Source organism: Klebsiella oxytoca NBRC 105695 (assembly GCF_001598695.1).
Lineage (GTDB): Bacteria > Pseudomonadota > Gammaproteobacteria > Enterobacterales > Enterobacteriaceae > Klebsiella > Klebsiella oxytoca.
Map to the genome: position 1 here is coordinate 113114 of NZ_BCZK01000005.1, position 114197 is coordinate 227310.

Consider the following 114197-nt stretch of genomic DNA (forward strand, 5'->3'; position numbering starts at 1 on the left):
TTAGCGCGGCGAAAGCTGCTGAAGCCCTGATTCATAAAGATGTGGACAGAATTATTGTTACCCGTCCCGTTCTGCAGGCCGACGAAGACCTCGGCTTCTTACCGGGAGATATCGCCGAGAAGTTTGCTCCCTATTTCCGCCCGGTTTATGACGTGCTGGTGAGAAGGCTGGGGGCTTCCTTTATGCAATACTGCCTGCGCCCGGAAATCGGCAAGGTGGAAATCGCGCCGTTCGCCTATATGCGCGGACGTACATTTGAAAATGCGGTGGTGATTCTGGACGAGGCCCAGAACGTGACCGCGGCGCAAATGAAAATGTTTTTGACCCGCCTCGGGGAGAATGTGACGGTTATCGTCAACGGCGACATCACCCAGTGCGATTTACCTTCAGGCGTGCGGTCGGGTCTGGCCGATGCGCTGGCGCGTTTTGAGGAAGATGAAATGGTGGGGATCGTGCGCTTTACGACGGACGATTGCGTGCGTTCGATGCTTTGCCAGCGCGCGTTGAAAGCCTACTACTGATAGTTTCTTAGTCTGCAAAGCCCGGGAAACCGGGCTTTGTTTTTGCTTAATTACAGCAAGGCCTGCAGTGAAGGGCTGGTCATCGTGGCTTCAAAGGGAATGATATCAGCCTTCGCGACGCCAGATTGCTGAAAGGGGTCCAGGCTTAACCGATTTTGCAGCGCAGCCATATCATCGCCTTTAGCCAGAATCACGCCTCCGGACCTGGGGATTTTACGCCCCGACGCGAGAAATATTCCCTCAGCATACCCTTGCTTAAGCCATTCCACGTGTGCGGCAAGCTGGGCATCTACTTCTTCAAGCGGTTTAATGTAAGTCAGAACAACAACGGCAATAGTGCTCATATTCCTTCCTGGATAGTGAGTGGTAACGCTTCGGCAGTTTATCATTAGCGTGGATAGTGTTTCAGGCTCTTTTATCACCTTTAGCAGGAGTGCGCTATGAATGAAAATAACAGCGGTTTGCTGAACTATATTGAATTGCTTAAGTCGCATGAAGCGGCTTTAAAAAACAAATTACTCGCCGGCGATAAAAGTAAATCTGACCGGTGGCTATTTATCGGGTTAGAGGGGATGGTTCTGGTTTCCTTTGGCGCAATGGGCGGGTATATGCTGATCAAGCCCTCAGGCCGCTGGCTTATTGATTTGTCGATCGTACTCATAGCACTTTCCTATGTAGTGCTGATTCTCATGCCAATCATTAAAATCTACCAGCAGCGAAACACGATAAAATACTTCTTCACCATGCCGCTCAGCGCCAGCGTAGAACAAAATATTAAAAAAGAGGCCTTAACCGACGAGCGTTTTCTTGCGGATTTTGTACGCTTAGGCAAGCCTACCCTGGAGTTGGGGCTGCTCGAGATAAAGCACGAACGTGAGTTTCTGAGTAAAAGAATCAATCTTATTGTCGGCCCCGTCGATAAACTTGGTATTCTGCCAGGGATAATCTCTATGGTTATTACGTTAGCAAAACCTGTAGCAGGTCATGATTGGGTTATGGGGCTGGCATATGGCTATATCGGTCTGGTCGTTCTCTCTTTGTCGTTTATAAATTTATTGGTGAAGTACGACCGCGTCATATCGTTAACCGAGGTTGCTCTTTCGCGCTGCGATGAAGTGAAGGGCGATGTGCAGGGGTTAGGGCGGTCATAAAATGGCGGTGAATGATATGTAGCGAGAAGGATGGCCGCGCCGTGACTCTATTTCGGCCGGTCGGGGCTTCTCATCCCCCCGGTGGCGTGCAATAGACGAAAAAAAAGCCCGTACTTGCGTACGAGCTCTTCTTAAAATATGGCGGTGAGGGGGGGATTCGAACCCCCGATACGTTGCCGTATACACACTTTCCAGGCGTGCTCCTTCAGCCACTCGGACACCTCACCATATTGTTTTGCTGCTCACCTTGGGTGGGCAACGGGGCGCTACTATAGGGAGTTGCGCTAAAACGGTCAAGCAGTATTTATTCTTTTGCTATCGTTCGGTTAAGCATTGAACACTGCCCCGTCGTAGCGCGGCGGGGCAGGCGTTTTAACGCTGTGAATCAAGCTGTTCGTTATTCTTCACCACGTCCTGCGCTTTGGCATAGCTCTCGATCAGCAGCTGGTATGCCGGGAAGACTTTAGTATAAACCTCGGCCCATTCTGCGGCGTCTGGTCGATTCCATGTGCGCTGCAGTTCGGAAGCGACCGCGGCGGTATCCATCGGCACGACGCCCGCCTGAACGACCCGGGCGAGAGTGATCTCCTGCGCCATCTTGCTATAGGTGCCGGAGGCATCGATGACGGCAAAAACTCTATAGCCGTCGGCGACGGCGGCAATCGCCGGGAACGCCATACAAACGCTGGTAATCGTCCCGGCAATAATCAATGTTTTACGGCCGGTGGCCTTTACCGCGGCCACAAATTCCGGATTATCCCAGGCATTGATCTCCCCCTTACGCGCAATATAGTGCGCATGGGGCGCATTCTTATGGATCTCAGGGATTAGCGGCCCGTTCGGTCCCTGCGGCACCGATGCCGTGGTGATCACCGGAATACCGGCTAACGAGGCCATTTTTGCCAGCGCGGCGGCGCGCGCCCGTAACTCCGGCATCGGCATATCGCCTACGGTCTGGAAGAGACCGCTCTGGTGGTCGATCAGCAGCATGGCGGTATCATTGACATCAATAACAGGACGAGAACCATTAAAGTTAGCTGGGGTAGACATATTCTTCACCTCATTCAGTATCAGATTTGGCCGAAGCGGCCGCTATTAAAATCACGAACCGCTTCTGCGATTTGCGCTTTAGTATTCATCACAAACGGGCCGTAGCCCACGATCGGCTCCTGCAGCGGCTCGCCGGCCATCAGCAGCACTTTGACGTGACTACTGGCCGCGAGGTGGAGCGTTTCACCTTTTTGGCTGAGCACCACCAGCTGACCTTCGCGGGCGTTACCCTCGCCGTTCACCACGATTTCACCTTCCAGCACCACCAGCGCCGTGCTCCAGCCAGCGGGCTGATGCAGGGTTACCTCATGACTCTGGTTTAGCTGCAGGTCCCATACGTTAAGCGGCGAAAAGGTATGCGCCGGTCCGACAACATCCTGATAGCGCCCGGCAATCACCCGCATGCGGCCAGCGTTATCCGGCAGCTCGGCGTCAGGGATGGCATCCGCCGTGATGCTTTGATAGCCGGGATGCGTCATCTTGTCTTTAGCCGGAAGATTGACCCACAGCTGAATCATTTTCAGCTCGCCGCCGGAGCGGGTAAATTCCGCCGAGTGGAACTCTTCGTGCAGGATCCCGGCGCCTGCGGTCATCCACTGCACATCGCCCGGTCCAATGACGCCGCCTCTGCCTGTTGAGTCTCGATGTTCAACTTCGCCGGAGTACACCACGGTGACGGTTTCAAATCCGCGATGCGGATGTTCGCCGACGCCGCGTTTCTCGGACCCTGCCGGGAAGTGATGAGGGCCTGCATAGTCAAGTAGCAGGAAGGGGCTTAGCTGTTCGCCGTGCGTCTGATAAGAGAACATTGAGCGAACCGGGAAACCATCGCCTACCCAATGCTGCGCCGGCGCGGTGTAGATTCCGGTAATCTGTTTCATGGCTTTCTCCAGTGCATCTGTTTCTGATGTGAATAAGCTTATATTCACCACTAATACTCCGGTAGATAGCAAAAACGGCCTATACTGTTCCAAAAATGGAACGATGGAGGAAGAATGCAGGATCTCAACGATTTAGCCTGGTTTGTGCAGGTGGTGGATCACGGAGGATTCGCGGCGGCGGGTAGAGCGCTCGATCAGCCTAAATCCAAACTGAGCCGGCGAATCGCCCAGTTAGAAGAACGCCTCGGCGTACGTTTGATTCAACGTACAACCCGTCAGTTTGCGGTAACGGAGGTGGGGCACACCTTCTATCAGCACTGCAAGGCGATGCTGATTGAGGCGGAAGCGGCAGAGCAGGCGGTAGAGACCCTGCGTTCCGAGCCCCGCGGAAGCGTCAAGCTGACCTGTCCGGTGACGCTATTGCATGCGCACGTCGGGCCTATGCTGGCGCGGTTTATGGTGCGCTATCCGGGAGTTAATCTGCAGCTGGAAGCCACAAACCGACGAGTTGATGTCGTTGGAGAGGGCGTTGACATCGCGATCCGCGTACGCCCAAGGCCGATAGAGGATAGCGATCTGGTAATGCGCGTTCTCGCCGATCGTGGTCACCGCCTGGTCGCCAGTCCACAGTTAGTAGAGCAAAAGGGGCAGCCTGTGGCGCCGTCAGAATTAAGCGATTGGCCGGGATTGAGCCTGGGCGCAGGCAAACATCAGCATAAGTGGCAGTTGACCGGCCCGGAGGGCGCACGGGCGGAAGTCTACTTTACACCCCGGCTGGTCACCACGGACATGTTGGCGCTGCGCGAAGCGGCAATCGCCGGCGTTGGGGTGGTACAGCTTCCTTTATTAATGGTGCGCGATCAGCTGGCGGCTGGCGAGCTGGTGGTTGTCCTCGATGAGTGGCAGCCGCGCAGGGAGGTGATCCATGCGGTGTTTGCCTCACGGCGCGGGTTGCTCCCCTCGGTCAGGGCGCTGGTTGATTTCCTGAGCGAAGAGTATCAGCGGATGGAGGAGGATTAGCATTTGCCTGAATCCACAAGGCGCAGGCTGTCGAACAGAGTCTGAAGCCGCAGAAGGGGGGGCCCGGAGGCGGCGCGATGCGCCTGTCCGGGCTACCGGGCGGTGGCGTGCAATAGGCGAAAAAAAAGCCCGTACTTGCGTACGAGCTCTTCTTAAAATATGGCGGTGAGGGGGGGATTCGAACCCCCGATACGTTGCCGTATACACACTTTCCAGGCGTGCTCCTTCAGCCACTCGGACACCTCACCATATTGTCTTTCCCGTTATTGTCGGGAACGGGCGCTAATTTAGGGAAATACGTATCGCCCGTCAATCAACTTTTTAAAAAAATCGCGCGTTTAGCCAAACTTCAAGCAACTTGCTCCTTAAACGCGCGAGAATCGTTTTTTTTGTCACCATTCTCTTTTTCACACGCTCCCCGAACGAAATTTGCTATGCTGGCAAACCAATAGAAAACAACGAGTAAAACGCGGCGCTAACCTAACCTGCCTGTAGCGTCGGCTATCAGGAGCCTTTATGGATATCATTTTTTACCACCCGACCTTTGACACCCCTTTCTGGATTGCGGAACTGGAAAAACAGCTCCCCGGCGCGCGAGTTCGCGAGTGGAAATCCGGCGATGAACAACCCGCTGACTATGCGCTGGTCTGGCATCCGCCGGTAGAAATGCTGCAAGGCCGCGATTTAAAAGCCGTCTTTGCCCTTGGCGCCGGCGTCGATTCCATCCTGAGCAAACTGCGTGAGCATCCGGAAATGCTGCCGTTGTCGACGCCACTATTCCGTCTGGAAGACACCGGCATGGGGTTACAAATGCAAGAGTATGCGGTGAGCCAGGTGCTGCACTGGTTCCGTCGTTTTGATGACTATCAGGTTTTAAAGCAAGAAGCGCGCTGGCAGCCGCTGGAGGAGTATCAGCGCGAAGACTTTCCCATCGGGATTATGGGGGCGGGCGTGCTTGGCGCAAAGGTCGCCGAAGCTCTGCAGTACTGGGGATTCCCGCTACGCATCTGGAGCCGTAGCCGCAAATCCTGGCCGCAGGTCACCAGCTTTGCCGGGGAAAAGGAGCTGAACGCCTTCCTGAACGGAACACGAGTGCTGATTAACCTGTTGCCCAACACGGCGGAAACCGTGGGAATTATTAACAGCTCGCGCCTGGCGCAGCTGCCGGATAATAGCTATGTGCTGAATCTGGCCCGCGGAGTACATGTGGTTGAAGACGATCTGCTGGACGCGTTGAATAGCGGTAAGTTGAAAGGCGCGATGCTGGATGTTTTCAGCCGTGAACCGCTGCCCGAAGCGAGCCCGCTGTGGCGCCATCCGCGCGTGGCAATGACGCCCCACGTGGCGGCCGTTACCCGGCCTCTGGAAGCCATTGCTTTTATCGCCAAAACCATCGGTCAAATGGAACGGGGTGAAACGGTCAGCGGGCAGGTCGATCGCCAGCTGGGATACTAAGCGTCAGCCCCGCCTGCGCGGGGTTTTTGCTGCTCTCAGGCGCAGATTCCTGCTATTCTTGCCACAAACAGAGAAGGAGATTGTGATGTATCCTGTTGACCTGCACATGCATACCGTCGCCAGCACCCACGCTTACAGTACCCTGCACGACTACATTGCGGAAGCCAAGCGCAAGGGGATCAAACTCTTTGCCATTACCGATCACGGGCCAGATATGGCCGATGCGCCGCACCACTGGCATTTTATCAATATGCGTATCTGGCCGCGTCTGGTGGATGGCGTTGGTATTCTGCGCGGTATTGAAGCCAACATTAAAAATACCCAGGGCGAAATAGACTGTACTGGCCCGATGCTCAATTCGCTGGACCTGATTATTGCTGGCTTTCACGAGCCGGTGTTTCCTCCGCAGGATAAAGCCACGAATACTGAGGCCATGATCGCCACCATCGCGAGCGGTACGGTGCATATCATCAGTCATCCGGGGAACCCGAAATTTCCTGTTGATATTCCGGCTATTGCCGCCGCCGCGGCGAAGCACCATGTGGCGCTGGAAATCAATAACTCATCTTTTGTCTCGTCACGCATTGGCAGTGAAGATAATTGCCGTGCCGTCGCGGCGGCCGTACGGGATGCCGGCGGTTGGGTGGCGTTGGGCTCAGATTCTCATACGGCATTCACGCTCGGTGATTTTACCGAATGCCGTAAAATCCTTGATGCCGTAGATTTTCCGCAAGAGCGGATTCTAAACGTGACGCCCCGGCGTCTGCTTAATTTCCTTGAATCGCGTGGGATGCCAGCGATTGCGGAATTTGCTGAACTTTAATTTGAATAACTGGAATAACTGAATGAACGAGTTTTCAATCCTCTGCCGCGTGCTGGGCTCTCTCTATTATCGTCAGCCGCAGGATCCGCTGCTGGTTCCGCTATTTACCCTTATTCGTGAAGGGAAGCTGGCGGCAAGCTGGCCGCTGGAGCAGGATGAACTGCTGGAGCGCCTGCAAAAGAGCTGCGATATGCAGGCTCTGGCTGCTGACTACAACGCGCTGTTTGTCGGTGAAGAGTGCAGCGTAGCGCCATTTCGTCGCGCATGGGTAGAGGGCGCTACGGAAGCTGAAGTTCGAGCTTTCCTAAGCGCGCATGGCGTTCCCACGGGTGAGGGCGCGGCGGATCACTTAGGATCCTTACTGCTGGCCGCATCGTGGCTGGAAGATCACGCGGCAGAAGATGAAAGCGAAGTTCTGGAAACGCTGTTTGCTGAGTATATTCTCCCCTGGTGCGGCGCATTCCTTGGCAAGGTTGAAGCGCATGCGACTACGCCGTTCTGGCGCACGATGGCTCCGCTAACTCGTGAAGCGCTTTCAGCCATGTGGGATGAACTCCAGGAAGAAGGTGAACAATAAATTGTGACTTAAATCACAATTAAAATGCAACGAGTGATTTCTTAATTCATTTAGTGTGTTCCATATCTCATTTGGCCGGCGCGTTTCTGCTATGATACGCGCCATGAACATACTCTTCGCAATCGCATTAACGACGGGCTTACTCTCTGCAATTTGGGGATGGGTAGCGGTCGCACTGGGTCTGCTGAGCTGGGCGGGATTTCTCGGCTGTACGGCTTACTTTGCCTGTCCGCAAGGTGGGTTAAAAGGGCTGGTTATTTCCACCTGTACGGTAATGAGCGGCGTAGCGTGGGCGCTGGTGATTATTCACGGTAGCGCGCTGGCGCCTCAGCTGGAAATGGTGAGCTACATCATGACCGGTATCGTGGCGTTTATGATGTGCATTCAGGCGCGCCAGCTATTACTCTCTTTTGTGCCGGGCACCTTTATCGGCGCCTGTGCGACCTTTGCCGCCAGCGGCGACTGGCGTTTGGTTTTACCTTCACTGGCGCTGGGGCTGGTCTTTGGCTACGCCATGAAAAATAGCGGCCTGTGGCTGGCGACGCGGGCGGAAAAGAATAAATCCCTGGCTAACGAAAGTCGTTAACCGCGCTTCGCTCATACTGCTTCTCAACCTTCCCTGTATTCATGTGTTAAAAGAGCCCTACGGGCTCTTTTGCTGTTTTTGGCAGAATATCGTCCATAGCCTTCTCCTTACTTAGTTTATTTTCCTCTATAAATCAGCACGATAAACTGTACTGATAGTCAGTGAATCGATTTTGTAATCATATTTATATAAATGCTGGTTATTTGTTTTTAAAATGTTAATACAATTGGGTTGAGGTAAAAAAATGTAACTCGATGCGCTCATGGATGGCTGAGCTTTTTTTAATAGCTAGACCAACAAGCAGAGGGGTTTTACAATGAAAACAATTAGATACGTATCACTTGCGGCCCTGTTTTTTTTACCCACGAGTTTCAGCCCGGCGATTGCCGAACAGACAGTCGCCGGTGTTATTCATTTCTATGGAAGAGTTGTGGAAGCGCCCTGTCAGCTCAATGCTATCAAGAATCAGGTGGTGATGGATTGTCCGAGGGCGGAAACGGTGCGGATCTCTGCCCGTCAGCTGGAGAAAGGGGATGTTCACAATGAAAATATCCGTTCCGCGCAGTTGAGATATATTAACCCACAACGGACTCTCGCTATTCTGGACGTTGATTATCGCTAACCTCCGGCGCCCCCATGCTTTCGTCCCGGGGGCGATCGTGCCATATTATCCTCGTTTATCTATTTCAAGACGCATGCCGACAGGAGGAGAAATGGCTGTTCAACCTGAGGTAATTCTCGGCGACATTACCACGCTGGCGGTCGATGTTATCGTCAATGCAGCAAACCCTTCGCTGCTGGGCGGAGGAGGCGTAGACGGCGCAATTCACCGCGCAGCAGGCCCGGATCTGCTGGCTGCCTGCAAAGTTGTGCGCCAGCAGCAGGGGGAGTGTCCGCCGGGCCATGCGGTGATAACGACGGCAGGAAACCTGCCCGCCAGCGCGGTCATTCATGCCGTCGGGCCGATCTGGCACGGTGGTGACAGGCAGGAGGCGGAATTACTGGCGGACGCCTATAAAAATAGCCTGCAGCTGGCCTCGGCAAACAATTACCGCTCTATTGCTTTCCCCGCTATCAGCACCGGCGTTTACGGCTACCCTAAACACGCTGCCGCCGAGATAGCCATTAATACGGTGAATGCATTTCTTACTCGCTACCATCCTCTGGAACGCGTTTGTTTCGTCTGCTTTGATGCCGAAACCGCCAGTATCTATAACCGATTACTGGAGGAGAGTCGGGCACAACTCGGTCGCCATAATAAGTTATGATAGCTTCCTCCGATCGCGGGGATCCATCATGACAGGAGATTTATCGGTGGCTGAAGGGAAGGTTCTACAAAAACAACGGCTTCGCCGGACGGAGATTGTGGTCGCGGCGCAAAAATGCTTTGCTGAAAAGGGCCTGCACGGCGCCTCAGTGGCGGATATCGCGCGCCGGGCTGGTCTGAGCGTCGGCCAGCTTTATCGTGTTTTTGCCAGTAAAGAAGAGATTATCGAAGTCATCGTCAGCGAGATCGTGAATGCCAGAGTTGGCGAGATGGTTGCCGGGAATCATGATTTGGCCCGCATGGCGTCGGTTTTAGCTGGCGCGATCCCGGCGAGCGAGAATACGAAAAATGATAATTATCTGCTAATGGAAATTAACGCCGAAGCCTCCCGAAATCCGCGCCTGCGAGAAATCATGAACCAGGCCGATCGACGCCTGAAGGAAGAGGGGGGAAAACTTACCCGGCACTACCACCCCGAAATGACCGCTGAACAGATCAGCGTCGCCTGCGAATTTATCGCGATATTAACCGAAGGGGCGGCGTATCGCTGCGACCTGGCGACTGCCCCGACGGTGGATAAAGCGGCGATGGAAACGCTTTATCGCGATGTCTTTAACCTGGTGTTCACGCGAAAATAGCGCTGCTGTGCTCAGATAGCGCAGCAGCGTAATTTTTAACCGGCAGAAGTCTGCGGCTTCGCCGTTTTTTGCTGGAATTTTCCGGAAAAAAGAAAGCGCAACAGCGGTATTCGCAGGTGGATTTCATACAGGACCAGCGCAATACCCACCACAAATACCAGCCCGGTAATAAATCCCAGCGTATTGGACTTAATTATCGGCGTGATCCACGCCCCGTAGAGCAGAGTCAACGGATGGTGCACTAAATAGATAAACAGCGATGCGTTGACGAAATAGGTTACCCGCGCGGACTGGAAATTTAGCAGACGGTGGCCAAGCGAAAAGACCACGTTGACCATCCATAGCCCCAGCACCATGGTAATGACGGATTCTGTTTCATACATCCAGCCATCGCCGGAACCGTACTGCTGATTCAGACGATAGGCGATAAAACCCAGTAGCGCTGCGGTATAGCACCAGGGGGAGGGCGTAGTGAACATGAGCTTCAGGCGTGAATTGATAAACGTCTGCGCGCCGAGAATAAAGAAAGGCAGATAAAACAGCGTCTGCATAACGACGAAATTGAACAGGCCGTTGCTGAGAATGGGCGGGTAAAGAATAAAAAGGGTGCGGCGAATGACCGCATACAGCACGCCCAGGGCAAGAAAAATCATCGATAGCTGACCTAATGTGACGGTGTCACCGAAGGTTGGCGCAGCGGCAGAACGCTGGCGCGTCAGCCATTTAAACATCACCACGCCCAACGAGGTCAGGACCACCAGGACGAGCAGAAACCACAGGTGGGAAATCAGCTCCCAGGCAAGGGTATTGAATTTGTCATAGCCTGAAAGCGTGTGCCAGTTTTCCGCTTTTCCGTTAACGTACTGCAGCATAATAAACTGTGGCAACGTCAAAAGAGGGATGGCAGTTAACATGGGAATGCCTACCCGCTCAACGCGAACTTTCCACCATTTCTTCAGCGGATAGCGTAGAAAAAGCATGTAGGAAAAATAGCCGGAAATAACAAAGAAGACCTGCATGCGAAAGGCATGGATGAAGTCGTTGAACAACGTCAACCACCACGACGGCTCTGCGCTGTTGACGTGCCAGCTGTGGCTGGAGTAAATAAGCGAGATGTGAAAAGGGATCCCCAACAGCATCAGCCAGGCGCGGATGCTATCGAAAAAATATTCACGCTGTACCGGAGTATTATTCATACAATATCACTACATTCTCAGACAAATCGTCTTATCACTCAACGTGATAACGTTTAAATTCTCTGCAACCCTACATGAACTCTGGTTATCTGTCTCCAGGATAAGCACGCAAAGTGCAATCGGGGCAGTGAACTGCGTATTCCCTGTGCCGCCAGGCCGAACAATGCAGGGATTATGTTGTCGGAATGCCTGAGTTTCCATTAAAATAGATCGGATCGATTTAAGCACACAAAGGGGGAAGTGCTTACTTATATGAAACATAAACCACAGATGATGAAAATGCGTTGGTTAAGCGCAGCCGTAATGTTGTCCCTGTGTACTTCATCTGCATGGGCATTCAGCATTGATGACGTCGCAAAAGAGGCACAAACGTTAGCCGGCAAAGGCTTTGAAGCGCCTAAAAGTAACCTGCCCTCTGCCTTCCGCGATATGAAGTATGCGGACTATCAGCAAATTCAGTTTAATCACGACAAAGCTTATTGGAATAATCTGAAAAGCCCATTCAAGCTCGAGTTTTATCACCAGGGGATGTATTTCGATACGCCGGTCACCATTAATGAAGTGACGGCAACCAGCGTACGTAAAATTAAATATAGCCCGGACTATTTTAATTTTGGCAACGTCCAGCACGACAAAGACACGGTTAAAGACCTCGGCTTTGCGGGCTTCAAAGTCCTGTATCCGATCAACAGCAAAGACAAGAATGATGAAATCGTCAGCATGCTCGGAGCCAGCTATTTCCGCGTGCTTGGCCAGGGTCAGGTATACGGTCTTTCCGCTCGTGGGCTGGCGATTGATACCGCGCTGCCTTCCGGCGAAGAGTTCCCGCGTTTTCGTGAGTTCTGGATTGAGCGTCCAAAAGCGACCGATAAACGCCTGACGATTTACGCCCTGCTTGATTCCCCGCGCGCAACTGGCGCCTATCGTTTCGTGATTATGCCCGGCCGCGACACCGTAGTGGACGTGCAGTCTAAGGTCTATCTGCGCGACAAAGTCGGCAAGCTCGGCGTGGCGCCGTTGACCAGTATGTTCCTGTTTGGGCCACATCAGCCGTCGCCGACCACGAACTATCGTCCGGCGCTGCATGACTCCAACGGCCTGTCCATCCTGGCCGGCAACGGCGAGTGGATCTGGCGTCCGCTGAATAATCCAAAACATCTTGCCGTCAGCAGCTATGCGATGGAAAACCCGCAGGGCTTTGGCCTGCTGCAGCGTGGTCGCCAGTTCTCCCGTTTTGAAGATCTCGATGACCGCTACGATCTGCGCCCCAGCGCATGGATTACGCCGAAAGGTGATTGGGGTAAGGGCAAAATCGAACTGGTCGAAATCCCGACCAATGATGAAACCAACGATAACATCGTCACCTACTGGACGCCCGATCAGCTGCCCGAACCCGGCAAAGAGATGAATTTCAAATACACCATCACTTTTAGCCGCGATGAAGACAAGCTGCACGCGCCGGATAACGCTTACGTTATGCAGACCCGCCGTTCTACCGGCGACGTCAAGCAATCGAACCTGATTCGCCAGCCTGATGGCACCATTGCCTTTATTGTCGATTTCACCGGCGCCGAGATGAAAAAGCTGCCCGCAGATACGCCAGTGACTGCCCAGGCCAGCATCGGCGATAACGCTGAAATCGTTGAAAACACCGTGCGTTATAACCCAGTGACTAAAGGCTGGCGTATGATCCTGCGCGTCAAAGTGAAAGATCCTAAGAAAACCACGGATATGCGCGCTGCGCTGGTCAATACCGACCAGACGCTGAGCGAAACCTGGAGCTATCAGCTGCCTGCCAATGAATAAGATAACGAAGTACATCGATGCATTGCCGCTGTCGGATGCAGAAAAGCGCGCGTTACCTGACGCGAGTCTGCAGGCCGTACATCAAGCACTGGACGCTGAACATCACGTTTATAAACGGGAAGATGACTCCCCGCTGGGGTCGGTGAAAGCCCGACTGGAGCATAGCTGGCCAGATTCACTGGCCGGTAATCAGCTGGTTAAGGATGATGAAGGGCGCACGCAGCTGAACGCCATGCCGAAAGCAAAACGTTCCTCTATGTTCCCGGACCCATGGCGTACTAACCCGGTCGGGCGCTTCTGGGATCGTCTGCGCGGACGCGATGTGACTCCGCGCTATCTCTCTCGCCTCAGTCAGGAGGAACAGGCGAGCGAGCAGAAATGGCGTACCGTCGGCTCTATTCGTCGCTATATTCTTCTGCTGCTCACCCTGGCGCAGACCGTCGTGGCGACCTGGTACATGAAAACCATTTTGCCTTACCAGGGCTGGGCGCTGATTAACCCGGCGGACATGGTGGGACAGAACCTGTGGATCTCCTTTATGCAGCTGCTGCCGTATGTGCTGCAGTCCGGGATCCTGATTCTTTTCGCCGTGCTTTTTTGTTGGGTTTCTGCGGGTTTCTGGACTGCGCTGATGGGCTTCCTGCAGCTACTTATCGGCCGCGATAAGTACAGTATCTCCGCGTCAACGGTCGGGAATGAGCCGTTGAATCCGGAGCATCGCACCGCGCTTATCATGCCTATCTGTAACGAAGACGTTGACCGCGTATTCGCGGGCCTGCGCGCGACCTGGGAGTCGGTAAAAGCCAGCGGTAATGCCGAGCACTTTGATGTCTATATCCTGAGCGATAGCTACAACCCGGACATCTGCGTGGCGGAGCAAAAAGCGTGGATGGAGCTGATTGCCGAAGTGCAGGGCGAAGGGCAGATCTTCTACCGCCGCCGCCGCCGCCGCGTGAAGCGTAAAAGCGGTAACATTGATGACTTCTGCCGTCGGTGGGGGAGCCAGTACAGCTATATGGTGGTGCTGGATGCCGACTCCGTAATGAGCGGTGAATGTCTGAGCGGCCTGGTGCGCCTCATGGAAGCGAACCCGAATGCCGGGATCATTCAGTCTTCACCCCGCGCGTCGGGTATGGATACGCTCTATGCGCGCTGCCAGCAGTTTGCTACCCGCGTCTACGGCCCGCTGTTTACCGCCGGTTTGCACTTCTGGCAGTTGGGGGAATCCCACTACTGGGGTCACAACGCGATTATCCGGGTGAAACCGTTTATTGAGCACTGCGCGCTGGCGCCGCTGCCGGGCGAGGGCAACTTCGCCGGGTCAATTCTGTCGCACGACTTCGTGGAAGCGGCGCTGATGCGTCGCGCCGGGTGGGGCGTATGGATTGCTTACGATCTTCCCGGCTCTTATGAAGAGCTGCCGCCAAACCTGCTGGACGAGCTGAAGCGCGATCGCCGCTGGTGTCAGGGTAACCTGATGAACTTCCGCCTGTTCCTGGTTAAAGGGATGCATCCGGTTCACCGTGCAGTGTTCCTGACCGGCGTGATGTCATACCTGTCGGCACCGCTGTGGTTTATGTTCCTTGCGCTCTCTACCGCTCTGCAGGTAGTGCATGCCTTGACCGAACCGCAGTACTTCCTGCAGCCGCGGCAGCTGTTCCCGGTCTGGCCGCAGTGGCGCCCGGAGCTGGCTATAGCCCTGTTTGCTTCGACCATGGTGCTGCTGTTCCTGCCGAAGCTGCTGAGCATTATTCTGGTTTGGTGTAAAGGGCCTAAAGAGTACGGTGGCTTTATCCGCGTCACGCTCTCTCTGCTGCTGGAGGTGCTGTTTTCGGTGCTGCTGGCGCCGGTACGTATGCTGTTCCATACCGTCTTTGTGGTCAGCGCGTTTCTCGGCTGGGAAGTGGTGTGGAACTCGCCGCAGCGTGACGATGACTCTACCCCATGGGGTGAAGCGTTTATGCGTCACGGATCGCAGATGCTGTTGGGTCTGGTCTGGGCGGTGGGCATGGCATGGCTGGATCTGCGTTTCCTGTTCTGGCTGGCGCCGATCGTGGTCTCGCTGATTCTGTCGCCGTTCGTGTCGGCTATTTCCAGCCGCGCCACCATTGGCCTGCGCACTAAGCGCTGGAAGCTGTTCCTGATCCCGGAAGAGTACTCTCCGCCGCAGGTGCTAAAAGATACTGACGCTTACCTGACGCTGAACCGCCAGCGTTCTCTGGACGATGGCTTTATGCATGCGGTATTCAATCCGTCGTTTAACGCGCTGGCAACAGCGATGGCTACCGCGCGCCACCGTCACGGGCATATTCTGGATATCGCTCGCGAACGTCACGTTGAACAGGCGCTGAACGAGACGCCGGATAAACTTAACCGCGATCGTCGTCTGGTCTTGCTGAGCGACCCGGTGACCATGTCGCGTATGCATTATCGCGTGTGGGCCGCTCCGGAGAAATACTCTTCGTGGGTGGCCGCTTATCAGCAGCTGACGCTGAATCCGCTGGCGTTAAAAACCAAGTAAGCCGTACCTTAAGGAAAATACCGGCAATAGTGCCGGTATTTTTTTGACCTGAGAATAGAGGTTGTTGATGAGAGTTTTGCTGGTTATCGCAATGACGCTGCTGCTGAGCGGCTGCGGGAGCATTATCAGTCGCACGGTGCCAGGGCAGGGCCATGGAAATCAGTACTATCCCGGCGTGCAATGGGATGTCCGTGATTCCTCATGGCGCTACATCACGATCCTCGATCTGCCCTTTTCGCTGGTGTTCGATACGCTTCTGCTGCCGCTTGATGCCAGCCATGGCCCCTACAACTAATTAGCGTTCATCCCATTCATCGGCCGCAGCCTGGCCCTCTTCGGTATCGAGCGAGGGTTCAAGCTGAAATTCACCTTCATCCCATTCATGCAGCGTGTTCTCTTCCAGCCACTCCTGGCGCAGCTCAATCTCATCATAATCACCGTCAAAGACGCTTTGCGCAGCCTGGCCGCTGAGTACGGGCAGGCATTCTCCCTGCTGATCTTCGTCGGCAAAAAATTCTGCCTGCCAGGCAATATCACCGTCCTGAAGCACGTACTTCTGGATATTTAACTGCTCAATGCTGGCGCTTTCTTCGTCGCTGTCCGGATTATTAGCCAGAAACTCCTCGCGGGCTGCATCGATTGCTTCTTCGAGCGTGGCATAGAACATCGAATCCTTTGGCATGGCTAACCTCCTAAGAAGAATAGAAATGAATACGATTCAATCTATAGAAGGCGGTTGGCAATGCGTCAAGGAGGGAGCATTAATTTACCGAATGATTGCCGGAACCCGGATTGTCCGTAGCCCGCTGACGACGAACGCGGCCAAGGGTCAGAGTTGAGTAAACCGCGTTAAACAGCACCACAAATGCGGTCACCAGAAAGACCGCCCGAAAACCGTAGTTGGCGGAAACCGACGCGCCGATCAGCGGTCCAGTGACGTTACCGATATCGCGAAACGACTGGTTATAGCTGAATATTCTGCCCGAGATTTGGCTGGTCGAGTTATACACCAGCAGCGTCTGTACCGCCGGCAGCAGCGCGCCGTCAGCGGCGCCTAGCAGGAAGCGCAGGATCCCCAATTGCAGCGGCGTCTGGACGAACGACATAGGAATCAGGAGCAGGACTGAAATCACCAGCGCGACGATCAGGATCTTCTCCGGACCAATACGATCGCCGAGCTTCCCGAGGCGAGGGGCGCTAAGCAGGGCGGCAATGCCGGGGACTGAAGCTATCATACCGCTGATAAACGCAATATTACTTACGTTGCCAGCAAGATCGCGCACGTAAAGCGTCAGAATCGGAGCGATGGAACCGGTAGCGACCTGGATAATCAGTGATGTTACAAACAGGCTCAGCACCAGCTTTGGACTTTTAAGCGACGAAAAGACGTCTTTCGCGCTGAGCATCTCTTTTTTGCTGACCGCGACAAAATTCTCGCGGATGAGAAACAGGGTAAATAAGAAACAAATAAACAGTACGCTTGCTGTCATAAAGAAGACGGTGCGTAACCCCCAGTGGTCGGCCAGGAAGCCGCCAGCCAGCGGCCCCAGCAGCGCGCCGCTAACGGCCCCCGTAGAGAGGGTCCCCAGCGCCCAGCCGCTCTTATGGCGGGGGATTTGCGTTGCGATCAGCGCATTGGCGTTGGGAATAAATCCGCCGAGCAGGCCTAACAGCGCGCGCAGGATCAGAAATTGCCAGATATTCTGCGCCAGCCCCATGAGCAGCATGACGATAGCCATACCGAGGGCTGAGCGCAGCAGCATTATTTTGCGCCCTTTGCGGTCCGCGAGTCCGCCCCAGAAGGGAGAAGCTACGGCTGAAAATAAAAAGGTAATGCTGAAAACCAGCCCTGACCACATATTCAGGGCACTGTGGCCGGTGACGCCGAGCTGTTCAACGTACAAAGGGAGAAATGGCATCACCAGGCTAAAGGCCGCCCCGGTTAAAAAGCAGCCGAGCCAGGTGACGGTGAGATTACGTTTCCAGTTAATAGGGGTATCAGCAGACGACATAGGATTCCACTGGCCTGCAGCGCAGGTCAAATAATTGAAAATATGAGCATGCTAATTATGCGCCTGAGAAATGACTGCCGCAATGCAGGAGAGCTTTTAAAGCTAAAGGAGGGGACTAAACAAGGCGACATATCCCGCATCCGTGTTCAGATGCGGGATAACCAGGCGGAAAATGGAAAAGATTTAATAACGAGAAGGAACGCCTTCCGGACGCGTTTTAAAGCGGCGGTGCATCCACATATACTGCTCCGGCGCCATTAATATGCATTTCTCAACAACTTTATTCATCCACAGAGCGGTCGTCTCCGCATCGTCCAGCGGCGGATCGCACTCTGGCGGCAGGATGATCAGCTCATAACCTTTACCGTCGGGTTTACGGCGCGGAACGAAGGGGACGATGCAGGCTTTTGACATCTTTGCCAGCATCCAGGTGCCGGAGGTCGTCGCGGCCTGGTCAACGGCGAAAAACGGCACAAACACGCTGGCGGCGGGGCCATAGTCGTGGTCCGGCGCGTACCAGATCACTTCTCCCTTTTTCAATGCGCGGATCATACCCTTGAGATCTTTACGATCGATCATGTCTTTGTTGGAGCGCAGCCGTCCCCAGGTCTGTAGCCAGTCGATAACCGGGTTATCATTAGGGCGATAAACCCCGATACCCGGCTCATTGATGCCGAACATGCGGGCGCCCATTTCCAGGGTCAGAAAATGAATGCCAATAAGCAAAATGCCGCGCTTTTGCGCCTGTACATCGCGGATATGCTCTACGCCGATGGAGTCCGTCCAGCGCGCAATACGCTTCGTCGGCCAGAACCAGGCCATACCGGTTTCCATCAGCCCCATACCGACGGATTCAAAGTTTGCCACGACCATCCGGTGACGCTCTTGCTCGCTTTTATCAGGAAAACAGAGCTCCAGATTGCGATGGGCTATTTTGGCCCGGCGCTTCATTAGCCGCATGGCGATACGGCCAAGACCAGTACCGAGGCGATAAATCAGCGGATAAGGCAGCTGAACTACCAACCACAGCAGGCCGATTCCTAACCAAAGCAACCAGTAACGCGGGTGCAGCAACGCTGCGGAAAATTTAGGTAAATGGGTCATCTCATACCTGTTTAATTAAGCAACGTGTTCTATTATCGCATTTTTTTATGCCTCAGCCAAAATACCGGCCTCAGATGGCATTTAATGTTAATGCAAGCAAATATGGGTGAGAAAAATGTAGCGCAAAATGTAGGGATGTAAATTAAGCGTGTTTGCTATATGATGCCCGCCGTTTATTTTACTCATTGACTATGCCGAGCAGGTACACCATGCCAGTGTTACATAACCGCATTTCAAATGAGACGTTAAAAGCGCAAATGTTGGCTGAAACCGAGCCGCGCACGACGATCTCGTTTTATAAATATTTCTCTATTATTGACCCAAAAGCCACGCGCGATGCGCTGTGGATTGCGCTGACTAAGCTTAATGTCTTTGGCCGAATTTACCTGGCTCATGAAGGGATTAACGCGCAAATCAGCGTCCCGCAAAGCCGGGTCGATGCGCTGCGCGAATTCTTATACGGTTTTGACCCCGCCCTCAATGGGCTCCGCCTGAATATCGCTCTGGACGATGACGGTAAATCATTTTGGGTTCTGCGCCTCAAGGTTCGCGATCGGATCGTGGCGGATGGAATTGACGATCCGACATTTGATGCCACGGACGTGGGGGATTATCTGAAAGCCGCAGAGGTTAACGCGATGCTGGACGATCCCAATGCGGTCTTTATTGATATGCGCAATCACTACGAGTATGAGGTTGGCCATTTCGAGAACGCACTGGAGATCCCGGCGGATACTTTTCGCGACCAGCTACCAAAAGCCGTGGAGATGATGCAGGAACATAAAGATAAGAATATCGTGATGTACTGCACCGGCGGTATCCGTTGTGAAAAAGCCAGCGCCTGGATGAAGCACAACGGATTTACTAAAGTCTCGCATATTGAGGGCGGGATTATCGAGTATGCGAGACGCGCCCGCGAGCAGGGGCTGCCGGTACGCTTTGTCGGTAAAAACTTTGTCTTCGATGAGCGGATGGGGGAGCGTATCTCAGATGACGTTATCGCCCATTGCCATCAGTGCGGCGCTCCGTGCGATAGCCACACCAATTGCCTGAATGATGGTTGCCATCTGCTATTTATCCAGTGTCCTTCCTGCGCGGAGAAATTCGCCGGCTGCTGTAGCGAAGCCTGCATGGAAGAACATAAGCTGCCGGAAGAGGAGCAGAGAAAACTGCGTGCCGGACGGGAAAATGGCAATAAGATCTTTAATAAATCCCGCGGTCGTCTGAATACTAAGCTGGGGATCCCCGATCCTGAGCCGTCAGAAAAACCATAACCAGATAAGATCGATAAACGCCAGCAGCAGCCACAGCGCCAGGTAGATCATAAAATGTTCGCGGACGTTGTTAACCAGTAATTCAAACAGGCGACGCATCATCTCTCTCAGTTATTAACGGCCTCAAACGAGGCCGTTTCTTTTAGCGTAGTTGTGACGTTGGGCAGCGGGCAGTTATTTATTAAACCGCGCCAGTGAAAACGCAGATAGATCAAATCCAAAGGGTTCTTCAAGCGCGAACCGTGTGGCCAGTTCGCCTAAAACCGGAGCAAATTTAAAGCCGTGACCGCTCAGGCCGGTGATCAGCAGCGTATCCGGCTGGCCGGGTAGCATATCAATAATAAAGTCTTCGTCAGCAGTATTGTCATAGGTGCAGGATGCGCCGTGCAGGCAGCCGCCGATACCGGGCAACACGTTACGCAAGAAACTAAAAGATTCTGAACCGTCGGTTGCAACAGAGCCAAACGGCTTGCGCTCCTCCGGAGTGGAAATAAGCTGCCCGCCGTTATGCTTACCGATTTTTAATTCGTTATCTTCTGCCGGGAAACCGTAAAACTGATCGCCATTGGCTAACTCGCCGGTAAACGCCGGGAAGTTATTTTTGCTGCTGTAGCGACCATCGGCCTGAAACCAGGCGAAAATTTTACGTACCGGTTGGACAGGGAGTTCTGGCAACAAACGCGTAACCCAGGTACCGGCGCTGACAAGGAGTTTTTTGCCGCTGTACTCGCCGTCCAGCGTCTCAACGGTTACGCCGTCCGGTTGGTGGTGAATAGCAGAAACCAGGCAGTTGAACAATTGCGCAGCTCCCGCTTCGCGTGCCAGACGGATCCAGGTTTCAACGGCCAGTTCGCTGCGCAGTATCCCGGATGCGGGTTCAAATATCGCCCGGTAATCGTCAGGAATACGAATTTCCGGCCAGCGAGTCATCACTGTCTGCGCATCCATTTCTTCAATATTGAGCTGGAACTCGCGCGCGCTGCTGGCCACGTTGCGCAGAAAGTCGGAGTCGGCAGGCCCGAGGTTAATCACCCCTGTACGCTCAAAAACGGCTTCCCCACTGGCGGCGGCAAACTCATCCCATAGCTTCTGCGCGCGTAGTACCAGAGGGACGTATCTTTCGCCTTCGCCGTAAGCATGACGTATCAGGCGGGTGGTGCCGTGATGGCTACCTTCCTGATGCGGAGGCTGATGGGCATCAATCATCAGTACGTTAAGCCCTGCCAGGCGAGCATAATAGCCTGCGGCAGCGCCGACGGAGCCGCTACCGATAATGATAAGATCGTATTGCATGGTGAGTTCCAGGTTATTGCTTTATTAGCAGGGTAATTAACAACCTGCTGATATACAAGCCCGAAAATAGTTCAGGCACCCGAAGGTGCCTGTTAGGTGAATATTAAGACATTTTTGCTAAATCTTAATGCCTTCGATACTCATTTTCCTGGTATTCGCCTGATTCAATCTTCGCAATACCTGCTTCCAGAATAGAAATAAACTGACGTGCGACGTCCGTCGTTAGCCATAGCGTCTGGCCAATCTCTGCGTCTCTACTGCTTTCTTGAGCGGGGTTTTGGTAGTGCAGGCGCAACATCAGCGCATCGTAACTATCTACGGTGCTGATGTCCCATCCAACGAGGGGATGGGTCTGGATGACTTCATTATTCTTTTCCATCATAACCCCTTATTCATATGTTAAAAGACAACAGTTCTCGAGGTTTAATGCGTGTTTTTTGAAGCAAGTTAATTATATCAGCAGTCAAGAATAAACTCGAGAAATTAAATGAAAAAGAGATACATACGCTGCTGATTGCTGATTTTTTACGCAAACACAATTCAGTTATACGTTATTTTTGAAGGCGCTAAGCAAAAGCAATAGGGGAGAGTCTGAGTATCAAAAAAATAAAAAAGCCGGGGCGACCCGGCAAAAAGTTGCACAATGAGGGAGCAAATTTAATTGACTAGTCGCGGACAAACCAGTCGTCAGCGCTTTCCCAGGTTTCTTGCAGGATTTCGCTAATCCGGTCTTTGTCTTCTTTCAGGCCGCCGATAACCGACAGATTGTTATTAGCCGCGTAGCGAACCGTCACCTGGCTTGACGTCGAGGGGAACTGCTGTTCGATACGGCGGGAGAGTTCATTGTTCAGCGCATCTAAAGCGCCGTTGGGTAAGGCTGTCGATTTGGCGATAGAGACTTCAATACGCATAATTGCCCCCTGTGTAATGTACTGTTTATTTATACAGTATGGTTGTCGCATTTACAACAGGGGGAGAGGTATTTATTTCTTCATGCTCCAGCGCACGGTTTCTCCTGCCAGGAACGGCACCAGCGCGTCGCCAGGCAGAGCGATACTCTCTACCACCAGGCTCTCTTCGCGCACCAGCTCAACGTAGCCTTCATTGACCGGCAGACCATAGAAGCGAGGGCCGTTAAGCGAACAAAAGGCTTCAAAGTGCTGCAGGGCGTTCATCTCCTCGAACACCGTTGCGTAGCTGCCCAGGGCGGTCGGGGCGTTAAAACAGCCTGCACATCCGCAGCTGGCTTCCTTACGATGGCGGGCATGCGGAGCGGAATCAGTACCGAGGAAGGCGCGGTCAAAACCGCTGGCCACCAGTTCGCGCAGCGCCTGCTGGTGAATATTGCGTTTAAGGATCGGCAGGCAATATAGATGGGGACGCACGCCGCCAACCAGCATATGATTGCGGTTAAACATCAGGTGCTGCGGGGTGATGGTCGCCGCCAGCAGCTCATTGCCGTCGCGTACGTATTCAGCGGCATCTTTGGTGGTGATGTGTTCGAACACCACTTTCAGACCCGGCAGGCGCCGACGCAGCGGCTCCATGACGGTTTCAATGAACCGCGCTTCTCTGTCAAAAATATCGATGTCCGCGTGAGTGACCTCACCGTGCACCAGCAGGGGCATTCCCAGCTTTTCCATGCGCTCCAGTACCGGCATGATTGCATCAGTGCTGGTGACGCCGTGGCTGGAGTTGGTGGTCGCATTGGCCGGATAAAGTTTGGCGGCGGTGAAAACGCCCTCGTTGAATCCGCGTTCCAGCTCAGCAGGGTCGAGCGTATCCGTCAGATAACAGGTCATCAGCGGCGTAAAATCGTGGCCCGCCGGGATTGCCGCCATGATGCGCTGGCGATAGGCAAGGGCGGCTTCGACGGTGGTGACAGGGGGTACCAGATTCGGCATCACGATCGCCCGGCCATAAAACTCACTGGTGTAAGGCACGACGGTTTTTAACATATCGTCATCGCGCAGATGGATATGCCAGTCGTCAGGGCGGCGGATTTTCAATACCTGGGATTGTGCTGTCATGGAAGGCTCCGGCTAAATAGGGTCAGTCATCAGGGCTGTTTTTGCCGGGCACTAAGGATAAGCGTAAACGTTTTCCTTTGCATCAACTTCTGTAAAAAAACGGGCGCTTCTGCGCCCGAGCCGTTAGTTAGTGAACGGGATAATAATCTCACCCGGCTTAACCTCAATCCCTTTAGCATACTTTTTCGCCAACGCTTCGCCCGCACTGGCGTCTTCGCGCAGGACGTAGGCAGGCTGCTGATTGAAGTAGCTACGCAGCGACTGATTCAGGTAAGGAATGAGCGTCTGTACCACGGACTGCAGTTTTTCAGGTTGAACCTTTGCGTCCACCACCTCCATCTCCTGCAGGAAAATGGCGCCTTTCTCTTTGTTGAAGGTCGGCAGCGCTTTTAACTTCAGGTCAATGGTCGCTTTCTGGTTCCCGAATAGTGAATTCAGATCTAAATTAGCAACGCCGCTTAGCGTCACTTTATTGGGTTCTTCACGACCAATCGCGCTGGTCAGGTTTTGTAGTTCAATATGAGCATCCGCAACGCCGGGCAGGCCAATATCCTTGGCGAAGTGGTTACGTTTCTGCAGCGCCTGGTTGATCTCCTGCTCACTCACGGAATATTGCGTAAGCTGATTACAGCCGCTCAGCAGGCCGCTGACGATAAGCGCGGCCGCGATAAACATCTTTTTCATTGGATTCCTTAATGTCATGCCATGGGTTCATCCTGACACAAAGCAGCATGACCCGCCAGCGCAGGAGGTGCTAGCGGAAAAGACTTAAAAAGCGGGGGGAGGCAGCGAAGGACACTACCTTCCGCTGCCCTGAGCTTAAATAGCCATTGAGGAAAGCAGATTGATTTGCGTCTGTTTAGCCATATTGTCGCGATAGGCGGCCACGCGGCTCGGCCAGTTCACCCCGGCAACCAGCGTCAGATTCCGCAGGAGTGGGAAGAGATGAATATCATCTTCAGACAGCTCTCCGTTGACGGCGTTTGGCTGGACGATAAGTTTATCCAACGCGCGCAGATCGTCGCTGATGTTCTTAACCAGACCGGTAGAATGGGCGAGGTGATCGGCAAAGCTACCAATAGCCGCTTCCTTCTTATTCACAAAATAAGCGCGCGCCTCTGGGGTTGAGAATTCATCAAATGCGGATTTGGCGAAACGCGGGATCAACAGACGATTCGCGTAGACGTTGACCTTGCGCAGCCAGGTTTCAATAGCCGGGTTACGCGCTCCGGTCAGTAGCGGTTTTCCATCAAGTTTATCGACATAGTGCACGATATCCATGCTTTCTGGCATATAGCGACTATCGTCTTTTTGCAGGATGGGCGCCATTTTCTGGCCGATCATGCGGGTTGGGGTTGATTCATCATCGTTCAGGAGCGTGATCAGTTCGACAGGGATATTTTTCAGGCCGAAAATCATGCGGGCTTTCAGGCAGAACGGGCAGTGATCGTAGATATATAACTTCACGTTTCTCCTCCATTGTTGCTGAACTTCCTCAATTCAGTATGGAGGAGAAACGACGGTCCGGCAAATCAGGTGCGCGGCTCGAGCATACCGGACGTTGAACGTTTTGGACTGAACTGCCACCACAGAGCAACAAACGTCGCAAGACCGATCGCGCCCAGCATCAGCCACGGCAGCTCCGGCTGACCCGTGGCCTTACCGGCATCGAACAGCCAGCCGCCGCCTGCGTAGCCGAAAGCGCCGCCGAAGGCTAATCCCAGACGGCTAAAGCCCATATAGCTGCCGCGCGCTCTGGCATCCGCCAGCGAAGCGCCAAGCGTCTCGCGCGCAGGCTCGGCGATGATGGACCCGATATAAAACACGCAGATCAGCGTAAACAGCTGCTGCAGATTGCTGCTCAGGCCAATCGGCATCATTGCCAGCGTCATAATCAGCAGTCCGGCCATCAGCCGATGCTCAAGGCGAAACCGTTTTTCACTCCAGCGGGCAATCGGATAAAGCAGCGTCAGTGAAATGGTGGCTTCGATGGCATACATCCATTTTACCGCCGCCGGAGAACCCGCAATATCGTTAACCATAATCGGCAGCATTAACATGACCTGTACTGCCAGCATGTAATATCCGGTTAGCGTCAAGACGTAGGTGACAAATCGTTTGTCACGCAGCACGCGGCCCAGCCCTTCACGAACCGGCGTTTTAACCGTTGACAGCTTCCAGGCCGGGAGATACCAGGCATTGAACGCCGCGCAGGCGATAAACAGGGCCGCTCCAGCGCTGCACACCAGACGAAAATCATACTGCAGCAGCCAGCTACCCAGCAGCGCGCCGATCACCGCCCCGGCGCTGTCCTGCATCATCAGAATGGAGAAGAAACGCCCGCGCTGGTGTGGGCGAACCAGCTTAACCACCAACGCCGCCCGCGGGGGATCGAACAGCGTGCCGCCGAGACCGGAGAGTATGCAGGATAACCACAGGACCCATGGTTCATGGGCGACGGCCATCGCGGCGAAACCGGCAGCTCGCATCAGCATGCCGGTGACGATCATCGGTTTGGCGCCAAAACGGTCGGCAATCGCACCGCCGAATATCCCTAAACCTTGCTGCACCAGTTGACGCAGCCCGAGCGCAATGCCGACCATTAGCGCGGCCCACCCCATCTGATCGACAAAGCGAATAGAGATGAGCGGGAACACGACGAAAAAGCCGAGTACGACCAGCATGTTATCAACTAACAGGAAATATTTACCCAGGCTCCTTGCCTGCGATACGCGGGACATTTCCCCTCCCGGGAAAAATAAGAATAAGCTCTGATATTTTGCGGGGTTAATGGCTATTTTCCCAGCTAACTCGCGACAATATTTTTTTATCAAAATGCAAGAACGATAGAGGCTATTCATCGAAAAGCAGAGATGGTGCAGAAAATGGTATGTTGCTGTTTTCACACATCCCTGCAGGACAGGTATAGTAAAGTCAGCAAGTATTGCGTCAGGGGAACAGGAGAGGGGAATGTTTGGCTATCGCAGTAACGTACCGAAGGTGCGTTTGACGACGGATCGGCTGGTGGTGCGGCTGGTACACGATCGTGACGCCTGGCGTCTGGCCGATTACTACGCGGAAAATAAAGGGTTCTTAAAACCCTGGGAACCAGTGCGCGACGACAGCCACTGTTATCCTTCCGGCTGGCAGGCGCGTTTATCGATGATTTCGGAGTTTCACAAGCAGGGTTCGGCATTCTATTTTGCGCTGCTGGACCCCGAAGAAAAAGAGATTATCGGCGTGGCGAATTTTTCGAACGTGGTGCGCGGATCGTTTCATGCCTGCTATCTCGGTTACTCTATCGGAGAGAAATGGCAAGGGCAGGGGCTAATGTTTGAAGCGCTGACGTCGGCAATTCGCTATATGCAGCGCACGCAACATATCCATCGCATAATGGCAAACTATATGCCGCATAATCAGCGTAGCGGCGATTTGCTGGCGCGTCTGGGTTTTGAAAAAGAGGGTTACGCCAAAGATTACCTGCTCATTGATGGGCAGTGGCGCGATCACGTACTGACGGCGTTGACGACACCGGACTGGACCCCGGGTCGCTAAGGAGACATCATGAAATATCAGTTAACCGCGCATGAGGCGCGAGTCATTGGCTGTCTGCTGGAAAAGCAGGTCACCACGCCGGAGCAGTACCCCCTGTCGGTCAACGCGGTGGTGACCGCCTGTAATCAGAAAACGAACCGTGAACCGGTGATGTCGCTCAGCGAAAATGACGTGCAGGAGCTCCTCGATACGTTAGTTAAGCGTCATTTTTTGCGTACGGTAAGCGGTTTCGGCAATCGGGTGACCAAATATGAACAGCGCTTCTGCAACTCTGAATTTGGCGACCTGAAATTAACTCCAGCGGAAGTGGCAATTATTACCACGTTGCTGCTGCGCGGGGCGCAGACGCCCGGAGAACTGCGCGGGCGGGCGCAGAGAATGCATGAATTCAGCGATATGGCAGAGGTGGAAAGCGTCCTCGAAAATTTGGCTACGCGAGACGACGGCCCCTATGTTGCACGTCTGCCGCGGGAACCCGGGAAGCGTGAAAGCCGCTATATGCACCTGTTCTGCGATGATATGGATTCGCTGATTACCGCCGTTGAAGCCGTTTCGCCGGCGGGTGACGATCTCCAGGCCCGCGTTGAGGCGCTGGAAGCGGACGTCGCTGAACTTAAAGCGCGTCTGGATTCACTGCTGCCTCATTCAGGAGATTAAGCATGTCGGCGAAACTACGCATCGGCGTCGTTGGTTTAGGTAGCATTGCGCAAAAGGGCTGGCTGCCGGTGCTGGGAGCAGCGGATGGCTGGACGCTACAGGCGGCGTGGTCGCCGGGAAAAGAGAAAGCGCTGCGCATCTGTGAAACGTGGCGTATCCCCTATGCGGATACTCTGGAACAGCTGGCGGCGCAGTGTGATGCTGTATTCGTCCATACTTCAACGGTTTCACATTATGAAGTGGTTAGTCGGTTACTCAATGCCGGAGTTCATGTCTGCGTTGATAAACCGCTGGCCGACAAGCTTAGCGATGCGGAGACGTTGGTTGAGCTGGCGGCCCGCCGCCGTCTTACTCTTATGGTCGGATTTAATCGCCGCTTCTCCCCTCTCTATCGCGAACTTAAAGCTCAGCTCGGTAACGCGGCTTCGCTGCGGATGGATAAACACCGTAGCGACAGCGTGGGCCACGATCTGCGCTTTACGCTGCTGGATGACTATCTGCATGTCGTCGACACCGCACTATGGCTGGCGGGCGATAAAGCCCGTTTAAACGGCGGTACGCTGCTCACGACGGCCCAGGGTGAAATGCTTTATGCTGAACATCATTTCAGCTGCGGGATGATCCAAATGACCACCAGTATGCACCGCCGCGCTGGAAGCCAGCGGGAGTGGGTGCAGGCGGTAACCGACGGTGGATTATATGAAGTCCGTGATATGCGGGAGTGGCAGGAGGAGCGGGGGCGCGGCGTGATCCAGCGTCCGGTCCCCGGCTGGCAGACCACCCTTGAGCAACGAGGATTCACCGGCTGCGCCCGGCATTTTATCGAATGCGTGCAAAATCAGACGGTTCCTGAAACCTCCGGCGAACAGGCGCTGCTTGCTCAGCGTATCGTGGAGAAACTCTGGCGCGAAGCAATGAGCGAATAACCCGTTGTAACAACTGGCAGTAGTAATTCATTATGAACCCGGTAGACTATCGCCACTTTCCAGCGCCCGCCTGAGCGGGCGTTTTACTCCGGGGTTGTGGAATAACACGTTAATGAATCTTTTAAAATCACTGGCGGCCGTCAGTTCGATGACCATGTTTTCGCGCGTGCTGGGTTTTGCGCGCGATGCGATTGTGGCGCGTATTTTTGGCGCAGGGATGGCCACCGACGCCTTCTTCGTTGCTTTCAAACTTCCGAATCTATTACGGCGTATTTTTGCTGAGGGCGCGTTCTCACAGGCTTTTGTGCCGATTCTGGCGGAATATAAAAGCAAGCAGGGTGAAGATGCGACCCGGGTTTTCGTCGCCTATGTTTCGGGGCTGCTGACGCTGGTGCTGGCGCTGGTGACCATCGCTGGTATGCTGGCGGCACCGTGGGTGATCACCATCACCGCGCCGGGATTTGCCAATACGCCCGAAAAGTTCGCCCTGACCACTCAGCTCTTGCGCATCACTTTTCCCTATATTCTGCTGATCTCCCTGGCTTCACTCGTGGGCGCCATCCTGAATACCTGGAACCGCTTTTCGGTGCCTGCTTTTGCTCCGACTTTCCTGAACGTCAGCATGATTGGTTTTGCGCTGTTTGCCGCGCCCTACTTTAATCCGCCGATGCTGGCCATGGCGTGGGCGGTGACGGTTGGCGGTATTTTGCAGCTTGCCTGGCAGCTGCCGCATTTGAAGAAAATCGGCATGCTGGTGCTGCCGCGAATCAACCTCAAAGATGCTGGCGCGGTGCGGGTGGTGAAACAGATGGGGCCGGCGATCCTCGGCGTCTCGGTTAGCCAGATTTCCCTGATCATCAATACCATTTTTGCCTCGTTCCTCGTCTCCGGCTCGGTGTCATGGATGTACTATGCCGATCGCCTGATGGAGTTTCCATCCGGCGTGCTGGGCGTGGCGCTGGGGACCATTCTGCTGCCTTCTCTGTCCAAAAGTTTTGCCAGCGGCAATCACGACGAATACTGCCGTTTGATGGACTGGGGATTGCGCCTGTGCTTTCTGCTTGCGCTACCGAGCGCCGTGGCGTTAGGGATACTGGCCAAGCCGCTGACGGTCGCGTTATTCCAGTACGGAAAATTTACCGCCTTTGATGCCGCGATGACTCAGCGCGCGCTGGTCGCTTATTCCGTTGGCCTGATGGGACTCATTGTGGTGAAGGTACTGGCTCCCGGCTTCTATTCGCGTCAGGACATTAAAACGCCGGTGAAAATTGCCATCGTCACGCTGATCATGACGCAGGTTATGAACCTCGCCTTTATTGGTCCGCTAAAGCATGCCGGTCTGTCATTGTCGATTGGCCTGGCGGCCTGCCTTAACGCCGGGCTGCTCTACTGGCAGCTGAGGAAACAGAAAATTTTCACCCCTCAGCCCGGCTGGTTCCTGTTCCTGCTGCGCCTGGTGATTGCCGTCATCGTGATGTCTGCGGCGCTGCTGGGCGTGATGTACCTGATGCCGGAGTGGTCGCAGGGGACGATGCCGTTCCGCCTGCTGCGTTTGATGGTAGTCGTGGTAGCGGGTGTCGTCGCCTATTTCGCGACGCTGTTGCTGCTGGGCTTCCGCGTCAAAGAGTTTGCTCGCCGCACGGTCTGAGTTCTCTTCCTGACACAAAAGCCGCCCTGTATTGCCAGCAGGGCGGCTTTTTTTTACCTGACGGTTCGTTGCGCCGAAACGACCCTCGCGCTTTCTATCAGGCGGATGCCGAGGGCGATAGCGCCGGTAATGACGGCGAGAGTCACTACACCGCTCCAGCCTGCTATCACATACAGTTTGCTTCCCAGCACTGAGCCGAGCGACATTCCGATAAACACGCCGGTAAACAACAGCGCATTGAGACGACCGCGCGCCTGAGGCTCCAGACCATACACCAGGTTCTGGTGCGCCACGAGGCTGGATTGCAGTCCAAGGTCAAAACCGACGGCCGAGATGGCAATCAGGATCAGCTGGCCATGCGGCGGTAGCGCAGGCAGCAGAAACATCAGGGCAAAAGAAACGGTAACCAGCGCCGCGCCCATTTGCGTGACTTTTTCGGCTCCGAATTTATCGGCCAGGCCGCCAGCCAGCGGGGCGGCGAGCGCCCCGGCAGCGCCTGCAATACCAAAGCCGCCGGCTACCGCGCTGCCCATTTGATAGTGCGCCAGTAACATGACCGCCAGGGTGGACCAGAATGCGCTGAAGGCGATAGAGAGGAACCCCTGGGCGAATGCGGCGCGACGCAGTGCCGGATAGCGTTTCCACAGGTGGGCCATCGATTTTATCAGCTGCGGATAAGTCAGGTTTGAGTGAATTTCAAAGCGCGGCAGCACGCGCCACATCAGCAGACCAATCAGTGCAATACTGACCGCAGCGGCCTGATACATCACCCGCCAGCCGAATAGCGCACCCACCAGCCCGCTCACCGTCCGTGACAGCAGGATCCCCAGCAGCAGGCCAGTCATGACCGTACCCACCATTTTCCCTTGTTTACCCGCAGGAGCCAGAATCGCGGCAGCTGGTACGATATCCTGCGCCATTGTCGCAGCCATCCCGATCAGCAAACTAACCATCAACAGAGAGGTGAGCTGACCGGTAAGGCTGCAGAGCAGCAACAGGACCGCCAGCGCGGCGCTTTTCATCAGGATCAGCTTTCTGCGATCGTGACGGTCGCCAAGCGGTAGAAGGAAAAGTATACCCAGCGCATAGCCCGCTTGAGTCAGGGTCGGAACCAGACCCATACCCTCAACGCTCAAATGCAGGTTTGCTCCCATTAGCGGCAGCAGCGGCTGCGCGTAATAGATAGCGGCAACGCTGAAGCCTGCGCCGAGCGCAAGGATAAAAATTACCCAGCCGGCTGCGCGGGAGGTGAGTGGTGTCGGTGTCATGAATGATTCCTCTTAGAAGCGATGGCGCTATTTTTCCCGTAATGAGGCTGGCGCGGTAGATAGCCCGGTGGTAAAACGGTTATACGCTAAACGTATAGGCAGAATAAAAATGAAGAAGCAGGAGCGTATAGATCGTATCGAATTGATGCGTACGTTCATTCGGATTGTCGAAGCCGGGTCTCTCTCCGCTGCGGCGGTCCAGATGAACACGACCCAGGCGACGGTAAGTCGACGACTCCAGTCGCTGGAAGGGCTGCTCGGCGCAAAGCTGATCCTGCGTACCACCCATGCGATGAAGCTGACCGATGACGGCGAGCGCTGTTACCAGCATGCCCGACAGATCGTCGATGCGTGGCTGGCGCTGGAAGACGACCTGCGCATCACCGATGACCGTCCGGTGGGGATATTAAGGGTACGGGCGCCGCATGCGTTTGGTCAGCAGCAGCTGCTGGGGCCGCTGGTGGACTTTCTGCAGCGCTATCCCCAGCTATCGGTCGAATGGATGCTGAATGATAAAAACGTGGATTTCCTGAGCGATGGCATCGACTGCGCGATTCGCGTGGGGGCTGAGGTGGATCCGGCTACGGTGTCGGTCCTGCTGGCCGAGGTGCCGCGCAGCGTAGTGGCATCGCCGTCGCTGCTGGCGAACTATCCGCCGTTAACCGAGCCGCAGGAGATGTCGCTGCTGCCCTGGGTAGCCATCAGCACGTTCTATCAGCATGAGGTGATGCTGCAATCAGAGGTGGATGAGCAGCTTACAACCTTTAGCATTGCTCCGTGCCTGAGTACCGACAGCGTACATGTCGCCCGCAATACCGCGCTGGCGGGGCTGGGCGCGGCGATTGTTTCGAGCTGGGCGGTAGCGGAGGATATTGCCGCCGGGCGGCTGGTGGAGCTATTCCCGCAGTGGCGTGCCTCTCCGCTGCCGGTACATCTTGTCTATCCCTGGGCACGCTATTATCCGACGCGGTTGCGTAAGTTTCTCGATTTGATGCGCGAGGTTATGCCGCAGATTGCGGGGATGCAGCGACCGGAAGGGGAATAAAAAAAGACCGGCCGCTGGGGCCGGTCTGGTAGGCGTTACTCTACGGGCTGCGGACGGGTAGGCCCGGCAGCGGCTTTATGGGTCGCGCTATGGCCACCAGCAGCGCCCTTACCGTCAAAATCAAAGCTCGGGCGAACCCAGTCGCTTTGACGAGGCGCTTCAGGGACGTAGTCTGGCGCAGGCGCGCGGGTCATCGGCGCGGTGGCGTGACGATTGGCGACCTTAACGACCGGCACAGTCGTGACAACAGGTTGAGTCTTCACTACCGGCTCTGCCGCCGGTGCCGGCTCAACCACCGGTTCGGAGACGACAGGCGCTTCTTCAACAGCGGCCGCGGCTTCTTCAACCGCAGCAGGTTCAGCGACCGCTGCTTCCGGCTCGACAGCCTCTTTCGCCACGACGTCGACAGCTTCTGCGACAACCTCTTCGGCGACGGTTTCATCAGCCTCGGCAATCAGCTGCGGCTGTTCATCAACCGGTGCGGCGATAGCTTCCGGGTGCGTGGTTTCGACAACCGGAGCTTCAGGTTCGTTCATCATCGCCACAGGCTCAGAGATGACGACCGGCTCAACAACGCGCTCTTCAACTACCTCCGGGGCAACCACTTCAGAGACAGCCGGTTCAACGGCGGCCGCAGGGGTGATAACGGGGTCAACCGCGGTGGTAGCGAACTCCTGTACCTGCGCTTCTTCTTGCTGCTGGTCCTGCGGGCGAACGACAGGGTAACGGATCCACACTTTACCAGATGCCATTTCCGGCGATGCGCAGGCTACGGTCAGCGGCATCGGGGATTGCGTCGGGTAACGCTCATCACGGTAGCGACGACGGCGTTGGCCGCTTACGCGCAGGTGACGAGGGGAACGGCGCGAACGACGCGGCATACCGTTAGCTTCGCGTGCTTCGCCAGTATCGTCATGTTCCGCAGCGGTTTCAACAACTGCCGGCAGGTCGACTTTCGCCAGTTCCGTGCGCGGAGCTGCGGCCTCGGGTTGGACGGCTGGCGCTTCGATGACCTGAGGCGCGGCTACCGGCTCGACAACCTGCTCAGCGGCAGCAGATTCAATACGTACCTTCTGCGACAGCTGGCGCGGCTTGCGGCGCGGCATGGTCTGCACGCGTTCTTCCTGCTCGCTATCCTGTACGACCGGTTCTTCACGAGTTTGCGCTTTAGCTTCCTGCTGAACCTGACGCTTCTCGTCGTTACGACGGCGATTGCGTTCACGGCGCGGCGGTTGATCATCGCGAGCTTTGCCTTTATCGCTATCTTCTGCCGTTGTCTGGCGGATGTCGCGAGGTTCGACGTTCTGCTGCTTCTCGCGGCGGTTACGGCGGTTTTCTTCGCGAGATTCACGAACTTCGCTATTCTCGGCACGATTGTCGCGGTTGTCACGATTATCGCGGTTATCCCGATTATCGCGGCGGTCGTTGCGATCGCGGCGGTTGTTGGCGCGCGGTTTGCGACGTTCCTGCTGGCGCTCGGATTTCTCCTCCGCTTTTTTCTCAACCTGGACTTCAGCCGGCTTAGTTTCTTCTGCGCCGGAGAAGATATTTTTCAGGGCGCTGAAGAAGCGTGCAACCAGACCCGGCTGCGCTGGCGCTGCCGACTTAGGTGCGGAAGCGGCTGGTGTTCCGACGGCAACCGTAGCTTTAGCAGGCTCTTGCTGAGCCGGCGCTGGTGGGGCATCAGGCATGACAAAAGCGGCCAGCGCCGGTTGCTCCGGAAGTTTACGCTCGGCCGGCTCTTCATCAGAAGGCATAGCCATCTCTTCTTCGTGCAGTTTCGGCAGCAGATAGCTCAGCGTGGAGGTCTCTTCACCCTTACGTACGCGCAGAACGGAGTAGTGCGGCGTTTCCATCTGATCGTTTGGCACGATGATGACGCGTACATCGGCCTGGCGGGTTTCAATGGCGCTTACCGCAGCACGTTTTTCGTTCAGGAGGTACGAAGCAATCGGCACCGGAACGATAGCGTGAACTTCTTTAGTGTTCTCTTTCAGCGCTTCTTCTTCGATCAAGCGCAGAATGGAAAGCGACAGCGATTCGTTATCGCGTACGGTACCCGTTCCGCTACAGCGCGGGCAGACGTGATGGCTGGACTCGCCAAGCGACGGGCTCAGACGCTGACGCGACATCTCCAGCAGGCCAAAGCGTGAAATGTGGCTGATCTGGATGCGCGCTCTGTCCTGGCGTACGGCTTCGCGCAGGCGGTTTTCTACCGCACGCTGGTGACGTACCGGGGTCATATCGATGAAGTCGATAACGATCAGACCGCCGAGGTCGCGCAGGCGCAGCTGGCGAGCAATTTCATCGGCCGCTTCCAGGTTGGTGTTAAACGCCGTTTCTTCGATGTCGCCGCCGCGGGTAGCACGGGCGGAGTTGATATCGATAGCGGTGAGCGCTTCGGTGCTGTCGATTACGATAGAACCGCCAGAAGGCAGGCGCACTTCACGCTGGAAAGCGGATTCAATCTGCGACTCGATTTGGTAGTGGCTGAACAGCGGAATTTCACCGGTGTACAGCTTGATTTTGCTGCTGAAATCCGGACGCCCAAGAGCCGCGATATGCTGGCGCGCCAGCTCAAGCACTTTCGGGTTGTCGATAAGAATTTCGCCGATATCCTGACGCAGATAGTCGCGGAAAGCGCGCACAATCACGTTACTTTCCTGATGGATCAGGAACGGAGCAGGGCGGCTTTCAGCGGCTTTCTGGATGGCTTCCCAGTGCTTCAGGCGGAAGCTTAAGTCCCACTGCAGCGCTTCGGCGGATTTGCCGACGCCAGCGGTGCGAACGATAAGTCCCATGCCATCCGGCAGCTCAAGGCTGGCCAGCGCTTCTTTCAGCTCGGTACGATCGTCACCCTCGATACGGCGTGAAATACCGCCAGCGCGTGGGTTATTCGGCATCAGTACCAGGTAGCTGCCCGCCAGGCTGATAAAGGTGGTCAGCGCGGCGCCTTTATTGCCGCGCTCTTCTTTATCAATCTGCACAATCACTTCCTGACCTTCACGCAGCACGTCCTTGATGTTAGGGCGGCCGTGGGAACTGTAGTTGGCAGGGAAGTATTCGCGGGCAATTTCTTTAAGAGGGAGGAAACCATGACGCTCGGCGCCATAATCAACAAACGCGGCTTCGAGACTAGGTTCAATACGAGTGATTTTGCCTTTGTAGATGTTCGCTTTTTTCTGTTCGTGCCCGGGGCTTTCGATATCCAGGTCGTACAGGCGCTGCCCATCAACAAGGGCGACGCGCAACTCTTCCTGCTGAGTTGCGTTGATTAACATTCTTTTCATCGTAACTTACTCATTATTCTTACATTGACGACTAAGCTACGGGCAGAGTAACGCCTTACCGGGGGAAACCGATGGCCTCGTGTCTGTTTCACGTCGCCAACCTCACGGTTGTCGCGCGCTTAAGAGGCGCAGAGTGTCGGTCGCCTGTATTTCAAACGGAAACACAGCGCAATTATCAGGGGAACTGCCTGGGATGTATCACCAGAGAAGATTCCATTTATACCCATCGTTTTTCAAGCAGCAGGCGTGGCGGCTTAACCTGCTCATTCTAATCATTTGATCGAAATGAGCGCCGGGATATCCCAGTGTGAACGCCTTCCTGCGACGTGAAATCCATAGAGCCTGTACCGGTAAGGACTGCAACCCGCAGCCCGCTAACTGTCTGAAAGATCAATACGTCTTACGCCATTGCTGCGTTGATGATCGGTCAGACAAAATTGGTCATTCCGCTAATTTCTTGTTCTAACAAGTTTCAGCACGGAAAACGGCATCATTATTCCATTGCTAAGCTCGTTATAGCAAGTTGACTTTCACCTTTTATCACCCGGTTACCCACAGTTTTTTCACCCGCGTATACGGATTGTTCTAATAACAAACAAAACGATGATGAAGCATGCGGCGAAAACCGGATGATAATAAATATAAGCATATAAAAATGAGTGGCGCTAATGCGTCGGGCTATTTAGAATCGCGCACCATGAAAACTGAGATCCCAAGCGTAAAAATGGTTGCCATTGCTGATGATGAAGCAGGGCAACGTATCGACAACTTTTTGCGTACGCAGCTGAAGGGCGTACCAAAGAGTATGATTTATCGCATCTTGCGAAAAGGCGAGGTGCGGGTCAATAAAAAGCGCGTCAAGCCTGAGTATAAGCTGGAAGCCGGCGACGAAGTGCGCATTCCGCCGGTCCGCGTCGCGGAGAAAGAAGAAGAGGCGGTCTCTCCCCACCTGCAGAAAGTTGCTGCGCTGGCCGATGTGATTTTATATGAAGACGATCATATTCTGGTGCTTAATAAACCTTCCGGGACAGCGGTACACGGCGGCAGCGGGTTGAGCTTCGGCGTGATTGAAGGTCTGCGCGCGCTGCGCCCGGAAGCGCGCTTCCTTGAGCTGGTGCATCGCCTCGATCGCGATACCTCTGGCGTTCTGTTGGTCGCCAAAAAGCGTTCCGCGCTGCGTTCCCTGCACGAGCAGCTGCGCGACAAAGGAATGCAAAAAGACTACCTGGCGCTGGTGCGCGGGCAGTGGCAGTCCCACACTAAAGTGGTGCAGGCTCCGCTGCTGAAGAATATTCTGCAGAGCGGTGAACGCATCGTGCGGGTTAACCAGGAGGGGAAACCGTCGGAAACGCGTTTTAAAGTCGAAGAGCGTTATCCCCATGCGACCCTGGTGCGCTGCAGCCCGGTAACCGGCCGTACCCATCAAATCCGCGTGCATACCCAATATGCCGGTCACCCTATCGCTTTTGATGATCGCTACGGCGACCGGGAATTCGATAAGCAGCTGTCAGGCACCGGCCTTAACCGGCTGTTCCTGCATGCGGCGGCGCTGAAGTTTACGCATCCGGGGACAGGGGAAGTGATGCGTGTTGAAGCGCCTTTAGATAACCAGCTTAAGCGTTGCCTGCAGGTTTTACGTAACACGAAGTGATACGGACTTGCTCAGGGCTTGAGCCACTTATCAAGCCAGGGGAACACTTCATCCTGCTGTTCTTGATAAAAGACGTGGCCCAGTTCCGGCCACGTTCTGGTCTCCAGCTTATCCTGCGCGTTCTGTGACGCCCATACGTTATGCACCTTAGCGAAGGCGTCATTAACGGCTGCAGCGGGAAACAGCTTATCCTGCCCTCCGCTATAAATCAGCATCGGCCTGGGCGCTGCAATGCTGGCGATGTCGGGAATATCAAGATGTCCGGCCAGGCCCGGATGAAGCATATAAAACGCCGATTGACCGCGCAGAACGTTGTTGCCTGGCTGCATCAGGCCGTTCCAGGTACCGAACCAGGAGATCGCGGCAGTGGCGGCGACTTTGTCAGACAGGGCGGCCAGTTGCCAGGCGCGAAAACCGCCCATTGAAAAACCCAGTACCCCGATGCGTTTATTATCAACCTCTTTTAACGTACTGACGAAATCCACGGTTCGCAGATCTTCATAGGCGACTTCCCCTGCCAGCGAGCGCCCAAGGTTAAAATAGTTACTGGCCAGCGCCTGCTGCTGCTCGTAGGTCATGGGGCCGCGATCCCCCCAGCCCGGGCTATCAATGGCGATGACAACATACCCGCGCTGCGCCAGCTCATCGCCGATGAACCGACCGCTGAAAAATTTATCTGCCCATGCCTCGGCGCTGGCCAGGCGTGCGGCATCCCGCAAAGGACGAATCAGTTTCTCCTTGCCTATGTCAAATTTTGAGCCATGGTCGTGCAGCAGGACAATGGCCGGGTGAGGGCCTGCTGATTTGGGCGTTAACATCAGAGCGGCAATCCGGTTTTCATCTGTGACGTTAAATGCCAGTTTCTCGGCGCGATAGGTGCCCCGATCTTCGCTCATCAGCGTTTGTGGGGTGAACGGGCTTGCTGATGTCGGCGTTAGCAGGGATTGCCGAAGCAGCGTGCGGGCGTGCTCTCGCCATTGATCGAAATGACGATACTTTCCAGAGAGCCACGAGTCCGGATACGTCATCTGCGCTTTCAACTGTTGCCAGGAGGCGGGTAAATTGCCTTCTACGACGCCCTGGCGCTGCCAGTCGCTCGCGTTGACGCTGGCGGCGGCCAGCAGGGTGAGGGTCAAAAGCGTAGCGCGAAAAGGCATAGTGGCTCCATTTTTAAAATAAAACGTTGTTTTATTATTTTAATGGTGCGGCAAAAATAAACTGTGACAGGTAAGGCATTACTGTTGTGGGGGAGTACGCGTTGAACTGCTGCGTGGCGTTAAACAAACTCGACGCGGATGGATCTGTGACTTAAGTTATTGATAAACGGCGTTATGGCATCGGGAAAAACACACCCTCTCCGATGCCATGCGTCATTATGTTCAGGTGAGCAGGGGATTGAATCCTTCCCGGCGCAGCATTTGACATAACGCGATGAGCGGTAAACCGACCAGCGCGTTAGGATCGCGGCCCTCGAGTCTCTCGAACAGCGTGATGCCTAATCCTTCGCTTTTGAAACTGCCGGCGCACTGCAGCGGATTTTCTTTGCGGATATAGCTTTCAATTTCCCGATCGCTTAAATGGCGGAAGTGGACGTCAAAGGGTTCACATTCAGTTTGTAGATGACCCCTGGCAGAGTTATATAGCGCGAGGCCGGTGTAGAACGTGACGATGGTGCCGCTGGCCTTTCTCAACTGGCGATGGGCGTTCTCTTCGGTATGCGGTTTGCCGGTAATTTCACCGTCCAGGACACAAACCTGATCGGAGCCTATAATGAGGTGCTGCGGATAGCGTGCGGCGAGGGCCTGCGCTTTTGCCTGCGCCAGACGCATCACCAGCTGGCGGGCGGGCTCGCCGGGCAGCGGGGTTTCATCTACGTCCGGCGCCGCGCATTCAAAAGGCACCGACAGCTTTTCCAGCAGCATTCGCCGCCAGGGCGAGGTTGACGCGAGGATCAGTTCAGACATATTTTTTCATCCACATATAGCGCTTCGCAGAGCATCATTTTAAACTATGCGCCGCAATGTGTGCGAATAAATGGCAAAAGGCAACCTGAGGCTGCCTTTTTCTTTGACTCTATGACGTTACAAAGTTAATATGCGCGCCCTATGCAAAAGGTAAAATTACCCCTGACTCTCGATCCGGTTCGCACGGCTCAAAAGCGCTTAGATTACCAAGGTATCTATACCCGTGATCAGGCTGTGCGCGTCGCTGATTCTGTTGTCAGCGTGGACAGCGATGTGGAATGCAGCATGTCGTTCGCTATTGATAACCAGCGTCTTGCCGTTTTAAGCGGCGATGCGACGGTGTCGGTAACCCTCGAATGTCAGCGTTGCGGGAAACCGTTCCCCCATCATGTTCACACAACGTATTGTTTCAGCCCCGTCAGAAATGACGAACAGGCCGAGGCACTGCCGGAAGCGTATGAGCCGATTGAGGTTAACGAATTCGGTGAAATCGATCTGCTGGCGCTGGTTGAAGATGAAATTATCCTCTCCTTGCCTGTAGTTCCGGTGCATGATTCTGAACACTGTGAAGTGTCCGACGCGGACATGGTCTTTGGTGAACTGCCTGAAGAGGCACAAAAACCAAATCCATTTTCCGTATTAGCCAGCTTAAAGCATAAGTAATTGAGGAGTAAGGTCCATGGCCGTACAACAGAATAAACCAACCCGTTCCAAACGTGGCATGCGTCGTTCCCATGACGCTCTGACCGCAGTCACCAGCCTGTCTGTAGACAAAGCTTCTGGTGAAAAACACCTGCGTCACCACATCACTGCCGACGGTTTCTACCGCGGTCGCAAGGTTATCGCTAAGTAATCACGCATTACTCCATGGATTTCGCGTTGCAAGAAGACGCAAGCGAGAGAAGCGCCGGGAGCATAGCTCACTATGTGACTGGTGTGAACGAGCGCAGTCAACGCACTTGCAGCGCGAAAGACGAAGAGTAAAAGCGTGATGAAGCTTAGTGAGGATCTCCCCGGGTAACTGGGGAATAACCGAACCGAGCAGCGACGATACCTTGACACGTCTAACCCTGGCGTTAGATGTCATGGGCGGGGATTTTGGCCCTTCCGTGACAGTGCCTGCAGCATTGCAGGCACTGAACTCTAATTCACAACTCACACTTCTTTTAGTCGGCGATCCCGACACTATCGCGCCATTACTTGCCAAAGCTGATTTTGAACAACGTTCACGTCTGCAGGTTATCCCTGCGCAGTCAGTTATTGCCAGTGATGCCCGGCCCGCGCAAGCGATTCGCGCCAGCCGCGGTAGCTCAATGCGCATTGCGCTGGAGTTAGTAAAAGAAGGGCGGGCGCAGGCCTGCGTCAGCGCGGGTAATACCGGAGCGCTAATGGGGCTGGCGAAGCTGTTGCTCAAACCCATTGAGGGGATTGAGCGCCCTGCGCTGGTTACCATGCTGCCGCACCAGCTGAAGGGCAAAACGGTGGTGCTGGATTTAGGCGCCAACGTGGATTGCGATAGCACTATGCTGGTGCAGTTTGCCGTCATGGGGGCGGTCCTTGCGGAAGAAGTTATTGGTATTAAGGATCCCCGCGTTGCGCTTCTGAATATCGGCGAAGAAGAGATGAAAGGTCTCAGCAGCATTCGCGACGCGGCGGCCGTTTTGAAAACTTTGCCAACCCTCAACTATATTGGGTATCTGGAAGCCAACGAGTTGTTGACGGGGAAAACGGATGTGTTGGTTTGTGATGGATTCACGGGCAACGTCACATTAAAAACGATGGAAGGTGTTGTCAGAATGTTCCTTTCACTGTTGAAATCACAGGGAGAGGGGAAAAAAAGGTCGTGGTGGCTGCTTTTATTAAAGCGTTGGTTACAAAAAAGCCTGTCGAGGCGATTCAGTCACCTCAACCCCGACCAGTATAATGGTGCCTGTCTGTTAGGATTACGCGGTTCCGTGATCAAAAGTCATGGGGCTGCCAATCAGCGCGCTTTTTGCGTGGCGATAGAGCAGGCAGTGCAGGCTGTGCAGCGGCAGATTCCTCAGCGAATTGCCGCTCGCCTGGAATCTTTATACCCTGCAGGTTTCGAATTGCCTGAGGACGGCAGAAGCGGGAACGCCAGGCCTCAAAGCCCGGTGACCGGAAACGACTGACGCCTCGCAGTTTGAGTTAACCAGGTATATTACCCAAGAGTGACTGAGCGTACATGTATACGAAGATTATTGGTACCGGCAGCTATCTGCCTGAGCACGTGCGTACGAACGCTGAACTGGAAAATATGGTCGATACGTCAGACGAGTGGATTGTCACTCGTACCGGTATCCGTGAGCGTCGTATTGCCGCGCCGAACGAAACAGTTGCTACCATGGGCCTTGAAGCCGCTAAGCATGCGCTGGATATGGCGGGCGTAAAGCCGGAGCAAATTGGTCTGATTATTGTTGCGACCACCTCCGGTACCCATGCGTTTCCCAGCTCGGCTTGCCAGATTCAATCAATGCTGGGTATTAAAGGTTGCCCGGCCTTCGACGTCGCTGCGGCCTGCGCGGGTTTCACCTACGCGCTCAGCGTTGCCGATCAATACGTGAAAAACGGCGCGGTCGATTACGCGCTGGTGATCGGCGCTGATGTTCTGGCGCGTACCTGCGATCCTGCCGATCGCGGAACCATTATCATTTTCGGCGACGGCGCAGGTGCCGTGGTGCTGGGGGCTTCCGAAGAGCCGGGTATTATCTCTACGCATCTGCATGCGGATGGGAGCTACGGCGAACTGCTGACGCTACCGAACGCCGATCGCGTCGATCCGGAAAACCCGATCTTCCTGACCATGGCGGGCAACGAAGTCTTTAAAGTGGCCGTGACCGAGCTGGCTCATATCGTCGATGAAACTTTAGCTGCGAATAATCTCGAGCGTTCGTCGCTGGACTGGCTGGTACCACATCAGGCTAACCTGCGTATTATCAGCGCCACGGCGAAGAAGCTGGGCATGTCGATGGACAACGTCGTCGTCACGCTCGACAGGCACGGTAATACTTCAGCCGCTTCTGTGCCTTGTGCGCTGGATGAAGCCGTGCGCGATGGCCGCATTCAACGTGGTCAGCTTATTCTGCTGGAAGCCTTTGGTGGCGGTTTCACCTGGGGTTCCGCGCTGGTTCGTTTTTAGGATAAGGATTTAAACATGACGCAATTTGCTTTTGTTTTCCCGGGACAGGGCTCTCAGAGTGTCGGGATGCTGTCAGATATGGCGGCCGCTTACCCGGTAATCGAAGAGACGTTCCGTGAAGCCTCTGCGGCGTTGGGTTACGATCTGTGGGCGCTTGCACAGCAGGGCCCGGCGGAAGAATTAAATAAAACCTGGCAGACCCAACCGGCGCTGCTGACCGCTTCCGTTGCGCTCTATCGCGTCTGGCAGCAGCAGGGCGGAAAAGCGCCGATGATGCTGGCTGGCCATAGCCTTGGCGAATATTCAGCGCTGGTATGCGCGGGCGTTATCAATTTTTCCGACGCCGTTCGCCTTGTTGAACTGCGCGGTAAGTTCATGCAGGAAGCGGTTCCGGAAGGTACCGGGGCGATGTCTGCGATCATCGGTCTTGACGATGCTGCGATTGCGAAAGCCTGCGAAGAGTCTGCCGAAGGGCAGGTGGTTTCTCCGGTGAACTTTAACTCGCCGGGTCAGGTCGTTATTGCCGGTAATAAAGAGGCCGTAGAACGCGCAGGGGCGGCCTGTAAGGCTGCAGGCGCTAAACGTGCTCTGCCGCTGCCGGTCAGCGTCCCATCCCACTGCGCGCTGATGAAGCCCGCAGCGGAGAAACTGGCCGTTGAGCTGCAAAAAATAACCTTCAACGCGCCAGCTATTCCAGTCGTGAATAACGTTGACGTGAAAAGTGAAACGACGCCTGAAGCTATTCGCGATGCCCTTGTCCGTCAGCTGTATAGCCCGGTTCAGTGGACCAAAACCGTTGAATTTATGGCATCACAGGGCGTAGAGCATCTGTATGAAGTTGGCCCGGGTAAAGTCCTCACCGGTCTGACTAAACGTATTGTTGACACCCTGACCGCTTCCGCGCTTAACGAGCCGGCAGCTATGTCTGCGGCGCTTGAGCAATAAAAGAGGAAAACCATGAGTTTTGAAGGAAAAATCGCGCTGGTTACCGGTGCAAGTCGCGGGATTGGCCGCGCAATCGCTGAGACGCTCGTTGCCCGTGGGGCAAAAGTTATCGGTACTGCGACCAGCGAAAGCGGCGCGCAGGCGATTAGCGATTATTTAGGTGCTAACGGGAAAGGCATGCTGCTGAATGTGACCGATCCTGCATCTATCGAATCTGTTCTGGGAAATATTCGCGCAGAATTTGGTGAAGTTGATATCCTGGTGAACAATGCCGGGATTACTCGTGATAACCTGTTAATGCGCATGAAAGATGACGAGTGGAACGATATTATCGAAACCAACCTGTCATCTGTTTTCCGTCTGTCAAAAGCGGTAATGCGCGCTATGATGAAAAAGCGTCATGGACGTATTATCACTATCGGTTCTGTGGTTGGTACCATGGGAAATGCGGGTCAGGCCAACTACGCTGCGGCGAAAGCGGGTCTGATTGGCTTCAGTAAATCACTGGCTCGCGAAGTTGCGTCCCGCGGTATTACTGTAAACGTTGTTGCTCCGGGCTTTATTGAAACGGACATGACGCGTGCGCTGACCGATGAGCAGCGTGCGGGTACGCTGGCGGCAGTTCCTGCGGGGCGCCTTGGCTCTCCAAATGAAATCGCCAGCGCGGTGGCATTTTTAGCCTCTGACGAAGCGAGTTACATCACTGGTGAAACTCTGCACGTCAACGGCGGAATGTACATGGTCTGACCGAGATTTGCGCAAAACGTTCAGGAACCGCGCAGTCCGTGCGGTTCTCTGTAATGTTTTGTACAAAATCATTTGCGTTATGAGGGCAAACAGCCGCAAAATAGCGTAAAATCGTGGTAAGACCTGCCGGGATTTAGTTGCAAATTTTTCAACATTTTATACACTACGAAAACCATCGCGAAAGCGAGTTTTGATAGGAAATTTAAGAGTATGAGCACTATCGAAGAACGCGTTAAGAAAATTATCGGCGAACAGCTGGGCGTTAAGCAGGAAGAAGTTACCAACAATGCTTCCTTCGTTGAAGACCTGGGCGCTGATTCTCTTGACACCGTTGAGCTGGTAATGGCTCTGGAAGAAGAGTTTGATACTGAGATTCCGGACGAAGAAGCTGAGAAAATCACTACTGTTCAGGCTGCCATTGATTACATCAACGGCCACCAGGCGTAAGTGAACATCTCCAGGCGGTCACTCGACCGCCTGAGTTTTATCCATATTTTGTCCCACAAGAATCTATTTTCCCTCCCTGGAGGACAACCGTGTCTAAGCGTCGTGTAGTTGTGACCGGACTGGGCATGTTGTCTCCTGTCGGCAATACCGTAGAGTCTACCTGGAAAGCTCTCCTTGCCGGTCAGAGTGGCATCAGCCTGATCGACCATTTCGATACTAGCGCCTATGCAACGAAATTTGCTGGCTTAGTAAAGGATTTTAACTGTGATGACTTCATCTCGCGTAAAGAACAGCGCAAGATGGACGCCTTCATTCAATATGGAATTGTCGCTGGCATTCAGGCCATGCAGGATTCTGGCCTTGAAGTGACGGAAGAGAATGCTACCCGCATCGGTGCCGCTATTGGTTCCGGTATTGGCGGACTTGGCCTGATCGAAGAAAACCACAGTTCGCTGGTAAAAGGCGGACCGCGTAAGATCAGCCCGTTCTTTGTTCCTTCCACAATCGTTAACATGGTGGCCGGGCATCTGACCATCATGTTTGGTCTGCGTGGACCAAGCATTTCCATCGCGACCGCCTGCACCTCTGGCGTCCACAATATTGGTCACGCAGCGCGCGTTATCGCTTATGGCGATGCTGACGCAATGGTTGCCGGTGGCGCAGAAAAAGCCAGTACCCCTCTGGGCGTAGGCGGCTTTGGTGCAGCACGAGCGCTCTCCACGCGCAATGACAACCCGCAGGCGGCAAGCCGTCCATGGGATAAAGAGCGTGATGGTTTCGTACTGGGCGACGGCGCAGGCATGGTCGTGCTGGAAGAGTACGAACACGCGAAAAAACGCGGCGCGAAAATCTATGCGGAAATCGTCGGTTTTGGTATGAGCAGCGATGCCTACCATATGACTTCACCGCCGGAAGATGGCGCTGGCGCAGCGCTGGCGATGGTTAACGCTATTCGCGACGCGGGCATTGAAGCAAGCCAGATTGGCTACGTCAACGCTCACGGGACTTCTACGCCGGCAGGCGATAAAGCAGAAGCGCAGGCGGTGAAATCCGTCTTCGGCGACGCTGCCAGCCGCGTAATGGTCAGCTCGACTAAATCCATGACCGGCCACCTGCTGGGCGCGGCGGGCGCAGTAGAGTCTATCTACTCCATCCTCGCGCTGCGCGATCAGGCCGTTCCGCCAACCATTAACCTGGATAACCCGGATGAAGGTTGCGACCTGGACTTCGTTCCGCACGAAGCGCGCCAGGTTAGCGGAATGGAGTATACCCTGTGTAACTCCTTTGGCTTCGGTGGTACCAACGGCTCGCTGATTTTCAAGCGCGTCTAGCGGTCGATGCAGTCAATAAAAAACGGCACGTTTATACGTGCCGTTTTTTTATGTCTGACGTTAGAGGGCAGAGGCATTCGCTATCAAGGCGTCAGCATAATGTTATTTGTAGGTCACAGTAAGTAACAGGGTTGAATGAAAACTCCCTCCGGTGACACGATCGGAGGTGGCATACATTCGAGAGGACAACTCTATGGTCCTTCCTGTTTCATAAGCAGTTCCAGTCATTCCACCAAAGCAATTTTGCAAATAACCACCATCTTTGCCAAAGGCCGATTGCAGTGCAATACCTGTGGCACTTCCGTCATTTTTTGCCAGACATTTATTGGATGGATCTGGCGTACCGGAGAAGTTAACAATTATGTCCGTTGTTGACGGTGGGCAAGAGGTGAATACGATGGTGTAATTCTGCCACTCGCTGGCATCCCCTGCCCTGGTAAAATCAGATGTCTTTGAATCCGGGAATGTAATGGTCTGATTGAGCGAATGTGCAGTATCTACCGTGCAGGCAGAGGCGACCACCGTCCCCGTCAGATTAATGTCTGTCGCAAATGCCGGAACGGCGGTCATCATTATCCCGAGCGCAGCCGTAAGGCATGAAATAACCTCTATTATTCGCAGTCTCATTATTTATATCCGGTCTCTTAAGTTATCCTACGGATAGGTGATGGTGGCCTGGACTTGAGCTGAAATGGTGCCCGGCAGAGGATTCCATTTAGAGACGGCACGGGCGCGCAAGTTGATTATGTAGACTCCTCCTACTTCGAGATTTTCCAGCGTGGTCCCATTTTTGTAAGCGGTTTCTGACAGGGTATTGGTTAATTCAACCATGACGCGTTGAGCGGTCCCGGTATTTTTGTAATAAGCCGGATCGTCATCATCGCTAGTACCCGTGAAGGTCACATTAAAGAATCTGGCCGAAGGGGGGCAAACAAGCTCAAGATCTGCGGTTTTCCATTCACTGCCGCTGCCTGGTTCAAAAATATCTCCGGCCCGAATAGAATCTCCCAGATCAATAGAGAGGGTTTCATTACCGCCATTGACCTCGCAAGGAGAGGCGATAACTTTTCCCGTGATATCGATATTGACCGCGTGGCTTAAAGGCGTGAATAATCCGCAGCTGGCGGTAACTAAGGTTGCCAAAAGTCCTTGTTTAATTTTCATTTCCTTTCCTTGTTTAGTTATAGGTTAATTTGAGTTCGATAGCGGATTTCACTTCGCCAGCCGTCACGCTTGCAGTATTCTCAATATAATAAGCAACTTTAAATTCAGGGATTTCATATTCACCTGAACCTGCGTAATCACTGAGTGCTATTGAGCTATTAACCGTATGGGGTGTTCCGTCGGCATTCTGGACCTGAATGTAAACGTTTTGCGCGTAGCCATCGCCATTAACGGCGTTGAGTATTCCATTTGAGGCATCGCGCGCGCCGTAAACGGCACTAAAGTTATAAGAAATACCGTCAATCGCGCCGGGACAGTTGATTAATTTGATGGTCGGAGCTTCAGTAATAGTTTGCGCACCATTTTTCAGCTTATTACCGTAAAGCGCAGGAAGCTTTATTTCCGTCGGTGCATCTACCGTGCAGGAAGTTGTTTTAGGTTGCGACGCAATCGTTGAGCTATAAATACCGTGAGTGAATACAGCGGTACCCCTTCCATCTGGGTTGTAAAAAGTGGCAGTTACCTGCGGTGCGCTGGTAATTTTACCGGCAGGGATCTTATTTGTCAGCCTGACAAGTCGGTATTTTACGTGGACGTAAGTGCTTATATCTGCAGCGACCTGCTGCCCTAAATTGAAGCGACTATTCGGAGTCGATTCTGTGCCTCCACCCGCATCAGTCAGTGTATCCACGCTCGTTTTATATTGAATGCCAATACCCGGATTGCTGGTCGCGTAGATATTGTCACCGACCAGGGGTCCGTTAATTGAAAGGGCAATATAAGAGCCGGTTGTATCACTCCTCGATACCGTTGTCGGCAGCGATCCCGCTTCCTCCCAATAGGTCGTTTCTCCAGGGTTAGCTGGCAGCGTGAAATCACCAAATTTATAGTTCATTACGCTTCCCCTGACCGCATCAAAATAGTCTGCATGCGCGGGGAAGAGGGCAAAGAAAGTGATTGCCGCGATGGGTAAATAGAGTTTTGCTTTCATCTCGTGGCGCCTTTTCCTTTCTATTGGCAGGAGGATGTTAGTTCAGCGACCCCGCTTGCGGGGTCGACGTCAGGTAGCTGCCAGAGAAACTCGCACTGTTCTGACGCTGTTTGCCCCCATTTTGCCGTGGCGGTACCGTTAGTCGGCATGCCGGTAAGATAAACTTGCCCGCCGTCGCCGACGATAGAACCGGACGGCTTGTCGACGCCGTTGATTGAGACCATTGCGCCAAAGGGGACGACGTCACCGCTGCGGCGAATGAGCGTCATTAACACTCGTTTGCCGACGTGAGCCGCAAAGTGGGTGCGGACGATGGCTCCACGAGTGGGCGTAACGGTTTGTGAGGTCAGCTCTACGTCGGCATTATCCGGTAGCGTCGCCGTATCCAGGGAAATCACGCTTTCACGATAGGGGGAGACATACGGAACAATGGTATAGCCGCGATAATCGGTTTTTACCCCTGTTTGATTCATTACCGTCACGCCATCTGCACCGGGCGCTTCGACCAGGGCTGCAGTTTCGCCTAACTCCTGACTGAGCGTCAGGCCGTGAGCGTGGGCGACGATTCCGCCGTCGATACCATAGTTGACGCGGCGCTGATCGCGGTCATAGCTGTACGCCGAATTGACCCGGGCATAGGTGCCCTGATAGTCAAGACTGGCATAACCACCATTGCCTTCACCGTGATTTGTCTGGCTTTGCTGGATGTTCCAGTTCAGATTGTTGTCTGCCAGCGTAGAGCCATTCATCCCCAGATTATGGCTGGTGCTACCGTGCTTACTGGTGTTCAGACTGTAGGTAGCGTAGTTATTACCTGACCAGAGATCGAAAGGAACGTTGATGTTAAATGAGAAGATCTGATCTTTATCATAAACTTTTTTATTGTCGGTATCGGTGGTGTTTTCGTTATAGCTATAGTTGAGGTTGTAAGTTACTCCTGCCCAGTTGTTACTATATCCCACGCTGATGGAGCGCATTTTACGCTCGCTATTCCAGTAATCCTCACTCATCATGTTGAGGGTGAGCGAACCCAGGTTTTGGCTGATATTCTGGTTAAGCTGAAGCTCGGCGCGATTGCGGCGGCGATCGTTTTGACTTTTCCAGTCGTTATCGCGCCACGTGTCCAGTACCTCTGACAGGCTATAGTAGCCCGAGGTTGAGTATCGATAGCCCGCAATTGAGAAATTGGTTCCCGTTTCAATAATGTTCTTACTGTAGCGTATGCGCCATGATTGACCACTTTCTTTGCTTTCGTCCTGTTTTCTTGACCATGCCTGCGCGCTGTCTATCGATAGCGCTCCCAGCATTCCTAAATTTTTACCTGCACCCAGAAGGACGGACTGGTAATGTTGAGAGAACTGACCGCCGCTATAAACGGTAAAGCCTGCCGGTAGACCGTAAATGACGGTCCCTTGCGTAAACGTGTCTTTATTAATATCGCTGTCATAAGGGCGGTACTGGCCGCTGGTCAGACTATATTTCAACCGGCCTTCACGCTGCAGTACGGGAAGGGAGGCAAAGGCGATTTTCTGATGTTGTTCGCTGCCGTCAGCTTCTTTAATCGTGACGTCAAAATCGCCGCTGCTGCCGGTGGGGTACATGTCAGCGATCTCAAACGCTCCCGGAGATACATAGCTCTGATAGATGGTATAGCCGTTCTGTTTAACGATCACCTGAGCGTTAGTGCGTGCAATACCGCGAATTACTGGCGCATAGCCGCGGAGGCTATCGGGAAGCATATCGTCATCGGAGGCGAGCTGCGCACCGCGGAAGGGGACGCTGTCAAAGATGTCCGAAGGCGCGGTGCTGTCGCCAATTGTGAGCTGGCTTTTCAGGGCGATGATATTGCGCTGTGCATAGGTATAGAGTGAATCCCAGCTCTCCTGTGTTTGCCCACCGCTGCTGTTACGGTTCCAGGTCGTGTAGTTGCGGATTCGCCAGGGGCCGATATTAAAACCGGGTCTTAAGTTCAGATAATAGCTGTTCGAGTCTTCTGCGCCGCGTTGACGAGCTTCGGTATTGGCGCCGCTAAAGTTGTAGTTCAGCAGTAGCGCATTAATTCCTTCGTCTAGCCGCTCCGGAGCCACATAGCCGCGGGCATGGTTGTTTAATGCAGCTTGTGGAATAGAGAGGCGTAGCTGCTGGCGATCGAAGACAAATTCCGCATTGGCCTGTGGAATAACCTGTAAGTTGGCGCAATCTTTACCGTCAGCAAGCTGGGGAAATGACTGTGTACGGATACCAAATTTTTGTAATGCCTCAAGGCTAAGACAGGGCTGGAGCGTAGCGTTGCCCTGGCTATCTTTTTGCATTACAAAGTCAATATCATATAGACCGACTGATGTTTTATTGACGATAACGTCAACATGATAGTTTCCCGGTATCTGGCCGATGCCTTCTTCAAAAGCAGAGAGGTCGGTCAGATCCTTTCCCGGCCCATCGATCCCGAGAAAGGCCGGATTAAAATACTCGCGAGCTAATGCGGTATTATGAATAGATAAAGCACACTGCAAGGCAATAAAGCAGGCGATACGACTGAGCGTTATTTTCTTTTTGTAGGCGTCTACATTCATCCCGATATCCTTTCGGTGCTAACACTGGTTAGCGTTATAAACGTGCTCGATGCTCTTTTCCGACGGAGCCATAATCAGTAATCAGCGTCCATACCACATCGCCGCTCGCGCCGGCAGGAATGGCAAAGCTAACCGAGCTCTTCGGTGCAACCCAGGCGGCATTTTTTACCGAAGTATTGCCCATTTTGATGGTACTGAAGTTCATGTAGTACGCTGTAGGATTGCTAACGATCAGAGTATTACCGTTACGCTGCCAGGTTAATTTTTCGGCAATATCTTCCGGCATTTTGATAAGCGCCTGGGGGCGATATATTAACTTGATGCGCGTTTTTATGGCTATTTGCAGGCTATTTACATTATCCTGCTTCTCCGTCGAAGGAATAGATTTAATATTCATCCAGTACAGAGACTCCCGGTCCTCAGGTAAGTTACCGCCGGTGCGAATTATTCTTAGCGTGTTCTCTTGTCCAGGCCCGAGACGAAAGAGCGGTGGAGTAACCATAAAGGGTGATTTATCGTTGTTTTTTTCGCCGCTATCGCTCCAGGATTGTATCAGATATGATGATTTGTCAGGATTTTTTACGCTAATTGAAGTCTCCTTTTTATCACCGTTATAAATAACGCGCGTTCCACCGATAATAACGCCGGCTTGAGCTGATACTGTCATCATTAATAGCGTTGTGGCAATTAATACTAAGCTTTTTTTCATTGGCAATATCCCGAAAAATAAAGCCGGGTTTCCGGCCTTATTTTTGTATGGTTGTGATAAATGAAGAAAGGGGCGATCAGTTGTAGGTCAGCGTGAAGTTTACGGTACCATTAGCATCACCGGCTTTCACTGTATCTGTGGTTGCGATATAGCGAGCGAAGAAGTTAAGAGTGGTTTCTTCAGCTGCATTGTTGCTAATAGTTACCGGTCTGGAAGACGTGCCCAGCGGCAGCGCCGAGGTATCGTCGTTGAGTAACTGAATCGCCACGCCTTCAGCAACATTTTCACTACCCGCACCGGTCAACTGTAAATAATCGGTATTGATGCTATCCGGAGTACCGTCATATTTAACGCTAATCGGCTTACCCAACAGGTCTTCCGGGCATTCCGTCAATACCAGCGAGAAGCGAGTGGTCGCCGCCGTGTCGCCAGCAGCCGGCAGTGCGGTTTTAGAGACTTCACCGAGCTTCACATCCTGTGCGCTGGTGACTCCGCCATTAATTTTACAACCGGTTTCTGTTATTTTACCGGTAAAATTAATCTGGCCATCCTGTGCTGATGCAGAAGAGGCAATCCCCATGGTGGCAACAAAAGCGATAGTAGCTAATTTTAATTTCATTGATGAGTCCTTGATAAAGATAAGTGACGATGATTTTTCCATTTCATCGATAGGGAAATAATAATCGTACAGAATTTAATATTAATTTCGGGCAATTTGATTATAGGTATTCTTAGTGATGTGGGTAGCTATGTTTTCTAAAACTGGATTGTAGATTTTTTTAAAAATCAATATTTATTATGTGATTTTTCATGTGAATAGTATTACTTGATGTGTATCCTTATTATTTATCTGAATGCTTTGATGGAAGGTAAAATCAGTTTTTGTGGATTATGAATTCACTAATTATGGCAACTAAACAAGTAGGCACAGAAGGGTTTATTGATTTGTACAGATGGTTGCATAATGCGTCCTCTGAAGGCACTCTTATCGTTATTAATAATGAGGGGGGTGAATGTATCTACTGAATGGCGCATGGGCGAATGTGTTACCGGTGAACGATCGCGGCGTGCAGTTTGGCGATGGCTGTTTTACCACCGCGCGAATTGTGGCGGGACAGGTTCAGTTCCTCAACGCACACCTGACTCGGCTACAAACGACCTGCAAAAAGCTCTTTATCCCCTTTAACGACTGGGAATTGTTGGCAGGGGAGATGGCACGCCTTGCGCAGCCCCATTCTGATGGTGTGCTGAAAGCGATCATCACGCGCGGAGTGGGCGGTCGAGGCTATAGCGCCGCAGGCTGCGTAAATCCCAGCCGCATCCTCAGCGTATCGCCTTACCCGGCTCACTACCACCGCTGGCGTAAAGAAGGGATCTCCGTCTCGCTGAGCCCGGTTCAGCTGGGATGCAACCCTTTACTTGCCGGACTCAAACACCTTAATCGCCTTGAGCAGGTGCTGATTCGTTCTCATCTTGAGCAGACGGATGCCGATGAGGCGCTGGTCCTTGACAGCGAAGGGTGGCTTACGGAATGCTGTGCCGCGAACATATTCTGGCGTACAGGCTTTGACGTCTTTACCCCGCGCCTCGATCGGGCGGGAGTCAACGGCATTATGCGTCAACACATTCTCGCTAAGCTGGCACCATCGCCGTTTCGCGTTGTCGAAGTCACCATGCGCCCCGATGCGTTACGCGAAGCCGACGAGGTCGTTGTCTGTAACGCATTGATGCCGCTGGTGCCGGTTCGCCGCTGGGACGATAAATGCTGGTCCGCGCGCGAGCTTTACCATTTTTTAGCCCCCTTGTGTGAGCTGTCTGATTAGTCATGAAGAAAATGTTACGTTTCATCCTGCTATTGGTGGTGGTGCTGGGCATCGCCGCTGGCGTCGGTATGTGGAAAGTTCGCCAACTGGCGGACAGCAAATTACTGATTAAAGAAGAGACCATCTTTACCCTCGAGACCGGCACAGGTCGCCTGGCGCTTGGGCAGCAGCTCTACAGCGATAAAGTGATCAACCGACCTCGGGTGTTTCAGTGGCTGCTGCGCATTGAGCCTGAGCTATCCCACTTTAAAGCCGGAACCTATCGCTTCACGCCTGAGATGACGGTACGTCAAATGCTGCAGCTGTTAGCCAGCGGCAAAGAGGCCCAGTTTCCGCTACGCTTCGTGGAAGGGATGCGGGTGAGCGACTACCTGCGCCAGCTGCGCGATGCGCCCTACGTAAAGCATACGCTGGCGGACGATCGCTATGAAACCGTCGCAAAGGCTCTCGATCTGGAGCATCCCGATTGGGTCGAAGGATGGTTCTGGCCGGATACCTGGATGTATACCGCCAACACCAGCGATGTGGCGATCCTTAAGCGCGCGCATCAGAAGATGGTTGCCGCGGTCGATAAAGCCTGGGAAGGGCGGATGGATAATCTGCCGTACAAAGATAAAAATCAGCTGCTGACCATGGCCTCGATCATTGAGAAAGAGACCGCAGTGGCCGAAGAGCGTGACCGCGTAGCCTCGGTGTTTATCAACCGCTTACGTATCGGCATGCGTCTGCAAACCGATCCAACCGTGATTTACGGCATGGGTGAGGGTTATAATGGTAAGTTGACGCGTAAAGACCTGGAAACCCCAACCGCTTACAACACCTATGTCATTAACGGCATGCCGCCCGGCCCGATAGCCGCGCCGGGGGAAGCCTCGCTCAACGCCGCCGCGCATCCGGCAAAAACGCCGTACCTCTATTTTGTCGCGGACGGGAAGGGCGGACATACGTTTAATACCAACCTGATCGGCCATAACCGCTCGGTTCAGGACTATCTGAATGTACTTAAGGAAAAAAATGCGCAGTAACTATATCGTCATCGAGGGCCTGGAGGGCGCAGGGAAAACTACCGCACGTAATCTTGTGGTAGAGACGCTAAAACAGCTGGGCATTAGCGACATGGTGTTTACCCGCGAGCCGGGTGGTACTATCCTGGCCGAGAAACTGCGCAGCCTGGTGCTGGATATACAGTCCACCGGCGATGAAGTTATCAATGATAAAGCCGAAGTACTGATGTTTTACGCGGCGCGCGTGCAGCTGGTTGAGACGGTGATTAAACCCGCGCTGGCCCGCGGCCAGTGGGTCATTGGCGATCGTCACGATCTCTCGACTCAGGCCTATCAGGGCGGCGGCCGCGGTATCGACCAAACGATGCTGGCAACCCTGCGCGATGCGGTACTGGGCGATTTTCGTCCCAATCTGACGCTCTACCTGGATGTGACTCCCGAGGTAGGGCTGAAGCGCGCCCGCGCTCGCGGCGAACTCGACCGTATCGAACAGGAGTCGCTCGATTTCTTTAACCGTACGCGCGCGCGCTACCTTGAGCTGGCGGCACAGGACGACACCATACGCACCGTTGACGCCACCCAGCCGCTTGAGGCCGTAGAGCGCGATATCCGCGCGGTGGTGAATCAGTGGGTCGCGGAGCAGCGCGCATGAAATGGTATCCGTGGTTACGTCCCTCTTTTGAACAGCTAGTTTCCGGCTATCAGGCGGGACGGGGTCACCATGCGCTACTGGTTCAGGCGCTGCCGGGTATGGGAAGCGACGCGTTGATTTACGCGCTGTGTCGTTTTCTGATGTGCCGGCAGCCGGAGGGGCATAAAAGCTGCGGTCGATGCCATAGCTGTCAGCTGATGCAAGCCGGGACGCATCCGGATTATTATGCGTTGATCCCGGAAAAGGGGAAGAGCTCGCTCGGGATTGACGCCGTGCGTGAAGTGAGCGAAAAACTCTATGAACGAGCCCGTCTGGGCGGCGCGAAGGTCGTCTGGATAGACGATGCCGCTCTGCTGACCGACGCGGCGGCCAACGCCCTGCTGAAAACGCTGGAGGAGCCGCCGGAAAACACATGGTTCTTCCTTGCCTGTCAGGAGCCCGCACGCCTGCTGGCCACGTTGCGCAGCCGCTGCCGGTTACATCATCTTGCTCCGCCTTCTGAACAGTATGCGCTGGCGTGGTTAGAACGAGAAGTGACAATGTCACAAGATGCATTGCTCGCGGCGCTGCGGCTTAGCGCCAATGCCCCGGCGGCGGCGCTGGATCTGCTGCAGGACGCTCACTGGAGCGTGCGGCTGCAGCTTTGCCAGTCCCTGGGCGCTGTTTTAACCCACGGCGACTGGCTGTCTCTGCTGCCGGTATTGAATCATGAGCAGGCCGCGATTCGTCTGCATTGGCTGGCATCACTGCTGGTCGATGCACAAAAAAGGCAGCAGGGAATTACGCTTATCAGCAATCCCGATGCCTGGCCTCTGGTGAATCAACTGGCCGCTGCGCTGCCGGCCGCGCGTTTACAGGCGATCGCGCGCGACGTTAACGCCTGCCGCGAGCAGTTGCTGAGCGTTGTCGGTATCAATCGCGAACTGCTGCTTACCGAGCGCCTTCTGCGCTGGGAACATTACCTGCAACCTGGGGCGGTCCTTCCCGTATCCCACCTCTGAGAGAGACATTATGTTTTTAGTCGACTCCCATTGCCATCTCGATGGCCTGGATTATCAAACGCTGCATAAAAACGTGGACGATGTGCTGGCTAAAGCCGCCGCCCGCGATGTGAAATTTTGCCTGGCGGTGGCCACAACCCTGCCGGGATATCGCGGTATGCGCGAGCTGGTGGGCCAGCGTAACGACGTCGTTTTCTCCTGCGGCGTGCATCCGTTGAACCAGGATGAAGAGTACGACGTTGAGGCGCTGCACCAGCTCGCCGCAGAGGATGGCGTGGTGGCGATGGGTGAAACCGGACTGGATTATTTCTACACGCCGGAAACCAAAGCGCGCCAGCAGACGTCGTTTCGCGACCATATCCGGATAGGCCGGGAGCTGAATAAGCCGGTTATCGTGCATACCCGAGATGCCCGCGCCGATACGCTGGAAATTTTACACGAAGAAAAAGTGACGGATTGCGGTGGCGTACTACACTGTTTCACTGAGGATAGAGAGACAGCGGGTAAGCTGCTGGATATGGGGTTCTACATCTCGTTTTCCGGCATTGTGACGTTCCGTAATGCGGAGCAGCTTCGCGATGCAGCGCGCTATGTACCTCTCGATCGCCTGTTGGTAGAGACCGATTCGCCCTATCTGGCTCCGGTACCGCATCGTGGTAAAGAGAACCAACCGGCATTGGTCAGGGATGTCGCCGAGTATATGGCGGTTCTTAAAGGCGTATCGCTGGAGCAACTGGCACAACAGACCACGGAAAATTTCGCGACGCTTTTTCATATCGACCCCTCCCGGCTGCAACCTCTCTGATATTCCTTATTATTTTAAGGCTCGTAATTAATAGCTAAAGCGAGTAAAGTTCACCGCCACAAATGGGGCGGTGAAGGTTTTTTGGCAACATTCAGACACGAGTTATGTAAACCAGTGTAAGTTTTTGGCTCGTGTCTGATTGAAACGTGATAGCCGTCAAACAATCATCCCGGTAATTATTTTACTCTGTGTAATAAATAAAGGGCGCTTAGATGTCCTGTCCACGGCGCGGTTCTCCCCCCGGGCCAATGCGTGAAAGCGTAAAAAAGCACCAAATACTCAGGAGCACTCTCAATTATGTTTAAGAATGCATTTGCTAACCTGCAGAAGGTCGGTAAATCGCTGATGCTGCCGGTATCCGTACTGCCTATCGCAGGTATCCTGCTGGGCGTCGGTTCCGCAAACTTCAGCTGGCTGCCAGCCGTAGTTTCCCACGTCATGGCAGAAGCGGGCGGTTCAGTCTTCGCTAACATGCCGCTGATTTTTGCTATCGGTGTCGCACTTGGCTTCACCAATAACGACGGCGTATCCGCTCTGGCATCGGTCGTCGCTTACGGCATCATGGTGAAAACCATGTCCGTGGTTGCGCCTCTGGTTCTGCATTTACCTGCTGAAGAGATTGCGGCTAAACACCTTGCAGATACCGGCGTACTCGGCGGTATCATCTCGGGTGCCATCGCAGCGTACATGTTCAACCGCTTCTATCGCATCAAGCTGCCTGAATATCTGGGCTTCTTTGCGGGCAAGCGTTTTGTGCCAATTATCTCCGGTCTGGCAGCGATTTTCACGGGCGTGATCCTGTCCTTTATCTGGCCGCCGATCGGTACTGCCATCCAGACGTTCTCCCAGTGGGCTGCTTACCAGAACCCGGTTGTCGCGTTCGGTATCTACGGCTTCATTGAACGTTGCCTGGTGCCGTTTGGTCTGCACCATATCTGGAACGTACCTTTCCAGATGCAGATTGGCGAATACACCAACGCAGCAGGTCAGGTCTTCCACGGCGATATTCCGCGCTACATGGCAGGCGACCCAACGGCGGGCAAACTGTCCGGCGGCTTCCTGTTCAAAATGTACGGTCTGCCGGCTGCCGCTATCGCTATCTGGCACTCTGCTAAGCCAGAAAACCGCGCGAAAGTGGGCGGTATCATGATCTCCGCAGCGCTGACCTCGTTCCTGACCGGTATCACCGAGCCGATCGAGTTCTCTTTCATGTTCGTTGCGCCGATCCTGTACATTATCCACGCGATTCTGGCGGGCCTGGCCTTCCCGATCTGTATCCTGCTGGGTATGCGTGACGGGACGTCGTTCTCTCACGGCCTGATCGACTTTATCGTTCTCTCCGGCAACAGCAGCAAGCTGTGGCTGTTCCCGATCGTCGGTATCTGCTACGCGATCGTGTACTACGTGGTCTTCCGCGTGCTGATTAAAGCGCTGGATCTGAAAACCCCGGGTCGCGAAGATGCAACCGAAGACAGCAAAGCTGGCGCGACCAGCGAAATGGCTCCGGCACTGATCGCTGCTTTCGGCGGTAAAGAGAACATTACTAACCTTGACGCATGTATCACTCGTCTGCGCGTGAGCGTGGCGGATGTGGCGAAAGTTGATCAGGCTGGCCTGAAAAAACTGGGCGCCGCAGGCGTGGTTGTTGCAGGTTCGGGCGTTCAGGCTATTTTCGGTACTAAATCCGATAACCTGAAAACTGAAATGGATGAATACATCCGCAACAGCTAAGTTGTGATATGGGGAGACTAAGGCAGCCAACTGGCTGCCTTTTTTAATGGCCGCAGGCGTTAAAAGCGCGCCCGCGGATTTTGTCACGTTAACCAGAGATCAGAACTGATAGCTGGCGGTAATGCTGAAGTTGCGCGGTTCGCCGTAGACAATTGAACCATCGATGTTGGTGTCGTAGGTTTTATCGAACAGGTTATTGACGTTACCCTGCAAAGCAAAATTTTTAGTGACCTGGTAGCGAGTGAACAAATCAACCAGCGCATAGCTGCCCTGTTCCGCACGGAAGGTGCCGTATGGCGTCGCGGTATCTTTATATACCCGGTTCTGCCAGTTAACGCCGCCGCCAACGGTCAGTTCAGGCATTACCGGCAGACGGTAGCTGGTAAACAGTTTGACGCTGGTTCGCGGCAGGTTGGGATTCACCGCATTGCCTTCATTATCTTCAGCGACAAAACGCGTCGCCCCAAAGGTCATCTGCCAGTTATCGGTAATCGCACCGTTGATTTCGAACTCCACCCCTTTGCTCACGGTTCCATCGACGGTTTTATAGGCTGCTTCGCCGTTGCTACCGGGGATTTGCCCACCGGTCGCCTGGCCGAGATTATCCTGCTCGATGCGGAATATCGCGAGAGTCGTGGTTAATCGGCTGTCCATCCAGTCCGACTTCAGGCCCACTTCATAGTTATTCCCGGTAATCGGCGTCAGATACTTACCCGAGCTATCGCGCTTGTTCTGCGGCTGGAAGACCGAGGTATAGCTGGTGTAGGCCGACCAATTGTCGTTTATGTCGTAAACCAGCCCGGCGTATGGGGTGGTATGATTTTTCTCCATGTTGTAGGTCAGCGTCTCAATGCTCCAGTTGTTATAGCGGACGCCAAGGATCAGATGCAGCGGATCAAGCAGGGAAATACGCGTAGCGGCATACACCGATTTCATGCGCGTGGTATCGTCCTGCGCCAGACTCTGCGGGCCCCAGCTGGTTTCCGGGAACCCAGCGCTATTGAAGCTGTAGAAGCTGCCAATCTCATTGGGGAAGACGTTTGCCCACGAGCTGAAATAGCGGTTATTTTGCTTGCTGTAGCTGCCGCCTATCATCAGATTATGCTGGCGGCCGAACAGGTCGTAGCCGCCGTCGGTGAACAGATCCACGGCGTCGACTTTACGCTTTCCGCTATTCCAGCCGGTACCGCCTACGTAGTCATAGCCCGGACCGTAGCTGCTATAAGGCCCCTCCAGCATCCCGGTCGCTTTATTGACGTAAGCATCTACGTACATCATTTTGCTGTCGAACTTGACCTCGGAGTGAGTGGCGTTCAGCGTTGCCTGCCAGGTATCAGCAAAGCGTTGTTTCAGCGTAACGAAGACTTTATTGATCTCTTTGTCGTTATAGGCCCAGTCTGGAGCGGTGCTGTGGGCGCGATCGTAACGGTTTGTGCTGCCATCGGTATTCCAGCGCGGCAGACCGCCCCATGTCGGGCTATTGACGTTGATACGCTGATACTCGTAGCCGGCGGATAAACTGGTCGACGTCGCGAGATCCGCATCCACAATCCCCGAGAAGAACGTTTTTTCGCTGTTGTAACGATCGAGCCATGAGTCATTATTTTGATAACCAGCGATAATGCGCGCCCGCACGTTGCCATCTTCAGTTAGCGGACTTTGCATATCGGCAACGTAGCGCTGCTTGTTCCAGCTGCCGTACTCCGCAGAGACATTTCCCTTGAACTCGCGGCTGGTCGCATGCTTACGGATCATATTGATCGACGCGGCGGGATTACCGGTGCCGGTCAGCAGACCATTCGCGCCGCGGACGACCTCCACCCGTTCGAAAAGAGCCATATCGGAAAGCGCGTCGCCCAGATTCCAGCGGGATTCAAACCAGGTCGGAATGCCATCGACCATATAGTTATCGATCTCAAAACCACGAGAGTAGTAGCTGGTGCGGTCAGAATCTGCCTGGCTGCTGCTGATCCCCATGGTGTGCTCCATCACATCACCCAGCGTTTGCAACTGCTGATCGCGCATCCGTTGTTCGGTGATGATACTGACCGATTGCGGGATATCGCGCTGGGCCATCTCCATTTTTGTCCCTGCGGAGGTAGTTTTGACGCTGTAATCCTGTTCTTGCGTATCCGAAGCGCTATCTGCGGAACCTTCTACAATAATAGTGTCTTCGGAGTGACTGGCAGCCTGGCTAAGGTTTGGGGAGAGCGCCAGCGCTATGCCCATCGCAAGCAGGGATGGAGCGTTTCGCCCATCCCGGGAGTGAGTGGAGAGAGACATCATAAACCCTTGATCATGAGATAATTGTTATTCGCTACGGCTCTCTGGCCGCGGTCGATCGTAAGCGCACTGCATTCATTTTGAATACAAATGAGAAATATACGCATTAATATTTAAACTGTAAATAAGGGTAAGCATGAAGGTCATAAAGGCGTTATTTCTGCCGTTGCATCGTTTCCAGGTAATAAACGATTAATCCGTCGGCAGCCAGGCGCTTTGTGGCGTAAGAAAAAACGCATTCAGGTTGAAAGAGGGGGAGTAACTCGCTCATACTCTTAGAGGAATTCCGTGCGTCCGCGTTTACCTGCAGGGGCAGGCCAGTGCACGGTATAAAAATGATTAAGGAATCAGTCATGGCAGAAGAAACGATTTTCAGCAAAATCATTCGCCGGGAGATCCCGTCGGATGTGGTTTATCAGGATGAGCTCGTTACCGCTTTTCGCGATATCTCTCCGCAGGCGCCGACCCATATTCTGATCGTTCCCAATATCCTGATTCCCACCGTCAATGATGTGACCGCAGAGCATGAGCTGGCTCTGGGGCGCATGATGACCGTAGCGGCGAAAATCGCCCGCGACGAGGGGCTCGCCGACGATGGCTATCGCCTGATCGTTAACTGCAATCGCCACGGCGGCCAGGAGGTCTATCATATCCATATGCACCTGCTGGGCGGCCGTCCGTTAGGCCCGATGCTGGCTCATAAAGGTTAAACTCCATGCGTGCAGCCCATATCGGCGCATTACTGGCCGTGACATTACTGGCCGGGTGCAGTTCGCATCCGGAAATACCGGTCAGCGATCAGCAAAGTCTGGTGATGGAATCAAACGTACTGGCAGCAGGAATCAGCGCTGAAGTACCAACGGTAACTGCATCCGAGATTCAGGCGACGGCGACCACCAGATTGTTCAATGAACGCCAGGTTCCGGTGACCGTGCATTATCGCTTTTTCTGGTATGACGCCAGGGGACTGGAAATGCATCCGCTGGAGTCTGCACGCAGCATAACGGTTCCTGCGCACTCTTCCGTTACGCTTTATGGCAGCGCCAATATTCTGGGGGCGCACAAGGCCCGACTTTATCTTTATCTGTAAGAGGTAATCGTAATGATTAAACTATGTCGCTATGCATTAGTTACCGCACTGGCGATATTCCTTGCCGGATGCGTGGGTCAACGTCAGGAACCCGCTCCCGTTGAGGAAGCGCAGCCGAAGCCGCAGCAGCCTGTTCAGCCGCAGCCGACTGTGCCGACTATTCCCGTGATACCGACCCAGCCGGGTCCGATTGAACACGGCGAGCAGCCTGCGCAGCCGGCGCCGCGCGTGCGTCATTTTGACTGGCACTCCGCGGTGCAGCCGATGATTGGTCAGATGCTGCAGGCCAGCGGCGTAAATGCGGGCAGCATTTTGCTGGTCGACAGCGTCAACAACCGCACTAACGGCACGTTGAATGCGGGTGAAGCCACCACGGCGCTGCGTAATGCGCTTGAGGGTAACGGAAAATTCACCCTGGTTTCCCAGCAGCAGCTGGGCGTGGCCAAACAGCAGCTTGGCCTGTCGCCACAGGATAGCCTTGGTAGTCGCAGCAAAGCGATGGGCATTGCGCGCACCGTTGGCGCACAGTATGTGCTCTATTCCAACGCAACCGGCAACGTCAATTCACCTGAGCTGAAAATGCAGCTGATGCTGGTACAAACCGGCGAAATTATCTGGTCGGGTAAAGGTGCTGTTCAGCAACAATAAGCTCACGCGCGACGAAGTGCTGTCGCGCTTTTTCCCCCACTATACGCCTGTCGCCGCGCTGTCCGAAACCGGGCTGAGCGGCGGCAGCTGTATTCTCAGCGATGGCCGGCGAAAGCGGGTGCTGCGCCAGCCGCACGACCCGCATGCGCCGTCCTGCGACTTCCGCCGCCAGTACCGTGTGCTTTCCCGCCTTCCCAATACCTTAGCGCCTGCGCCGGTTTTTTATTCTCCCGCCTGGATGGTGGTGGAATATTGCTCTGGCGACGTGGTCAACGCATTACCGGAGTGTCCGGCGCTCGCAGGGTTGCTGTATCATCTGCACCGGCAGCCACGCTTTGGCTGGCGTATCGCGCTGCGGCCGCTGCTTGAGCGTTACTGGCAGCAGTGCAGTCCTGCGCGCCGTACACCGCTGTGGCTACGGTGGCATAAGCGGCTGCTTCGCCGGGGCGAACCGCAGCCGTTACGTCTGGCGCCCTTACATATGGATGTCCATGCGGGCAACATTGTTCGCGGCGAGGCGGGACTGCGGCTGATTGACTGGGAATATGCGGGCGATGGCGATATCGCGCTGGAACTGGCGGCGGTGTGGATCGACCCCGTTGCGCATCGCCAGCTTACCGCAGAGTATGCGCGACAGGCGCACATTGATGAGCTTCAGCTCTGGCGGCAAATTCAGCGCTGGCGCCCTTGGGTGCGGCTGCTGATGGCGGGCTGGTATGAACGACGCTGGCAGCAAACCGGCGACCGGCAGTTTATCACGCTGGCCGATGAGATATGGCGTCAGTTAGACAAAAAATAAAAGGATAAGAGAGGTGGCTGTGGGCCCGGTAATGTTGGATGTCGAAGGTTTTGAACTGGATGCGGAAGAGCGTGAGATTCTGGCGCATCCTTTGGTTGGCGGGCTGATCCTGTTTACCCGCAACTATCACGATCCGGCGCAGCTGCGTGAGCTGGTTCGCCAGATCCGCGAGGCTTCGCGCAACCATCTGGTGGTGGCGGTCGATCAAGAAGGCGGTCGCGTGCAGCGTTTCCGCGAGGGCTTTACCCGTCTTCCTGCAGCGCAATCCTTCGCCGCCCTGCTAGGCATGGAAGAGGGCGGCCGGCTGGCCGCAGAAGCCGGTTGGCTGATGGCCAGCGAAATGATCGCTATGGATATTGATATCAGCTTTGCGCCGGTGCTGGATGTCGGACATATCAGCGCCGCTATTGGCGAGCGCTCTTATCATCAGGACCCCGACAAGGCGCTGGCGATAGCTCGCCATTTCATCGATGGCATGCACGGCGCGGGTATGAAAACCACCGGCAAGCACTTCCCGGGGCATGGGGCGGTGACGGCAGACTCTCACAAAGAGACGCCGCGCGATCCGCGTGCGGAAGCGGAAATTCGCGCGAAAGATATGGCCGTGTTCCGCACGCTGATCGGCGAGCAGCGTCTGGATGCTATTATGCCCGCCCACGTTATTTACAGCGACGTTGACCCCCGTCCCGCCAGCGGCTCCGCGCACTGGCTGAAAACGGTCCTGCGCGGCGAGCTGGGATTTGACGGCGTAATATTCTCTGACGATCTGTCAATGGAAGGCGCGGCGATTATGGGCAGCTATGCCGAACGCGGCCAGGCGTCCCTGGATGCGGGTTGCGATATGATCCTTGTCTGCAATAATCGTAAGGGTGCGGTCAGCGTGCTGGATAACCTGTCGCCGATCAAAGCAGAGCGTGTTACGAAATTGTATCATAAAGGTTCCATTAGCCGTCAGGCGTTAAGGGATTCCGCCCGCTGGAAGACAATAAGCGCGCAGCTGGAGCAGCTTCACGCGCGCTGGCAAGAGGCGAAGTCCGCGTAATATACCTGAAAGGCGTTGTTGTCTGGTGAGGATGCGATGATTATCTATTTACATGGTTTTGACTCAAACAGCCCCGGTAACCATGAGAAGGTGCTACAGCTTCAGTTTATTGACCCCGATGTCCGGTTGATTAGCTACAGCACGCGGCATCCTAAACATGATATGCAGCATTTGTTAAAAGAAGTCGATAAAATGCTGCAGCTAAGCGCCGACGATCGACCCCTCATTTGCGGCGTGGGTCTCGGTGGTTTCTGGGCGGAGAGAATTGGCTTTCTTTGCGATATTCGCCAGGCCGTTTTCAACCCCAACCTGTTTCCTGATGAAAACATGGAAGGCAAGATTGACCGGCCGGAAGAGTATGCTGATATCGCCACCAAGTGCGTGAATAATTTCCGTGAAAAAAACCGCGACCGCTGCCTGGTGGTGCTGTCACGACAGGATGAAGCGCTGGATAGCCAGCGTTCTGCGGACCTGCTGCACCACTACTATGAGATCATCTGGGATGAAGAACAGACCCACAAGTTTAAAAATATCTCCCCGCATCTCCAGCGAATAAAAGCCTTCAAAACCCTCGGCTGATCGCTCCCGGCCCGCAATGTGAAAACAATGCGGGCTTTTTTTATCCATTTCTGCGATTGCGCGCTCAAAAAATATGCAGTAAAACTTGATGCATATCAATTTTGGTATGACCAATGCACCGTTCATGTTATTCTCGATCTCGCTGAATGGTTTCAATGCCGTAACCTGTTGTTAATTAAAGGCTATATCAATAACCTTTAATTAACAATTGGTTAATAATTTTAGGGGGTCGCGTGACTACACCATTGAAAAAAATAGTGATTGTGGGTGGTGGTGCCGGTGGGCTGGAGCTGGCTACCCAGCTGGGTAAAAAGCTGGGCCGCAATAAGAAAGCCAAAATTACGCTGGTCGATCGTAACCACAGCCACCTGTGGAAACCGCTGCTACATGAAGTAGCGACCGGTTCACTTGATGAAGGTGTAGACGCGCTGAGCTACCTGGCCCACGCCCGTAACCACGGCTTCCAGTTCCAGCTGGGGTCAGTGGTAGATATTAACCGCGAGACCAAAACGATCGCCCTTGCTGAACTGCGTAACGAAAAGGGTGAGCTGCTGGTACCTGAACGTAAGCTGCCTTACGACACGCTGGTGATGGCGCTGGGAAGTACCTCTAACGATTTCAATACGCCAGGGGTTAAAGAAAACTGCATTTTCCTCGACAACCCGCACCAGGCGCGTCGTTTCCATCAGGAAATGCTGGATCTGTTCCTCAAGTACTCGGCGAATCTTGGGGCGGACGGTAAGGTGAATATCGCCATCGTAGGCGGCGGCGCAACCGGCGTTGAGCTGTCGGCCGAGCTGCATAACGCGGTGAAGCAGCTGCACAGCTACGGCTATAAAGGTCTGACTAACGAAGCTCTGAACGTGACGCTGGTTGAAGCCGGCGAGCGTATTCTGCCGGCACTGCCGCCACGTATCTCCGGCGCGGCGCACAACGAGCTGACCAAGCTGGGCGTTCGCGTTTTGACCAAAACCATGGTCACCAGCGCCGATGCTAACGGTCTGCACACCAAAGAAGGCGAATTTATTAACGCGGATCTGATGGTCTGGGCGGCCGGCATTAAAGCGCCGGACTTCATGAAAGAGATTGGCGGCCTGGAAACCAACCGCATTAACCAGCTGGTGGTTGAGCCGACGCTGCAAACCACTCGCGACGAGGATATCTACGCCATCGGCGACTGCGCCTCCTGCGCCCGTCCTGAAGGCGGTTTTGTCCCACCGCGCGCTCAGGCTGCGCACCAGATGGCGACCTGCGCTCTGCACAACATTCTGGCGCAGATGAAAGGTAAACCCCTTAAAGCCTATACCTATAAGGATCACGGTTCGCTGGTGTCGCTCTCCAACTATTCCACCGTGGGCAGCCTGATGGGCAACCTGATGCGCGGTTCAATGATGATTGAAGGGCGCATTGCGCGTTTCGTCTATATCTCTCTGTACCGTATGCACCAGATTGCGCTGCACGGTTACTTCAAAACCGGCCTGATGATGCTGGTAGGGCGTATCAACCGTATTATTCGCCCGCGTCTGAAGCTGCATTAATGTTGTTCGGGCGGCAGAGCCAAAAGGTGCTGTCGCCCGGATCCCTCCGCTAAGCTTTCCCCCGGAAATATCCAGAATATCCTCCTGTCTTTTCCTTAAAACCCCCTCAGATTTCTCCGAATCACCTTGATTTGCCGTACGTTCACGCACTTTTCATCCGCTTTCTTATTTGCAAGGCTTATGGCTGAGCGGCAAACTTAGCGGTAATAGCAACAAAGGAGGATGTCCCGTGAATAAATCTATGTTGGCGGGTATAGGGATTGGCGTGGCTGCCGCGCTGGGCGTTGCAGCCGTTGCCGGTCTTAACGTGTTAGATCGCGGACCGCAGTATGCGCAGGTGGTGTCCAGTACGCCGATAAAAGAGAGCATTAAAACCCCGCGTAAAGAGTGCCGAAACGTCACCGTCACTCATCGTCGCCCGGTGCAGGATGAAAACCGTATTGCCGGTTCAGTCTTAGGCGCAGTGGCCGGCGGGGTGATTGGTCATCAGTTCGGCGGCGGCCGCGGCCGCGACGTTGCCACCGTCGTGGGCGCGCTGGGCGGCGGCTATGCTGGTAACCAGATTCAGGGCTCAATGCAGGAAGGGGACACTTACACAACCACGCAGCAGCGCTGTAAAACGGTGTATGACAAATCGGAAAAAATGCTCGGCTATGACGTCACTTACAAAATCGGCGACCAGCAGGGCAAAATCCGTATGGATCGCGACCCCGGCGCGCAAATCCCGCTGGACAGCAATGGTCAACTTATTCTGACTAACAAAGCGTAAAAAAGATGTTTATCTCTATTAGCCCCTCAGTCGCTCAGGCCGAGGGGCTTTTTTTATCAGAAGCTCAGTGCGTAGTTCAGGCCAAAGGTACGGCCGCGACCTTTATATTCGTACAGAGAGCTGCTGCCGTAGGTTGGGCTGTAGAGCAGCGGCGCGCGCTGGCCCCAGACGGTGACATAATCTTCATTAAGCAGGTTCTCGATACTGAAGGTCAGTTTGCCAAGAGGTAGCGCGTAGCTGCCGATAAAGTCCACGGTATTATAACCATCAAGCTTATTGCCGCTGGCATCGCTGAGATCGAATACCTGTTGGCTCTGTACCCGCAGCGACCACGGTTCGGGCGCCCAGCCAACCCAGGCGGTGGCTTTTGACGGCGAGGCGAGCGTCACGTCCCACTTCTGCCAGCTACCGTCACTCTTCACCTGAGATTTCAGCAGGTTAAAGTTAGCTCCGGCGCTCCAGTCGCTATTCGGGAAGAAGTAATCTACGGCTCCTTCAAGGCCGTAAATACGGCGTTTATCGGACTGCACGTCGATGGTCATGTCGGTACGGTTAACGACAATCGTCTTATCGGAGGTCGAATAGTATGCCGCCAGCTGGGTGCGCAGGTTATCACCGGTATAGCGCCAGCCCAGTTCGTAAGAGTTGACTTTGATCCCCTGCAGCGGCGAGTCGCCGACGTTAACGCTGGAGAGAAGCGGGAGATGGCCGTTGACCGCCGCGCCGTACTTGCCGATGCCGTAGTATTTCCCCGGGTCCGGTAGCTCAACGCCCTGAGAGAAGTTAAACCAGGTTTGCTGGCGGTCGGTGAGATGAGCAACGATCCCGGCGTTAAACAGGAAGTTATCGTAATCGGTTTTTCCGCCCGGAATGGCATCCGCCGAGCTGACCTTACCGCCGGCGACATCCTGCTGCTGGGCATAGCCAACAAAGTCATCGACCCGGTTTTCCGTCCACTGGTAACGTACGCCGCCGCTGAGGGTGAAAATATCGTTCAGATCGTAGCTGGACTGCAGGAACGGCGCCAGGTTGGTAATGCTGTAGCCGGGATAACGGCCAGTGGTATAGATTGCCTGGTTATTCAGGCCCCCGGAAGACATTGATCGATTCAGATCGAAGAACATCTGATTGGCGTTGAACGTTTCGTGGTCCGCATCCAGCCCCCAGGTCAGGTCCAATCCGTCCAGCGGCTGGCTGTTAAGGGTGACTTTCGCCCCGTATTGATCGGTATCCTGTTTTGAGGATGAGAAGCTGCTAACCTGGCCTTTGCTCAGCGTAGGGAAGGGATAAAAGGACAAGGATTCATCGCGATAATAAACCTGACTGACGAGGTTCTGGCCAAGGAAATCGGCATCGGAATACTGCAGGCTAATGAGGTGACGCTCGGTGCCGGGTACGCGGTCCGAGTTCAGACCATCGGTGGTAAAGGCCTTGCCGTCGCCGGTCACCGCCGACATATTTTTCCCCAGGTACAGGCCATAATCGTCGCCCTGGCTTTTATAATACTGCGTAACCAGCTGCAGCTGACGGTTATCGTCAATTTCAATGGTTCCCGTCCCCATGACGTCGAGGCGATCGGAATGCTGCAGGCCGGTCTGGGTATTATCCAGGATTAGCGCATCGTGGTTACCGTCATACCAGCCGCCGAAGCGCTGATAAGCGACCGACAAACGACCGGAAGCGTGGTCGGTACCGCCGCTGACCGCTGCCGCCACGCGTTCATCGCGATCGTTGCTATTAGCAAAGCCGGATTTGCCTCCCAGTTCCAGATCGACCTGACGCTCTTGTTGTCCCTTTTTGGTGACGATATTGATAAGACCACCGGTACTGCCGCCGCCGTAGAGCGAGGTGGCGCCGGAGATCACCTCAATGTGTTCAATGTTAAACGGATCGATTGAATCCAGCTGGCGACTGTCGGTACGGGAGGAGTTAAGGCGAACGCCATCGATCAGGACGACGATCGCGCGGCCGCGCATGTTCATGCCGTAGTTGGTGCGTCCCTGGCTGCTGACGTCGATGCCAGGGATCAGCTGCGCAAGCACATCTTTAAATTCTTTACCGCCCTGTACCTGCTGTTCAATCTCCTGGCCTTCAATGACCCAGGTGGTCTGCGCCATTTCAGCGACGGTGCGATGCGTTCGGTTAGCGCTGACGATCATATTGTCATCAGCGGCCCAGGCGGGCAGGGCGGTTGCCAGCAGCAGTGGGTTGAGTACCCAGAGACGCTTGTTCATGCTCATTCCTTTTATGAGTTTATGCCCGTCATTCTTCAAGTCGCAGGTGTTGGCTTTGGATTACTCGGCCCATCCATGGCGCTGGCCCCTACGGGGCCAGCACTAGCGCAGTTCAAGGCACAAGTACCTTGTCCTGCAACTCGAATTAGTTAGGGCTAACGATATCGTTGTTTTAATTTTCCGGTACGGGTGCACCGGTTGTTACAGGGTGAAATAAACAGAAATGTTTAAGGCTGAATTCTGCCCGTATTGATTATTGTTATCAATATCATTCTCGAGAAAAAAACAAATAAACGACTGAAAACATGACGTAATGTGTGGGTAAGGCGGGGTGAAACCGGTGGTGCGCCCACCGGTAAAGGAGAAATTAGCGCTGAAGAACCTGGGGCCACAACCGCAGCGTGGTTTCGGCAATTTGCATGATTTTAGTGAAATCGGCGCCTTCGCGGGCGCTGATGGACATCCCCTGCAGTATACAGTTAAGGAACTGCGCCAGCTGATGAACATCGCCGTCTGGCGGCAGTTCGCCGCGCAGCTGCCGCTGCTGGAGAAAATGAGTGAGCGTCTGTTCCTGCATCGCGTGCCGCGACTTCACGGTATTGGCGATATCGGTTGAGGAGGCCGCCAGCGCCGCAGAGGTATTGATCATAAAACAGCCTGCCGGCGTCTCTTTGCTGGTGAAGCAGGTCGCGACGGCGGTGAAATAATCGCGCAAGGCCCGATCGACGGTTTTCTCGTCGTCAAACAAAAGCGCCTCATGCCTGGCGGCAAAACGCGAGATGTAGCGATCCAGCACCGCCCGAAACAACCCCTCTTTATTCACGAATTCGGCATAAAGCGTTGGCGCTTTTGCGCCCGTCGCTTCGACCAGATCGGCGAGAGAGGTGGCTTCATAGCCGTGCTGCCAGAAGAGTGTCATGGCCTTATCCAGCGCCGCTTCCCTGTCGAACACTTTAGGTCGGCCACGGCTTTTTTTCGTGCAACTTTGAACGTCAGTTGTCATGGTGCCGCTGTACCTGTGTTGGTGTGTTGAAGAAGCATTATAAAAATAAAGCTGATGGGCTGCCAGCGATGCAGGCCTAAAAATAAATAATTCATATATGTATGAATTTTAAGCTGTTTGTAAATAGTTAAACGAACGTTATAAAAATAGTTTGACGTGTGATGTGGATCACATTATTATTTACCTATCGATCGTTAAGTAAATGCGTTCGTCCCTACAAAAATATTCATCTGCACAGGTTTAATAATCATGAAAAATGTTAAAACATTAACCATCGCCGCTGTTCTCAGCTCGCTCTCTTTCGCCAGCTTTGCCGCTGTTGAAGTTCAATCCACTCCGGCGGGCCAGCATAAAATCGGTACCGTTTCCGCCTCTGCTGGCACCAACCTGGGTTCTCTGGAAGATCAGCTGGCGCAAAAAGCGGAAGAGATGGGTGCAACCTCTTACCGTATCACTTCAGTAACCGGTCCAAATACCCTTCACGGAACCGCGGTTATCTATAAATAATTTAGCACCACCCCTGTTTTGCCACTGACCACGCGCGGTTCTGACCCCCTTCAGTTGACCGCGCGAAGTAAGAAGTAAGTTATTCCCTGCTGAGACGCGGCGCCCACCCCTTTATGGCGCCGCGAAACGCAGTAAAGCTGTACTCTGTTTGATTATTGCCATAAAAAAACCGCCTCAGTGTGAACTGAAGGCGGTTTTTTTACGTCCGTTAGCGGATGAACTATAGCGACTGTTCGCTGGCCCGGGGGTGACGGGTCACATCAACCGGCATACCGGAGCGCAGCATCATTGCACGTTCCATCACTTCGGTATCGGTCAACTGCGCCTGTTTGAAAGCCTGCATGCTGTCAGTGAGCGTAATCGGCAGGGTCTGCGGATCGTCGTCAATATGCTTTGACAGCGGCTGGTGCACTTCTACCAGACGGGTACCGTTCGGCTCAACGGATACCTTAATGGGCGTATTGATTATCGTCACTCGGGTGCCCGGGCTAATTTCATTGTACAACGCTTTGATATCATCATCGCGCAGACGAATACAGCCGGAGCTTACGCGCATGCCGATACCGAAATCGGCGTTGGTGCCGTGTAGCAGGTAGACGCCGCCGTACGCTGCCAGACGAATGGCGTGGTGGCCCATCGGGTTATCCGGCCCGGCGGGCATGACGGCAGGCAGGTCAATGCCCATCGCCTTATAGCGGGCGCGAATATTGGCCGTAGGCGTCCAGGTTGGGTTGGCGCGTTTGTCGGATACGGTGGTGACCATCGTTGGGGTGATGGTATCACCGCCGAGCTGGCCGATGCCGATAGGGTACACGGTCACTTCATTTTTGCCCGGCGGATAGTAATAGAGACGAAGTTCGGCCAGATTCAGGACTAATCCTTCCCGTGTTGCATCGGGCAACAGCGTTTGCAGCGGGATGGTCAGTACGCTACCGGCTCGCGGAACGTAAGGATCCACGCCGGGGTTCGCCTGAAGCAGGGCCAGAAAACCGACGTTGTACTTCTTAGCGATCGCTTCCAGCGAGCCGCCGTTATTCTCGACCACGTGGAACTGGTTCTGCCCGACCAGACGGCTGCCCGGAGGCGGCAGGGGCCAGGTATTGGCGCGAGCGGGCAGCGCCAGCGCGGCGGCGATAGCCATCATCCCCAGCCAGAAAGAAAGTCGCGAAAAGCTCTTCATTACCTTAATTCCATATTAAGTAAGTGGTTATTTTTATGCGAAAAGTCCCTGAGATTATGGTCGAAAGAGTGTGTGGAAGTGCAGAGGGATTGCAAACTGTTTGTAAATTTTGCCGAATATGAGGGGGCCGGGATACGACGCGCGGATCGTATCCCGGGCACCGTTAAGCGGTGGCGTTCTCTTCCAGCTGAAGCATAAACTGGCGCACCCAGTCCATCCGCGTTTTACGCTCGGCGAGGTCCTGCGTAAATTTGAGGCGCGTCGGGCCATCCAGTCGATAGTGCTGCGGCTGCTTCTGCAGCAGGCCAATCAGCCACATCGGATTAACGTTATTCTTCTCGTTAAACTCAATGGTGCCGCCTTTTTCGTTGCTCTCAAGCTTGCGGATCCCCAGCTTCTGCGCCTGCTGGCGCAGCCGGGCGATATCGAGCAGATTGCGGGCCGGATCCGGCAGCAGGCCAAAACGATCGATAAGTTCGACTTTGATCTCCTCCAGCTCATTCTCACTCTTCGCGCTGGCAATGCGTTTGTAGAACGACAGGCGAGTATTCACATCCGGGATAAAGTCGTCCGGCAGCAGCGACGGCATCCGTAGCTCAACTTCGGTTTGCTGGCTGGTGAGATCTTCCAGCGAGGGCTCGCGCCCGGCCTTCAGCGCGTCAACGGCGTTTTCCAGTAGCTCCATATAGAGGGAGAAGCCGATGGTTTCCATAGAACCGCTCTGATCTTCGCCCAGCAGCTCGCCCGCGCCGCGAATTTCGAGGTCATGGGTCGCCAGCGCAAAGCCAGCGCCGAGATCTTCCAGCGATGCAATAGCCTCAAGGCGTTTTTGCGCATCGGGGGTCATCGCTTTCGGATGCGGCGTCAGCAGCCAGGCATAGGCCTGATGGTGCGACCGGCCAACGCGTCCGCGTAGCTGATGCAGCTGAGCCAGGCCGAAGTGATCGGCACGCTCAATAATAATGGTGTTCGCCGTGGGTATGTCGATCCCGGTTTCGATAATGGTGGTACAGACCAGCACGTTAAAACGCTGGTGATGGAAATCGTTCATCACCCGCTCAAGCTCGCGTTCGCGCATCTGTCCATGACCGATGGTAATGCGCGCTTCCGGCACCAGCTCCGCCAGCCTCTCGGCGGCTTTCCGGATGTTTTCCACGTCATTATAGAGGTAGTATACCTGGCCGCCGCGCAGCACCTCACGCAGGATCGCCTCGCGTACCACCAACGCGTCATATTCGCGCACGAAGGTTTTGACCGCCAGACGGCGGGCGGGCGGCGTGGCGATGATCGAAAGATCGCGCATACCGCTCATCGCCATATTCAGCGTGCGCGGAATAGGCGTCGCGGTCAGGGTCAGGATATCGACGTCGGCGCGCATTGCCTTGATGCGCTCTTTGTGACGCACGCCAAAGCGGTGCTCTTCATCAACAATCAGGAGACCGAGATCGCGCAGCTTAACGTCCGGCTGCAGCAGTTTATGGGTGCCGATAAGAATATCGATTTTTCCTTCCGCGACTTGCTCAAGGATCTGCGCCTGCTCTTTGGCGCTGCGAAAGCGCGAAAGCATCTCAATACGCACCGGCCAGTTAGCAAAGCGATCGCGGAAGTTATCGAAGTGCTGCTGGGCGAGCAGGGTGGTTGGCACCAGCACCGCCACCTGCTTATGGTTTTCGACCGCCAGGAAAGCGGCGCGCATCGCCACTTCCGTTTTGCCGAAGCCAACATCGCCGCACACCAGACGGTCCATCGCCAGAGGCTGGCACATATCGCTCAGGACGGCGTTAATAGCCTGCGCCTGGTCGGGCGTGGTCTCGAACGGGAAGCTGTCGCAAAATAGCTGATACTGCTGTTTATCATGTTTAAACGCATAGCCGGATTTCGCCGCGCGCTGGGCATAGATATCCAGCAGCTCGGCGGCCACGTCGCGCACTTTCTCGGCCGCTTTCTGCCGCGCTCGCGCCCAGACGTCGCCGCCCAGTTTATGCAGCGGCGCATTCTCTTCCGCCCCGCCCGCATAGCGGCTAATCAGATGCAGTGAGGACACCGGGACGTACAGTTTGGCGTCGTTGGCGTAGGTCAGCATCAGGTATTCGCCATTAATGCCGCCCGCTTCAAGGGTCGTCATTCCGGCATAGCGCCCAACTCCATGCTCCAGATGCACCACCGGCTGACCGATATGCAGCTCCGCCAGGTTACGAATCAACGTATCCGGATTGATGGTGCGGCGTGAATCCTGACGACGGCGGGCAACGCGCTCGCCCAGCAGGTCGCTTTCGCAAATCAGCGCCAGGTTGCGCTGGCTATCAATAAAGCCATGCTCGGCGGCGCCGATCATCAAATAGCGGCCGTTACCCGTCGCCTCTTCAAGACGCAAAATATGCTTTGGCGCGATCTTGATGCGGGCCAGCATTTCACCGAGTGCTTCGCGGCGTCCCTCGCTCTCAACCGAGAAAATCACCGGCCCGCTAAAGGATTCGAGGAATCGGCGCAGGTTATCCAGCGGCGCTTTGTTCTGCGCCTGAATCGCCAGCTCGGGTAATTTTTGATAGCCGAGATTGGTATTAGCGGCCTTCTCCGCCAGGCGTTCGGTTTTGAGCTGCACGCGCGGCCATTTTTTCAGCTCGCTGAACAGTTCATCGCTGCGCAACCACAGCTGCTCCGGCGGCAAAAGCGGACGCATCGGATCAACGCCGCGATTTTCAAAGCGAGCGCGGGTTTCATTCTGGAAGCGTTCGGCGCTGGCTTCGAGATCGCCGGTGTTGACGATCAGCGTTTTCGCCGGGAAATAGCTGAACAGCGGCGGCAGCGGTTCGTTAAAGAACAGAGGCTGCCAGTATTCGATCCCCGCAGGCAGCGTGCCTTTACTGACCTGCTGATAAACATGCTCGGCGTCGCGCTTAACCTCGAAGCGGTCGCGCCACTGGCTGCGAAACAGCTCGATAGCGGCCTGGTCGGTCGGAAATTCGTGCGCCGGAAGCAGGTTGATACTGGCGACTTCCTCCAGCGTTCGCTGGCTGTCGACGTCGAACAGACGCAGGCTATCGATCTCATCATCAAAAAAATCGAGACGGTAGGGCTGCTCGCTGCCCATCGGGAACAGATCAAGCAATGCGCCGCGCGTGGCGTACTCGCCGTGCTCCATGACCTGATCGACGTGACGATAGCCGGCGCTATCCAGCTGCGAGCGCAGCGCATCCCGCGACAGCCGCTGGCCTTTTTTCATCACCAGCGCGTGGCCGTGGAGGAAATTATGCGGACAGACGCGCTGCATGAGAGTGCTGACCGGGACGATCAGCACGCCGCGTTCCATGGTCGGGAGCTGGTACAGGGTAGCGAGACGTGAAGAGATAATATCCTGGTGCGGAGAGAAGCTATCGTAGGGGAGCGTTTCCCAGTCCGCCAGGCCTGCTACCATGCTGTCGGTAAACTGCCTGATTTCATCATTCAGACGCAGGGCGTTCTGCATATCGGGGGCTATCAGTACCACCGGGCCGCCGTGGCGCTCGGCCATTTCAGCCACCAGAGTGGCGCAGGCCGCGCCGGTCAGTTCGCCAAGCTGGCGCTGATCGCCGGCTTTAACCGGCAGAGAGTATCGGTATTGTTCAGGCATAGACGGTATCATGATCTCTTGAGGATTCGCTCTGCCGATATGGAGGGCAACTCGCTGATATTCAATAGTCTGATTATCCGCGATCGACCAGAATTCGCCAACCCGTATCGCAAAGGTCATGTTAGGGACGAAAATGTAACGAACTCCGATAAGCGTAAAGTTAAATAACGACTTATGTTTCTATGTTGTTGTTTATATTGATTTTTTACTGATTTTGCCAATAAAATCTACAGGTTTCAGTCATTTACGCTGCTCATAATCGCTTATATACTCGGACATCGGCTATCAGCAATCAGATGGATTACATGTATCAACCTGCCGCACTTTTTATCGGCCTTCGCTATATGCGCGGGCGCGCAGCCGACCGCTTCGGTCGTTTCGTCTCCTGGCTTTCCACTATTGGCATTACGCTTGGCGTGATGGCGCTGGTGACCGTTCTTTCGGTGATGAACGGCTTTGAGCGCGAGCTGCAAAACAACATCCTGGGGCTGATGCCGCAGGCCATTCTCAGCGCACAGCAAGGGTCTATAAACCCGCAAAAACTGCCGGAAAGCGCAGCCAGACTACAGGGCGTCACCCGCGTGGCGCCGCTGACCACCGGCGATGTGGTGCTGCAAAGCGCCCGCAGCGTAGCGGTTGGCGTGATGCTCGGCATCGACCCGGCGCAAAAAGATCCATTGACCCCTTATCTGGTTAACGTGAAGCAGAGCGATCTGCAGGCCGGAAAATATAACGTCATCCTGGGTGAGCAGCTGGCAGGGCAGTTGGGGGTCAACCGCGGCGATCGGATCCGCGTGATGGTGCCTTCCGCCAGCCAGTTTACCCCGATGGGGCGGCTTCCCAGCCAGCGCCTGTTCAACGTGATCGGTACCTTTGCCGCCAGCAGCGAAGTCGATGGCTATCAGATGTTGACCAATATCGACGATGCTTCTCGCCTGATGCGTTACCCCCAGGGGAACATTACCGGCTGGCGTCTGTGGCTGAGTCAGCCTCTGCAGGTCGACACGCTCAGCCAGCAGAAACTGCCGGAAGGCACCAAATGGCAGGACTGGCGAGAGCGAAAAGGCGAACTGTTCCAGGCCGTGCGGATGGAAAAAAATATGATGGGCCTGCTGCTGAGCCTGATTATCGCCGTGGCCGCCTTTAACATCATTACTTCTCTGGGCATGATGGTGATGGAAAAACAGGGTGAAGTGGCGATCCTGCAGACCCTCGGCCTGACGCCGCGGCAGATCATGCTGGTCTTTATGGTCCAGGGGGCCAGCGCCGGGATCGTCGGTGCGCTGCTCGGCGCCGGGCTGGGCGCGCTGCTTGCCAGCCAGCTCAATAATTTAATGCCGATTATCGGCGCGTTCCTCGACGGCGCCGCGCTGCCGGTGGCTATTGAGCCGCTGCAGGTCATCGTCATTGCCCTCGTGGCCATGGCGCTGGCATTACTCTCTACGTTGTATCCTTCATGGCGCGCTGCCGCCACTCAACCCGCTGAGGCTTTACGTTATGAATAAGATCCTGCTGCAATGCGACAACCTGTGCAAACGCTATCAGGAAGGCACCGTGCAAACCGACGTGTTGCACGATGTCAGCTTCAGCATTGAAGAGGGCGAGATGATGGCGATTGTCGGTACCTCCGGTTCCGGCAAAAGTACGCTGCTGCATCTGCTGGGCGGGCTGGACACGCCAACCTCCGGTGACGTTATCTTTTCCGGCCAGCCAATGAGCCGGCTCTCCGCCGCCGCCCGCGCCGATCTGCGCAATCGCGAACTGGGCTTTATCTATCAGTTTCACCATCTGCTGCCGGATTTCACCGCCCTGGAAAACGTAGCGATGCCGCTGCTGATTGGTAAACAGAAGGCGGCGGATATCGAGCGTCAGGCGAAAGCGATGCTGCGCTCCGTCGGGCTTGAGCACCGTAGCGATCACCGTCCGTCGGAGCTCTCCGGCGGCGAGCGTCAGCGCGTCGCGATTGCCCGCGCGCTGGTTAATAAACCGCGTCTGGTGCTGGCGGACGAACCCACCGGTAACCTTGACGCCCGCAACGCCGACAGCATTTTTCAGCTGCTTGGCGAGCTGAACATCGCCCAGCGTACCGCCTTCCTGGTGGTGACGCACGACCTCCAGCTGGCAAAACGCATGAGCCGCCAGCTGGAGATGCGCGACGGGCGCCTGACAGCCGAACTCTCCCTGATGGGGGCTGAGTAATGGCTTCTCCGTTATCGTTATTAATTGCTCTGCGCTTTAGCCGTGGACGGCGGCGCGGTGGGATGGTGTCGCTGATTTCGGTTATCTCGACCATCGGTATCGCGCTGGGCGTGGCGGTGTTGATCGTTGGCCTGAGCGCGATGAACGGCTTCGAACGCGAGCTCAATAACCGCATTCTGGCGGTGGTCCCGCACGGTGAAATTGAGCCGGTAAACCAGCCGTGGAACAACTGGAACGAGGCGCTGGCGAAGGTTGAGAAGGTCAAAGGCATCGTTGCCGCGGCGCCTTATATTAACTTCACCGGGTTGGTGGAGAGCGGCAGCAACATGCGCGCAATTCAGGTGAAAGGCGTCGACCCGCAGCAGGAAAGTCGTCTCAGTTCGTTACCCAACTTTGTGCAGAACAATGCGTGGGCCAGCTTTAAAGCCGGCGAGCAGCAGGTGATCCTCGGTAAGGGCGTTGCCGATGCGCTGCACGTCAAGCAGGGCGACTGGGTGTCGATCATGATCCCTAACTCCGATGCCGAGCACCAGCTGCTGCAGCCAAAGCGCGTCAGGCTTCATGTTACCGGCATTTTGCAGCTCAGCGGCCAGCTCGATCATAGTTTTGCCATGATTCCCATGCAGGATGCGCAGCAGTACCTGGATATGGGCAGCAGCGTGACGGGGATCGCTATCAAAGTGACCGACGTGTTTCATGCCAATACGCTGGTACGCGATGCGGGCGAAGTGACCAACAGCTACGTTTACATCAAAAGCTGGATCGGTACCTACGGCTATATGTACCGGGATATTCAGATGATTCGCGCCATTATGTATCTGGCGATGGTGCTGGTGATTGGCGTGGCCTGCTTTAATATCGTCTCGACCCTGGTGATGGCGGTGAAAGATAAAAGCGGCGATATTGCGGTGCTGCGCACGCTTGGCGCAAAAGACGGGCTGATCCGCGCGATTTTCGTATGGTATGGTTTACTTGCCGGTTCGGTAGGTAGCCTGATTGGCGTGGCTATTGGCGTTATCTGCGCATTTAAGCTGACCGCAATCATTAACGGTATTGAGGATCTGATCGGGCATAAATTCCTCTCCGGCGACATCTATTTTATTGACTTCCTGCCGTCTGAACTGCACTGGCTGGACGTCGTTTACGTGCTGGTGACGGCACTGTTGCTGAGTTTGCTGGCCAGCTGGTATCCCGCCCGCCGCGCCAGCCGCATTGACCCGGCGAGGGTGCTGAGTGGCCAGTAATTTATCGTCATGGTCGGCGTTGCCGATCGGTAAAGAGGAATGGCTGAAATGTACTATGGATTTGACATTGGCGGCAGCAAAATAGCGTTGGGCGTATTTGATAACGCGCGGCGGCTGCAGTGGGAAAAACGCGTCGCCACGCCAAAAGAGAGCTATGAAGATTTTTTGCAAGCGGTAGAAGCGCTGGTGGCGGAGGCCGACCAGCGCTTCGGCTGTCAGGGTTCGGTGGGCATCGGTATTCCCGGCATGCCGGAGACGGAAGACGGTACGCTCTATGCCGCCAACGTCCCTGCCGCCAGCGGCAGACGGCTGCGGGCCGATCTGAGCGAACGGCTGGGGCGCGATGTGCGGCTTGATAACGATGCCAACTGTTTTGCCCTCTCCGAAGCGTGGGACGACGAATTTACCCAATACCCGCTGGTGATGGGGATGATCCTCGGCACCGGCGTTGGCGGCGGGCTGGTGCTTAACGGTAAATCGATTACCGGGCATCGCTATATAACCGGCGAATTCGGCCATATCCGCCTGCCGGTGGATGCGCTGGAAGTCGTAGGGCGCGATTTCCCGCTTACGCGCTGCGGCTGCGGCCAACTGGGCTGCATTGAAAACTACCTTTCCGGACGCGGCTTTGCCTGGCTGTACCACCATTTTTACCAACAATCCTTAACCTCACCCGAGATCGTCGCGCTCTGGCAGCAGGGCGACGCGAAGGCGCGCGAGCACGTTGAGCGCTATCTCGATCTGCTGGCGGTGTGCCTGGGCAATATTTTAACGATTGTCGACCCGGATCTGCTGGTGTTGGGCGGGGGATTGTCTAACTTTACAGCAATAACCGAAGGGCTGGCGCAGCGCCTGCCGCGACATCTGCTCCCCGTTGCCAGCGTGCCGCGCATCGAACGCGCGCGTCATGGCGATGCGGGAGGTATGCGCGGTGCGGCCTTCCTTCATCTGACTCATTAACGACAGAGGTAGCTATGCAGTCGCGCCGCTTACATCGATTAAGCCGATTTCGCCGCAATAAGCGTCGGTTACGAGACCGTCTGCGTCAGCGGATTTTCTTCGGCGAAGATAAGGAGACACCTGAAACGATGGAAAAACCAAGAGTCGTGGTGCTAACCGGCGCGGGTATTTCGGCGGAGTCGGGAATTAAAACCTTCCGCGCCGCCGACGGCCTGTGGGAGGAGCATCGGGTAGAAGACGTCGCAACGCCGGAAGGGTTCGCCCGCGACCCGGCGCTGGTGCAGGCGTTTTACAACGATCGCCGTCGTCAGCTGCAAAGCCCGGACATTGCGCCCAATGCGGCGCATCAGGCGCTGGCGCGGCTGGAAGAGAGACTGGGTGACCATTTTCTACTGGTGACCCAGAATATCGATAATCTGCACGAGCGCGCGGGCAACCGTCGGGTGATCCATATGCACGGCGAGCTGCTGAAGGTGCGCTGTTCGTGGAGCGGCCAGGTGGTGGCGTGGACCGGTGATGTGACGACGGAAGATAAGTGTCACTGCTGCCAGTTTCCCGCGCCGCTGCGCCCGCACGTGGTGTGGTTCGGCGAGATGCCGCTGGATATGGATGAAATCTACCTGGCGCTGGCGGAGGCGGATATCTTTATCGCCATCGGTACTTCCGGGCACGTTTATCCGGCGGCAGGGTTTGTCCATGAAGCGCGGCTGCAGGGCGCCCACACGGTTGAGCTAAATCTCGAACCAAGCCAGGTAGGCAGCGAATTTGCCGAGAAACACTATGGCCCGGCAAGCGAAGAAGTGCCGCGCTTTGTGGAAAAGCTGCTGAAACAGCTGGCCGGGTAGACGCAACCTCACCAATACCGCGTTACGGAAAACAGGAGTGGCTATGGATAGCCCATTAGCACTATCTGCTGCGATATTTTTGGCCGCAGTGGGGGTTGGCCTGTGGAGTCAGTATGGCCTGCCTCGTCTTTCTGATAGCAGAAATATTCTGTTCATCCTCTCTCTTATTCTCGGCGTCGTATCCGCGGCTTCCTGCCTGTTTCATCTGCTGTATCTGCTGATTGAGGGCCAGAGCGCGCAGGGCGGTTCGGCGTGGTTCGGGCCGCTTATCGTGCTGGGCGCGTTGTGGAAGCCGCTGAAGTATATTGCGGGCAAGCTTGATGCTGTCTTAACGAAAAATCAGGGCAAGAAATAATCCCGGCTTTTGCCACCGCCCGGAAAAAGCGTACGGCAATCGCCTGGGCAGGCCGCTCATGAAATTCAGGACGCCTCGGCGCCCTTTATTCATAGCGCCTTCTGCATATTGATCACCGCCCGGGCATTAGATGCGCTGGTGGCCAGCACATCAATTACGCCGGTGCGCAGCGCGCCGAGGATCGCCGTTGCCTTGGTGCTTTCCGAAGCAATGGCGATCACGCACGGGATGGCGCGAAGCTGTTCAAGGCTCAGGCCGATAACCCGATCGTTCATCACCGTATCAACCGGTTTACCCTGAATATTGAAAAAACTATAGCCAGCGAGATCGCCCACTACGCCCTGTTCCTGGCGCGCAGTCGCAATTTCCTGCGGGGAGAACCAGCCGAGCTGCACCATAAAGCTATTTTCGTTCATATCGCCAAGGCCAATGATGGCTACATCCGCCTTGCTTGCCTGTTCGAGCGTGGCTTTAATCAGCCGGTTTTGCATAAACGCTGAGCGCAGTTCCGGCGTTTCGACATAGGCCGGGGCGTACAGCGTTTCGCTAAAACCGTTGAATTTACGCGCCAGGTTTCGACTGATGTGATCGGCATCGATCAGCTGGTTGTCGCGCTTGGTGCCGCCGATACCGCAAATAAAGCGACAGTTGCGCTCTGGAAAGATCCCCACGTGGTTGGCCACGGCGGCGACGTTGCGACCCTGCCCGACGGTCACGGTCATATCGCTTTTGAGGATCCCGGCGAGATAGTTGCTGACCAGCGCCGCGACCTGCTGGCGCTGTTCATCCTCGTCGTGATGGTCCAGGGCGATAAGCGCGCGCTTGATGCCGAAATGGGAGATAAACTGCTGCTCAATCTGGGAGCTGAAGACCGGGTGGTATTTCACGCTGATCTCGACAATCCCTTCGTGGCGAGCTTTTTTCAGCAACCGACCGACCTTAATGCGTGAGATCCCAAAGCGTTTTGCAATCTCTTCCTGGGTTTGCTCCTGATCGTAATAGGCCACGGCAATTTCTGTCAGCAGCGCATAATCTGAGTCTTGTTCAGTCATAGTTATCGCCTGGTGTTTCCATCTTTGATGTCTCCCTAATACTACTGCGCCTGAAGAATAAATTCCTCTGTAACGCGTTGAACAATGTCGCAATAGCCGTTGGCATCCCATGCCGCGCGGCCAATAAACAGTCCGTTAATGTCATCCTGCTGAAGCAGTTCTACGGCATTTTGCCGATTGACGCTACCGCCGTACAGCAGGGGAATGCGCCGTCCGATTTCTTCGCCGAAGGTCTCGCATAACGCCTGACGCAGCGCCCGGTGGATCTCTGCGGCCTGCTCCGGCGTCGCCGGCGTGCCGTGTTCGCCGATAGCCCATATGGGCTCATAGGCAACCAGAGTGTGTAAAACCTGCTGTTCATTCAGGCCAGAAAGCGCGATTTTCATCTGCCTCACTACCGTTTCCCGTGAGACCTGCCAGCGTTTTTCATCGGCGCTGTCGCCGATACAGATCAGAGGTCGAAGCCCGTGACGCAGGGCGCGATGCACTTTTTGGTTAATGGCGGCGTCGGATTCATTGAACGCGCCGCGACGCTCGGAGTGACCAAGCTCGACCAGGGAGGCGCCGGTTTCAGCCAGCATGGCGGCGGAAATTTCACCGGTCCAGGCGCCGTTTTCCGCTTCATGCATATTCTGCGCGCCGGTCAGGCAGGGGATCTGATGCTGCTGTAGATACTGGCTGACGGGATAAATGGCGGTGAAAGGGGGAATAATAAACGGCTGGATTTTCGGATGCCTCACCTGCGGTAACCGCTGCGCCAGCGTTTCACAAAAGGCCATGGCTTGCGATAACGGTTTATTCATTTTCCAGCTGGTTCCTAACCAGATTTGTTCCATCTTGTTCTCCATAATAGGTAAATCAATAGCTTGTCGTGAAATGGCTTTCGCTTATGAGAGAGGTTGAACTTTTTATCACCCAATGAACATATGTTAGATCACATTTTTTTATAAAATAAATCTATGGATTTTTTTATGTGATCTAAATCACCAATAACCTCTCAATCATCAGGTAATGTTTTGAGCATATGATTCACCATTGAACATATGAACAAGCCGAACTTCACTACGAGAGGTCCACGATGTCACAAGAGAAAAAGCCAGTTGTCGCACTTACCATTGGCGACCCTGCCGGGATTGGTCCGGAGATTTCAGTCGCGACGATGATGGAGAAAAGCGTCTACGACGAGTGCAAACCTTTTTTGATTGGCTCAGCGCCGATTATCGCCAGAGCAATGAAAATCATGGGCTGTGATTTTCCGATTAACAAAATTAGCCATCCGCAGGAAGCTCGCTTCAACTGGGGTACGGTGGACGTGCTGGAAACCGGTGAGTATGACTGCGAGAGCATTGAATGGGGCAAAGTGCAGAAGCTGGCGGGGCAGATGTCGCTGGACTATGTGCTGAAATCTATCGAACTGGGGAAAGCCGGCCTGATCGATGTGGTCTCTACCGCGCCGATTCATAAAGAAGCAATCAAGCTGGCGGGGTGTAAACTGCCGGGTCATACCGAGATCTATCAGGTTGAAACGCAATCCGATTATGGCCTGACCATGTTCCACGTTCATAACCTGCGGGTCTTCTTCGTGAGCCGTCATATGGCGCTTAAAGACGCCTGCGATTACGCCAATAAAGAGCGCGTTCTGGCCTGCGTGCAGCAGATCCACCATGAGTTTACCGCGCTGAATATCAAAAATCCGCGCATTGCGGTAGCCGCGCTGAATCCGCATGGTTCAGACAACGGCCTGTTTGGCCACGAAGAAGCCGATAACCTCATCCCGGCAGTCAAAGCGGCGCAGGAAATGGGGATTAACGCCATCGGCCCGGTGCCGGCAGATTCCGTCTTCCATCTGGGTAAACAGGGGCGCTATGACGCCATCCTCTCGCTTTATCACGATCAGGGGCATATCGCCTGTAAAACCCTCGATTTTGAGCGTTCCGTAACCATTACCTTTGGCCTGCCGTTTATGCGTAGCTCGGTAGACCACGGCACGGCGTTTGATATTGCCGGCACCGGTAAAGCGGGCACCGTCAGTATGCTGGAGTCCACGATGGCCGCGGTGAGCTACTGGAAAATGAAAAACCACTAATCGCTGAGGTTAATGCGAAGCAAAAGGGCAGAGAAATGGAAAAACATCTGTTAATTAGCAAAGGCTGTAAGGGCTGGGGCGGGCCGCTGACCATTAATATTAGCCAGGCGAAAAAGATTGCTTATATCACCGGGGGGATTTGTCCCCCGGTCGTTGAGCGCCTGAGCGAACTGACTGGCTGGCCTTCCGTCGACGTATTTAAAAACGGCGAGCCGCCGGAAGAGGAGATCGGCCTGATGGTTATCGACTGCGGCGGCACGCTACGCTGCGGTCTCTATCCCAAACGCGGTATTCCGACGATTAACCTCCATCCCACCGGTAAAAGTGGTCCGCTGGCGGAGTTTATTCATGAAGGGATCTACGTCTCCGGCGTGACGCCCGCCTGTATTGAAATGATCTGGCCGCAGGGGGAAGGCGGTAAGCTGGGGATCGTGGCCGACGATCTGACCGGTGCGACCACCGTCGGGGTGCTGCTGGCGCGTAGCGGGTTAAAAACCGCCGCGTTCTTCGATACTGAATCCTTCGCCCGCAATGAGGTGGAGTATCCGGCGATGGTCGTCAGCAGCGACAGCCGTCCTTTGCCGAAAGCGGAAGCCCAGCAGCAGGTCAGCGCCGCGGTGAAGCAGCTGCAGGCGCGCGGCGCGCACTACTTTACCAAGCGTATTGATACCACGCTGCGCGGCGGCATCGGCTTTGAAATTGATGCCATGCTGGAACAATTGCCGCTGGAAACGGTTGCCGTCGTCGTGCCGGCGATGCCGCAGTCGCGGCGTATTCTGGTTGGCGGCTATTCGGTAATTGACTCCGTCGCGCTTTCGCGAACCGATGTCGCACGCGATGTGCGTACTCCGGTTACCGAATCCTGGGTGCCGGGATTGCTGGCGGCGCAGACCCATCATCAGGTCGGGCATATCGCGCTGGCCTCGGTGATGAAAGGCGAGGAGCAACTGCAGCGGGATCTCCAGGAACAGCAGCAGCGCGGCGTGCGGGTGATCGTCGTCGATGCGATTACTGTTGACGATGTCGATGCGATTGCCGGGGCGGTGGTGGCGCTGAACTGGAACGTGCTGGCAGTCGACCCGGGGCCTTTTACCGAGCGGCTTGCGGTCCGTCGTGGCCTGATGCGGGAAGCGCGCAGCAGCGCGACAGCGTCGTCAGGGGCGGAAAACCCGCGCGGTTCGATTCTGGTGGTTGCCGGTAGCGCCACGCCGGTGACCAAAAAGCAGCTTCAGCATCTGATCGCTAATGATGAAAGAGTGTGTCACATCCCTGTTGATGCCGAACTGCTGGTTGACAGGAAAAACGCCGCTGAAATCGAAGTGAATCGCGTGGTGCAGCATGCCCGGCAGTGCGTGCCGGCGCAGCAGAACGCTATCTTCGTTTTTGAATCCGCGTTAACCGGGCGGCTGCTGAATCTTCAGGAAGAAGAGCAGCGCTTTGGGCTGGCCCACGGACAGGCTGCGGAAAATATTAACCAGGGACTGGGGAATATTGTTCGTGAAGTGCTTAACTGCGCAGCCGGAGAAATTAAAGGCCTGTATATGACCGGCGGCGATACGATGGTAAATGTTCTTAAAGAGCTTGGCGCGACCGGCATTGAAATGATCGACTACGTGATACCGCAAACCGATATGGTGCGTATTATCGGCGGCGATTATGCGGGATTGATTTGCGTCGGCAAAGGCGGTTTAACCGGACCAGAAGATATTATTAGCACGATTGTTGAAAGAATTTATAAAGAAGCGCAGCTATAACCCACAGGTCATATAAATAAAAAGCGACGTAATGGTCGTCCGGGTAGTATTGCGTCGTTATCTCTGTTAAATCATAATTTATGAGTTACCCTATGAACATAAATATATTAGAGAAGATGAATAAGGTGCCAGGCGGTTTAATTATTATTCCGTTGCTCGTGGCGATTCTTATTAATACCTTTGCTCCAGAAGTCCTGGGCATCGGCGGCCCGACGACCGCATTATTCAAAGTCGGTTCCAGCGCAATGATGGGGATTTTTCTGCTGATTTGTGGTACCTCGATCAATATCCGCCAGGCCGGCCTGCCGCTCTATAAAGGCGCGGTGCTGTTGTTGCTGAAATGCCTCGCCGGCGCGCTGGCCGTATGGGTGGCCGGGGCGATGTTTGGCCCCAACGGTTTCCTCGGTATTTCGACCCTGGCGCTGATTGCCTGTTTAACCAGCTCCAACAGCTCGCTATATATCGCGCTGTGCAGCAACTACGGCGATGCCAGCGATGCCGGGGCGATCTCCGTCTTCTGCGTCAAGGATGGGCCCTTTGTTACCATGATGGTGCTGGGGGTCAGCGGCCTGGCCAATATTCCTTTCGCCGCGCTGCTATCGATGCTTATCCCGCTGCTGATTGGTATGCTGTGGGGCAACCTTGATGAGCGTTTCAAACAGCTGTGCGCCGCCGCTCAGCCGCTGATTATCATTATTATGTCGTTTGCCATCGGCGCCAATTCCAGCATTAACACGGTCTTTACCGCCGGACTGTCCGGTATCCTGCTTGGCATTATCTCTGCGCTAACCGGCATTGTGTTCTATTTTATCTACAACCTGTTCCTGAAGAAGAAAACCGCGCTGGGCGCCGCGCTGGGGACAACCGCCGCCAGCTCTGCGCTGACGCCGGCAATGGTGGCTCAGGCCGATCCCTCGCTGGCGATGTACGTGGATGCCGCGACCGCGCAGCTGGCGACGGCGAGCATCATCACCATGATTACCGCGCCGATACTGGTGGCCTGGTTTGATAAGCGTCTGAAAAAGCGCGCGCCGAGGGTTGAACCGGTAAAAGAAGAAACCAGTGAAGAGAAAGTGACGTTATCTTCGCCTGCCACCAAAGGGAACAAATAATATGACTGCGCCGTTGTATTCATTACTTATCACGGCTGTCGGGAAATATGTCAAAGACTATCTACAGGAGCATCAGCTGATTTTATTTTCTGAATCCGTTCCTGACGATATTGCGATGTATTGCGCCGTACATCAGAGCAGTGAGCTGACAGCTGAATTGGTACCCGGGCAGATAATGAAAATAAATGAGACTATTTATCGAGTCACGGCGGTAGGTGGTTTTGCAACGGCAAATTTAAAACAGCTTGGCCATATCACTTTAAAATTTGATGGCGCTGCCACCGCTGAATTACCGGGGATGGTGCATCTCAGTGGTGACGTCCCCCAGAATATTCAGCGTGGCGACCAAATCTTTTTCTATCCGGAACTAAATTAAGACGTACAGCTAAATTAAGGAAATTATCATGAAAACAATCGCTATTGGTGCGGATGATGCCGCCTATGCTTTTCGCGACGCTATCGTCGCTTATCTGAATGGGCAGGGAATTAAGGTCGCGGATTACAGCAGCGATAAACGCCAGGGCAGCATGGTCTACCCGGATGTTGCCCATGCGGTGGCAATGTCAATAAAGCAGGGCGAGCACGATCGCGGCATCCTGATTTGCGGCACCGGTATTGGAATGAGCATTGTGGCGAATAAAGTGCCGGGGATACGAGCCGCCCAATGCCACGATACTTTCTCCGCCGAGCGGGCGCGCAAAAGTAATAACGCGCAGATTATCACTCTTGGCGCGCGCGTGATTGGCCCGGAGCTGGGCAAAAAAATTATTCAGGCCTGGCTTGAATCCGAATATGAAGGCGGCGGCTCCGCGTCGAAAGTGGAGCGTATCGACTATTACGAACACCAGCACGCCAGAGATTAATATCCGCAGTCGTAATATAAGGAACAGACTATGAGCCAGTTAGACGAACTGAAAAAATACACCACGGTGGTTGCCGACACCGGCGATATCGAATCGATCAAAAAATTTGCCCCGCAGGATGCGACTACCAACCCTTCACTGGTGCTGAAGGCCGCGCAGCTCCCGCAGTATCAGGCGCTCATTGCCGACGCCATCGGCAAGGCGCGTCGGCAGGGCGGCAGCCCGGAAACGCAGCTGATAAACGCCTGCGATCAGGTGGCGGTGGATATCGGTACCGAGGTGCTGCGTCATGTGCCCGGGCGTATTTCTACCGAAGTCGATGCCCGTTTTGCCTGGGATCGCGGGATGTGCGTGTCGAAGGCGCGCAAGCTTATTCAGATGTATGAAAAGAACGGCGTCGGGCCGGAACGCATCCTCATCAAACTTGCCGCCACCTGGGAGGGGATTCGCGCCGCAGAGGAGCTGGAACAAAGCGGTATCAACTGTAACCTGACCCTGCTGTTCTCCTTTGCCCAGGCGCGGGCCTGCGCCGAAGCCGGCGTCTTTTTAATCTCGCCGTTCGTAGGGCGTATTTACGACTGGTATCAGAAAAACCAACCGCAGTCGGAGTATCAGGTCGACAGCGATCCGGGCGTGGTTTCCGTGCGCCAGATTTATCAGTACTACAAATCGCACGGCTACGACACCGTGGTGATGGGGGCCAGCTTCCGCCGTATCGAGCAGATCCAGGCGCTGGCAGGTTGCGATCGCCTGACTATCTCTCCGGCGCTGCTTGATGAACTGGCCGCCAGTGAAGGGACGCTGAGTCGCCAGCTGGCGCCCGGCTGCGTGACGGAAACCCGCCCCAGCCCGATGACTCAGGCGGAGTTCCTCTGGCAACATCATCAGGATCCGATGGCGGTGGAAAAACTGGCGGAAGGTATCCGCCTGTTCGCGGTCGATCAGGTCAAACTGGAAAATCAGATTCAGCAGATGCTGTAAGGGCAGGAAAAGAGACTTATGAATACCACAAAAACCACCCGCAGCCTGTGCGCCAACGCGCTGCGAGCCCTGAGCATGGACGCAGTACAGAAAGCCAAATCCGGCCACCCGGGTGCCCCAATGGGTATGGCTGACATTGCCGAAGTCCTGTGGCGTGATTTCCTGAACCATAACCCGCAGAACCCGTCCTGGGCCGATCGCGACCGCTTCGTGCTGTCCAACGGTCACGGCTCGATGCTGATCTACAGCCTGCTGCACCTCACCGGCTACGATCTGCCAATCGAAGAGCTGAAGAACTTCCGTCAGCTGCACTCCAGAACCCCGGGCCACCCGGAAGTGGGCTACACCGCGGGCGTGGAAACCACTACCGGACCGCTGGGGCAGGGCATTGCGAATGCGGTGGGGATGGCGATTGCGGAGAAAACCCTGGCGGCGCAGTTCAACCGCCCGGGCCACGACATTGTTGACCACTTCACTTATGCGTTCATGGGCGACGGCTGCATGATGGAAGGTATCTCTCACGAGGTATGCTCCCTGGCCGGTACCCTGAAACTGGGCAAGCTGGTGGCGTTCTATGACGACAACGGCATCTCCATCGACGGTCACGTCGAAGGCTGGTTCACCGATGACACCGCGAAGCGTTTTGAAGCCTACGGCTGGCACGTGGTGCGCGGCGTTGACGGTCACGATGCTGACTCGATTAAACGCGCGGTGGAAGAAGCGCGTGCGGTCACCGACAAACCGTCCCTGCTGATGTGCAAAACCATCATCGGTTTCGGTTCGCCGAACAAAGCCGGTACCCACGACTCCCACGGCGCGCCGCTGGGCGACGCGGAAATCGCGCTGACCCGCGAAGCGCTCGGCTGGAAACACCCGGCGTTTGAAATCCCGTCTGAAATCTATGCCCGGTGGGATGCGAAAGAAGCCGGTCAGGCGAAAGAGTCCGCGTGGAACGAGAAATTCGCCGCCTACGCCAGAGCCTTCCCGCAGGAAGCCGCCGAGTTTACCCGCCGTATGAAAGGCGAGATGCCGGCTGATTTCGACGCGAAAGCGAACGAATTCATCGCGAAGCTGCAGGCTAACCCGGCGAAAATCGCCAGCCGTAAAGCGTCGCAGAACGCCATTGAAGCCTTCGGCCCGCTGCTGCCTGAGTTCCTCGGCGGCTCCGCTGACCTGGCGCCAAGTAACCTGACCCTGTGGTCCGGCTCTAAGGCTATCAACGAAGACGCTGCCGGTAACTATATCCACTACGGCGTGCGTGAATTCGGTATGACCGCCATTGCCAACGGTATCGCCCTGCACGGCGGCTTCCTGCCGTACACCTCCACCTTCCTGATGTTCGTGGAATATGCGCGTAACGCGGTACGTATGGCGGCGCTGATGAAGCAGCGTCAGGTGATGGTCTACACCCACGACTCCATCGGTCTGGGCGAAGACGGCCCGACGCACCAGCCGGTTGAGCAGGTGGCTTCCCTGCGCGTCACCCCGAACATGTCCACATGGCGTCCGTGCGACCAGGTGGAATCCGCCATCGCGTGGAAATACGGCGTAGAGCGTCAGGACGGCCCGACCGCGCTGATTCTGTCGCGTCAGAACCTGGCGCAGCAGGAGCGCACCGAAGAGCAGCTGGCGAACGTCGCCCGCGGCGGCTACGTGCTGAAAGATTGCGCCGGTCAGCCGGAGCTGATCTTCATCGCCACCGGCTCTGAAGTGGAGCTGGCGGTTGCCGCTTACGAAAAACTGACTGCCGAAGGCGTGAAGGCGCGCGTGGTTTCCATGCCGTCCACCGACGCGTTCGACAAGCAGGATGCGGCTTACCGTGAAGCGGTGCTGCCGAAAGCGGTCTCTGCGCGCGTGGCCATCGAAGCGGGTATCGCCGACTACTGGTTCAAATACGTGGGCCTGAACGGCGCGATCGTTGGCATGACCACCTTCGGTGAGTCAGCGCCGGCGGAGCAGCTGTTTGAAGAGTTTGGCTTCACCGTGGACAACGTTGTCGCGAAAGCGAAAGCGCTGCTGTAGTCCTTCCCCCTTCCCGGGGGCGGCGCGGTAAAGCCGCGCCTTGCCCGGGCTACAGGGCCAGCGCGGTCGGGTAGTCCGGACCGGTGCGCGGCACCGCCAGCGGGAAAAGAATCTGGCTTCACCGTAGACAACGCGGTTGCCAGAGTAAAAGCACTGTTGTTATTTTCGACCGTTAAAATCCGGCCCCTCATCGCTGTCTGGTGGGAGGGCCGTTATAATGTTGATTGTCTATTTCACATATATGTAACGTTGTGATTAACAAAACAGTATCAGACAGACATTTGTGGCATGTTTCTTAACTCGGACAACAGAGAAGGAATAACACCATGGCCACTGAGTATGTTGACTACCTGATCCTCGGCGACGAGCATCACGGCGAAATCCATCGGGATATTAAAAGCCACTCTCTGCGGGTCCGTTCGAAATACGCCGCCGGTTCCGGCAGGGGGGACGCTTCTGCTGCGCAGCCGAAAATGGCGAACTACAAAGTACATGAATATCCGGCGCAGGATGGACGATTTTATCTGGTGGCGACCAACTATTCGCTGGCCGATTTTGACGTTGAGGAAGCGCTAATAAAGTCGAGAATACATCCGCTGAGAAGCTAGCGGCGGTCCTCCCGAAGAGGCCGGGTAATGCTACCCGGCCTGTGAGATGATTAACGACCCGCTTTTAGCTTCTGATAATACTCTTCATAAAGCGTGCTGGCGCTGCCGACATCGTTCTGCCATTCGCCTTTCTGAATCGTCGCGGCGTCCGGATAGAGTGATTTATCATTGGCGACCTCCGGGCTCAGCATTTTACGCGCGGCCAGGTTTGGCGTCGGGTAACCGATAGTTTCTGCAACCTGTTTGGCCACTTCCGGGCGCAGCAGGAAGTTGATCAGCTTCAGCGCGCCGTCGACGTTTTTGGCATTGGCCGGAATCGACAGGCTATCCATCCAGAAGATGCCGCCTTCTTTTGGCCACACGACTTCCAGCGGCGTACCGGCCTGACGCGCAACCCACGCGGAGCCATTCCACACCATGCCGAGATTTACCTCGCCTTCCATATACGGGTTCGCCGGGTTATCGGAGTTGAACGCCGCGACGTTCGGCATTAGTTTTTTCAGCTCGTTATAGGCCGCTTCAATCTCTTTCGGATCGGTAGTATTGCCGGAGTAGCCCAGTTTACGCAGCGCGACCTGGAACACTTCGCGCGCGTCGTCGGTCAGCAGCAGGCTGCTCTTATACTCTGGCTTCCATAGATCCGCCCAGCTGGTAACGGTTTTCGGATCGATCTCATCGCTATTGATTCCGATGGCCGTCGCGCCCCAGATGTACGGAATAGAGTAATCGTTATTCGGGTCGAACGGTTTATTGAGCATTTCAGGATCGAGATTGCCGAAGTTGCTCAGCTTGCTCTTATCGATCTTCTGCAGCATGCCCTCTTTACGCATTTTGTCGACGAAGTAGGTGGAAGGTACCACCAGGTCATAAGCGCCGTCTTTATAGGTTTTGAGCTTGGCATACATGGTTTCGTTCGACTCGTAGGTTGAATAGATCACCTTGATGCCGGTCTCTTTGGTGAATTGCTCCAGTAGCCCCGGCGGGACATATTCGGTCCAGTTGTAGAAATAGAGCGTTTTGCTATCGTCCGCGTGCGCGGCGCTCATCCCGATTGCCAGAGCGCCCGCAGCGAGCAGGTGGCGTGACCATTTTTTCATTTTAACGTCCCCTGAGTTTTATCACGTGCAATTATCTGGCTGGCAATGACCATCACCAGCGACAGAACCAACAGAATCGTCGCCAGCGCATTGACCTCTGGCGATACCCCAACTTTGACCATCGAATAGATCTTCAGCGGCAGGATCTCATAGCCCGGCCCGGTTACAAACGAAGAGACCACCACATCATCCATCGACAGGGTGAAGCTCAGCAGCCACCCTGCAGCCACCGCGGGCAGCGCCAGCGGCAAAATGATCTTTCGCAGAATCGTCATTTCGCTGGCGCCGAGATCTTTCGCTGCTTCCAGCATCCGCACGTCAAAACCTTTCAGGCGCGAAAACACCGTGACCACCACGAAGGGCAGGCAAAAGGTGATGTGGGAAAACAGCAGCGACCAGAATCCCAGCTGAATACCGATCAGCATAAACAGCACCAGCAGCGAAATCGCCATCACGATATCCGGGGACATCATCACTACAAACAGCATTCCGCTGACGAACGGCTTGCCGCGAAAGCGATAGCGGTACAGCGCGACGGCGGTCAGCGATCCGATAAGCGTAGCGAAAGTCGCCGACAGCACCGCCATGGTCAGTGAGTGCTGTGCTGCCTGCAGCAGACTGTCGTTATTCATCAGCAGGCTATACCAGTTGGTGGTAAAACCCTGCCAGTTAATGCCGAAGCGCGAACTGTTAAACGAGTTAACGATCAGGATAATAATGGGAATGTAGAGATACGCGTAAATAGCGGTCATAAAGCCGCCGCGCAGCAGTCGACCGATCATTCCAGCTCCACCTTTTTATTCAGTAAACGCGCTGCGCGCCAGTAAATCAGCAGCATCAGGCCCATCACCAGCGTTAGCGTAATGCTGGTCGCCGCACCGAACGGCCAGTCGCGGATGTTGAGGAACTGGCTCTTAATGACGTTACCAATCAGTAGGTTTTTCGCGCCGCCCATCAGGTCAGACACGTAGAACAGCCCCATTGCCGGAAGCATCACCAGCAGGCAGCCGGCAATAATGCCCGGCATGGTCAGCGGAATGATGATGCGGATAAAGGTTTGTAGTTTATTGGCGCCGAGATCTTTCGCCGCTTCCAGCAGCGGACGATCGAGCTTTTCGATGCTGGAGTAGAGCGGCATCACCATAAACGGCAGCAGAATATAGACCAGGCCGATAATGACCGCCGATGGCGTATACATGATGCGCAGCGGCGTATCGATGACGCCCAGCCATAGTAAAAATTCGTTCAGATAGCCCTTGGTGCTGAGGAAAATTTTCAGTCCGTAGATACGAATCAGCGAATTGGTCCAGAACGGCACAATCAGCAGAAACAGCATCAGCGGGCGTATCTTCTCCGGCAGCCTTGCCAGAAACCAGGCGAAAGGGTAGCCAAGCGCCAGACAGGCCAGGGTCGCCATGAACGCCATATTCAACGAATGCAGCAGCACGTCGTAGTAGAGCGGATCGAGCAGGCGCGCGTAGTTATCCAGCGTAAAGACCAGCTTGACGAAGTTGGTATCGTCGCGGGTCAGAAAGCTGGTGGCGATAATCATCAGGTTGGGCAGAAAGACAAACAGCACAAGCCAACCCACTATGGTGGCAATCACCACATTCTGGAATTTACTGGTGTTCTTCATCGGCCAGCACAACCTCCCAGCTTTCTACCCAGTTAATGGCCATTTTCTGGTCGAGAGAGTGGTCAAAATCAGGGTCGTCTTCATTGAAGAATTCGCTGACCATGACCATTTTGCCGTTTTCCAGTTCGACCACCGATTCCAGCGTCATTCCTTTATAGTTGCGTTCGCGGATATAGCCTATCAGGCCATCGGCTTCATTACTGTGGTGGATCTCATCAACGCGCAGGTCTTCCGGGCGCAGCAGCACGTTAAGCCGCTGGCCTTTTTCAACGGCGAAGTTGACGTAAATATTGCATTCGCGGCCTTCTACGCTGGCACGCACCCGCTGCTCGTCAATCCGCTCGATGACCGTGGCGTTGAAGATGTTGATTTCGCCAATAAAGCTGGCGACAAACAGGTTTTTCGGCTCTTCATAGATTTCGCGCGGCGTGCCGTCCTGCTCGATTTTGCCATCGCGCATCACCACGATACGGTCGGACATGGTCAGCGCCTCTTCCTGATCGTGGGTGACGAAGACGAAGGTGATGCCGAGTTTACGCTGCAGCGCCTTCAGCTCGTTCTGCATCTGTTTACGCAGTTTATAATCGAGCGCTGAGAGGGATTCATCCAGCAGCAGCAGGCGCGGTTTGTTAACCACCGCGCGGGCAATGGCCACGCGCTGCTGCTGTCCGCCGGAAAGCTGATGCGGTTTGCGCTGGGCGAACTCTTCAAGCTGCACCATTCGCAGGGCGTCGTGGACGCGGGGAGCGATTTCCGCCGGCGGGGTTTTCTGCATCCGCAGGCCGAAGGCGACGTTCTCAAACACCGTCATGTGCGGAAAGAGCGCATAGCTTTGAAAGACGGTGTTCACGTGGCGGTTTTCCGCCGGGATATGGGTGATATCTTGATCTTCGAGATGGATTCGGCCGCTATCGACGGTTTCCAGTCCGGCGATAAGACGAAGAACGGTTGTTTTACCGCAGCCAGAGGGGCCAAGCAGGGTGAGAAACTCACCGTTGTTGATGGTCAGATTGAGGCCGGAGATTACCGTTTTACCATCAAAGCTTTTGCGAATTTCCGTCAGCTGAACCAGCGGAGAACGCGAACGCGGTTGTATATTCAATTTTTGACTCTGTCCCATGTAGACGCAGCGGAAAGCTTACCGATGCGGGGTTTGTGGTTAACCACCTTTGGGTTTGCACATAAAATAATAAGGCCGAGCATTCTACGGCAAACGCCTGTAATCGCCAATGATTGATGCGCCATGATGAGCTACCTTTACAACATTATCGTTCGAAATGTATTAAATTCTCATTTGCCGGGCTAAAAATGACCTGACGCAATATTTGTCTTTTCCGGCTTATCAATAATGTTGTCACAAAAGAAGAGGGTGGCTACATGGATAAATTGCTTGAGCGTTTTTTGCAGTACGTTTCTTTGGACACGCAGTCGAAGCCTGGCGTGCGGCAGGTACCGAGCACGGAAGGACAGTGGAAGCTGTTACGGCTGCTTCAGGCGCAGCTTGAAGAAATGGGACTCGTGAACGTGACGCTGAGTGAAAAAGGGACGGTCATGGGCACCCTGCCAGCTAACGTTGCGGGCGATATTCCGGCGATTGGCTTTATTTCCCACGTCGACACGTCGCCTGACTTCAGCGGCAAGAACGTCAATCCGCAGATCGTAGAAAACTATCGCGGCGGTGATATCGCACTCGGTATTGGCGATGAGGTGCTTTCGCCGGTGATGTTCCCGGTACTGCACCAGCTGCTGGGGCAGACGCTGATTACCACCGATGGTAAAACGCTGCTCGGCGCCGATGATAAAGCCGGTATCGCGGAGATCATGACCGCGCTGGCGACGTTGAAGGCGAAGGAGATTCCCCACGGCGATATCCGCGTGGCCTTTACGCCAGACGAAGAGGTGGGCAAAGGGGCGAAGCATTTCGATGTCGCCGCGTTTGATGCCCGCTGGGCCTATACCGTCGACGGCGGCGGCGTGGGCGAACTGGAGTTTGAGAATTTTAACGCCGCGTCGGTTACGATTAAGATCGTGGGCAATAATGTGCATCCCGGCACCGCGAAAGGAGTGATGGTCAACGCCCTGTCGCTGGCGGCGCGTATCCATGCCGAGGTGCCTGCTGACGAAGCGCCGGAAACCACCGAAGGCTATGAGGGCTTCTATCATCTGGCCAGTATCAAAGGCACGGTGGATCGCGCCGACATGCACTACATCATCCGCGACTTTGACCGTAAGCAGTTTGAAGCCCGCAAGCGCAAAATGATGGAGATCGCCAAAAAGGTCGGCAAAGGGCTGCATCCGGATTGTTATATTGAGCTGGTCATCGAAGACAGCTATTACAATATGCATGAGAAGGTGATGGCGCATCCGCACGTGGTGGAGATTGCCCGTCAGGCGATGGTGGATTGCCAAATCGATCCGCAGATGAAGCCGATTCGCGGCGGTACCGACGGCGCCCAGCTCTCCTTTATGGGTCTGCCGTGCCCGAACCTGTTTACCGGCGGCTATAACTACCACGGCAAGCATGAGTTTGTGACGCTCGAAGGCATGGAGAAGGCGGTGCAGGTGATTGTGCGTATCGCCGAGCTAACGGCAAAACGAGGCGCGTAACGTACAGGCCCGGTAAGGCGTTAGCCGCTACCGGGCGAACCGAAGACTTAGTCCTCAAAGAACCAGTAGCCGCTGTTGACCAGCGCGGCCAGCAGGGCGAGGAAGGAGGGATCTTCCAGCGCATCGCCAAGATGCTCTGCATTGAGCGTCAGGTGGGTTGCCAGCGCGTCCAGCGCCGGGCGGTGCGGAGAGTTAATTTTCTCGCCATTGACGAACACCTCACCATCAATTCGCAGCACGCGCAGGCCGCCGAGACGTGTCAGCTTATCCCCCTGCTGCAGGGCATCGTAAATCTCATCCGGCTGGTACGGCGGCTCCGGCGGCGCCACGTCCAGCTCGTGGCGGGACTGAGTAATAAATTCGCCAAACCACTGCTTAAAGTGCTCTGGCTGATTAATTAAACCCAGCATCATATCGCGCAGGCGGTCCAGCTCGACGGGCAGAATATCCGCAGGATGCTCGCGCGACGGCACGTCCGGGTCGGCGTAGCGCTGGCTACCCAGTTCACGCTGCAGAATATAATCGGCAAAGCCGCTGAACAGCTCGCGGGCGTTAGGCGCGCGATAGCCGACCGAATAGTTGAGCGAGTTTTCCAGCGAGTAGCCTTCGTGCGGGAACCCCGGCGGGATATACAGAATATCGCCGGGCTCCATCTCTTCATCGATTATGGCTTCGAACGGGTCGACCTGCAGCAGGTCCGGGTGCGGACAATGTTGCTTCATCGGCACCTTTTCGCCCACGCGCCAGCGGCGGCGACCGGTACCCTGAATGATAAACACGTCGTATTGGTCGAGATGCGGGCCGACGCCGCCTCCCGGAACGGAAAACGAGATCATCAGATCGTCAATGCGCCAGTCGGGAAGGGCGCGGAACGGGTGCATCAGCGCCGCCGTCGGCTGGTGCCAGTTATTGACCGCCTGTACCAGCAGCGACCAGTTATTTTCGCTCAGATGGTCGTAGCTCTCAAACGGACCGTGGCTGACCTGCCATTTACCGTCCTGATGACTGACCAGGCGACTGTCGACTTCGCTCTCCATCGCCAGTCCGGCCAGCTCGTCCGGGCTTAACGGATCGACGAAATTAGCAAAGCCCCGTTTCAGCACTACCGGGCGTTTTTGCCAGTAGCGTTCGATAAAGTCGGGCCAGTTAAGCGTTAATTGATAATCCATATTTATATTCCACAGCAGGTGTCTGTCAGGGATTATAACGGATGCGGCACCAGCATGATGCAGGCACCGTTAAAAAACCGACTGTTTTAGCTCTCTTTATCTTCCAGGGCCTGGCGGCCAAAAATAACTTCCATGCAGGCGCCGCCGAGCAGGCTCTCTTCGGCGAGAATTCGACCATCGTACTGGGCAACGATATCTCGCGCGACGGAGAGCCCCACGCCCTGGCCGGGACGCAGCGTGTCGGCGCGCTGGCCGCGATCGAATACAGCGCTGCGCATCGTGTGGGGGATCCCGGGACCATCATCCTCTACGAGGATGTGTAAATGGTTGTCGTTGGTCTGACGGACGGAGACTTCGACAAACTCCAGACAGTATTTGCAGGCGTTATCAAGCACGTTGCCCATCACTTCCATAAAATCATTCTTTTCGCCGACAAAACTGATTTCCGGCGAAATATCCAGGCTAATATTCACGCCTTTGCGCTGGTAAACTTTATTCAGCGCCGAGGTCAGGCTATCGAGCAGCGGAGCGATGGGATGCAGCTCGCGACTTAGCAGCGACCCGCCGCTGCGCATGCTGGCACGGTGCAGGTAGTAGCCGATCTGCTGCGAGATACGGCTAATCTGCTCCAGCATTACCGGCTCTGCTTCGTTGACGCTGAGCTTCTCGCCGCGCATGGAGCGTAAGGTGCTCTGCATCACTGCGAGAGGCGTTTTCAGGCTATGGGTCAGGTCGGTCAGGGTAGTGCGGTATTTGTCATAACGCTCGCGTTCGCTTTTCAGCAAGCGGTTGAGGTTGCTGACCAGCCGCGTAAGCTCCCGGGTGGTGTTGGGATTGAGCAGTTCACGGTGATGCTCCTCCAGTTCGCGCACCTCTTTGGCCAGCGATTCAATAGGGCGCAAACTCCACCATGCCGCCACCCACAAAAGCGGGATCACCAGCAGCAGGTTGGCCGCCAGTACGTAGATAAACCAACTCCATACCATATACGAGCGCTTGAGCTCCACCGGTATGGTGTCGACAACCACGATGCTGAGCTGCGGCATGGTGCTGGTGGCCGGATAGATATTGATCGCCACCGAGTGGGTCATTTCGGAGCTGTCGTCCTCTTCCCGAATGGCATTCAGCTGCTGTTGGATCTCATGATTGTTGTGCTGCAGCATGCTGCTGCTGTCCACGTCGGCCTCAATTTCATGAAAGCCGTTGTTTTTGAGCCATTCCGGTTGGATACGCTTCACCAGCCAGGGAACATCGCGCTGCGCCCATAATAACCGACCGTGAGCGTCGTAAATCAGCGTCACCGTCGGACTTTGCATATTGAGGTTGTCGGGAATATCAACGTCGATGGCGTTGTTTTCCCACTTTGCCAGCATATAGAACAGGTTGCTCTCGCCGCGCAGCAGGCGGAAGGTGGTTTTATCAAAGCTTACGCTATAGCCGACCAGCGCGACCATGCCATAAGACAGCGACAGGATCAGCACCACGGCGGCCGTCGCCAGCAGAAAGCGGACGCGTAACGATAGCGGTAAAATATGCCGCAACAGCCCTTTCATCCGCGCAGTTCGAACAGATAGCCCTGGCCGCGCACGGTGGTAATCACATCCTGCGGATACTCAGCCTGGATTTTTTTACGCAATCGTCCCATCAGCACATCGATGGTATGGCTTTCGCGCAGCTCGGCGTCGGGATAGAGCTGCAGCATCAATGAATCTTTGCTGACTACTTTGCCCCGGTTACGGATCAGGGTTTCCATAATGGTGTATTCAAACGCCGTAAGCTTGATGGGCTGGTCATTAACCGACAGCTCGCGACGCGATAAATCTACCTGGAATGGCGGTATTGAGATCACCTGCGATGCGAGGCCGCTGTTGCGCCGCAGAAGCGCCTGCATACGCGCGGCGACCTCTTCGATGTGAAACGGCTTGGTGACGTAGTCATCCGCTCCGGCGCTCAGCACCTCGACTTTATCTTGCCAGCCTTCGCGCGCGGTGAGGACCAGAACCGGTACCGATACGTCGTGGCTGCGCCAGCGGCGAATCAGCGAGAGGCCGTCTTCATCCGGCAGGCCAAGATCGACAATGGCGATGTCCGGAACGTGTTCACCCAGATAGTAATCCGCTTCCTTTGCGTCTTCCGCCGCATCTACCTGATGGCCAAGCTCCTGTAGCTGAACTTTCAGGTGATGGCGCAGCAGAGCGTTATCCTCAACCACGAGTACGCGCATGCCCGTTCTCCATTTTATTTATGATTTGAATAGCTTAGCGCTAATTATACACCTTTAATATAAACAGCTGTTAAATAAAGAATTTTATTTAATTTTTTGTACCTTAGCCTCATGAAAATTCAACGGTAATCCGTCCTCGGTCATCGGCGTCATCACGGGAACCGGGCGCTGCGTACGTTTATCGATCAGTACCGAGTGGCGTTCGCCATCGGCAAAGAGATGCTGCTCTCCCCACTGGCGTAGCGCAACGACGACAGGGAACAAGCGCTGGCCTTTTTCCGTCAGTACGTATTCCTGATAGGCCGTGCCGTCTGAGGCGGATTGGGTAGTGAGAATACCCGAGTTTAGCAATTTGTGCAGACGGTCGGAGAGAATATTACGCGCTATACCAAGGCTTCGCTGGAAATCGCTGAAGCGACTGGTGCCATCAAAGGCATCGCGCACAATCAACAGCGACCAGCGGTCGCCGATAATATCCACACTTCGGGCGACGGGGCAGGTTGTGTTTTCCCTGTTTTCTGATGAGGACACAGGCGCTCCTGAGGAGATGGCAAACTAGTTGCATTTTAAAACTTCATGCTCCAGACTGCAATGAGTTTTGTTTTGAAACCAGAATGCTCCAGGGGGGAAGGATGAAAGCGACATTATTATCGCCATCGCCAGAGGGGCCGCCAACGGTCATGCCGCGTAGTCTGGTGCTGCTGTTTGCTATCGCCAGCGGCCTGAGCGTGGCAAATGTTTATTACGCACAACCGCTCCTTGATGCCCTGGCGCACGATTTTGCGATCGGCCACGCCGCGATCGGTGGCGCGATCGCGGCAACTCAGCTTGGCTGCGCGCTGGCTTTGTTATTGCTGGTACCGCTGGGAGACAGGCTGAATCGCCGCCGCCTGATGGCGACGCAGGTGATATTACTGATCGCTGCGCTATTTGCCGTCAGTCTGGCAACATCGACAGTAATGCTGTTAGCCAGCATGCTTGCCGTTGGTCTGCTGGGTACCGCCATGACGCAGGGGTTGATTGCTTATGCCGCAAGCGCGGCCGCCCCCTCTGAACAGGGCAGGGTAGTGGGCGCAGCGCAAAGCGGGGTCTTTATTGGATTGCTGCTGGCGCGGGTATTTTCGGGAAGCATCAGCGATCTGTTCGGCTGGCGTGGGGTATATATCTTTGCCGCTTTGCTAATGTTGGGCATCGCGCTTCCCCTGTGGCGTCGTCTGCCGGTACTGGCGGTTGCATCGCGCCCACTGAGCTATCCCCAGCTTCTGATATCCATGCTGGCGCTGCTGCGTCAGGAGAAAAACCTGCAGGTGCGAGGCATGCTGGCATTACTGATGTTTGCCGCGTTCAATATCTTCTGGAGCGCGTTAGTTTTGCCGTTAAGCGCGCCACCCTTTAGCTTTTCTCATACCGAGATTGGCGCCCTCGGCCTGGTGGGCGCGATCGGCGCACTGGCGGCAGGTCGCGCTGGTCAATGGGCCGACCGCGGATATGCCCAGCGCACCAGCGCCGCGGCCCTGGTGATATTGCTGATGGCGTGGTGGCCTTTATCACTGATGGCATGGTCGCCAGCGGCACTGCTGATTGGCATTGTCATGCTGGATCTCGGCGGCCAGGCGCTGCACGTCACTAATCAGAGCATGATTTTCCGTCGCCGTCCTGAGGCGCACAGCAGACTGGTCGGTTTGTATATGCTGTTTTATGCCCTCGGCAGCGCGCTGGGAGCGATAAGTACGACTGCGGTATATGCCAGCGCAGGATGGCAAGGCGTCTGCCTGCTGGGAGCATCAGTTAGCCTGCTGGCGCTGCTATTCTGGTTAATAACCCGGGGGATGACGACGAGCAGATGAGAGGGAGGAAAAATAACCCTCTTTCCCGGCGGAAAGAGGGTCGAAAGGCTTACTTCAGTTCGTCAACCATCGTGGTCGCGCGGCCGATGTAGTTAGCCGGGGTCATGGCTTTGAGGCGAACTTTTTCATCTTCCGGCAGCGCCAGGCTGTCAATAAACTGCTGCATGCCTTCGGCATCGACGCGCTTGCCGCGGGTCAGCTCTTTCAGCTTCTCGTACGGCTTCTCGATGCCGTAGCGACGCATGACGGTCTGGATCGGCTCGGCCAGAACTTCCCAGTTGTGGTCCAGCTCATCCAGCAGACGGTCTTGATTCAGCTCCAGCTTGCTCACGCCTTTCAGGGTTGACTGGTAGGCGATCAGCGCGTAGCCGATGCCCACGCCGAGGTTGCGCAGCACGGTGGAGTCGGTCAGATCACGCTGCCAGCGGGAAACCGGCAGTTTACTTGCCAGATGCTGCATAACCGCGTTGGCCAGACCGAGGTTGCCTTCGGAGTTCTCGAAGTCGATCGGGTTGACTTTATGCGGCATGGTTGAGGAGCCGATTTCGCCAGCAATGGTTTTCTGCTTGAAATGGTTGAGCGCGATGTAGCCCCACACGTCACGGTCGAAATCAATCAGGATGGTATTGAAGCGGGCGACGCAGTCGAACAGCTCGGCGATATAGTCGTGCGGCTCAATCTGGGTGGTGTACGGGTTCCACTGGATGCCCAGAGAAGTCACGAACTCTTCGCTAAACTGATGCCAGTCAACTTCCGGATAGGCAGCGATATGGGCGTTATAGTTACCCACCGCGCCGTTGATTTTGCCAAGGATTTCGATCTGGTTCAGCTGACGATACTGACGCTCCATACGGTAAGCGACGTTGGCCATCTCTTTACCCATGGTGGACGGCGTAGCCGGCTGACCGTGAGTACGGGAAAGCAGTGGGATATCGCGATACTGTACCGCCAGCTCTTTCACCGCGTCGATGAGCTTGCGCCAGTATGGCAGGATCACTTCGTCGCGAGCGGTTTTCAGCATCAGCGCGTGGGACAGATTGTTGATGTCCTCGGAGGTGCAGGCAAAGTGGATAAACTCGGAGACCGCGTGCAGTTCAGCCACGTCGGCGACTTTTTCCTTGAGGAAATACTCAACCGCTTTGACGTCGTGGTTGGTGGTGCGCTCGATAGTTTTGATGCGCTCTGCATCTTCTACGCTAAAATCGGCGACGATTTTATCAAGGTAACCGTTTGCGTGGGCAGCAAAAGCAGGAACTTCCTTGATCGCTGCGTGCGCGGCCAGTTTTTGCAACCAACGCACTTCTACCTGAACGCGGAATTTCAGCAAACCGAATTCGCTGAAGATACCGCGCAGCGCGCTGACTTTGTCGCCGTAGCGGCCGTCGACTGGGGAAACGGCGGTCAGTGAGGATAATTCCATAGATCACAACTCCGGGGTTAAATGAGCAAGAATTTGTTTGGCCTGGTTAACCAGACGATTACGAGAAAACATTAGCTGCAGACGGCCGCCGCCGACCTGGTGCCAGAGCACCGCAGAGCGAATACCCGCCAGCAGGGCAGAGCGAACCTTTGCCTGAACCTGAGGGCTTTGCAGCACGGCTGGAGAGCCGGTGACCTGAATACGCGGGCCCAGCGGGCTAATAACATCCACATAGATGCCCGCCATTGCGCTAAGCAGCGTCTCGGATTGCAGATCGAAATGTTCAAGCTGACGGCGCAGACCGCCGATACGGTTGCCGAGGGTATCCATGGCTCCTTTGCTGGCGGCAAGCTTACGTTCCAGCACCATCAGGCTTAAAGTATAGCGGGTGAGTTCGGCGTTCAGCCCCTGGCGACTGCTGGTATTCAGCACGCCGATGAGGGTTTCCAGCCCGAGGCGAAGATTGGCTTCACTACCACCGAACACCGCCAGCGTAGACTCCGGGTCGAGATCGATGATGCTGTTCAGCGACACATGCAGGGCGTCGCTATCGCAGTGCCCCTGGTGCGCCAGTTCCTGAACCAGACGCGCGGCCTGGCAAACGCCGGCCAGCGCCAGCGTAATGTCATAATAATTCTTCGCCACACATTCTCCTTGTAAACCGCCAAATACCCGGCTGGGGCCTTCAGCGGCTGATATGTCTGTCAGGCCTGCAGCGGCAAGCGCTGTTCGATAATCCCGCCGCCGAGGCATACTTCGCCGTTGTAGAAGACCGCAGACTGGCCCGGCGTGACGGCGGCTACAGGCTCATTAAAGATCACTTCAATGCGGTCATCATCCAGCGCTTTCACGGTGCAGGAGATGTCGGTCTGACGGTAACGGGTTTTTACCGTGCAGCGCAGCGTGCCCGTGAGCGGCTCGCGGTCAACCCAGTGCAGCTGTTGAGCAATCAACCCCACGGACATCAGGCGCGGATGGTCATGGCCCTGAGCGACAATCAAAATATTGTTTTCGACATCTTTGTCGACCACATACCACGGGTCTTCGCCGCCGTCTTTGATACCGCCGATGCCCAGACCTTTACGCTGCCCCAGCGTGTGGTACATCAGACCCTGATGCTCGCCAACTTCGTCGCCGTCAACGCTGATAATTTTACCCGGCTGAGCAGGCAGGTAGCGGCCCAGGAATTCGCGGAATTTGCGTTCGCCGATGAAACAGATACCGGTCGAGTCTTTTTTCTTCGCGGTGATGAGATCCAGCTCTTCGGCGATTTTACGCACCTGCGGCTTTTCCAGCTCCCCCACCGGGAACAGGCTTTGCGCGATCTGTTCGTGGCTCAAGGTATAGAGGAAGTAGCTCTGGTCTTTATTACCGTCGAGGCCGCGCAGCAGCTGGCTCTTGCCGTTGACGTCGGCCCGGCGCACGTAGTGGCCGGTGGCGATGTAATCAGCGCCGAGATCTTCTGCGGCAAATTCGAGGAAGGCTTTAAATTTAATTTCTTTATTGCACAGAATATCCGGGTTGGGCGTGCGTCCGGCTTTATACTCTGCAAGGAACAATTCAAACACGTTGTCCCAGTATTCTGCGGCAAAGTTGACGGTGTGAAGTTCAATCCCGAGCTTATCGCAAACGGCCTGCGCGTCGGCAAGATCCGCCGCTGCGGTGCAGTATTCCTCGCCGTCGTCTTCTTCCCAGTTCTTCATGAACAGGCCTTCCACCTTATACCCTTGCTGGAGCAGCAGGTAGGCGGAAACTGAGGAATCAACCCCGCCGGACATGCCGACGATCACTTTTTTCTGGCTTTCTGACATTGGATTACTCACTACATTGAACTTCGAGGCGGCGTATTCTAGCACGCGTCCTCCGTTGAGGCACCCCCTGTAAACGGCCAGTTAAATTCGCCGATGAGCGCCAGCGGGTAGCGCGGATCCTGCTGATAGCTGCGAATGCTCTCGGCAACCAGCTGCGAACGCAGGTTGCTCGCGCTAAGAATTTCCTCAGCGCTGAGCCACAGGCAGCGGTCGATATCGCTATCGTGGGGCTCGGTGGCGCACGTATCGTTAAGCTCGATGGTAAAGAGGAAACGCAAAAATGGCGTGCGATCCGGGGCTATCCACTGATGCAGGCGGAGAAAGTGCTGCGGCGTCGCGCGAATGCCGGTCTCTTCCCAAAGCTCGCGTTCTGCGGCCTGAACCAGGGTTTCATCGGCTTCGAGATGGCCTGCCGGCTGGTTCCATAACGCTTTACCGTTGATCGTCTCTTCAACAACCAGGAATTTGCCTTTAGCGTGAACCACGCAGGCGACGGTGACGTGCGGCTTAAACATTGTTTTTCCTTAGGCTACTGTTAATCAATTTTACGCCATTCGCCGTTGGCCAGACCATCCAGCGTATAGCCTCCCATCGCATAGCGAATCAGGCGCAGCGTGGGAAAGCCGACGTGGGCGGTCATCCGCCGCACCTGGCGATTGCGCCCTTCATAGAGGGTAATTTTGAGCCAGCTGGTAGGAATGGATTTACGCTCGCGGATCGGGGGATGACGCGGCCAGAGCCACTCTGGCTCCGCTACACGCTCCACTCCCGCTGGCAGAGTGGGGCCGTCATTAAGCGTGACGCCGTCGCGGAGCGCGGTCAGCGCATCCGCCGTGGGTTCACCTTCCACCTGAACGTAATAAACTTTACCGGTGCGCTTACCCGGTTGGGTGAGAGCCGCCTGCAGCGCGCCGTCGTTGGTCAGCACCAGCAGGCCTTCGCTATCGCGGTCCAGTCGACCGGCGGCATAGACGCCGGCAACCGGAATAAAATCTTTTAGCGTGCTGCGCCCGGCTTCATCGGTAAATTGCGGCAATACATCGTATGGTTTATTGAACAAGATCACAGTTTTTGGCTGGCGTTCTTTACGTTGTCTGGTGACTTGTTGCGTGCTGAATCGCTCAACGCGATGTTTTCTAAATGAAGTTTTTTGCATGGTATTTTCAGACTCTATCAATTGCCGCATTATAGCCTAATTACGAATGCCTTTCATGGACGCAAACATTCAGGTAGTATTGACATGCTCATTACAACTTATTAACAAAAAGGTTGCTCAAACCGATTCGCATTACAGGAAGGCGACACGGACGCGAAATCTCCGGTTAGCGGGATATTCCACTGACGGGAGTGGGCGAATAAAGCCAACGCCCGGCTAGCGTGAAGAGGGAAGAGCAGAACCAGAAGCGCTCGAAGGAGAGGTTAATGGAAAGCAAAGTAGTAGTTCCGGCGGAAGGTCAAAAAATCACCCTGCAAAACGGCAAGCTGAACGTCCCTAATAACCCGATTATCCCGTTCATCGAAGGCGATGGTATCGGTGTTGACGTCACTCCGGCGATGCTGAAAGTGGTTGATGCTGCCGTTGAGAAAGCCTATAAGGGCGAGCGTAAAATTTCCTGGATGGAAGTTTACACCGGTGAAAAATCGACCCAGGTTTATGGCCAGGATGTCTGGCTGCCTGCCGAAACTCTTGATCTGATTCGTGAATATCGTGTTGCTATCAAAGGCCCTCTGACTACGCCAGTCGGCGGCGGCATTCGTTCTCTGAACGTTGCCCTGCGTCAGGAACTGGATCTCTACGTTTGCCTGCGTCCGGTTCGATACTACCAGGGGACACCGAGCCCGGTTAAGCATCCTGAACTGACCGATATGGTTATCTTCCGCGAAAACTCCGAAGACATCTACGCCGGTATCGAGTGGAAAGCAGACTCTGCTGAAGCGGATAAAGTCATCAAATTCCTGCGTGATGAAATGGGCGTGAAGAAAATTCGCTTCCCGGAACATTGCGGCATCGGCATCAAGCCGTGCTCTGAAGAAGGCACCAAACGCCTGGTTCGCGCCGCCATCGAATACGCTATCACCAACGATCGCGATTCTCTGACCCTGGTGCACAAAGGCAACATCATGAAATTCACCGAGGGCGCGTTTAAAGACTGGGGCTACCAGCTGGCACGCGAAGAGTTCGGCGGTGAGCTGATTGACGGCGGCCCGTGGATGAAGATCAAAAATCCGAACACCGGGAAAGAGATTGTCGTTAAAGACGTTATCGCCGACGCCTTCCTGCAGCAGATCCTGCTGCGTCCGGCGGAGTACGATGTCATCGCCTGTATGAACCTGAACGGTGACTATATTTCTGACGCCCTGGCGGCGCAGGTTGGCGGTATCGGTATTGCCCCGGGTGCAAACATCGGTGACGAGTGCGCGCTGTTTGAAGCGACCCACGGTACTGCGCCGAAATATGCCGGCCAGGATAAAGTGAACCCAGGTTCCATCATCCTGTCCGCCGAAATGATGCTGCGCCACATGCAGTGGTTCGAAGCCGCAGACTTAATCGTTAAAGGCACTGAAGGCGCAATCGCCGCCAAGACCGTGACCTATGACTTTGAACGTCTGATGGAAGGCGCTAAGCTGCTGAAATGTTCAGAGTTTGGCGACGCGATTATCGCCAACATGTAATCCAGATTTTGGGTTAAACAAAACGGGAGCCGATGGGTTCCCGTTTTTTTTACTCTGCGGACTACGTCCGGGTTGGATCGCGTCGCCTACGCAGGGTTAAAAGGAAGGGTATAGCGGTCTTTCATCCAATTTTAAACAGCGGTAAAGCTTCTCTTCGCCGCTGTAGAGATAGCTAAATGCATCTGTTGACACCGAGTGGAAGAGAATATCCCCGTTGGCAAAGGGGATCAGTTCCATATCGCCTGAGCGTTTGTGCCCTGCGCCGGTCTCAAAATTATTCTGCCATTTTTCCTGGGTATGATCGTAAACATGCAAAATGACCTCCACGAGGCCTCTCTGCGGGCAATTGAGCCTTAAAAAGGTTGAAGAGTAATTAAGCGCAAAAGTCTGCAAGGGGATAAAAAGTAGGTAGAACAGCGTAAACCTTAAAAACATGAAAACGACATAGCCTTGTTCAAATCAGGCGATGAATTTTACTCAATGACGGAGTTATGACTTTGCCCTGGATCAAGCGGCTTACTTTTCAAGAGGATAGAAAATCCGGCGCGCCAAAGTTTGCTACGCTGTCCTGATGATTGCACTGGGCAAAAGGAGCGCACGGCTCCTTTTACATAACGGTGCGAATATCGACTCAATCCGCCTTCAACATCCCAAAGCTCACAATTCTTGACCGGCCCAACTCTTTTGCCCGGTAGAGCGCAGCGTCTGCCGCGCGCAGCAGGCTGTCGCTATGCGTGTGCTGCGGGTAGCTGGCGATGCCGATGGAGACGTTGATCTGACCAATCTCAGCAAGGCCATAGCGCAAAGTCAGACGCTGAACGCTGTGATAGATCTCGGTCGCGCAGGCCATTGCCGCCTCTTCATGGGTTCCGCCCAGCAGCACCAGGAACTCTTCGCCTCCGTAGCGGAAGGCCATCCCGATATCACGCACCGCACGCTGTATAATTGCGGCGACGTTTTTAATGACCAGATCGCCCGCTTCGTGGCCGTAATTATCGTTAATTGCCTTGAAGTGATCGATATCGATCATCAGGCAGCTCAGCGGCGTACCGTTGCGAACCGCCAGATTCATTTGAGTATGCAGAGCATCATCCAGATGGTGACGGTTGCGCAGGCCGGTTAATGAATCGAACAGCGCCTTTTCCAGCAGCGCGTTGCGTAAACGTTGATTCGCCAGCGCCAGACCCAGCGCTTCGGCCATCAGTTCAAGATAGGCGCGGGAAGGCGCGGTTGCGTCGGTGACGTTGCTGAAGGAGAGCAGGCCAATCGCTTCTCCTTGCGCAATCAGCGGCACGCATAGCGACTGATTGGCCTGTGGTTCAGTCAGGTGGTAACAGGCGATATCCGGCTCGCCGTTAACCGGAGGATGACTCAGCCCGCGCCGAACGGCCCAGCAGTTATCGGGATGAAAGACATCCGTTTCCTGCGGCGGAGAAAGCCACTGCGCAACGCAGCGCATCTGCCAGGGATCGGTGTCGAGGATATAGAGTCGGCCGGGGATCTGCGGGGCGATGCTGGGGGCAAAGCGCTCGGCCACCTTGATCACATCCTCGAATGATTCGCAGCCCTGCAGACGCTGGGTCATCCGCGCCAGCAGCTCGCGGACGGCCCAGTCGGCATCGCGCTCTTGTTCCAGCCGCTGCCGCGCCAGCCCGTTCTCGCGAAAGATACGAATCGCCTGGGCCATATCGCCAATTTCATCTATCTGGGTGAACTGCGGCGTCTCGACCGCATAATCCTGCGATGCCAGCCGCTGTACCACATCGCTCAGACGGACGACGGGATAGAGCACCCGCCGCTTAAGGATAAATCCCAGCACAAACAGAAACATCAGGGCGGTGAGGCCAACCATGACTTCAGAGAGCGTACGCCAGATACGTGATTTCTCCGTGGCCTGAGCGATGATTTTATTCACCCGGCCTTCGAGCAGCAGGCGAAAGTGGTCAAGCTGCGTTTGTACCCGCTCAAGCTCCTGTTCGTAGGCCGCGCCGTAAAGCAGGCTTACCGCCGCTTTTTCTTCCCCCCGGGCAACCTGCGCCAGCGCCGCCTGCTGCTCATCCTGGAGTTCATCGGCAATCTGTAAACCCTCCCGCAGCAGCGCCAGTTCTTCAGCGGTTGCGCCATTATCTTTGAGTTTAACAAGCCGGTGTTCAATGGCGGCAATGGTCTGCGCCTGCTGCCGGTATTCGCGTAGCACATCCTGGTTTTTTTGGATGATATAGAGCCGCGCCAGATCGGAAAGCTCCCAGGCGCCGCTTTCGACTTCTTCACTCAGCTGGTCGAACACCTGACGTTGTTCGACGGCGCGGCGTTCAGCATTATCCGCACTTGAGGCCATCAGCATTGCCATGCCTGAGGCGAGGGTCAGGGCGACGGTGATCCCGTAAGCCCAATTAGTCATGGTGGCGATTCTCACCGGATATATCCTTGCGTGCAGATGAATTAATTATATTTTTTGTCGCTGCGCTCCGGCTTCACCAGCAGAGAGCCGGCAAATTAAGAGGGAAGCGTGTGAGTAATAATAGCGTGCAGCGCTTCGGCATGCTGATGTAAAACGCGGTAAACGTCTTTATCCAGCGCGCCGTTTGTCACATCACCCTCAATCAGCCGTAGCGCTTGCTGACGGCTCATTCCGGGGCGATAAGGGCGGTCTTCGGTAAGGGCGGTGAAAATATCCGCGATGGCGATGATGCGATCTGCCAGCTGCAGGTAATCGCCACTCAGATGCAGAGGATAACCGCTGCCATCCAGTTTTTCATGATGATTGGCCGCCCAGTTCACGATATCGCCGAGTTCGCTAAATGCGCTAAGAATTTCGCCGGTCATATAGCTGTGTTCCCGAACCTGCAGCAGCTCTTTGTCATTGAGCTCGCCCTGTTTCTCGAGGATGGCCAGCGGTATGTAGACTTTACCGATATCGTGCAAATAGCCGGCAATTTCAATCTTCCGGCACTCCAGCTCCGGCTCATTCATCCAGGCGGCTAGGGCGCGCGAAATTTGTCCAACCTTCAGGCTATGGCTGGCGGTAAAGCTACTGTAGGTATCGACAATGTTGGCGATTAACAGACAGATATCTTTCAGGCCATCAATACCCATATAGACATCGTTAATTGGGCCGATAATTTCCAGCATTCGCTGAATATGTCCAGGATTAAGATGCAGCCAGAAATGCTCTTTTTGTGCGAGCTGGCACAAGGTTTGACACAGCGACGGGTCGATCGCCTGATAGAGCGTACGAAATTGCGTAATAATAATATCGGGTTGATAAGCCGAACCGCCTTTATTACCGGCCAGCAGGCGCTCAAAAACATCGGCAAAATAGACGATATGCTGTTCGAGGCTGCCCCTGTGGTGTGGACTAAAATGATGATCGCGAATAATCGGCAGGATTGGGGCCAGGGTGGTTAATCCGGCCAGCATTTCTGCTCCCCGATGCTGATGGGGGTCATTGAGATTATCGATAGCGTTCAGGGAGGAGAAGGCCCTTTTGTCACCCAGAACGCCAATATCGTGCAGCAGCGCGGCGCAAAAGACCGTTTGCTGCTGCGGGCGCGAAAGCCCTGATGCCTGCGCCAGCTCCAGTGCGATCAGCGCCGTTCGCTGCATATGCAGCTGCAGTTCAGGATTAATGATTTGTATAACGCGGGTTGTTAGCATCAATGCTGATTTTAAGGCGATACGCATCGTTTTTCTCTCTCGGGTTACCCGCGTCGTTATGGCTTATTTGGTTACTCGCGATGCCATCAAGACAGAACAGATTGCATGAGTTGTTTCTGATTTTGCATTTTATGATGCCCTTTTTTAGCGCATCTGTGCACCAACGTCGCGCTCCTGGCGAAATAAAAATCCTTTTTTGTCCGATAGTTAACCACTTTTGCCCGGCAAAATACATTAAATCCTGGCAAGCCCTTTGCATTATCACCGGGCGAATTTGATTAAAATCTATTTGGGGATAGGTAATTATGAATTTTAGAGCATTACTGACCATTGCGTTACTGTCGATAAGTGCTTTCGCGTTCAGCGACACGCGTCTGCCGCATATTGTGATCCTGGCAACCGGAGGAACCATTGCCGGTTCGGCGGCCAGCAACACCCAGACAACCGGGTATAAAGCCGGCGCGATTGGCGTACAGACGCTGATTAACGCCGTACCTGAAATGAGTAAAGTCGCCCGCGTTGACGGCGAGCAGGTTGCCAATATCGGTAGCGAAAATATGACCAGCGATATTATTCTCAAGCTGGCCAAACGCGTCAATGAACTGCTGGCCCGCGAGGATGTCGACGGTGTAGTCATTACCCACGGTACCGATACCCTCGACGAGACGCCTTATTTCCTCAACCTGACGGTAAAAAGCAATAAGCCGGTGGTCTTCACGGCGGCAATGCGCCCGGCAACGGCCATCAGCGCCGACGGCCCGATGAATCTGCTGGAAGCGGTGACCGTGGCGGCTGACCCGGAAGCGAAAGGCCGCGGGGTGATGGTGGTCCTTAACGATCGCATCGGGGCAGCGCGTTTCGTCACTAAAACCAACGCCACGACGCTGGATACCTTCCGGGCGCCGGAAGAGGGCTACCTCGGCGTGATCGTCAGCGGTAAGCCGCAGTTCGAAACCCGGGTGGAAAAAATTCACACCGTGCGTTCGGTTTTCGACGTCCGTAACCTGAACGCGCTGCCGAAAGTGGTCATTATTTATGGCTACCAGGATGACCCTGAATATATGTATGACGCGGCGATCGCTCACCATGCTGACGGGATTATTTACGCAGGTACCGGCGCGGGGTCGGTCTCCGTACGCAGTGCGGCAGGAATTGAAAAAGCGGAAAAAGCCGGCATCGTGGTGGTTCGCGCCTCGCGTACCGGCAGCGGCGTTGTGCCGGTAGATGGCGGCCAGCCGGGACTGGTGGCCGATTCTCTCAATCCGGCAAAAGCGCGCATTTTGCTGATGACCGCGCTGACGCAAACGAAAAATCCGCAGGTGATTCAGCAATATTTCCACACTTACTGATTAACGTCGGGTAGGGCGCAGTACGCCTTACCCGGGTTATTTCACCACGCACATTGGGCGCTGGGACACCGGCTCCGGGTGAATCTCCGCTTCCAGGTGAAAAATCTCCCGCAGCATCTCCGGCGTCAGTACCGTTTCCGCCAGGCCCTGAGCCTGCACCTGTCCCCCTTCAAGCACCACCAGATGGTCGCAGTAGCGGCTGGCCTGATTCAGATCGTGCAGTACGGTGAACACGGTTTTGCCCATCGTCTGTAGCTCGCGCATCAGCTTCATCAGCTCCACCTGATAATTAATATCCAGCCAGGTTGTTGGTTCATCAAGTAGCACCAGCGGGTTATCCTGTGCCAGCAGCGGCCATCCCCAGATAAAAAAAGCGTGCCGGAACGGTTTCATGGCGTGATATCTACCGCCCGGTGATGGACGATTTTAACCATGTCGCTGGCAATACGCTCGGCGGCGTAGATTCCGGCATGGCGACCGCTATCGGCGACGATCGGATCGGGATGCAGCGCGCGGATGGCCTCGAGCGAGGGCTGGGCACGGGTGCCCACCGACTGCCAGGGCTTCAGACGTGCGCGTACGTCCGCCAGAATACGCGACGGATCGTTGTCATCGGCCATGCCTGTTGGGCTAACGTCGACCGCCGCCAGCGCGTCAACAAAGGAGAGTTCAAGCACCACGATGCGCTGCGGCGTTTTATCAAGCGTAAAGCGACCGCGCTCATCCTGTACGGTGGCGGCAAACAGCGGGCTAAAATGCACTGACGAACAAGGCTAAACATGATTTTCCTCCAGCTTGCCGGACAGGGCGCGAATAGCGCTGTCCGGCAACGCTCGATCAATCAGAACTTCATTGATCCTTGCAGGTACAGCGTGCGCGGCTGACCGACGTAAAGCCCTTTGTTGTTATCGTCGTATGAGCGGGTGTAATACGCATGGTCGAAGATGTTTTTCACCCCCAGCGCGAGGTTGAGATTGGCCATTTGTGGGCCAAAGTCATAGGCCACGCGGGCGCCCCACAGCATATAGCCGGGAATACGACCGGTGCTGCCA

110 protein-coding genes, 2 tRNA genes and 3 pseudogenes (2 of these 115 running past the window's edge) are annotated in these 114197 nt (G+C 54.9%); 62 read left to right on the plus strand and 53 right to left on the minus strand.

Annotation, left to right across the window (positions count from 1 at the left end; all coding sequences use genetic code 11):
- Positions 1-521, plus strand: the 3' portion of a protein-coding gene (phoH, locus tag KO1_RS10410) for a phosphate starvation-inducible protein PhoH (protein WP_017146145.1). Its footprint begins 268 nt before the window's first position; only the last 521 of its 789 coding nucleotides appear in the window; the start codon falls outside the window, past its left edge; it ends in the stop codon at positions 519-521.
- Between the two features lie 50 nt (positions 522-571).
- Here the strand turns inward: phoH and KO1_RS10415 are convergent, their stop codons facing one another.
- Positions 572-865: a YciI family protein gene (locus tag KO1_RS10415; protein ID WP_004112116.1), complete on the minus strand. Its 294-nt coding sequence runs from the start codon at positions 863-865 to the stop codon at positions 572-574.
- A 96-nt stretch (positions 866-961) separates the two neighbouring features.
- On the opposite strand from KO1_RS10415, the gene KO1_RS10420 reads away from it, so the two are divergent.
- Positions 962-1672 (plus strand): hypothetical protein, encoded by a 711-nt coding sequence (locus tag KO1_RS10420; protein WP_017146144.1) that lies wholly within the window; start codon positions 962-964, stop codon positions 1670-1672.
- A 139-nt stretch (positions 1673-1811) separates the two neighbouring features.
- Here KO1_RS10420 and KO1_RS10425 read toward each other — a convergent pair.
- The 3 genes from KO1_RS10425 to KO1_RS10435 form a co-directional block, all read right to left on the minus strand.
- Positions 1812-1899, minus strand: a tRNA-Ser gene (locus KO1_RS10425).
- A gap of 145 nt (positions 1900-2044) precedes the next feature.
- Positions 2045-2722: an isochorismatase family protein gene (locus KO1_RS10430; RefSeq protein ID WP_017146143.1), complete on the minus strand. Its 678-nt coding sequence runs from the start codon at positions 2720-2722 to the stop codon at positions 2045-2047.
- Between the two features lie 20 nt (positions 2723-2742).
- Complete coding sequence (locus KO1_RS10435; protein WP_024274020.1) at positions 2743-3603, minus strand: pirin family protein; 861 nt, start codon at positions 3601-3603, stop codon at positions 2743-2745.
- Positions 3604-3717: 114 nt separating this feature from the next.
- Here KO1_RS10435 and KO1_RS10440 point away from each other — a divergent pair, with 114 nt between their 5' ends.
- Positions 3718-4623, plus strand: coding sequence for a LysR family transcriptional regulator (locus tag KO1_RS10440; RefSeq protein WP_004101012.1), 906 nt, complete (start codon positions 3718-3720; stop codon positions 4621-4623).
- Between the two features lie 160 nt (positions 4624-4783).
- Here KO1_RS10440 and KO1_RS10445 read toward each other — a convergent pair.
- A tRNA-Ser gene (locus KO1_RS10445) sits at positions 4784-4871 on the minus strand.
- A gap of 268 nt (positions 4872-5139) precedes the next feature.
- Between KO1_RS10445 and ghrA the strand changes: the two genes are divergently transcribed.
- The 7 genes from ghrA (at position 5140) to KO1_RS10480 (ending at position 9969) form a co-directional block, all read left to right on the plus strand.
- The gene (gene ghrA, locus KO1_RS10450; RefSeq protein WP_024274021.1) at positions 5140-6078 is read left to right on the plus strand and encodes a glyoxylate/hydroxypyruvate reductase GhrA; all 939 of its coding nucleotides are present in this window, start codon (positions 5140-5142) and stop codon (positions 6076-6078) included.
- A gap of 85 nt (positions 6079-6163) precedes the next feature.
- On the plus strand, positions 6164-6901 hold the full coding sequence (locus KO1_RS10455) for a phosphatase (RefSeq protein WP_004101016.1): 738 nt from the start codon (positions 6164-6166) through the stop codon (positions 6899-6901).
- Positions 6902-6923: 22 nt separating this feature from the next.
- The gene (locus KO1_RS10460; RefSeq protein WP_004101018.1) at positions 6924-7478 is read left to right on the plus strand and encodes a TorD/DmsD family molecular chaperone; all 555 of its coding nucleotides are present in this window, start codon (positions 6924-6926) and stop codon (positions 7476-7478) included.
- Between the two features lie 103 nt (positions 7479-7581).
- Positions 7582-8064: a DUF1097 domain-containing protein gene (locus KO1_RS10465; RefSeq protein ID WP_024274022.1), complete on the plus strand. Its 483-nt coding sequence runs from the start codon at positions 7582-7584 to the stop codon at positions 8062-8064.
- Positions 8065-8380: 316 nt separating this feature from the next.
- Entirely contained in the window at positions 8381-8686 is a 306-nt protein-coding gene (locus tag KO1_RS10470; protein ID WP_024274023.1) for a YmdA family protein, read from the plus strand.
- Positions 8687-8777: 91 nt separating this feature from the next.
- Positions 8778-9332 (plus strand): O-acetyl-ADP-ribose deacetylase, encoded by a 555-nt coding sequence (ymdB, locus tag KO1_RS10475; RefSeq protein ID WP_004112127.1) that lies wholly within the window; start codon positions 8778-8780, stop codon positions 9330-9332.
- A 46-nt stretch (positions 9333-9378) separates the two neighbouring features.
- Positions 9379-9969, plus strand: a complete 591-nt coding sequence (locus KO1_RS10480) for a TetR/AcrR family transcriptional regulator (protein WP_017146137.1) — start codon at positions 9379-9381, stop codon at positions 9967-9969.
- Between the two features lie 35 nt (positions 9970-10004).
- Here the strand turns inward: KO1_RS10480 and mdoC are convergent, their stop codons facing one another.
- Positions 10005-11165: a glucans biosynthesis protein MdoC gene (gene mdoC / locus KO1_RS10485; protein WP_024274024.1), complete on the minus strand. Its 1161-nt coding sequence runs from the start codon at positions 11163-11165 to the stop codon at positions 10005-10007.
- Positions 11166-11417: 252 nt separating this feature from the next.
- On the opposite strand from mdoC, the gene mdoG reads away from it, so the two are divergent.
- The 3 genes from mdoG to KO1_RS10500 all read left to right on the plus strand — a co-directional run bounded on the left by mdoG (position 11418) and on the right by KO1_RS10500 (position 15787).
- Positions 11418-12971: a glucans biosynthesis protein MdoG gene (gene mdoG, locus KO1_RS10490; RefSeq protein ID WP_004101027.1), complete on the plus strand. Its 1554-nt coding sequence runs from the start codon at positions 11418-11420 to the stop codon at positions 12969-12971.
- On the plus strand, positions 12964-15492 hold the full coding sequence (gene mdoH, locus KO1_RS10495; protein WP_004101028.1) for a glucans biosynthesis glucosyltransferase MdoH: 2529 nt from the start codon (positions 12964-12966) through the stop codon (positions 15490-15492). The genes mdoG and mdoH overlap by 8 nt, the downstream gene beginning before the upstream one ends.
- Positions 15493-15559: 67 nt before the next feature.
- Positions 15560-15787, plus strand: coding sequence for a YceK/YidQ family lipoprotein (locus KO1_RS10500; RefSeq protein WP_004112143.1), 228 nt, complete (start codon positions 15560-15562; stop codon positions 15785-15787).
- On the opposite strand, the gene KO1_RS10505 is transcribed toward KO1_RS10500, so the two are convergent.
- From KO1_RS10505 to KO1_RS10515, 3 genes are all read right to left on the minus strand, one after another.
- The gene (locus KO1_RS10505; RefSeq protein WP_004101030.1) at positions 15788-16174 is read right to left on the minus strand and encodes a MysB family protein; all 387 of its coding nucleotides are present in this window, start codon (positions 16172-16174) and stop codon (positions 15788-15790) included.
- A 79-nt stretch (positions 16175-16253) separates the two neighbouring features.
- Complete coding sequence (mdtG, locus tag KO1_RS10510) at positions 16254-17504, minus strand: multidrug efflux MFS transporter MdtG (RefSeq protein WP_004101031.1); 1251 nt, start codon at positions 17502-17504, stop codon at positions 16254-16256.
- A 183-nt stretch (positions 17505-17687) separates the two neighbouring features.
- On the minus strand, positions 17688-18608 hold the full coding sequence (locus KO1_RS10515) for a Kdo(2)-lipid IV(A) acyltransferase (protein WP_004101033.1): 921 nt from the start codon (positions 18606-18608) through the stop codon (positions 17688-17690).
- A 209-nt stretch (positions 18609-18817) separates the two neighbouring features.
- Between KO1_RS10515 and trhO the strand changes: the two genes are divergently transcribed.
- Positions 18818-19882, plus strand: coding sequence for an oxygen-dependent tRNA uridine(34) hydroxylase TrhO (gene trhO / locus KO1_RS10520; protein ID WP_004101035.1), 1065 nt, complete (start codon positions 18818-18820; stop codon positions 19880-19882).
- Here the strand turns inward: trhO and KO1_RS27135 are convergent.
- The 8 genes from KO1_RS27135 to mdtH form a co-directional block, all read right to left on the minus strand.
- On the minus strand, positions 19868-19981 hold the full coding sequence (locus KO1_RS27135; RefSeq protein WP_004101037.1) for a YceO family protein: 114 nt from the start codon (positions 19979-19981) through the stop codon (positions 19868-19870). The two genes, trhO and KO1_RS27135, sit on opposite strands and share 15 nt — an antisense overlap.
- Before the next feature lie 75 nt (positions 19982-20056).
- Complete coding sequence (gene solA, locus KO1_RS10525) at positions 20057-21175, minus strand: N-methyl-L-tryptophan oxidase (RefSeq protein WP_004112147.1); 1119 nt, start codon at positions 21173-21175, stop codon at positions 20057-20059.
- A gap of 124 nt (positions 21176-21299) precedes the next feature.
- Positions 21300-21554: a biofilm formation regulator BssS gene (bssS, locus tag KO1_RS10530; protein ID WP_004101039.1), complete on the minus strand. Its 255-nt coding sequence runs from the start codon at positions 21552-21554 to the stop codon at positions 21300-21302.
- Between the two features lie 286 nt (positions 21555-21840).
- Positions 21841-22086, minus strand: a complete 246-nt coding sequence (gene dinI, locus KO1_RS10535) for a DNA damage-inducible protein I (protein ID WP_004101040.1) — start codon at positions 22084-22086, stop codon at positions 21841-21843.
- Between the two features lie 72 nt (positions 22087-22158).
- Complete coding sequence (pyrC, locus tag KO1_RS10540) at positions 22159-23205, minus strand: dihydroorotase (RefSeq protein ID WP_004101042.1); 1047 nt, start codon at positions 23203-23205, stop codon at positions 22159-22161.
- 123 nt (positions 23206-23328) lie between these two features.
- Positions 23329-23889 carry a lipoprotein gene (locus tag KO1_RS10545; protein ID WP_004101044.1) on the minus strand — a complete coding sequence of 187 codons (561 nt, stop codon included), beginning with the start codon at positions 23887-23889 and terminating at the stop codon, positions 23329-23331.
- Between the two features lie 135 nt (positions 23890-24024).
- Positions 24025-24672, minus strand: coding sequence for a glutaredoxin 2 (gene grxB, locus KO1_RS10550; protein ID WP_004101046.1), 648 nt, complete (start codon positions 24670-24672; stop codon positions 24025-24027).
- A 65-nt stretch (positions 24673-24737) separates the two neighbouring features.
- On the minus strand, positions 24738-25946 hold the full coding sequence (gene mdtH / locus KO1_RS10555) for a multidrug efflux MFS transporter MdtH (protein WP_004112151.1): 1209 nt from the start codon (positions 25944-25946) through the stop codon (positions 24738-24740).
- Positions 25947-26175: 229 nt separating this feature from the next.
- Here mdtH and rimJ point away from each other — a divergent pair, with 229 nt between their 5' ends.
- From rimJ to murJ, 4 genes are all read left to right on the plus strand, one after another.
- Positions 26176-26760, plus strand: coding sequence for a ribosomal protein S5-alanine N-acetyltransferase (gene rimJ, locus KO1_RS10560; RefSeq protein WP_004101049.1), 585 nt, complete (start codon positions 26176-26178; stop codon positions 26758-26760).
- Between the two features lie 9 nt (positions 26761-26769).
- Positions 26770-27417 carry a YceH family protein gene (locus tag KO1_RS10565; RefSeq protein ID WP_004101051.1) on the plus strand — a complete coding sequence of 216 codons (648 nt, stop codon included), beginning with the start codon at positions 26770-26772 and terminating at the stop codon, positions 27415-27417.
- Between the two features lie 2 nt (positions 27418-27419).
- Entirely contained in the window at positions 27420-28343 is a 924-nt protein-coding gene (locus KO1_RS10570) for a Gfo/Idh/MocA family protein (RefSeq protein ID WP_004112153.1), read from the plus strand.
- 112 nt (positions 28344-28455) lie between these two features.
- Positions 28456-29991 (plus strand): murein biosynthesis integral membrane protein MurJ, encoded by a 1536-nt coding sequence (murJ, locus tag KO1_RS10575; RefSeq protein ID WP_004101058.1) that lies wholly within the window; start codon positions 28456-28458, stop codon positions 29989-29991.
- A 53-nt stretch (positions 29992-30044) separates the two neighbouring features.
- Here the strand turns inward: murJ and KO1_RS10580 are convergent, their stop codons facing one another.
- A complete protein-coding gene (locus tag KO1_RS10580) occupies positions 30045-31259 on the minus strand; it encodes an MFS transporter (RefSeq protein WP_004112155.1) in 1215 nt (404 codons plus the stop codon).
- A 109-nt stretch (positions 31260-31368) separates the two neighbouring features.
- Here KO1_RS10580 and KO1_RS10585 point away from each other — a divergent pair, with 109 nt between their 5' ends.
- Positions 31369-32304, plus strand: a complete 936-nt coding sequence (locus KO1_RS10585; RefSeq protein ID WP_004112158.1) for a LysR family transcriptional regulator — start codon at positions 31369-31371, stop codon at positions 32302-32304.
- 35 nt (positions 32305-32339) lie between these two features.
- Here the strand turns inward: KO1_RS10585 and rne are convergent, their stop codons facing one another.
- Entirely contained in the window at positions 32340-35594 is a 3255-nt protein-coding gene (rne, locus tag KO1_RS10590) for a ribonuclease E (protein WP_004112161.1), read from the minus strand.
- Positions 35595-36291: 697 nt separating this feature from the next.
- Here rne and rluC point away from each other — a divergent pair.
- The gene (rluC, locus tag KO1_RS10595) at positions 36292-37245 is read left to right on the plus strand and encodes a 23S rRNA pseudouridine(955/2504/2580) synthase RluC (RefSeq protein WP_098992436.1); all 954 of its coding nucleotides are present in this window, start codon (positions 36292-36294) and stop codon (positions 37243-37245) included.
- An 11-nt stretch (positions 37246-37256) separates the two neighbouring features.
- Here the strand turns inward: rluC and KO1_RS10600 are convergent, their stop codons facing one another.
- Together KO1_RS10600 and KO1_RS10605 are read right to left on the minus strand one after the other, a co-directional pair.
- Entirely contained in the window at positions 37257-38402 is a 1146-nt protein-coding gene (locus KO1_RS10600) for a dienelactone hydrolase family protein (RefSeq protein ID WP_004101071.1), read from the minus strand.
- A gap of 222 nt (positions 38403-38624) precedes the next feature.
- On the minus strand, positions 38625-39209 hold the full coding sequence (locus tag KO1_RS10605; protein WP_004101073.1) for a Maf family protein: 585 nt from the start codon (positions 39207-39209) through the stop codon (positions 38625-38627).
- A gap of 141 nt (positions 39210-39350) precedes the next feature.
- Between KO1_RS10605 and yceD the strand changes: the two genes are divergently transcribed.
- The 8 genes from yceD to fabF all read left to right on the plus strand — a co-directional run bounded on the left by yceD (position 39351) and on the right by fabF (position 45839).
- Positions 39351-39872, plus strand: a complete 522-nt coding sequence (gene yceD, locus KO1_RS10610) for a 23S rRNA accumulation protein YceD (protein WP_064406926.1) — start codon at positions 39351-39353, stop codon at positions 39870-39872.
- Positions 39873-39888: 16 nt separating this feature from the next.
- Positions 39889-40062, plus strand: coding sequence for a 50S ribosomal protein L32 (rpmF, locus tag KO1_RS10615; RefSeq protein ID WP_004101077.1), 174 nt, complete (start codon positions 39889-39891; stop codon positions 40060-40062).
- 202 nt (positions 40063-40264) lie between these two features.
- The gene (gene plsX / locus KO1_RS10620) at positions 40265-41362 is read left to right on the plus strand and encodes a phosphate acyltransferase PlsX (protein ID WP_024274027.1); all 1098 of its coding nucleotides are present in this window, start codon (positions 40265-40267) and stop codon (positions 41360-41362) included.
- 53 nt (positions 41363-41415) lie between these two features.
- Positions 41416-42369: a beta-ketoacyl-ACP synthase III gene (locus KO1_RS10625; RefSeq protein WP_004101080.1), complete on the plus strand. Its 954-nt coding sequence runs from the start codon at positions 41416-41418 to the stop codon at positions 42367-42369.
- 15 nt (positions 42370-42384) lie between these two features.
- Entirely contained in the window at positions 42385-43314 is a 930-nt protein-coding gene (gene fabD / locus KO1_RS10630; protein WP_004112164.1) for an ACP S-malonyltransferase, read from the plus strand.
- Between the two features lie 12 nt (positions 43315-43326).
- Positions 43327-44061: a 3-oxoacyl-ACP reductase FabG gene (fabG, locus tag KO1_RS10635; RefSeq protein ID WP_004101082.1), complete on the plus strand. Its 735-nt coding sequence runs from the start codon at positions 43327-43329 to the stop codon at positions 44059-44061.
- 210 nt (positions 44062-44271) lie between these two features.
- Positions 44272-44508: an acyl carrier protein gene (gene acpP / locus KO1_RS10640; RefSeq protein WP_000103754.1), complete on the plus strand. Its 237-nt coding sequence runs from the start codon at positions 44272-44274 to the stop codon at positions 44506-44508.
- A gap of 89 nt (positions 44509-44597) precedes the next feature.
- Positions 44598-45839 (plus strand): beta-ketoacyl-ACP synthase II, encoded by a 1242-nt coding sequence (fabF, locus tag KO1_RS10645; RefSeq protein ID WP_004101085.1) that lies wholly within the window; start codon positions 44598-44600, stop codon positions 45837-45839.
- A 102-nt stretch (positions 45840-45941) separates the two neighbouring features.
- Here the strand turns inward: fabF and KO1_RS10650 are convergent, their stop codons facing one another.
- From KO1_RS10650 to KO1_RS10675, 6 genes are all read right to left on the minus strand, one after another.
- Positions 45942-46412 carry a fimbrial protein gene (locus KO1_RS10650; protein WP_224226618.1) on the minus strand — a complete coding sequence of 157 codons (471 nt, stop codon included), beginning with the start codon at positions 46410-46412 and terminating at the stop codon, positions 45942-45944.
- Positions 46413-46493: 81 nt separating this feature from the next.
- Positions 46494-47003, minus strand: coding sequence for a fimbrial protein (locus KO1_RS10655; RefSeq protein ID WP_017146128.1), 510 nt, complete (start codon positions 47001-47003; stop codon positions 46494-46496).
- A gap of 13 nt (positions 47004-47016) precedes the next feature.
- The gene (locus tag KO1_RS10660; protein ID WP_004101090.1) at positions 47017-47994 is read right to left on the minus strand and encodes a fimbrial protein; all 978 of its coding nucleotides are present in this window, start codon (positions 47992-47994) and stop codon (positions 47017-47019) included.
- Positions 47995-48014: 20 nt separating this feature from the next.
- Positions 48015-50567 carry a fimbria/pilus outer membrane usher protein gene (locus tag KO1_RS10665; RefSeq protein WP_024274030.1) on the minus strand — a complete coding sequence of 851 codons (2553 nt, stop codon included), beginning with the start codon at positions 50565-50567 and terminating at the stop codon, positions 48015-48017.
- 34 nt (positions 50568-50601) lie between these two features.
- Complete coding sequence (locus KO1_RS10670; RefSeq protein ID WP_004101093.1) at positions 50602-51276, minus strand: fimbrial biogenesis chaperone; 675 nt, start codon at positions 51274-51276, stop codon at positions 50602-50604.
- A 76-nt stretch (positions 51277-51352) separates the two neighbouring features.
- Positions 51353-51895, minus strand: a complete 543-nt coding sequence (locus tag KO1_RS10675; protein ID WP_004112172.1) for a fimbrial protein — start codon at positions 51893-51895, stop codon at positions 51353-51355.
- 394 nt (positions 51896-52289) lie between these two features.
- On the opposite strand from KO1_RS10675, the gene pabC reads away from it, so the two are divergent.
- The 6 genes from pabC (at position 52290) to ptsG (ending at position 58292) form a co-directional block, all read left to right on the plus strand.
- A complete protein-coding gene (gene pabC, locus KO1_RS10680; RefSeq protein ID WP_004112174.1) occupies positions 52290-53099 on the plus strand; it encodes an aminodeoxychorismate lyase in 810 nt (269 codons plus the stop codon).
- Between the two features lie 2 nt (positions 53100-53101).
- Positions 53102-54124, plus strand: a complete 1023-nt coding sequence (gene yceG, locus KO1_RS10685) for a cell division protein YceG (protein WP_004101098.1) — start codon at positions 53102-53104, stop codon at positions 54122-54124.
- Positions 54114-54755, plus strand: a complete 642-nt coding sequence (gene tmk, locus KO1_RS10690; RefSeq protein ID WP_004101099.1) for a dTMP kinase — start codon at positions 54114-54116, stop codon at positions 54753-54755. The genes yceG and tmk overlap by 11 nt, the downstream gene beginning before the upstream one ends.
- Positions 54752-55756 carry a DNA polymerase III subunit delta' gene (gene holB, locus KO1_RS10695; protein ID WP_024274031.1) on the plus strand — a complete coding sequence of 335 codons (1005 nt, stop codon included), beginning with the start codon at positions 54752-54754 and terminating at the stop codon, positions 55754-55756. Before tmk ends, holB begins: the two co-directional genes overlap by 4 nt.
- Positions 55757-55766: 10 nt before the next feature.
- A complete protein-coding gene (locus tag KO1_RS10700) occupies positions 55767-56561 on the plus strand; it encodes a metal-dependent hydrolase (RefSeq protein ID WP_004101101.1) in 795 nt (264 codons plus the stop codon).
- A 297-nt stretch (positions 56562-56858) separates the two neighbouring features.
- Entirely contained in the window at positions 56859-58292 is a 1434-nt protein-coding gene (gene ptsG, locus KO1_RS10705; RefSeq protein ID WP_004101102.1) for a PTS glucose transporter subunit IIBC, read from the plus strand.
- A 99-nt stretch (positions 58293-58391) separates the two neighbouring features.
- Here ptsG and fhuE read toward each other — a convergent pair whose 3' ends face one another.
- Positions 58392-60575 carry a ferric-rhodotorulic acid/ferric-coprogen receptor FhuE gene (fhuE, locus tag KO1_RS10710; protein WP_004101103.1) on the minus strand — a complete coding sequence of 728 codons (2184 nt, stop codon included), beginning with the start codon at positions 60573-60575 and terminating at the stop codon, positions 58392-58394.
- 353 nt (positions 60576-60928) lie between these two features.
- Here fhuE and hinT point away from each other — a divergent pair, with 353 nt between their 5' ends.
- The 8 genes from hinT (at position 60929) to KO1_RS10755 (ending at position 67040) form a co-directional block, all read left to right on the plus strand.
- Positions 60929-61285, plus strand: coding sequence for a purine nucleoside phosphoramidase (gene hinT, locus KO1_RS10720; protein WP_004112181.1), 357 nt, complete (start codon positions 60929-60931; stop codon positions 61283-61285).
- A gap of 5 nt (positions 61286-61290) precedes the next feature.
- A complete protein-coding gene (locus KO1_RS10725; protein WP_004101105.1) occupies positions 61291-61665 on the plus strand; it encodes a YcfL family putative periplasmic lipoprotein in 375 nt (124 codons plus the stop codon).
- A gap of 12 nt (positions 61666-61677) precedes the next feature.
- Complete coding sequence (gene lpoB, locus KO1_RS10730; protein WP_004101106.1) at positions 61678-62313, plus strand: penicillin-binding protein activator LpoB; 636 nt, start codon at positions 61678-61680, stop codon at positions 62311-62313.
- Positions 62294-63112 carry a thiamine kinase gene (thiK, locus tag KO1_RS10735; RefSeq protein WP_004101107.1) on the plus strand — a complete coding sequence of 273 codons (819 nt, stop codon included), beginning with the start codon at positions 62294-62296 and terminating at the stop codon, positions 63110-63112. Before lpoB ends, thiK begins: the two co-directional genes overlap by 20 nt.
- Before the next feature lie 31 nt (positions 63113-63143).
- A complete protein-coding gene (gene nagZ, locus KO1_RS10740; RefSeq protein ID WP_029779317.1) occupies positions 63144-64154 on the plus strand; it encodes a beta-N-acetylhexosaminidase in 1011 nt (336 codons plus the stop codon).
- Between the two features lie 36 nt (positions 64155-64190).
- On the plus strand, positions 64191-64733 hold the full coding sequence (gene ycfP / locus KO1_RS10745; protein WP_004101110.1) for an alpha/beta hydrolase YcfP: 543 nt from the start codon (positions 64191-64193) through the stop codon (positions 64731-64733).
- 233 nt (positions 64734-64966) lie between these two features.
- On the plus strand, positions 64967-66271 hold the full coding sequence (locus tag KO1_RS10750; RefSeq protein WP_004101125.1) for an NAD(P)/FAD-dependent oxidoreductase: 1305 nt from the start codon (positions 64967-64969) through the stop codon (positions 66269-66271).
- Between the two features lie 229 nt (positions 66272-66500).
- Entirely contained in the window at positions 66501-67040 is a 540-nt protein-coding gene (locus KO1_RS10755; RefSeq protein ID WP_004101127.1) for a glycine zipper 2TM domain-containing protein, read from the plus strand.
- Positions 67041-67096: 56 nt separating this feature from the next.
- Here KO1_RS10755 and KO1_RS10760 read toward each other — a convergent pair whose 3' ends face one another.
- Positions 67097-69274: a TonB-dependent siderophore receptor gene (locus KO1_RS10760; RefSeq protein WP_023320716.1), complete on the minus strand. Its 2178-nt coding sequence runs from the start codon at positions 69272-69274 to the stop codon at positions 67097-67099.
- A 367-nt stretch (positions 69275-69641) separates the two neighbouring features.
- Positions 69642-70277, minus strand: a complete 636-nt coding sequence (locus KO1_RS10765) for a TetR/AcrR family transcriptional regulator (RefSeq protein WP_004101129.1) — start codon at positions 70275-70277, stop codon at positions 69642-69644.
- A 249-nt stretch (positions 70278-70526) separates the two neighbouring features.
- Here KO1_RS10765 and bhsA point away from each other — a divergent pair, with 249 nt between their 5' ends.
- Entirely contained in the window at positions 70527-70784 is a 258-nt protein-coding gene (gene bhsA / locus KO1_RS10770) for a multiple stress resistance protein BhsA (RefSeq protein WP_004101130.1), read from the plus strand.
- A gap of 220 nt (positions 70785-71004) precedes the next feature.
- On the opposite strand, the gene ldtC is transcribed toward bhsA, so the two are convergent.
- Complete coding sequence (ldtC, locus tag KO1_RS10775) at positions 71005-71964, minus strand: L,D-transpeptidase LdtC (protein WP_004112192.1); 960 nt, start codon at positions 71962-71964, stop codon at positions 71005-71007.
- A 163-nt stretch (positions 71965-72127) separates the two neighbouring features.
- The gene (gene mfd, locus KO1_RS10780; RefSeq protein ID WP_024274033.1) at positions 72128-75574 is read right to left on the minus strand and encodes a transcription-repair coupling factor; all 3447 of its coding nucleotides are present in this window, start codon (positions 75572-75574) and stop codon (positions 72128-72130) included.
- A 39-nt stretch (positions 75575-75613) separates the two neighbouring features.
- Here mfd and KO1_RS28710 point away from each other — a divergent pair.
- The 7 genes and pseudogenes from KO1_RS28710 to KO1_RS10810 all read left to right on the plus strand — a co-directional run.
- Positions 75614-75679 (plus strand): annotated as a pseudogene (locus KO1_RS28710) (hypothetical protein); the annotation flags it as partial.
- Positions 75680-75879: 200 nt separating this feature from the next.
- Positions 75880-77079 carry a lipoprotein-releasing ABC transporter permease subunit LolC gene (gene lolC, locus KO1_RS10785; protein WP_004101133.1) on the plus strand — a complete coding sequence of 400 codons (1200 nt, stop codon included), beginning with the start codon at positions 75880-75882 and terminating at the stop codon, positions 77077-77079.
- On the plus strand, positions 77072-77773 hold the full coding sequence (lolD, locus tag KO1_RS10790; RefSeq protein WP_017146116.1) for a lipoprotein-releasing ABC transporter ATP-binding protein LolD: 702 nt from the start codon (positions 77072-77074) through the stop codon (positions 77771-77773). Before lolC ends, lolD begins: the two co-directional genes overlap by 8 nt.
- A complete protein-coding gene (lolE, locus tag KO1_RS10795; protein ID WP_004112196.1) occupies positions 77773-79017 on the plus strand; it encodes a lipoprotein-releasing ABC transporter permease subunit LolE in 1245 nt (414 codons plus the stop codon). The genes lolD and lolE overlap by 1 nt, the downstream gene beginning before the upstream one ends.
- Positions 79018-79065: 48 nt before the next feature.
- A complete protein-coding gene (gene nagK / locus KO1_RS10800) occupies positions 79066-79977 on the plus strand; it encodes an N-acetylglucosamine kinase (protein ID WP_004101137.1) in 912 nt (303 codons plus the stop codon).
- Between the two features lie 14 nt (positions 79978-79991).
- Positions 79992-80822, plus strand: coding sequence for a Sir2 family NAD+-dependent deacetylase (gene cobB, locus KO1_RS10805; protein ID WP_004101139.1), 831 nt, complete (start codon positions 79992-79994; stop codon positions 80820-80822).
- Between the two features lie 43 nt (positions 80823-80865).
- Positions 80866-81177 (plus strand): hypothetical protein, encoded by a 312-nt coding sequence (locus tag KO1_RS10810; protein WP_017146115.1) that lies wholly within the window; start codon positions 80866-80868, stop codon positions 81175-81177.
- An 89-nt stretch (positions 81178-81266) separates the two neighbouring features.
- Here the strand turns inward: KO1_RS10810 and KO1_RS10815 are convergent, their stop codons facing one another.
- Together KO1_RS10815 and KO1_RS10820 are read right to left on the minus strand one after the other, a co-directional pair.
- Positions 81267-82229, minus strand: coding sequence for a sugar-binding transcriptional regulator (locus KO1_RS10815; protein WP_004101147.1), 963 nt, complete (start codon positions 82227-82229; stop codon positions 81267-81269).
- Between the two features lie 41 nt (positions 82230-82270).
- Positions 82271-83065: a triose-phosphate isomerase gene (locus KO1_RS10820; protein ID WP_004101148.1), complete on the minus strand. Its 795-nt coding sequence runs from the start codon at positions 83063-83065 to the stop codon at positions 82271-82273.
- A gap of 242 nt (positions 83066-83307) precedes the next feature.
- Here KO1_RS10820 and pdxA point away from each other — a divergent pair, with 242 nt between their 5' ends.
- From pdxA to KO1_RS10860, 8 genes are all read left to right on the plus strand, one after another.
- Positions 83308-84315, plus strand: a complete 1008-nt coding sequence (pdxA, locus tag KO1_RS10825; protein WP_023320718.1) for a 4-hydroxythreonine-4-phosphate dehydrogenase PdxA — start codon at positions 83308-83310, stop codon at positions 84313-84315.
- Between the two features lie 35 nt (positions 84316-84350).
- Positions 84351-86069 carry a four-carbon acid sugar kinase family protein gene (locus KO1_RS10830; protein WP_004101151.1) on the plus strand — a complete coding sequence of 573 codons (1719 nt, stop codon included), beginning with the start codon at positions 84351-84353 and terminating at the stop codon, positions 86067-86069.
- 92 nt (positions 86070-86161) lie between these two features.
- A complete protein-coding gene (locus tag KO1_RS10835; RefSeq protein ID WP_004101158.1) occupies positions 86162-87181 on the plus strand; it encodes a 2-keto-3-deoxygluconate permease in 1020 nt (339 codons plus the stop codon).
- 1 nt (position 87182) lies between these two features.
- On the plus strand, positions 87183-87557 hold the full coding sequence (locus tag KO1_RS10840; RefSeq protein ID WP_023320720.1) for a PTS glucitol/sorbitol transporter subunit IIA: 375 nt from the start codon (positions 87183-87185) through the stop codon (positions 87555-87557).
- A 28-nt stretch (positions 87558-87585) separates the two neighbouring features.
- Positions 87586-88044, plus strand: a complete 459-nt coding sequence (gene rpiB, locus KO1_RS10845; RefSeq protein ID WP_004101165.1) for a ribose 5-phosphate isomerase B — start codon at positions 87586-87588, stop codon at positions 88042-88044.
- 30 nt (positions 88045-88074) lie between these two features.
- Positions 88075-89025, plus strand: a complete 951-nt coding sequence (gene tal / locus KO1_RS10850; RefSeq protein WP_004112205.1) for a transaldolase — start codon at positions 88075-88077, stop codon at positions 89023-89025.
- 18 nt (positions 89026-89043) lie between these two features.
- Complete coding sequence (gene tkt, locus KO1_RS10855; protein WP_023320721.1) at positions 89044-91047, plus strand: transketolase; 2004 nt, start codon at positions 89044-89046, stop codon at positions 91045-91047.
- A 326-nt stretch (positions 91048-91373) separates the two neighbouring features.
- On the plus strand, positions 91374-91655 hold the full coding sequence (locus tag KO1_RS10860; RefSeq protein ID WP_004101168.1) for a hypothetical protein: 282 nt from the start codon (positions 91374-91376) through the stop codon (positions 91653-91655).
- A 50-nt stretch (positions 91656-91705) separates the two neighbouring features.
- Here KO1_RS10860 and potD read toward each other — a convergent pair whose 3' ends face one another.
- The 4 genes from potD to potA are packed head-to-tail and all read right to left on the minus strand — an operon-like array spanning position 91706 to position 95508.
- Positions 91706-92752, minus strand: coding sequence for a spermidine/putrescine ABC transporter substrate-binding protein PotD (gene potD / locus KO1_RS10865; protein WP_004101169.1), 1047 nt, complete (start codon positions 92750-92752; stop codon positions 91706-91708).
- The gene (gene potC / locus KO1_RS10870) at positions 92749-93534 is read right to left on the minus strand and encodes a spermidine/putrescine ABC transporter permease PotC (RefSeq protein WP_004101171.1); all 786 of its coding nucleotides are present in this window, start codon (positions 93532-93534) and stop codon (positions 92749-92751) included. Before potC ends, potD begins: the two co-directional genes overlap by 4 nt.
- Positions 93531-94388 carry a spermidine/putrescine ABC transporter permease PotB gene (gene potB / locus KO1_RS10875; RefSeq protein WP_023320722.1) on the minus strand — a complete coding sequence of 286 codons (858 nt, stop codon included), beginning with the start codon at positions 94386-94388 and terminating at the stop codon, positions 93531-93533. The genes potC and potB overlap by 4 nt, the downstream gene beginning before the upstream one ends.
- Positions 94372-95508 carry a spermidine/putrescine ABC transporter ATP-binding protein PotA gene (gene potA / locus KO1_RS10880; RefSeq protein ID WP_023320723.1) on the minus strand — a complete coding sequence of 379 codons (1137 nt, stop codon included), beginning with the start codon at positions 95506-95508 and terminating at the stop codon, positions 94372-94374. Before potA ends, potB begins: the two co-directional genes overlap by 17 nt.
- Positions 95509-95765: 257 nt before the next feature.
- Between potA and pepT the strand changes: the two genes are divergently transcribed.
- The gene (gene pepT, locus KO1_RS10885; protein WP_004101177.1) at positions 95766-96995 is read left to right on the plus strand and encodes a peptidase T; all 1230 of its coding nucleotides are present in this window, start codon (positions 95766-95768) and stop codon (positions 96993-96995) included.
- A 47-nt stretch (positions 96996-97042) separates the two neighbouring features.
- Here the strand turns inward: pepT and KO1_RS10890 are convergent, their stop codons facing one another.
- The 4 genes from KO1_RS10890 to KO1_RS10905 all read right to left on the minus strand — a co-directional run bounded on the left by KO1_RS10890 (position 97043) and on the right by KO1_RS10905 (position 100919).
- Positions 97043-98164, minus strand: coding sequence for a ribosomal protein uL16 3-hydroxylase (locus KO1_RS10890; protein WP_004101179.1), 1122 nt, complete (start codon positions 98162-98164; stop codon positions 97043-97045).
- An 86-nt stretch (positions 98165-98250) separates the two neighbouring features.
- Positions 98251-99717 carry a two-component system sensor histidine kinase PhoQ gene (gene phoQ / locus KO1_RS10895; protein WP_004101180.1) on the minus strand — a complete coding sequence of 489 codons (1467 nt, stop codon included), beginning with the start codon at positions 99715-99717 and terminating at the stop codon, positions 98251-98253.
- Positions 99714-100388: a two-component system response regulator PhoP gene (phoP, locus tag KO1_RS10900; RefSeq protein ID WP_004101181.1), complete on the minus strand. Its 675-nt coding sequence runs from the start codon at positions 100386-100388 to the stop codon at positions 99714-99716. Before phoP ends, phoQ begins: the two co-directional genes overlap by 4 nt.
- A gap of 84 nt (positions 100389-100472) precedes the next feature.
- Positions 100473-100919, minus strand: coding sequence for a winged helix-turn-helix transcriptional regulator (locus KO1_RS10905; RefSeq protein ID WP_024274034.1), 447 nt, complete (start codon positions 100917-100919; stop codon positions 100473-100475).
- Between the two features lie 101 nt (positions 100920-101020).
- On the opposite strand from KO1_RS10905, the gene KO1_RS10910 reads away from it, so the two are divergent.
- A complete protein-coding gene (locus KO1_RS10910; protein ID WP_017146108.1) occupies positions 101021-102235 on the plus strand; it encodes an MFS transporter in 1215 nt (404 codons plus the stop codon).
- Positions 102236-102284: 49 nt separating this feature from the next.
- Here the strand turns inward: KO1_RS10910 and purB are convergent, their stop codons facing one another.
- Genes purB through rluE form a run of 5 tightly spaced genes read right to left on the minus strand, consistent with a single transcriptional unit; the run spans position 102285 to position 106652 of the window.
- On the minus strand, positions 102285-103655 hold the full coding sequence (purB, locus tag KO1_RS10915) for an adenylosuccinate lyase (protein WP_004101184.1): 1371 nt from the start codon (positions 103653-103655) through the stop codon (positions 102285-102287).
- 3 nt (positions 103656-103658) lie between these two features.
- Positions 103659-104300, minus strand: a complete 642-nt coding sequence (gene hflD, locus KO1_RS10920) for a high frequency lysogenization protein HflD (protein ID WP_004101185.1) — start codon at positions 104298-104300, stop codon at positions 103659-103661.
- 59 nt (positions 104301-104359) lie between these two features.
- On the minus strand, positions 104360-105466 hold the full coding sequence (gene mnmA, locus KO1_RS10925) for a tRNA 2-thiouridine(34) synthase MnmA (RefSeq protein ID WP_017146107.1): 1107 nt from the start codon (positions 105464-105466) through the stop codon (positions 104360-104362).
- 38 nt (positions 105467-105504) lie between these two features.
- Positions 105505-105981, minus strand: coding sequence for an NUDIX hydrolase (locus tag KO1_RS10930; protein WP_004112222.1), 477 nt, complete (start codon positions 105979-105981; stop codon positions 105505-105507).
- A gap of 20 nt (positions 105982-106001) precedes the next feature.
- The gene (gene rluE / locus KO1_RS10935) at positions 106002-106652 is read right to left on the minus strand and encodes a 23S rRNA pseudouridine(2457) synthase RluE (protein ID WP_023320724.1); all 651 of its coding nucleotides are present in this window, start codon (positions 106650-106652) and stop codon (positions 106002-106004) included.
- Positions 106653-106888: 236 nt separating this feature from the next.
- Here rluE and icd point away from each other — a divergent pair, with 236 nt between their 5' ends.
- A complete protein-coding gene (gene icd / locus KO1_RS10940) occupies positions 106889-108139 on the plus strand; it encodes an NADP-dependent isocitrate dehydrogenase (protein ID WP_004101197.1) in 1251 nt (416 codons plus the stop codon).
- A 96-nt stretch (positions 108140-108235) separates the two neighbouring features.
- Here icd and KO1_RS10945 read toward each other — a convergent pair whose 3' ends face one another.
- The 3 genes from KO1_RS10945 to KO1_RS10955 form a co-directional block, all read right to left on the minus strand.
- The gene (locus KO1_RS10945; RefSeq protein ID WP_004101200.1) at positions 108236-108574 is read right to left on the minus strand and encodes a hypothetical protein; all 339 of its coding nucleotides are present in this window, start codon (positions 108572-108574) and stop codon (positions 108236-108238) included.
- Between the two features lie 196 nt (positions 108575-108770).
- Complete coding sequence (locus KO1_RS10950; protein ID WP_024274036.1) at positions 108771-110555, minus strand: sensor domain-containing diguanylate cyclase; 1785 nt, start codon at positions 110553-110555, stop codon at positions 108771-108773.
- An 80-nt stretch (positions 110556-110635) separates the two neighbouring features.
- Positions 110636-111823 carry an HD-GYP domain-containing protein gene (locus tag KO1_RS10955; protein WP_024274037.1) on the minus strand — a complete coding sequence of 396 codons (1188 nt, stop codon included), beginning with the start codon at positions 111821-111823 and terminating at the stop codon, positions 110636-110638.
- 278 nt (positions 111824-112101) lie between these two features.
- Between KO1_RS10955 and fraE the strand changes: the two genes are divergently transcribed.
- The gene (gene fraE, locus KO1_RS10960; protein ID WP_023320727.1) at positions 112102-113145 is read left to right on the plus strand and encodes a fructose-asparagine asparaginase; all 1044 of its coding nucleotides are present in this window, start codon (positions 112102-112104) and stop codon (positions 113143-113145) included.
- Positions 113146-113181: 36 nt separating this feature from the next.
- Here the strand turns inward: fraE and KO1_RS10965 are convergent.
- The 3 genes and pseudogenes from KO1_RS10965 to fecA all read right to left on the minus strand — a co-directional run.
- Positions 113182-113496, minus strand: a pseudogene (locus tag KO1_RS10965) (ATP-binding cassette domain-containing protein); the annotation flags it as partial.
- A 101-nt stretch (positions 113497-113597) separates the two neighbouring features.
- Positions 113598-113906: pseudogene (gene fecB / locus KO1_RS10970) on the minus strand (Fe(3+)-dicitrate ABC transporter substrate-binding protein FecB); the annotation flags it as partial.
- 80 nt (positions 113907-113986) lie between these two features.
- Positions 113987-114197, minus strand: the 3' end of a protein-coding gene (gene fecA / locus KO1_RS10975; protein ID WP_023320729.1) for a TonB-dependent Fe(3+) dicitrate receptor FecA. Its footprint extends 2120 nt past the window's final position; the window shows 211 of its 2331 coding nt (coding positions 2121-2331); its start codon lies beyond the right edge, outside the window; its stop codon occupies positions 113987-113989.

Bases quoted from the DNA above. Each gene is read 5' to 3' on its own strand.
- KO1_RS10415 (WP_004112116.1), bottom strand. From the start codon at position 865: ATGAGCACTATTGCCGTTGTTGTTCTGACTTACATTAAACCGCTTGAA.
- KO1_RS10420 (WP_017146144.1), top strand. From the start codon at position 962: ATGAATGAAAATAACAGCGGTTTGCTGAACTATATTGAATTGCTTAAG.
- KO1_RS10430 (WP_017146143.1), bottom strand. From the start codon at position 2,722: ATGTCTACCCCAGCTAACTTTAATGGTTCTCGTCCTGTTATTGATGTC.
- KO1_RS10435 (WP_024274020.1), bottom strand. From the start codon at position 3,603: ATGAAACAGATTACCGGAATCTACACCGCGCCGGCGCAGCATTGGGTA.
- KO1_RS10440 (WP_004101012.1), top strand. From the start codon at position 3,718: ATGCAGGATCTCAACGATTTAGCCTGGTTTGTGCAGGTGGTGGATCAC.
- ghrA (WP_024274021.1), top strand. From the start codon at position 5,140: ATGGATATCATTTTTTACCACCCGACCTTTGACACCCCTTTCTGGATT.
- KO1_RS10455 (WP_004101016.1), top strand. From the start codon at position 6,164: ATGTATCCTGTTGACCTGCACATGCATACCGTCGCCAGCACCCACGCT.
- KO1_RS10460 (WP_004101018.1), top strand. From the start codon at position 6,924: ATGAACGAGTTTTCAATCCTCTGCCGCGTGCTGGGCTCTCTCTATTAT.
- KO1_RS10465 (WP_024274022.1), top strand. From the start codon at position 7,582: ATGAACATACTCTTCGCAATCGCATTAACGACGGGCTTACTCTCTGCA.
- KO1_RS10470 (WP_024274023.1), top strand. From the start codon at position 8,381: ATGAAAACAATTAGATACGTATCACTTGCGGCCCTGTTTTTTTTACCC.
- ymdB (WP_004112127.1), top strand. From the start codon at position 8,778: ATGGCTGTTCAACCTGAGGTAATTCTCGGCGACATTACCACGCTGGCG.
- mdoC (WP_024274024.1), bottom strand. From the start codon at position 11,165: ATGAATAATACTCCGGTACAGCGTGAATATTTTTTCGATAGCATCCGC.
- mdoG (WP_004101027.1), top strand. From the start codon at position 11,418: ATGAAACATAAACCACAGATGATGAAAATGCGTTGGTTAAGCGCAGCC.
- mdoH (WP_004101028.1), top strand. From the start codon at position 12,964: ATGAATAAGATAACGAAGTACATCGATGCATTGCCGCTGTCGGATGCA.
- KO1_RS10500 (WP_004112143.1), top strand. From the start codon at position 15,560: ATGAGAGTTTTGCTGGTTATCGCAATGACGCTGCTGCTGAGCGGCTGC.
- KO1_RS10505 (WP_004101030.1), bottom strand. From the start codon at position 16,174: ATGCCAAAGGATTCGATGTTCTATGCCACGCTCGAAGAAGCAATCGAT.
- mdtG (WP_004101031.1), bottom strand. From the start codon at position 17,504: ATGTCGTCTGCTGATACCCCTATTAACTGGAAACGTAATCTCACCGTC.
- KO1_RS10515 (WP_004101033.1), bottom strand. From the start codon at position 18,608: ATGACCCATTTACCTAAATTTTCCGCAGCGTTGCTGCACCCGCGTTAC.
- trhO (WP_004101035.1), top strand. From the start codon at position 18,818: ATGCCAGTGTTACATAACCGCATTTCAAATGAGACGTTAAAAGCGCAA.
- KO1_RS27135 (WP_004101037.1), bottom strand. From the start codon at position 19,981: ATGCGTCGCCTGTTTGAATTACTGGTTAACAACGTCCGCGAACATTTT.
- solA (WP_004112147.1), bottom strand. From the start codon at position 21,175: ATGCAATACGATCTTATCATTATCGGTAGCGGCTCCGTCGGCGCTGCC.
- bssS (WP_004101039.1), bottom strand. From the start codon at position 21,554: ATGGAAAAGAATAATGAAGTCATCCAGACCCATCCCCTCGTTGGATGG.
- dinI (WP_004101040.1), bottom strand. From the start codon at position 22,086: ATGCGTATTGAAGTCTCTATCGCCAAATCGACAGCCTTACCCAACGGC.
- pyrC (WP_004101042.1), bottom strand. From the start codon at position 23,205: ATGACAGCACAATCCCAGGTATTGAAAATCCGCCGCCCTGACGACTGG.
- KO1_RS10545 (WP_004101044.1), bottom strand. From the start codon at position 23,889: ATGAAAAAGATGTTTATCGCGGCCGCGCTTATCGTCAGCGGCCTGCTG.
- mdtH (WP_004112151.1), bottom strand. From the start codon at position 25,946: ATGTCCCGCGTATCGCAGGCAAGGAGCCTGGGTAAATATTTCCTGTTA.
- rimJ (WP_004101049.1), top strand. From the start codon at position 26,176: ATGTTTGGCTATCGCAGTAACGTACCGAAGGTGCGTTTGACGACGGAT.
- KO1_RS10565 (WP_004101051.1), top strand. From the start codon at position 26,770: ATGAAATATCAGTTAACCGCGCATGAGGCGCGAGTCATTGGCTGTCTG.
- KO1_RS10570 (WP_004112153.1), top strand. From the start codon at position 27,420: ATGTCGGCGAAACTACGCATCGGCGTCGTTGGTTTAGGTAGCATTGCG.
- murJ (WP_004101058.1), top strand. From the start codon at position 28,456: ATGAATCTTTTAAAATCACTGGCGGCCGTCAGTTCGATGACCATGTTT.
- KO1_RS10580 (WP_004112155.1), bottom strand. From the start codon at position 31,259: ATGACACCGACACCACTCACCTCCCGCGCAGCCGGCTGGGTAATTTTT.
- KO1_RS10585 (WP_004112158.1), top strand. From the start codon at position 31,369: ATGAAGAAGCAGGAGCGTATAGATCGTATCGAATTGATGCGTACGTTC.
- rne (WP_004112161.1), bottom strand. From the start codon at position 35,594: ATGAAAAGAATGTTAATCAACGCAACTCAGCAGGAAGAGTTGCGCGTC.
- rluC (WP_098992436.1), top strand. From the start codon at position 36,292: ATGAAAACTGAGATCCCAAGCGTAAAAATGGTTGCCATTGCTGATGAT.
- KO1_RS10600 (WP_004101071.1), bottom strand. From the start codon at position 38,402: ATGCCTTTTCGCGCTACGCTTTTGACCCTCACCCTGCTGGCCGCCGCC.
- KO1_RS10605 (WP_004101073.1), bottom strand. From the start codon at position 39,209: ATGTCTGAACTGATCCTCGCGTCAACCTCGCCCTGGCGGCGAATGCTG.
- yceD (WP_064406926.1), top strand. From the start codon at position 39,351: ATGCAAAAGGTAAAATTACCCCTGACTCTCGATCCGGTTCGCACGGCT.
- rpmF (WP_004101077.1), top strand. From the start codon at position 39,889: ATGGCCGTACAACAGAATAAACCAACCCGTTCCAAACGTGGCATGCGT.
- KO1_RS10625 (WP_004101080.1), top strand. From the start codon at position 41,416: ATGTATACGAAGATTATTGGTACCGGCAGCTATCTGCCTGAGCACGTG.
- fabD (WP_004112164.1), top strand. From the start codon at position 42,385: ATGACGCAATTTGCTTTTGTTTTCCCGGGACAGGGCTCTCAGAGTGTC.
- fabG (WP_004101082.1), top strand. From the start codon at position 43,327: ATGAGTTTTGAAGGAAAAATCGCGCTGGTTACCGGTGCAAGTCGCGGG.
- acpP (WP_000103754.1), top strand. From the start codon at position 44,272: ATGAGCACTATCGAAGAACGCGTTAAGAAAATTATCGGCGAACAGCTG.
- KO1_RS10650 (WP_224226618.1), bottom strand. From the start codon at position 46,412: ATGATGACCGCCGTTCCGGCATTTGCGACAGACATTAATCTGACGGGG.
- KO1_RS10655 (WP_017146128.1), bottom strand. From the start codon at position 47,003: ATGAAAATTAAACAAGGACTTTTGGCAACCTTAGTTACCGCCAGCTGC.
- KO1_RS10660 (WP_004101090.1), bottom strand. From the start codon at position 47,994: ATGAAAGCAAAACTCTATTTACCCATCGCGGCAATCACTTTCTTTGCC.
- KO1_RS10665 (WP_024274030.1), bottom strand. From the start codon at position 50,567: ATGAATGTAGACGCCTACAAAAAGAAAATAACGCTCAGTCGTATCGCC.
- KO1_RS10670 (WP_004101093.1), bottom strand. From the start codon at position 51,276: ATGAAAAAAAGCTTAGTATTAATTGCCACAACGCTATTAATGATGACA.
- KO1_RS10675 (WP_004112172.1), bottom strand. From the start codon at position 51,895: ATGAAATTAAAATTAGCTACTATCGCTTTTGTTGCCACCATGGGGATT.
- pabC (WP_004112174.1), top strand. From the start codon at position 52,290: ATGTATCTACTGAATGGCGCATGGGCGAATGTGTTACCGGTGAACGAT.
- yceG (WP_004101098.1), top strand. From the start codon at position 53,102: ATGAAGAAAATGTTACGTTTCATCCTGCTATTGGTGGTGGTGCTGGGC.
- tmk (WP_004101099.1), top strand. From the start codon at position 54,114: ATGCGCAGTAACTATATCGTCATCGAGGGCCTGGAGGGCGCAGGGAAA.
- holB (WP_024274031.1), top strand. From the start codon at position 54,752: ATGAAATGGTATCCGTGGTTACGTCCCTCTTTTGAACAGCTAGTTTCC.
- KO1_RS10700 (WP_004101101.1), top strand. From the start codon at position 55,767: ATGTTTTTAGTCGACTCCCATTGCCATCTCGATGGCCTGGATTATCAA.
- ptsG (WP_004101102.1), top strand. From the start codon at position 56,859: ATGTTTAAGAATGCATTTGCTAACCTGCAGAAGGTCGGTAAATCGCTG.
- fhuE (WP_004101103.1), bottom strand. From the start codon at position 60,575: ATGTCTCTCTCCACTCACTCCCGGGATGGGCGAAACGCTCCATCCCTG.
- hinT (WP_004112181.1), top strand. From the start codon at position 60,929: ATGGCAGAAGAAACGATTTTCAGCAAAATCATTCGCCGGGAGATCCCG.
- KO1_RS10725 (WP_004101105.1), top strand. From the start codon at position 61,291: ATGCGTGCAGCCCATATCGGCGCATTACTGGCCGTGACATTACTGGCC.
- lpoB (WP_004101106.1), top strand. From the start codon at position 61,678: ATGATTAAACTATGTCGCTATGCATTAGTTACCGCACTGGCGATATTC.
- nagZ (WP_029779317.1), top strand. From the start codon at position 63,144: ATGTTGGATGTCGAAGGTTTTGAACTGGATGCGGAAGAGCGTGAGATT.
- ycfP (WP_004101110.1), top strand. From the start codon at position 64,191: ATGATTATCTATTTACATGGTTTTGACTCAAACAGCCCCGGTAACCAT.
- KO1_RS10760 (WP_023320716.1), bottom strand. From the start codon at position 69,274: ATGAACAAGCGTCTCTGGGTACTCAACCCACTGCTGCTGGCAACCGCC.
- KO1_RS10765 (WP_004101129.1), bottom strand. From the start codon at position 70,277: ATGACAACTGACGTTCAAAGTTGCACGAAAAAAAGCCGTGGCCGACCT.
- bhsA (WP_004101130.1), top strand. From the start codon at position 70,527: ATGAAAAATGTTAAAACATTAACCATCGCCGCTGTTCTCAGCTCGCTC.
- ldtC (WP_004112192.1), bottom strand. From the start codon at position 71,964: ATGAAGAGCTTTTCGCGACTTTCTTTCTGGCTGGGGATGATGGCTATC.
- mfd (WP_024274033.1), bottom strand. From the start codon at position 75,574: ATGCCTGAACAATACCGATACTCTCTGCCGGTTAAAGCCGGCGATCAG.
- lolC (WP_004101133.1), top strand. From the start codon at position 75,880: ATGTATCAACCTGCCGCACTTTTTATCGGCCTTCGCTATATGCGCGGG.
- lolD (WP_017146116.1), top strand. From the start codon at position 77,072: ATGAATAAGATCCTGCTGCAATGCGACAACCTGTGCAAACGCTATCAG.
- lolE (WP_004112196.1), top strand. From the start codon at position 77,773: ATGGCTTCTCCGTTATCGTTATTAATTGCTCTGCGCTTTAGCCGTGGA.
- nagK (WP_004101137.1), top strand. From the start codon at position 79,066: ATGTACTATGGATTTGACATTGGCGGCAGCAAAATAGCGTTGGGCGTA.
- cobB (WP_004101139.1), top strand. From the start codon at position 79,992: ATGCAGTCGCGCCGCTTACATCGATTAAGCCGATTTCGCCGCAATAAG.
- KO1_RS10810 (WP_017146115.1), top strand. From the start codon at position 80,866: ATGGATAGCCCATTAGCACTATCTGCTGCGATATTTTTGGCCGCAGTG.
- KO1_RS10815 (WP_004101147.1), bottom strand. From the start codon at position 82,229: ATGACTGAACAAGACTCAGATTATGCGCTGCTGACAGAAATTGCCGTG.
- KO1_RS10820 (WP_004101148.1), bottom strand. From the start codon at position 83,065: ATGGAACAAATCTGGTTAGGAACCAGCTGGAAAATGAATAAACCGTTA.
- pdxA (WP_023320718.1), top strand. From the start codon at position 83,308: ATGTCACAAGAGAAAAAGCCAGTTGTCGCACTTACCATTGGCGACCCT.
- KO1_RS10830 (WP_004101151.1), top strand. From the start codon at position 84,351: ATGGAAAAACATCTGTTAATTAGCAAAGGCTGTAAGGGCTGGGGCGGG.
- KO1_RS10835 (WP_004101158.1), top strand. From the start codon at position 86,162: ATGAACATAAATATATTAGAGAAGATGAATAAGGTGCCAGGCGGTTTA.
- KO1_RS10840 (WP_023320720.1), top strand. From the start codon at position 87,183: ATGACTGCGCCGTTGTATTCATTACTTATCACGGCTGTCGGGAAATAT.
- rpiB (WP_004101165.1), top strand. From the start codon at position 87,586: ATGAAAACAATCGCTATTGGTGCGGATGATGCCGCCTATGCTTTTCGC.
- tal (WP_004112205.1), top strand. From the start codon at position 88,075: ATGAGCCAGTTAGACGAACTGAAAAAATACACCACGGTGGTTGCCGAC.
- tkt (WP_023320721.1), top strand. From the start codon at position 89,044: ATGAATACCACAAAAACCACCCGCAGCCTGTGCGCCAACGCGCTGCGA.
- KO1_RS10860 (WP_004101168.1), top strand. From the start codon at position 91,374: ATGGCCACTGAGTATGTTGACTACCTGATCCTCGGCGACGAGCATCAC.
- potD (WP_004101169.1), bottom strand. From the start codon at position 92,752: ATGAAAAAATGGTCACGCCACCTGCTCGCTGCGGGCGCTCTGGCAATC.
- potC (WP_004101171.1), bottom strand. From the start codon at position 93,534: ATGATCGGTCGACTGCTGCGCGGCGGCTTTATGACCGCTATTTACGCG.
- potB (WP_023320722.1), bottom strand. From the start codon at position 94,388: ATGAAGAACACCAGTAAATTCCAGAATGTGGTGATTGCCACCATAGTG.
- potA (WP_023320723.1), bottom strand. From the start codon at position 95,508: ATGGGACAGAGTCAAAAATTGAATATACAACCGCGTTCGCGTTCTCCG.
- pepT (WP_004101177.1), top strand. From the start codon at position 95,766: ATGGATAAATTGCTTGAGCGTTTTTTGCAGTACGTTTCTTTGGACACG.
- KO1_RS10890 (WP_004101179.1), bottom strand. From the start codon at position 98,164: ATGGATTATCAATTAACGCTTAACTGGCCCGACTTTATCGAACGCTAC.
- phoQ (WP_004101180.1), bottom strand. From the start codon at position 99,717: ATGAAAGGGCTGTTGCGGCATATTTTACCGCTATCGTTACGCGTCCGC.
- phoP (WP_004101181.1), bottom strand. From the start codon at position 100,388: ATGCGCGTACTCGTGGTTGAGGATAACGCTCTGCTGCGCCATCACCTG.
- KO1_RS10910 (WP_017146108.1), top strand. From the start codon at position 101,021: ATGAAAGCGACATTATTATCGCCATCGCCAGAGGGGCCGCCAACGGTC.
- purB (WP_004101184.1), bottom strand. From the start codon at position 103,655: ATGGAATTATCCTCACTGACCGCCGTTTCCCCAGTCGACGGCCGCTAC.
- mnmA (WP_017146107.1), bottom strand. From the start codon at position 105,466: ATGTCAGAAAGCCAGAAAAAAGTGATCGTCGGCATGTCCGGCGGGGTT.
- KO1_RS10930 (WP_004112222.1), bottom strand. From the start codon at position 105,981: ATGTTTAAGCCGCACGTCACCGTCGCCTGCGTGGTTCACGCTAAAGGC.
- rluE (WP_023320724.1), bottom strand. From the start codon at position 106,652: ATGCGGCAATTGATAGAGTCTGAAAATACCATGCAAAAAACTTCATTT.
- icd (WP_004101197.1), top strand. From the start codon at position 106,889: ATGGAAAGCAAAGTAGTAGTTCCGGCGGAAGGTCAAAAAATCACCCTG.
- KO1_RS10945 (WP_004101200.1), bottom strand. From the start codon at position 108,574: ATGTTTTTAAGGTTTACGCTGTTCTACCTACTTTTTATCCCCTTGCAG.
- KO1_RS10955 (WP_024274037.1), bottom strand. From the start codon at position 111,823: ATGCGTATCGCCTTAAAATCAGCATTGATGCTAACAACCCGCGTTATA.
- fraE (WP_023320727.1), top strand. From the start codon at position 112,102: ATGAATTTTAGAGCATTACTGACCATTGCGTTACTGTCGATAAGTGCT.